Genomic DNA, 108177 nt, shown 5'->3' on the forward strand with positions numbered 1-108177 from the left:
CCGGGGCGATGACCGCGCCGGAGAACTCCTCGGGGGAGCGCACGTCGACCATCGGGATCCCCTCCTCGATCGCCTTTTCGATGTCGTCCTTGTAGGCGCGGACGCTCTCGAAGGGACCGCGGGCCTCGTACTCGCGAGGCGTGAAGTCGGGCGCCTCGGTCGAGAGCGGGTAGTCGTTGTCGACCCAGTAGCCCTTCCCGCCGTCGATCACGCGGATGTCGTCGTGACCGTAGTACTTGTAGATCCAGTAGCCGAACAGCGCGAACCAGTTCGGGACGCGGCCGCCCCCGTACACGACGACCGTCGTGTCGGCATCGATGCCGCCCTCGCCGTTCCGGGCCGCGAAGTCCTCCTTCGAGACGATGTCGCGCTCCGTCTCGTCGGTGAAGACCTCGTCCCACTCGAAGTTCAGCGCCCCGGGGATGTGCCCCTCCTCGTAGGGCGTGTACTCCGACTCGTCGGTGACGGTCGGGTTGTTGATCTCGACGAGCCGCAGGTCCGAGTCGTCGCTCTGGAAGTCGTCCAGGTGCTCTTCCACCCAGTCCGCCGTGACGAGTACGTCGTCTGCCATCACCCCTAGTAGGGCGGAAGGCCGTTTTGAACGTCCGATAATGGCGGTTCTTTCCGGCGCCTGTGACGGCCGGCAGTCGATCGAAACGCCGGATTTCGGACGGTTCGCGGGCCCCTGTTCGTTTCTCTCGGTCGACAGCTACCGGATCACCGTCACGGGCACGTCGGCCTTGTCGACGATGCTCTTCGCGACGCTGCCGACGACCTGTTCGCGCTCCTCCGAGAGCCCGCGGTGGCCGACGTAGATCGCGTCGACCGGCTCCTCGGCCGCGTACTCGGTGATCGCGTCCGCCGGACGGCCCGTGAGGAGCTGCGTCTCCACGGTGATCGGCTCGTCGGCCGCCTCCTCGGCGATGCTCCGGGCGCTCTCTAAGACGCCCTGCCCGGCCTCGACGGCGGCCTCCTCGCCCGGGAGGACGATCGTGCCGTCGACCAGCTCCGAGTCCGGCGTCAGGACGTGGGCGATCTCGAGCGTCTCGTAGAACGCGACCGCCTGCCGCGCCGCGTACCGGACGGCTTCGTCGCTCTCCGTCGACCCGTCGGTCGCAACGAGGTAGCTCATACGTACGGATCGGCCCGAGGGACACATAATTCCTGTCGGGCGTTCCCGGGCCGCGACTCCGCGGGCGACCTACGGCGCGTCGCCGCCCGTCCCCGGGCGGACGCGGTCGCCGTCCGACGCGTGGACCGCGTCGAGGACCTCCTGAACGCGCGTCGCCTCGGCGAACGAGACGAGGTCGCCGCCGTCGCCGTCGACGGCGCCCGCGAACTCCGTCAGGAGCGCGCGCACGGTGTCGCCCCGTTCGTCGACGAGCGTCTCCTCGCCCTCGCGCCCGCGGTCTCGGACGAGCCGATACCACTCCGTCAGCGACAGCGACGCCCCGTCGCCGACGACCGTGACGCTGTTCTCCTCCTCGCCGTCGTGGTCGCAGAGGAGGTCGATCGTCCCCCGAACGCCGTCGGCCCGGAAGGTCCCGACCACGTCGTCCTCGTAGGCGTCCGGGCCCGAGTAGCCCACGTCGGCTGAGACGGTCTCGATCGGGCCGAACAGCTCCTGGACGCCGAACAGGAAGTGGGTCCCGACCTCGCGCAGCGGGCCGCCCTGCTCGCGCGACTCCAGCCAGGCGACGTCCTGCCACTCGCGGGGCCACCGCGGGAACCGGAACCGGAGTTCGACGCGGCGGGGGTCGCCGACCTCGCCCGCGGCGACCGCCTCCCGCAGGCGGACGAAGCCGGGCGTGTAGCGGAACGGGAGGTTCACGGCCGTGACGCGGTCGGTCTCCGCGGCGAGCGAGACGAGTTCGCGCCCCGTCTCCGCGTCGGCCGCGATGGGCTTCTCGCAGATCACGTGCCTACCGGCCGCGAGCGCGTCGGCGACCACCTCGCGGTGCGCGAGCGGCGGCACGCCGACGTACACCGCGTCGAGGCCGTCGGTCTCGACGAGCGCGGCGTGGTCGGTCGTCGTCGCGGTGCGGTCGGTGCCGTGGTCGGCCGCGAGCGACGCCGCGCGGTCGGGGTCGAGGTCGCAGGCGGCCGCCAGTTCGTACCGGTCGTGGTCGTCTATCGCGGCCGCGAGGCGGTTCCCGATCACGCCGCAGCCGACGATCCCGATCTGTATCACGGGCGTCGAAAACGGGCGGGCGCGCTTGTAGCTTCGGGAGTCGGACGGGACGCGGCGGCGGATCCGAACCGGGCCGACCTTCAGGCGTCGTCCAGCGGTCTCGCGACCATCTCCCCCCACGGCTCGAAGCCGCGGCGGTCGTAGAACCCCTTCGCGCGCTCGTTCGCGGGGTCGACGTCGAGGACCAGCCGGTCGAGCGGGAGGTCCTGATCGGCGGCGACCGCGAGCGCGGCGTCCAGCAGGTCGTCGGCGACGCCGGTCCCGCGGTGCTCGGGGGCGACGAACAGCTCGTTCAGCACCGCGGCGTCCCAGACCATCGACAGTCGCTCGGGGAGCACGAAGGCGTAGCCGACGAGGGCGGCGTCGCCCGCCGTCCCGCTCTCGCCCTCCCCCTCGACCGCGACGGTCACGCACCGGTCGTCGTCCGCGACGCAGCGGTCGACCCAGTCGAGCCAGCGCTCGCGGTAGGCGTCCGTGAGTTTCCCCTCGTAGGCGGCCGCCTTCCCGTCGCCGCCGGTGTTCTCGCCCAGGCCGCGCTCGAAGGCGGCCTTCAGTTCGTACAGGCCGTCGGCGTCGCGCTCGTGGTCGTAGGGTCGGATCTCGGTGGTCACGCGTCGTCCCCCTCCAGCACGAACTCCGCGAGCGTCGGGACGAACGTGCCGATGTCGGTGACCATCCCGATCGCCTGCGCCGAGCCGCGGTCGAGCAGTTGGGTGACGGTGGCGGGGTCGATGTCGACGCAGACGGTCTTCGTCGTCGAGGGGAGGCAGTTGCCGACCGCGACGGAGTGGAGCAGCGTGGCGAGCATGATCACGAGGTCGGCCTCGTGGGCCTGCTCGCGGATCGCGTCCTGCGCCTCGACCGCGTCGGTGATTGTATCTGGGAGCGGGCCGTCGTCGCGGACCGACCCCGCGAGGACGGTGTCGACGTCGTTCTCGACGCACTCGTACATCACCCCCTCCGTGACGATTCCCTCCGCCACGGCGGCCTCGATGCCGCCCACCCGGATTATCTCGGAGATGGTCCAGATGTGGTGTTTGTGGCCCTTCCGCGGGTGTTCGAGCGTCTCGACGTTCATCCCGAGCGAGGTGCCGTAGATGGACCGCTCCAGGTCGTGGGTGGCGAACCCGTTGCCGGCCGAGAGCGCGTCCACGTAGCCCGCGGCGACGAGGTCGGCGAGCGCGTCGCCCGCGCCGGAGTGGATCACGGCCGGCCCCGCGACGACCATCACGTCGCCGCCCTCGTCTTTCACCGCGCGCAGTTCCTCGGCGACCTCGCGGATCGTCGACTCCGAGGGGCGCTCCGCGGAGACGCCGCCCTGCATGAACCCGAACGCGCCGCCGCCCCTCCGGGGGCGTTCGGGCGGGTTCACCCGGATCCCGGACTGGTCGGTCGCGACGAGGTCCCCCTCCTTGACGGCGTTGAGGGTCTTGGTGTAGGCGCGCGCGCCCTCGCCGGCGTCCGCCCCCGGCTCGGGGTCGACCACCAGGGCGCAGTCCATCTCGATCCGCTCGACGTCGATCCACTCGCCGTCGTACAGCACCTCCGTCGGGTGGTTCGTCGTCGAGTAGAAGTTCGGCGGGACGACCCTGTCCGCGGGCGCCGCGACGAGCTCCACCTCGGAGGGGTCTTCGAGCACCGCGCCGTTCTGGTGGAGCTCGTGGAGGATGTCCCGCAGCGTCTCGGGGTCGTCCGCGGAGACTGTCAGCCGGCAGTGCGACTCCTCGGTCTCGTGTTTCCCGACGTCGAACCGCTCGACGTCGAAGGATCCGCCGAGGTCCATCACCGCGCCGAAGCAGCGCTGCATCGTCCCGCTGTCGATGATGTGACCTTCGAGTTCGACGGTCCGCGAGTGGGTCATACGGTGGCGTCGCGCCCGGCGGGGAAACCGGTTTCCCTCGTTCTGTTGGCACCGGTTCACGGACTGGGCGCCGAACAAATATCGGAAATACTACAGATCAGGCGGAAAGGGTTGCTGGACACGGAGGCTAAAGTCAGCACAGCAGGTAGGCTACTTCCAGCTCCCCGTTATCAAATCACCCGCTCGGGATGTCCATGCCCCGAATATTGTGGGAGGAAACCGGGATAAGATATTTTTCTCAGTATGTCACATGTTTTGAATATGCCCTCCCGCCGGAAATTCCTCTCAGGAGTGGCCGCCGTGGGTGCTGTCGGAGTGGCAGGCTGCGTCGGTTCAGCCGAGACGACGACGGGACCAGTTCTCGTGAAATCAATCAATGTAGAGGCGGGCGCTTCTGCTGAGGGTACGACCAGAATTGACTTACTCACCGTGCTGTTCGAACCCTCGGAAAATAGCCTTCACGGGCAGTATGACCCTGAATACGCGGGTTCTGCGTTTGATGACCGATCCGTTACGGTCTCCGACCGTCTCGGTGAAGAACTGAAAGATCGGTTCGGAGACGTTCGGTATCTTGTTAGCGTAAATCCGACTGTGGGAGACGAGAGCCCAGTCAATGTGGCGGCCACACGGACCGACTTCAACGAACTTACCCTCGGCGGTCGTGCGACGGTCAGTACGAGGTCGGGGGAGGATGAGTTCCGCTATCTACAAGTCCACGATACTGAATCACGGAATCAAACGGTATCCGACGGCGATATCAGAACCTTCGACCTTGAGTCGGCAGTCGGTTCTAACTAATTAGTGGTTCGTCTGTTTCGACTACTCGTCGTCCTTCGTTGGCTTTCGATAAAGCGTGCTGACTCTACGCCCGCTGTTCAGCACCACGTCTCCGAGCATCAGTGGTCGATCGGTTCACCGACACCCCACGACTGCGAGGCGAAGCAGCCGGCGACGCCCGCGCTCAGATCAAGCCGAGCGCGGTGAGAATCTGGTTGCCGAAGATCATCGCGATCAGGCCGCCGAGCATGACGAGCCCGGACGAGACCGTGATCGTCCGCACCGCGGCGTGCCGGTCGCTGATCGGGACCCGGCTGATCACGGCCTCGGCGACCATCCGGAGGATGCGACCGCCGTCGAGCGGGAACGCGGGCAGGCAGTTGAAAAGCGCCAGCTGGATGTTGATCCACCCCGACCAGAAGAGGAGGTTCGCGAGCAGGAAGGTCCCGCCGCCGAGCGCCGCGAGCGGCCCCTCGACGACGAAGAAGTTGGTCAGGTCGCCGGTGAACCCCGCGAAGTTGAACGGGAGCCCGAAGAGGCTGCCGAGCGGGAGGATGAGCGCGACGAACACGAGGCCGAGCGGGGACTGGGTGACCCCGCCGAGCGGGACCCCGTCGGCGGCCTCGCCGCCGTCGCCGCCGAGCAGTTCGAGGTAGGCGCCGGCGGGGTACTCGGTGACGCCCACGTCGTCGAGCGCGAACCCGCTCGTCCCGGGGAAGACGCTGACGCCGATGAAGCCGCCGTCGCGGCTCGGATGGGGGTCGAGCTCCACGTCGTACGTCGCCTGCTCGCCGTCCGCGTCGTAGACGGTGACCGGGACGGTCTCGCCCGGGTCGCGCTCGCCGAGGACGGCCGAGAGCGCCCCGTTGTCGACGACGCGCTCGCCGTCCACCGAGACGATCGTCAGCGGCTCGCCGAGCGCCGCGCCCGCGTCGTGGATCGGGCCGTCCTCCTGGACGCCGACGACGTACGCGCCGATCGGCACGTCGGGGACGGTGACGGCCCCCTCGCCGTCCGCGGTCTCGACGCCGGAGGCGTTCTCGGCGCCCGGCGCGTCGCGGACCTGGTCGAGGACGCTCGCGTTGCCGGTCACGGTGAGCGTCGCACGCTCGTCGCCGCCGACCGCGTCGTAGAACGCCGACTCGGTCGCGACGGACTCGCCGTTGACGGCTGCGATCGTGACGGGCGATCCCTCGATCATGACGCCCAATGGGTTGCCGCCGGCGGAGCCGACCACCTGTAGCTCGCGGTCGACTGTCACTGTCTCGCGGGCGTCGCCGTCGTCGACGGTGAGCGCGACGGACTCGCCGGCGTCGGCGATCGCGGCCTCGAACTCGGCGCTCGTCTCGACCGGCGCGCCCGCCACCTCGACGATCCGGTCGCCCTGCGAGAGGTCGGCGGCGGCCGCCGGCGAGCCGGGGTTCACCTCGCCGACCGCGTAGCCGGGCGCGGGCGAGATGGCGCCGACGACGGGCCCGAACAGGAGCGCGAAGACGACGATCGTCAGGACCGTGTTCGCGGTGACGCCGGCCGCGAACATCCGGGCGCGGGCGCCGCGGGAGGCCTCCTGCGTCGCCTCCTCGTCCGGCTCGACGAACGCGCCGACCGGGAGCAGCGCGAAGAAGACCAGTCCCATCGACTCGATGTCGATGTCCTCGACCCGGCAGAGGAGCCCGTGCGCGCCCTCGTGGACGACCATCGCGCCGGCGAGCCCGGCGACGATCTCGGGCGCGACGGAGAGGGGGAGGAAGTCGTTGACCCCGGGGATGATGAGGAAGTTCTGCGGCTGCTGGATCGCCGAGGGCTGCGCGTTGGTGAACGCCGACCGAGCCGACGAGAGGATGAGCGCGAACGACGCCACCATCGCCACCAGGGCGCCCCCGAGCCCGAGGTTGGCGACCGCGCGCCAGAACCGCTTCGGCGCGGCCAGTCGGCCGAGGAAGGCGCGCCCGCGGAGCGTCCGGAGGGTCAACACCGGACCGGAGACCCTGAACGCGTCCGGGAGGACACCCTCGTTCCGCAGCCACATCGCGACCGCGGAGTAGGCGAGGACCCCGGTGAGCACCCAGAACAGCGTGTTCATTACGACCCGGTACGGTTCGCCCGTTCGTAAGGGGTTCGGTTCCAGGAACCCCCGGCGGCGAGGACTGATACGCCTCCCGCTCGTGTGTCGCGGTATGACCGACGCAGACCGAACGCGCGCCGAGACCGAACCGGACGCCCCCGTCGAAGCCGAGCGGTCGCTCGCGCCGCTGATGGGCGCGACGTACGTCGTCGCCGGGATCGCGCACTTCCTGATCCCGGAGCGCTTCGCCGAGGCGGTCCCGCCGTCGTTCCCGCGGCCGGTCGGGCTGGTCTACCTCTCCGGGGTCGTCGAGATACTCCTCGGGATCGGCGTCGCGATCCCGCGGACGCGACGCGTCTCGGCGTGGGGGATCGTCGCCCTCCTCGTCGCGGTGTTCCCCGCGAACGTCCACCTCGCCCGGAGCGAGACGCTGAACGACCTCGTCCCGGAGCCGCTCGTCGCGCCGGCCCGGCTCGCGGCGTTGGTCCGGCTGCCGTTTCAGGGCGTGCTGATCGGGTGGGCGCTGCGCTACGCGCGCGCCGACGAGGCCGAGTTGACGGCGGCGGAGGCGTGAGGCGCGCGCGAGAGGCGCCGCCGCGAACTCAACACCCAAGTACCCCCCGGTCCAACCGTGGTCCATGATCGCGCTCATCGACTTCGTCTCGCGGCTGGTCGGCGACGTCGGCCGGTTCGTCGACATCTTCCTGAACGACCTGATCCTCGGCGCGGGCGACCCGTTGTCAGCGCTCCTCGTCCTCGTCGGACAGGTGCTGATCGTCGCCTCCGTCGGCGCGCTCGGATACGCGGCGGCCGGCGCGCTGCTCGGCGAGATCGGCGTCGACCTGCCCTCGCTCGGCGGTCGCGGCCGCTCGGAATAGAAACGAACACACGGTCGGCCCGGCCGGGAATCCGTCAGTCGTCGTCGCCCGGCGCCGACCGAGTCGCGGCGGCGTCCGCCGGAGTCCCGGTCGCGGTCCCGCCCTCCCCCGCGCCGTCCGGCACCTCGAACTCGTTCAGCCGCGCGAGCAGCTCGTCGGACTGCTCCGAGAGCGTGTGGACCCGCTCCGTCACCTCCGAAACGGTCGCGGTCTGCTCCTCGGCCGCGGCAGCGACAGTCTCGGCCTCGGTCGCGGTCTGCCGGCTCACGGACGCGACCCCGTCGACCATATCGACGACCTCCTGGGTCGTGCGCGCCTGGTCGTCGGTCGCGTCGCTGATCTCCTGGACCGTCTCGTCGACGGTCGTCACGTCCTCGACGACCCCCTCGAACTCCCGCAGCGTCGACTCGATGGTCTCGACGCCCTCGGCGACCTGCGCCTCCATCGCCTCGGCGTCGGCCGCGGTCTCGGCGGACGCCACCTGGACCGCCTCGATGCGCCCGGAGATCTCCGCGGCGGACTCCCGGGTCTCCTCGGCGAGCGACTTCACCTCGTCGGCGACGACCGCGAACCCGTCGCCGGAGCCGTCGGCGCGGGCCGCCTCGATCGAGGCGTTCAGCGCGAGCAGGTTGGTTTCCTCCGCGATCCCGTCAATCACGGCCGCGATCTCGTCGATCTCACCGACCCGCTCCGCGAGGTCGGTGACGGCGGCCGCGGTCTCGCCGATCCGGCTCTCCAGGGTCTCGAGCTCGGCGATCGCCTCGGCCGCCTCCTCGCGCCCGGAGCGACCGCGGTCGGCCGCGTCGCGGGCCGTCTCGGCGGCGTCGTCAGCCGAGGCGGCGATCTCCTCGACGGTCGCCGACAGCGTGTTCATCTCGCCCGCGATCGCCTCCAGCTCGTCGGTCTGCTCGGCCGCGCCGTCGGAGATCTCTCCGACCGATCCGGCGACGTCGCCGCTCGCGTCTTCGACCTCGTCCATGCTCGCGCGCACGTCGTCCGCGGTGCCGGCCACGTCCGCGGTGAACGCGCCCACGTCGCCGACCGTCTCGCCGAGCGTCGCGACGAGCCGGTTGTAGTTGTCGACGAGCTCCGCGTACCGGTCCTCGTCGGTCGCCAGCGCGTCCTCGTCGATGGTCGCCGTCAGGTCGCCGTTCTGCGCGCGCTCGGCGGCGTCGGCGAAGGCGTCGACGAGCGCCTCCAGCTCGGTCGTGTAGGCGGCGAGGTTCTCGGCCATCTCGTCGAGCGAGTCGCCGAACGACCCGGGCACGTCCTCGTCGAGCGCCGGGTCGTCGAACTCCTGCGCGGCGAGCGCCTCGGCCTGCGCCGAGACGGTCGCGAGGTAGCCGTGGACCTCGCCGAACGCGGCCACGAGGCTCCCGACCTCGTCGGGCTGGCTCGGGTCGAGGGCGTCCGCGCCGTCCCGGTCGACGCGCTCGACCTCGCCCGCGGCGATCGCCTCGGCCTGACGCTCTAAGCCCCGAATCGGAGCGACGAGGTCCCGGCGGACGATGAGCAGCGTGTTGTAGATGGCGACGACGGACCCGAGGAACAGCGCTCCGGAGACGACGTACGCGACGGTGCCGGAGAGGACGAACTGCGCGAGAAAGATACCGACGGTGACGAGGAACTGGATGCCGACGGCCGCGACCATCTTGCGCTCTATCGATTCCGAGACGCCGAGCCCGTCCATCGTCCGCCAGAGGAGGGCGTCGTACCGCCCGCGTATCCCGGGGCGGCGCTGCCGTGTCGTGGACATGTCCGGACCTCGACGGGACCGGGTTATCAACCTCCCGCCGGCGTTATCACGTTCGATTCTCGATTATCACGGGCCGAGAATCCGCGGACCGGGCGGGCGCCGGTCGAACGGCGGACGGTCGAACGGCGAGCGGGCGCGCCGTCGCGGGGCCTCGGAACAGCCCGTCGCGAGGTCTCAAAAGAGGCCGTCGACCGCCTCGGCCGCGAGGTCGACGGCGGCCTCCAGGTCGGGGCCGAGCGGCGACCCGACGACGAGGCCGTCGGCGTGCTCGGCGACCGCGGCGGCGCGCTCGCGGACGGTCGCGGGCGTGCCCGCCATACAGAACGCGTCGACCATCTCGGGCGTCACGCGCTCGAAGGCGGCCGAGAACTCGCCGGCTGAGACGCGCTCGCCGATCTCACTCGCCGCGTCCGGGTCGATCCCGTGGCGCTTCAGGACGGGCGGCGCCGCGCCCGCGGCGATGAACGCGACCGGGGGGCGGGCGGCCTCGCGGGCGGCCGCCTCCTCGTCGGCGACCGACACCGCTGCGTACGCGATCAGGTCGAACTCGCCGCGGTGGTCCGGCCTGTCGTCGAGGCCGTCGTCGACCTGGTCGCGAGCCCACGCAAGGTCCTTCGGGTGCGACCCGTTGTACAGCAGTCCGTCGGCGTGTTTCGCGGCCATCCTGCACATGTGCGGCCCCTCGCCGCCGACGTGGACGGGGATGTCAGCGCCCTGCGGCGGCTCGTAGTTGAGGCCCGCGTCCGCGGCGTCGAAGGCGCCCTCGTGGTCGACGCGCTCGCCGGCCCACAGCTTCTGGGCGGTCTTGAACGCCTCCAGGACGGGCCGGAGTCCCCGCTCGTCTTCGAGACCGAGGTTCGAGAGCGTCGAGGGGTCGCCCGGCCCGAGGCCGAAGACGGCGCGGCCCGCGGCGACCTCGTCGAGGGTGGCGACCTTCGAGGCGAGCGTCACAGGGTGGGTCTCGTAGGGGTTGGCGACGCCGGGGCCGAGCCGGACGGACTCGGTGGCGGCCGCGAGCCGCGAGAGGAACGCCCACGGGTCGCGGTTGTTGTAGTGACACGTCGAGTAGACGGCGTCGTAGCCGGCCTCCTCGGCGCGGACGCCGAGGTCGACGAGGCGGGACATCTCGTGTTCGGGGGTGAGTTCGATGCCGAGCATGGTTACTCCTGAAACGTCCACTCCCGCAGGGCCTGGCGGACGAAGTCGCCCTCGACCTCGCGGAAGTGATTGTCCGAGCCGTCGTGGTCGCCGAACTCCCAGTCGCGGACGACGACCACGGGGGTCCCGCCCGCGCCTTCGCCGGCGACGAGGTTGGCGGCCGCGGCGAGCTCGTCGACCACGTTCTGGACGGTGACGCCCATCTCGCGGCCGTCGCGGTCGCACTCGCCGCGCCAGTCGCGGCTGGCGGGCATCCCGGCCCACCCAATCGCGACCCCGCGCTGCCCGTGGCGGAACGGGCGCCCGCAGGTGTCGCTGACGACGACGCGGTCGGCCGCGAGCCTCCGGCGGATCCGCGCCGCGCTCTCGGAGGGGCGCTCCGGGAGAAGCAGCAGGTCGCCGTCGGGGACGTTCGACCGGTCGATGCCGGCGTTGACGCCGACGTGGCCGAAGCGCGTCGCGGTGAGGAGGAACGGCGCCTCCATCACGAGCTCCGTCGACTCCTCGATGACGGCCTGCGCGAACCGCGGGTCCTTCTCCTCGCCGGTGATCTCGGCGAGCCTGTCGGCCACCTCCCTCGCGCGCGGGCTCGCCGGGAAGTCGTCGAGCTCGAAGACGCGGCCCTCCGCCTTGGAGACGACCGTGCTGGCGACGACGACCACGTCGTCCTCGCGGAGGTCGACGCGCTCGCCGACCATGGCCGCCAGGTCGTCCCCCTCCCGGATCTCCGGGAGGTCCGGAACCGCGAACAGCTCCATGTGATCACCTTCGCGGCGACGTGGAAAAACCCCGCCGGTACCGGGCCGGTTTGACGGTATCCGCGGCGTGGTGTGTGAGGATCCCCGGTCACCAATGTCGACGTTCAGACAGAGAAGCAGGCGCTAATGACACGGTACCGCACGTAACGCGGTTTTGTTAAACGTATATTAGGTGATGACAGCGATAACGAGTCATTCAGCCGAACGGTTTTGTACCGTGACTGACGACCCTCGGCCGCGATGTGCGAATCAGCGACTGAAGCCGATCCGGCACCGATCGGTACGCGAACGCGTGTCCCGGCCGACAGCGAAGACGACGACCCGTTCGTGACGCGGACCCGCGCCCCGTGAGAGGCGGCGGGCCACGGTCTCGCTGACTTTTCGCCGCAGCCGTTCGCACCCGTCCGCACCTGTCCACACTCGTCCGCCCCCGTCCGCACGGCTTATACGCGACTCCGCCGAACCCGGGGTGTGGACCTCCACGTCCGGTACGAGGGCGACGACGACCCCGACAAGTGTACGGCCCGGAAGCTCTCGCGGTTCGACCTCGCCGAGCTCCACCGTTCGGACCGGGCCACGCCGTACGGGGTCGTGCTCAACCCCCACGCGGAGCGCGCGCTCTCGCCCGCGGACGCCGAGCGGGCCGCAGAGAGCGCGCTCGTCGCGCTCGACTGCTCGTGGGAGTCGGCCGGCGAGAAGATGTTCACCCTCCCCGGCGAGCACCGCGCGCTCCCGTACCTCGTCGCCGCGAACCCCGTGAACTTCGGGCGGCCGATGCGGCTCACGACGGTCGAGGCGTTCGCGGCCGCGCTCGCGATCCTCGGCGAGCGCGACCACGCGGAGCGCGTCCTCGCGAAGTTCACCTGGGGCGAGACGTTCCTCGAACTCAACGCCGAGCCGCTCCGGCGGTACGCCGACTGCGAGGACTCGGCCGCGGTCGTCGCGGTCCAGCAGGAGTACCTCGACCGGGGGTAGCGACCGCTCGCCTCGGAGCCGGCGGTTCCGATACCGGCACCGAACGGGGTCGCGACAAGCCTTTTGCGTGATTCGACCGTACCGATGAGCGATGGTTTCCACGGGCGACGACGCACCGACGTTCACCGCGACGGTCGGCACGAGCGACCACGAGCCGTTCGACCTCGACGAGCGGATCGGCGACGGGCCGGTCGTGCTCGCGTTCTTCCCCGGCGCGTTCACGCCGCCGTGTACGAACGAGATGATCGCGTTCCAGGAGCGCGCCGACGCCTTCGACGACGCGGGCGCGACCCTGTTCGGGATCAGCGCCGACTCGCCGTTCTCGCAGGGCGCGTTCCGCGAGGAGCACGGGATCGAGTTCGACCTCGTGAGCGACATGGCCGGCGACGCGATCCGAGCGTACGGGCTGGAGATCGACATCGAGGAGCTGGGTCTCCACGGTATCGCCAACCGCGCGGTGTTCGTGATCGACGACGAGGGGCAGATCGTCTACGACTGGGTCGCCGACGACCCGACGAACGAGCCCGACTACGAGGCGGTCCTCGACGCCGTCGAGAGCGGTTAATAAACGCTCCGTCGCGGAGCAGTCGATTCCGCTACCGTTCCCGCCTTCTATTTATCCGATGTCGAGGCACCCGCAGTGGTGCGTCCTTTTGAATCCACAGCCGCTTATTTTTAAATAGCCACTGCTGAACCGACGGGGAACATCCCCTAAGCCCCAGCCGCGAGGACGTCCCACACCGCAACCGCACCTCACGCCTCCCCAGCCTCGTCGGTCACCGTCGCTTCGCTCGGCGACCGACTCCAGCGAGAATCGGAGATTCTCTGGCAGCCGGCGCTACGCGCTGGCGACCTCGCGCACGCTCCTCGCGCCCTATCGGGCGCTCGGAGGCGCGCGCCGATGAGGGAACTTACCCTTCCGATCCCATCAAAGCCGAACGGTTTCGAAGAACGCCGATCAGTCGCCGACCACGCCGCCGATGGCGCCCGCGAGCGCCGAGTCGACGGCGAACAGGAACGTGAGGAACAGGCCGACGACCAGCACGCCGGCGCCACCGAGCAGGCTTCCGACCGGGCCGCCCACGAGGCCGACGAGGCCGCCGAACAGGGCGAGCAGCAGCGTGACCGCGACCCCGCTCACCGACCCCGCCAGCAGCCCGTGCCAGAAGCCGGAGAGCAGGCCGCCGCCGGCCAAGTACCCCGCGACGAAGCCGCCGACGAGGCCGGCGGCCGCGTGCCCCACCACGGGGGCGAACGTCGCGAGCAGCCCGGCGATCAGCATCACGACGAACCCGTAGCCCACGGCGCGCCAGTCGGTCATGCGACGGCGTAGCCTACCCGCAGGTAAATACTTCCTCGTCAAATTGTTACTTCCACACGTTTATTTAATAACTCTTGGTAACGGAGTCGGTTAGAATGGTAGCCGGATTAATAACGCTGTGAGCGGTAGCGGTCGGTAATGAGCGACTCGCGCGAAGCGGACGGTCCCGACGACGAGCCGGCCGACCGCCCCGCCGGTGCGGCGACGGACGAGCCCGACGAGGCGCGGCTCCGGCTCACGGTGCCGGACATGGACTGCTCGTCGTGCGCGGGGAAGGTCGAGGGCGCGCTCGACCGCGAGGGCGTGCTCTCGGTCGACACCCGTCCTACCACGGGCGTCGTCGTCCTCGCGTACGACCCCGACCTGACGGACGTCGAGGCGCTGACGGCCGCGGTCGAGGGCGCCGGCTACGCCGTCGCGGACGCGGAGTCGGACGGCGTCGCCGACGACCTGTTCACGAGCCCCCGAGCGATCGCGACCGCGGTCGGCGGAGCGTTCCTCGCGGTCGGCCTCGTCTTGGAGTGGCTGCTCCCCGGGCTCGACCCGACGTTCGCGACGGTCGGCGGCGTGGGGTTCCTCGGGCCGTGGGCGGTCACCGGCGCGTCCGTCGCGTACCTGCTGGCGGTCGCGGTCGCCGGCCCGCCGATCCTGCGGAACGGATTCTACTCGCTGCGCGGCCTGAGCCTCGACATCGACCTCCTGATGAGCGTCGGGGTCGTCGCCGCGCTGCTCGTCGACCTCCCGTTCGAGGCGGCGACGCTCGCGGTGCTGTTCTCGGTCGCCGAGCTGCTCGAACGCTACTCGATCGACCGGGCGCGCACCTCCCTCCGCGAGCTGATGGAGCTGTCGCCGGACGAGGCGGTCGTGATCCGCGACGGCGACGAGGAGACGGTCCCCGCCGAGCGCGTCGCGACGGGCGAGCGGCTCGCGGTGCGGCCGGGCGAGCGCGTCCCGCTCGACGGCGTCGTCCGCGAGGGCTCCGGCGCGGTCGACGAGTCGCCGATCACCGGCGAGTCCGTGCCCGCGGAGAAGGCGCCCGGCGACGAGGTGTACGCCGGCTCGATCAACGAGGCCGGCTACCTCGAGGTCGAGGCGACGGCGCCCGCGAGCGAGTCGACCATCGCGCGGGTCGTCGAGCTCGTGGAGGCCGCCAACGGCGAGGAGACGCGCGCCGAGCGGTTCGTCGACCGCTTCGCGGCCGTCTACACGCCGATCGTCGTGACCTTCGCGGTCGCGACTGCGGCGCTCGGTCCGGTCCTATTCGGCGGCGGCGCGGAGACGTGGTTCGTCCGCGGGCTCACCCTGCTCGTGGTCGCGTGCCCGTGCGCGTTCGTCATCTCGACGCCCGTCAGCGTCGTCTCCGGCGTGACCGCGGCCGCGCGCAACGGCGTCCTGATCAAGGGCGGCGAGCACCTGGAGGCCGCCGGCGACGTGGACGCCGTCGCGCTCGACAAGACCGGGACGCTCACGCGCGGGGAGCTGTCGGTGACCGACGTGGTGCCCCTCGGCGACCGCGGGGCCGACGACGTGCTGGCGTGCGCGACCGCCGTCGAGCGCCGGAGCGAACACCCGGTCGCGGCGGCGATCGTCGCGCGCGGCGAGGAGGCGGGCGCCGCGCCCGACGGCGAGGACGCGACCGCGGTCACCGGCTTCGAGGCGCTGACCGGCGAGGGCGTGCGCGCCGACCTCGACGGCGAGACCCACTACGCCGGCAAGCCCTCCCTGTTCGAGGAGCTCGGCTTCGACCTGAGCCACGCGCACGTCCGGCCCGACGGCGGAGTCGTCCGCGGACGCGACGCGGACGGCGACGCCCCCGACGGCGCGAGCGCGAGCGTCACCGAGCCCGAGTCCTGCGACCACGGCCAGTACCTCGACCTGGCGAGCGAGACGATCCCCCGGCTCCAGGCGGAGGGGAAGACCGTCGTCCTCGTCGGGACGGAGACGGAGCTGGAGGGGGTCATCGCGGTCGCCGACACCGTCCGCCCGGAGGCGGCGTGGGTCGTCGACCGGCTCCACGAGCTCGGGGTCGACCGCGTCGCGATGCTCACCGGCGACAACGACCGGACCGCGCGTGCCATCGGCGAGCGCGTCGGCGTCGACGAGGTCCGCGCGGAGCTGCTCCCGGACGAGAAGGTCGACGCGGTCCGCGAGCTCGCGGCCGATGCGGAGGGCGGCGCCGCGATGGTCGGCGACGGGATCAACGACGCGCCGGCGCTGGCGGCCGCGGACGTGGGGATCGCGATGGGCGCCGCCGGCACCGACACCGCCATCGAGACCGCCGACGTGGCGCTGATGGCCGACGACCTGACGCGGCTGCCGTACGTCGTCGACCTCTCCTCGCGCGCGAGCTCGACGATCCGGACGAACATCGGCGCCTCCCTCGCCGTGAAGGCGCTCCTAGCGGCCGGCGCCCCGCTCGGCTACGTGAGCGTCGCGATGGCGGTGGTCGTCGGCGACATGGGGATGAGCCTCGGCGTCACCGGCAACGCGCTCCGCCTCGGCAACGTCGAGCCCGCGGAGCCGCCGGCGGCGGACGCGCCCGCCGACGAGTCCGGCGCGTAGCGGAGCGCGCGCCGCCGGTCGGCGGGAGCCGGCGAGATCGGCCTCACGATTTTTATCGGCTCGACGGCAATTCGAGCGCATGCCCTCCGAGAGCGGACCCGCGACCGCGGCCGACGCGGTCGACGCCGTCGAGCCCTCCGAGTCCGTCGGGGACGCCGAGCGCGACGAGGCCGCCGGCCGCGACGACTCGGCCGCGACCGACGGCGCCGACGCGACCGGGGGTCTCGGGCGCGAGGCGATCGAGTGGGGACCGGTCCGGTACGACCGGCTGAGGTCGCTCGCGGCCGGCGCAACGGGCGGGATCGCCGGCGCCGTCCTCGTCGGGATCGGGGCCGTCGTCGCCGCCGTGCTCACCGGGATCGGCGAGTTCGCGCTGCCGAGCGTCGGCCTCGGCGAGGCCGCCGTCGGCGTCGGGTTCCTGTTCGCGCTCGTGGTCGCCACCGTCCCCTCGCTGTACGTCTGGTACCGCGAGACCGCGGTCAGCGAGCTGACCGTCTCCCGGCTGCGCGAGGCCGCGGGCGCGCTGCGCCCCGGCTGGACGCTCGCCGGGCTCGGCGCGGTCGCCGCGGCGGCGGTGGCGCTCCCGTCTGACCTCCTTCCGGCCTTCTGGCCGCTGTTCTGGCTCGTCTGGTTCGTGCCGGCCGTCATCCAGTCGTCAGGCAAGACGGTCCGGCTCGACCCGGCGGCGGCGACGGTCGAGCGGACGTACCCCAGCTACGACCGGACCCGGAGCGACGACCTCGGCTCGGTCGTGCGGACGCGGCGGGTCGACCTCCGGTCGACGACGCTGTTCCTGCTCGCGTACCGCGGGAACGCGTGGTTCCGGTCGACGCCGTGGCTGTTCGTCCCGACCGACCGCGCCGACGAGGTCGAGGCGGCGCTCGACGCGGTGCTGGCGGAGAGCGACGGCCCGGACCGCGCGAGCGTCCCGGAGCGGCTCACCCTCGCGGCCCTGGGATCGTTCTCGCTCGTCGTCGGGCTCCTGATGGCCGTCGCGGCCGGCGAGGGCGCGGGCGGCGTGGCGCTGGCGCTGCTCACGGCCCCGTTCTCCCTGCTGTTTCTCGCGCTGGCCGCGCGCCTGTGAGACGCTCCCGACACCGGACGTGACACCCCCTACCACGCGACTCATATACTCGCGGACCGTAGCACGGACATGGACAGACAGCGTCTGGAACGCGCGCTCGAAGACGAGTTCGGCGGGACCGAGGCGGAGCGGCGCGCCGTCTCGCGGGCGGCCCGCGACCTCGTCGACTCCGGGCGGCCCTCCGAGGACCGCGGTCACGGGCTGACCGTGCCGGGGGTGGTCGGGCACATGGAGGACGCCCCGGACGGCTCCTCGCTCGTCGAGCGCTGGAACTGGTGGATGGGCGCGCTCGACGCCGCATACGGCGGCTACGACTACTTCACGGTGCGGTTCGTCGAGGACGACGAGGCGACCGGCCTCCGTCGGTAGGGGGAGGCGGACCCCGGAGCCGCCGTGCCCGAATCGCCGGCCAGCGGTTCGGAGCGGTCCACTTTCACTTTCACTCCGGGGATGGCTCGGTTATAGGGTCGTTCCGGCCCGAGGGAGAGGTATGAGCGCAGTAACCGCCGACCGACCGCGGTACGCGACGCCGACGCGCGTGGACGTCACCGACTGTCGAACCGACCGGCTCCCGGACCGCGTCCGGGCGAACCGCGTCGACGGCAGCGAGGTCCACCTCGAACGCCGGGGCGGGCGGACGTTCCTCGTCACGCGGCCGACCGAGTGACAGTCGCTTTCGGGCGGCATTGACATCCTCCCCGCGCTAAAGCGCGAGGATTCCTCCGTTGGGGATTCGGCTATCGACCCACGGAGGCAACTTGCGGGTTTGTGCGCACTTCTTTGGGACTTTCGTGAGGGTGTGGTTGCCCCGACCAGTCGTGGTCGTCCCACTCGAATCGCACGGGCCGTGCCATCGGCCTGACTTCCGTATCGCTGTTTTCTCGAAGGAACGTCTCTGACGCTGTGAGGTCGACGTGTCCCTCGAAGCCACACGAACACGTCAACGTATCTCCGTGGCGAACCGTCTCCTCGTGGTCGTCACACTCAGGACACGTCTGACTCGTCCACGCTTCCGACTCGGCTTCAACACTAATGCCGTACTCCTCACAGACGCACGCGAGGCGGTGAATGAACTTCTTGAACGCCCAGAAGTTGTGCGTCTTCTCGTTCACCCTGACCGACCAGTGCGTTTCCAGTACGTCGGTCAAGTCGCCCACGTACACCGTCGCCACGCCCTCGTCGTACAGCTGTTCAACGAGGTCGCGCACCAGCGCGTTCTGTGCGTGATCACGGCGTTTCGTCCGCTGTCGGTACAGCCGTCGAATGCGCTTCGAGGAGGAGCGATCCTCATGCAGATTCGACTGGAGGCGGGCGATTTCGTTTGTTGTCTCGCGGAACCGCCCGAACAACTCACGACCGTCGTAGAGGTACTGGTTCCCAGTGGTCGTGGAACAGGCGACGAGATTGTTCGCGCCAACGTCAAGGGCGGCTTCGTGAGAAGCCAGTGGTGAATCCAGTCGAGAATCAGGGACGGTGACTGGTTGAAAAGCCCTGAACGTGTCGCTCACCTCGTCGTATTCGAGTTCCAGACGGCCCTGTTCGCCGTCCCAATTCGGGTTGCCCCGGACTTCGAGGCGGAGCCGTTCATGGTAGCCGAGTCCGTATTCGTCTTTCAGTTCTTGCCCAACAGGGATTTCGAGACGGCTACGCTTCCCCCACTGAATCGTGTACTGGTCGTTTCGGATGTAGGTACGGAGTTCGCGTCCGTCCTCTCCATTGCCCCAGTACGACGGTGGGTTGGCGTCCTCACCGTTCTCTTTGAGGGCGAAGAACGACCGCCACGCTTCGCTGTTCTTGCGCGTGACCTGTTGAACGGTCGCGCTTCCGACGACACCGTTGTACTGTCCACGGTACTCGGATGTGTCCCACACGTCGCCGTCACCGAAGTAGTTCTGACGACGTGCGTAGGTCAATTCGTTCCACAGAGAGGCGGACGCATCGAGGAGCCGTCGAAGGCACTCTTCGTCGTTCTCGGTTTGTGGAACCACTTCGAAGGTGTTGACGCGCTTCATTTGTCGCCACCCTCCTGTTCAGCGATATACTGTTCGACAGCGCCCTTCGAGGCGCTCCCCGCGGTACCGACGTAGTACGAACGAGTCCACTTCACGCGGTCGTCGTATCTCTGGTTGTACTTGCGGGCAGAGATCCCCTTGATCCAGTTGACGATGAGTGACGGGGCGTTCTTGGGTGGACTCCCGATGAACAGGTGTACGTGGTCGGGCATGACTTCGGACTCGGCCAGTTCGAGGCCCTTGTCCTCACAGATTTCCGTGAAGATGGCTTCGAGACGTTCCCTCGTCTTCCCCGTCAGGTACGAACGCCGGTATTTCGGCACGAACACTATGTGATAGTAGAGTTCGTATTTCGCGTGACGGGTACTCTTCACCATCTACACATACTATCACAGTCGGACGGATTAAAGACTGCGTTAGAACCCCGTCTATGCCATCGACGGCGATTGAATACTGTTGGTCGGCTTCATCCCCGCCCTGAAGGGCGAGGCTTTCGCCTCGTATTTCGGTAAAGAAGAACTCAGCGCCCGCTCCCGTCAGTCGTCGGCGGGGAGTTCCGTGCGGGGCAGTTCGCCGTCCCCGAGCCGGCCGTCGAGACCGACGCCGAGCGTCTCGTTCGTCCGCGCGACCGACTCGGCCGCGTCGACGTCGGTCGCGAGCGCGCGGACCGCGTCCACGTTCTCGGGGACCACGTCGGCCTCTTGATGGACGTTCTGGAACAGGTAGAGGTCCCGGCCGGTGACGCTTATCGACTCCTCCCAGACGCAGTTCTCCCAGAGGTCGCCGCGGGGCCGGCCCGCGTCGGCGGCGTAGTCTTTCAGCGCTCCGGCCCCGTCGATGCCGGCGGCCTCGGGGATGAGGAAGATCCGGCTCTCGCCGGCGAGCAGGTCGCGGACGGCCGCCGGGTCCGGCTCGGTCGCCAGCGTGACGTTGACGCTGTGGGTGTGCATCGCGGTGACCGGCGCCTTCAGCGCCGCGGTGTCGACGGCCACGTCGGGGAGGATCTCGTTCACGTCGGGGCCGTGGTGGGAGGGGACCGTCGCCGGGTCGGGGACGATGTCGTTTATCGGGCCGCGGTCGGTCTCGTTCGGGTCGCCGCCGCGGCGCACGAGCGTGACGCGCGCCTTCTCGACGCCGAAGGTCTCGTCGAGCGGCGCGAGCAGCCGCGAGAGCGCGGTCGTGTTACAGGAGACGACACGGACGGAGTCGGCGCCGCGGGCGGCCTCGAAGCGGCCGCGGGCGTTGAACGAGGCGTCGGCGACGGCCGCGTCCTCGCCGCCCTGAAAGACCGCCGGCGTGTCGTGGGCCTCGTAGACCGGCGCGTTGCGCTCGCCGACGCCGGAGGGGGCGCAGTCGACGATCACGTCGACGGCGTCGAGCAGGTCGCCGAGGGTCCCCGCCAGGTCGACGCCGGCGGCCGCGAACCGGTCGGTGCGGTCCTCGACCGCCGCGTAGAGGTCGTATCCGCGGCGGGACGCGGTCTCGACGCCGTAGTCCGGCGACGCCTTGGTCACGCCGACCAGCTCCATGTCGGCCTGGGCCGCGACGGCGTCCGCGACCCGCTTGCCGATCGTGCCGTAGCCGTTGACGCCCACGCGTATCATGTGCGTCCCTCGCTCGGGGACCGGTATAATCTTTTCGAGGTTCGCAAATTGAAATTAACTACCCCACGAGTAATCGATCGGTTAATTCGACGCCGATCGGCACCGGACGTAAATAATTCAATTACGGAATAGAGTAAAATCACCGATGACAAGGCCTAACGCCCGGGCGGACGGAGACGCGGGCATGGCTGCCGACCTCTCCGACGCCGCGGCGACCGCGGTCGAACAGTGTCTGAACGTCGCCTCCGACGAGTCCGTCGTCGTCGTCACCGACGACGAGCGCGAGCCGATCGGCGAGGCGCTCTACGCGGCCGCGAGCGCCGTCACCGACGACGCGACGGTCCTCCGGTACCCGCCCGCGGACCAGCACGGGACGGAGCCGCCGGCGCCGGTCGCGGCCGCGATGCGGGAGGCCGACGTCTTCCTCGCGCCGACGACGAAGAGCCTGAGTCACACCCGCGCCCGCGGCGCCGCCTGCGAAGCCGGCGCGCGCGGCGCGACGCTCCCGGGGATCACCGAAGACGTGTTCACGACCGGGCTCGACGCCGACTACGCCGCCATCGACGCCGCCTGCGACGACGTGCTTGACCGGGTGGCCGACGCCGACGAAGTCCGCGTCACCGCGCCCGCCGGCACGGACATCACGTTCGGTATCGGCGGCCGCGAGTGGCTCGCCGACACGGGCATGGTCCGCGAGCCGGGCGACTTCTCGAACCTCCCCGCCGGCGAGGTGTTCGTCGCGCCCGAGACAGCGACCGGCACGTTCGTCGTCGACGGGACGATGATGCCCCACGGCCTGCTCGACGAGGGGCAGACGCTCGCGTTCGAGGTCGAGGACGGGTTCGTCACCGACATCGACGACGACGCGATCCGCGCCGACGTGGAGTCGGCGGCCGAGGACATCGGCGACGCGGCGTACAACCTCGCGGAGCTGGGGATCGGCACGAACGGCGGCGTCGAGGCGCTCGTCGGCTCGGTCCTCTTAGACGAGAAGGCGGGCGGCACCGTCCACATCGCGATCGGTGACAATGCCGGGATCGGCGGCGAGATCGACGCGCCGCTCCACCTCGACGGGATCATCCGGGACCCGACCGTCTACGCCGACGGCGAGCCGATCGACCTGCCGAGCACGTAAAACGGCCTCAGGCGGGAATCTAACTAGTTGGTTATAAATAACCGAGGCGGTGGCGCGTGCCGACGAGCGCCCGCAGGGCGCGAGTCGCACGCGCGAGGGAGTTCGGTGGTTCGGAGCGAAGCGGAGAACCGCCGACGAGGCTGGGGAGGCGTGAGGTGCGGGGCTGTGTGGGGCGGGACTCGAAGGGGCGGTCGCGAGGCGGGCGCAGGCGACGGAAGCACCGCAGCGAGCGAACGGAGTGAGCAAGCGAGGAGCGCACCGAGCGTGCGCCCGCCTCGCGACCGGGGCTTCGGCGGTCTTCATCGCGCCAGCGGCAGCGGAGGAGCAACCGAACGGTTCCGCATATCGCTCGTCTTATTCCACGACCGCGAGCGCGACCCCTTCCACGTCTCGGACGCCGACCACCTGGTGCCGCCAGCCGTCGCCGGCGTCGACGCAGAGCGTGCCCGCCGCCGTGACCGCGACCGAGAGGCCGGGGCCGTAGCCGAGCGCGACGACCGCCTCGTCCACCGGGAGCTCGGCGGTCTCCCACGCCTCGTCGCCCCACTCGCCGCCCGCGTCGGCGTGAACCAGCAGGTCGCCGTCGACGACCGCCGTGGCGTGGCCGTCGCCGTCGGCCGCGACCGCGTCCGCAGACCCCTCCCGCACCGTCATCCAGCCGTTGCCGAGCCAGTACAGTCCCGCGCCGGTCGCGGCGAGCGGCATCCCGGCGCCGGCCACGTCGCGGGCGTCGTCGAGTCCGACGTCGGTGAGCCCGCCGTCGGCGACGCGGAACACCCCCTCCGCGCCCGCGACGAGCGCCCCGTCGACGGCGCGCGGCGCCAAGACGGTTCCGAGCCGCGCCGTCGCGGCGACCGCCGTCCCGCCCGCCTCGAACGCGACGCGCTCGACCGCGCCGCTCTCGCGGGCGACGAGGAGCGCGCCGTCGCGCGCTCCCGTCGCGTCGCCGCGCCCGCTCGCCGCGCCGACCGCGACCGCCGCGTCGTCGTCGACCGATTCGAACTCCGGATCGTCGTCGACCGCCGCGACCGAGAGCCCGTCGGGCGTCGCCGCGGCGACGAGGTCGGCGGCGCCGTCGCCGCGCGCGAGGACGGCCACGTCGCGGGCCGGGTCGCGCGCGACCATGTCGAACGCGCCGACCTTGTCGGCCGACAGCGAGACGCGGACGATCCCGGACCCCGTCGCGACGTAGGCGTCGGTGCGGCCGGCGCTGCCCGCGTACACGCGCTTTTCGTCGATCGAGATGTCGTCCTCGGCGGGAGCCATCGGCCCCCCGTTCTCCGCGGCGGGACATAAGCCCCGCGCGCCGCTGCTCTTGCTCCGCGCGCCGGCGCGCTCGCTCCCCGCGTCGACGCCGGGTCGGCGTTCCGACGCGGCGGGAACGAGCGCGCGTTCCGACGCCCATTTGAGCGCCCCTCGCGTACGTCGGTCCGTGCAGTCAGTCGCCGCCGACCTCTCGGTCCTGCTCGCGGAGGTGGTCCCACGGCTGGCGCGGATCACGGCGTTCATCGCGGGCGGCGTCTTCGCCGCCAACGTCGCCGTCGCGTTCGGGCTGGTCCGGTACGTCGCCGGGGTCGCGGGGTGGCTCACCCGGCCCGCGAACCTCCCGGACGAGGTCGGCACGGCGATCCTCACGACCGCCGCGTCGACGACCGCGGGCTACGCGACGCTCGCGGAGTACCGCGAGGCGGGCCTGCTCGACGACCGGGCGACGCTCGTCGCCGTGGTGATGAACACGTTCTTCGGGTTCGTCCAGCACGTGTTCACCTACTACGTGCCGGTGTTGATCCCGATCCTGGGCGTCACCACGGGGGCCGTCTACGTCGGCGCGCGCGCCGGCATCGCGCTGCTGATCTCGGTCACGGGCGTCGTCGCGGGCGGGCTCCTCCTCTCGGAGTCGAACGTCGACCGGTCCGCGCTCGGCGAGGTCGACGCGACCGGCCCCGAGGCGGACGACCGGGACGGCCGCGAGCGCGTCCGCGACGCCGCCGAGAAGTCGTGGGGGACGCTCCGCCGGATCGTCCCGCGGCTCGCGGTCGTCTACACGCTCGTCATCTGGATCGTCACCACCTACGACGTACGGGCGCTGACGAGCGTCGCCGAGCCGATCACGGGCGTGCTGGGGCTGCCGGGCGCCGCGGTCCCGGTCATCGCGGTGTTCACGCTCGACACGACCGCGGGCGCGGCGACGCTCGCCGGGACCGAGGCCGGCGTCTTCACCACCCGCACCGCGGTCGCGTCGCTGCTCATCGGGAGCATCCTCTCGTTCGCCGTCTCGACCTTCCGGCGCTCGATCCCCTTCCAGTACGGGATCTGGGGCCCCTCGTTCGGCACGAAGGTGATCGTCGTCAACACCGCCCTCAAGCTCGTCTTCATCTCGGCGACGGTCGCGCTGCTGCTCGCGCCGGTGTGGTGAGGGCGCGGTGAGAGCGTCGTCGCGGGCGGACTCGACGAGGTGCGGACCGCGGCGACCGACCGCGCGCGACGGCGGCGGTCGGATCAGTAGGTTCAACACCGGCCCGGATCGATCGGCGCACATGGCGCTCGAAAAGGACGTGGACTGTCCCGCGTGCGGCGAGACTCGCTCGTTCTACCGGACCGCGGCGATGACGCTCCACCTCGGCGAGAAGACGAAGTGGCGGTGTCCCGACTGCGGCTACGGCTACGTCGAGATCGACGGTATCGACACGCTCGCGGCCTGAGGCGACGCTCGTTTTCCGTCGGCCGCGGCGACGCCGCAACACTCAGTACCCCGGCGGCTGTGCCGGATCGCATGAACCGGACACGGCGGCGGTCGACGGAGGCGAGACCGCGTGGTCGGTGAGGCGCGAGAGCCCGAGGGCGACGCGGGGCCGCTCGACGGGCTCACCGTGTTGGACCTCTCGCGCGTCCTCGTCGGCCCGTTCTGTACGATGCAGCTCGGCGACCTCGGCGCGGAGGTCATCAAGGTCGAGCGGCCGGGCCCGGGCGACCAGACCCGGACGTGGGTCCCCCCGGCGTTCAGCGAGGGGGACGGCGAGAGCGACGAGGGCGCGGAGAGCGCCTACTACGTCAGCGTCAACCGAAACAAGCGGTCGATCCAGCTGGACCTGACGACCGAGGCGGGCCGGGCGGTCGTCCGCGACCTCGCGCGCGAGGCCGACGTGCTCGTCGAGAACTTCCGCGTCGGCAAGACCGCCGAGTGGGGCCTCGACTACGGCGACCTCGTCGAGGAGAACCCGGGGCTCGTCTACTGCGGCATCTCCGGGTACGGCGAGTGGGGGCCGGACCGCGACAAGCCCGCCTACGACATCATGATGCAGGCGCGGGGCGGGTTCATGTCGTTCACTGGCGTCGAGGGCGGCCCGCCGGTCCGGATCGGGGTCGCGCTCGCCGACGTGGGCGCCGGGATGTACGCGACGCAGGCGATCCTCGCTGCGCTGCTCGAACGCGAGCTCGGCGACGGCCGCGGACAGAAGATCGACGTGAGCCTGCTCGACGGGCAGGCCGCCTGGACCAGCTACATGGCGACGAACTACTTCGCCAGCGGCGATCCGCCGGGACGCATGGGGAGCAAGCACCCGAACATCGTCCCCTACCGGGCGTACGAGACGGCGGACGGCTACGTCGTCGTCGCCTGCTCGTCGGACCGGTTCTGGCCGCCGCTGTGCGAGGCGATCGACCGCCCCGACCTGCTCGCCGACGAGCGCTACGAGGAGAACGAGGGGCGCGTCCGGAACCGCGACGAGCTGGAACGCGAGTTAGAGGAGACGTTCGCGGCGATGACGACCGACGAAGCGGTCGAGCGGCTGGAAGCGCACGACGTGCCCGCGAGCCGCGTCCGCGACGTGGGCGAGGTGTTCGACGACCCGCAGATCGAGGCGCGCGGGATGCTCGCCGAGGCGGAGCACCCGACCGCGGGCACGGTGCGGTTCCCCGGGTCGCCGATGCACTTCTCGCGGACGCCGACGACGGTCCGCCGCCACCCGCCGGCGCTCGGCGAACACACGGAGTCGGTGCTGCGCGAGTACGGCTACGGCGAGGGCGACATCGACGAGCTCCGCGATCTCGGCGCGATCGCGGACGAGGAGTGAGCGGCGCGCGCCGGGGGCTCAGAGGATCCCGGCCTGCTCGGCGCGCGCGACGATACCGCGGGCCATCTTGTCGGTCGCCTCGTCGACCATCTCGCCGTCGACCGAGACGGCGCCTTTCCCCTGTTCCTTCGCCTCGGCGTAGGCGTCGACGATCCGGCGCGCCTTCTCGGCCTCCTCGGGAGAGGGCGCGAACGTCTCGTTCGCGGGCTCGATCTGGCTCGGGTGGATCGCCCACTTGCCGTCACAGCCCAGCTGGCTCGCCCAGCGGCAGGAGTCGCGGAACCCCTCCGCGTCCTCGATCTCGGCGTACGGCCCGTCGATCACCTGGAGCCCCTGCGCCTTCGCCGCGTGGGCGATGCGCGCGAGCTGGTAGTGCCAGTAGTGGCCGGGGTAGCCGCCGCCGGAGCCGATCGTGAGGCCGGCGGCGCCGACGTTGGCGGTGTAGTCGCCGGGACCGAACACGAGCGACTCCAGGCGGTCGCTGGCGCGGGCGATGTCCGCGACCTTCGTCATCGCCTCCGGGGACTCGATCTGCGCCTGGAGCCCGATCTCGCCGACGGGGAGGTCGTTGTTCGCCTCGACCTGCGTCAGGAGGTTGTCGACGGTGGCGACCGTCTCCGGGTTGTTCGCCATCGGCACCATGATCGTGTCGAGGTACTCGCCGGCCCGGCCGACGACCTCGATCACGTCGTCGTAGAACCAGCGGGTGTCGACGCCGTTCATCCGGTAACAGGGCCGGGTGTCGGACCAGTCGTACTCGATCAGGCCCTCGATGACGTTCTCGCGGGCGTCGACCTTCGCCGCGGGCGCGACGGAGTCCTCCAGGTCGAGGAACGCCTCGTCGGCGCCGGAGTCGGGCGCCCGCTCGATCATCTTCGGGTCGGAGCCGGGGGTGGCGAGCTGGCTCCGCCGGAGCGTCACGTCGTCCGGTCCGCCCATCAGTCGTCGCCCTCCGAGGCCGTGATCGGGTCGCTCTCCTCTTCGGTGAAGCCGGCCGACTCCTCCTGGCGCCGCCGGGCCTCGGGGTCGAACTCGGCCTCGACCTCCTGGTACCGCGGGACGAAGGAGAGCTCGTGGTGGCTCTCCGTCTCGTGGCCGATGTACCGCTCTTCGAGGTCGAACTGCGCCGCCTCGTCGTTCTCGGCGATGTTCGCGAAGTCCTCGTATGCGGCGTGCGCACCGGAGTGGAGTCCGTACAGCGTGATGAAGATGTACTGGTAGCCCAGGTCGCCCAGCTCCTCGAAGGTGAGCGGATCCTCCTGGGCGCCCCACTCGAACGACGAGGAGTAGTTGAAGGCGAGATCGAGGTCCGGGTGGGTCTCGTGGATCGTCTCGGCGTACTCGACCGCGTCCTCGCGGGACGGGTCGGGCATCTCGGGCCAGACGAGGTCGACGCCGGCGTCGGCGTAGATCCGGCCGCGTTCGAGGTGCTCCTCCCAGTCGCCGTTGGCGGAGCCGTACGCGTCGGTGCGGGCGATGATGACGGTGTCCTCGCTCTGCTTGGCGTCGACCGCGGCCTCGAAGCGCGAACGGGCCTGCTCGCGGGAGACGATCTGCTTGCCGGCGATGTGGCCGCAGCGCTTCGGCGAGGTCTGGTCCTCGATGTGGACGGCGGCGACGCCGGCCTTCTCGTACTCGCGGACCGCGCGGCGGACGTTGTGGACGCCGCCGTAGCCGGTGTCGCAGTCGGCGATGACGGGGAGGTTCGTCGCCTCGACCATGCGCTTTGCGTTCTCGACCATCTCGCTCATCGTGACCATCTCCAGGTCGGGGAAGCCGAACTGGCCGAGGACGGTCGAGTAGCCGCTCATGTAGGCCGCGTCGAGCCCAGCCATCTCCGCGAGGCGGGCGTCGAGGGCGTGGTAGATCCCGGGCGCGAACGTGTACTCCTGCTCGTCGAACAGCTCGCGGAGTCGGCGGCCGGCCGGGTTGTCGATATCTCTGGTGAAGACGTCGTCGTCGAGTTCGTTGGGATTCATCGGGTTACTGCGTGGAGTCGTCGGCTGCGGTGCGGTTCGTCGTCGCCCGTCGCTCGCCGGCGCGGCGGCCGTCGGTCGGGCGTCGGTCGGCGGCGGCGCGTCGGTCGCCGCGGCCCTCGCCGTCGCGGCGAGCGCTCGGCGCGAACGTCGTGGGATCGGGTCGGGGGCCGTCGCCGGTCCCGGTCATCGGGACGGCGCGGCGGAACGAGCCCTCGGCGGGCGATCCGGTCGAGGGGTCGCGGGAGCGACGCGCGGCGTTCGCCGTCATCGCGACCCCCCGTCCGTCCGCGTCCGCGAGGCGGGACGCAGGTCGGGAACGAGCGGCGCGTCGCGCTCGTCGTCGGTCGGCGGGCGGGTCGGCCGGCGGGCCTCGGTCGCCGGGGGCGAGCCGGGAGACCGCGTCTCGGTGGCTCGTCGGGTCGTGATCGTCGGGACCAGCGGCGCGCCGGCCTCCTCGGTGAGCGGGGTGCGACCGGGGATCGTCCGGGGAGAAGGTGTCGTCGTACTCGACTCCGTCCGGCGGTCGGTACGGGTCGTCGAGTCCGCGTCGGTCGTGCTGTCGGTGCGTCGGGTCGTGTCGTCGGGCGTGTCGTTAGGCGTCGTCATCGGGTCGTGTGGGCGGTTGGGGCGGTCGTCTGGTGATCGACTCGGTGCGTCGGGTCGCTGCGTGTCCGCGTACGGATACTGCCATTGCGACTGGAACGACTCAACAGGGCATAATAAACATAATGATTGATAATGATAATATTCGTTATGTTGTTTTACCCGATTAAATGTTCCATGACAACACGGACCACAGACGCGGCGAACGGCCCGACCGCACGCCCCCCCGCCGTCGGCGCTGAGCGGCGGTCGGCGATCCCGCCGCCCGGACCGATCGCTTATTGCCCTCGCCGCGCCGAGCGTCGGTAGTGAACGAACGCGACGCCCTCCGGGCCCTCGCGGCCGACCTCCCGCACGCGGGCGACGACGCCGCCGTCGTCGACGGAACGGTCATCACGACGGACATGCTCCACGAGCGGACCGACTTCCCGCCCGGGACGACGCGGTACACCGCCGGCTGGCGCGCCGTCGGCGCGTCGCTGTCGGACGTGGCCGCGACCGGCGCGGCCGCGCGCGCTGCTGTCGCCGTCTACGCCGACGAGGCGTTCGACCGGGACGAGCTCAATTCGTTCGTCGCCGGCGCGGTCGACGTCTGCGAGGCGGTCGACGCCGAGTACGTCGGCGGCGACCTCGACGAGCACGTCGAGTTCACGACCGCGACCACCGCGGTCGGGGACGTGACTGCGGCCGGCCCCGTCACCAGAGGCGGGGCGCGGCCCGGCGACGCGCTCTGCGTCACCGGCGAGTGGGGCCGGTCCGCGGCGGCGCTTCGGTTATTTAAGAGGGGAGATGAGGAGGCCGTCGAGCGCGCCAACGAGCTGTTCCGGTTCGCGCCGCGCGTGGCCGACGGGCTGGCGCTGGCGGACTCCGCGACCGCGATGATGGACTCCTCGGACGGGCTGGCGCGCTCGTGTCACCAGCTCGCGGAGGCGAGCGAGGTCGGGATCGAGATCGAGCGGGACGCGGTGCCGGTCCATCCCGCCGTCGAAGAGGTGGCCGGGGGGTCGGCGGAGCGGTTCGAACTCGCCGCGCACTTCGGCGAGGACTTCGAACTGCTGTGTGCGGTGCCGGACGAGGATTTCGAGATGGCCGCGGAGGCGTGTCCGGCCGGCCTGACGCGGATCGGACGTGTGGTCGAAGAGCCCGAGGAGGCGCCGCGGGTCACGGTCGACGGCGATCCGCTACCCGACCGCGGCTTCACGCACGCCGAGGAGTAAGACACCGAGGTGCCGGCTGCTTTCCTATAAGAAACCGGCTGCCGACTGACGGCGAACGTCTTCGAAGCTCCGTCCGCGTGCCGCGCCTTCGATTCCCGCCGCGCACCGCACCGCGACCACACCTCACGCCTCCCCAGCCTCGTCGCTCGCTGCTCGCGGTTCCACCGCTCGCAATCGAGGTGCTCGCTTCGCTCGCACCGCTCGCGACACCCTCGCGGGCTGGCTCGCGGCCGCCGGGGGCGGCCGCTCGCAGGCGCGCCGCGGCGGAAAATCCGTCTCGCGGGTCGTCTACCGGATGAACTCGATCGCGGCGCCCTGCCCGAAGCCGACGCAGAGCGTCGCGAGGCCGCGCTCGGCGTCGCGCTTCTGCATCTCGTGGAGCAGCGTGACGGGGAGGCGCGCGCCCGAGGCGCCGAGCGGGTGGCCGATAGCGATGGCGCCGCCGTTGACGTTGTACTTGTCCTTGTCGACGCCGAGCTCGCGCCGCGAGTACTCGCACTGCGAGGCGAACGCCTCGTTGAGTTCGACCAGGTCGTAGTCGTCGATGTCCGTGCCGGCGCGTTCGAGCAGGCCGCGGGTGGCGGGGACCGGGCCGATCCCCATCACCGTAGGGTCGACGCCGGCGACCGCGTTGGTGCCGACCTCGGCGAGCACGTCGAGCCCGTGCTCCTCGGCGAAGGCCCTGCTCGTGACGACCGTGAGCGACGCGCCGTCGGAGATCTGCGAGGAGTTCCCGGCGGTGACGCTGCCGTCGCCGGTGAACGCGGGCGGCAGGTCGGCGAGCTTCTCGGCGGTGGTGTCCGGGCGGATCCCCTCGTCCTCCTCGACGAGCCCGTCCTCGGTCTCGACGGGGACGATCTCGTCGTCGAAGCGGCCGGACTCGGTCGCCTCGGCGGCGCGCTGGTGGCTGCGGGCCGCGTACTCGTCTTGCGCCTCGCGGCTCACGTCGTACTCCTCGGCGACCTTCTCGGCGGTCATCCCCATCTGGAGCTGGAAGAGGTTGTACCGCTCCGAGAGCTCGGGGTGGAGGTGCTGGTAGGAATCGCCGTCCATCGGGACGCGGCTCATGTTCTCGACGCCGCCGGCGATGATGCAGTCGCGGTTGCCCGCGGCGATCGCGTCCGACGCCGAGATGACCGCCTGCATCGAGGAGGCGCACCAGCGGTTGATCGTGGTGGCGGGCACCGACTCGCCCAGCTCCGAGAGGAGGGCGATGACGCGCGCGACGTTGTTGTCCTGCTCGGTCCGCTGCTGCGCGACGCCCCACATCAGGTCGTCGACGTGGTCGCTGGTCAGCCCGGTCTCGTCGAGCGCGTGGTCGATCAGCGTCGTCGAGAGGTCCTCGCTGCGGACGTCCTCGTAGACGCCGCCGTCTTTCCCCTGCGGCGTTCGGTAGGCGGCCGCGATCACCGGCGTGGTCTCGTCTGTCATGAAAGATAGCAGGACAGACGCCGTATTAAAACGCCGTGGAACGGGCGGGAATCGCTCCGAAGTTTATCGTTTATTCGCGAGCAGGCTCTCGCCGGTCATCTCCGCGGGTTGGTCGCGGTCCATCAGGTCGAGGAGCGTCGGCGCGATGTCGCAGAGCGAGCCGTCCTCGCGGACTCTGCGTCCCCCGTCGTCGCCGTCGGGCGTCAGGTAGACGAACGGGACCGGGCTGTACGTGTGCGCGGTGTGCGGGTCGTCGGCCGTGCCCATGTCGTCGGCGTTGCCGTGGTCGGCGGTGACGACCGCGTGCGCGCCGGCGTCGTCGACGGCGTCGAGCAGCCGGTCGAGCTGTTCGTCGACGGCCTCGACGGCCTCGACCGCCGCGTCGAAGTCGCCGGTGTGGCCCACCATGTCCGGGTTCGCGTAGTTGAGGACGAGCAGGTCGGGGTCCTCCGAGGCGATGGTCTCGACGGCCTCGTCGGTCACCTCGGGGGCGGACATCTCGGGCTGACGGTCGTAGGTGGGCACGTCCGGGCTCTCGACGATGGTGCGGATCTCGCCGGGGAACTCCACCTCGCGGCCGCCGTTGAGGAAGTAGGTGACGTGGGGATACTTCTCCGACTCCGCGATGCGCAGCTGGGTGCCGCCCGCGTCGGCGACGACCTCGCCGATGGTGTTCTCGGGGATCTGCGGCGGGAACGCGACCGGGAACTCGAACGTCTCGTCGTACTCGGTCATCGTCGTCATGCGGACGTCGGGCTGATCGAGGTCGAACTCCCACGCCGGCCGGGTGCCGGTGAGCATCCGGACCAGCTGCCGCGCGCGGTCCGCGCGGAAATTGAAGAAGATCACCGCGTCCCCGTCTTCGAGGGCGGGCTCGCCGGCGACCAGCGTCGGCTCGACGAACTCGTCCGTCTCGCCGCGGGCGTGGGCCTCCTTCGCGGCCGCGACGGCGCTCTCGGCCTCGTGGGGCGCCGCGCGGGAGACGATGGCGTCGTACGCCTTCCTCGTGCGCTCCCAGTTCTCGTCGCGGTCCATCGCGTGGTACCGCCCCGTCACGGTCGCGACGTGGCCGGTCCCGCGCTCGTCCGCCTTCGCGGTCACGTCGGCGAGGAACCCGTCGGCGATCTCCGGGGCCGTGTCGCGCCCGTCGGTGAACGCGTGGCTCGTCGCCGGCACGCCCGCGTCGGCGGCGGCGTCGATCAGCGCGAGCAGGTGCTCCACGTCGGAGTGGACGCCGCCGTCGGAGACCAGTCCCATGAAGTGGACCCGGCCGCCGGTCGAGTCGGCGTGATCGAGCGCGTCCGCGATCGCGTCGTTGTCCGAGAGCGACCCCTCGGCGAGCGCGTCCGTGATCCGCGTGTACGCCTGCTTCACCACTCGCCCGGCGCCGATGTTGAGGTGGCCCACTTCCGAGTTGCCCATCTGTCCCTCGGGGAGCCCCACGCGGCGCCCGTGGACGACGAGGCGGCCGTCCGCCCCGCGCTCCGTCGCCGCGTCGAACGTCGGCGTGTCGGCCGCCTTCACCGCGTCGCGGCGGTCGTGGTCGCCGAGCCCCCAGCCGTCGAGGATAACGAGTGCCGTCTCCATACTCCCGCGTGCCGCCCGCGGGGTAACTACCCTTCGGTGGGCGGCGTCTCGCCGCGCTCCCGGCGGGGCCGCTCCCTCGGTCGATCCGCGCCCGGCGCGCCCGTCACCGGAAGTCAACCTTTTATCCGCCCGACGCTAACCACACGTTAATGGACTCCGCGGTACTGCTCGATCTCCTCGGTAACGAGAACCGCCGGCGCATCCTCCGGCTTCTCGCCACCAAGCCCTGCTACGTCACGGAGATCTCGGAGTACTTGGACGTGAGCCCGAAGGCGGTGATCGACCACCTGCGGAAGCTGGAGGAGGCCGGCGTCGTCGAGTCGACCACGGACGACCAGCGGCGGAAGTACTTCCGGATCGCGCGCAGCCTCCGCCTGGAGGTGAGCGTCTCGCCGTACGGCTTCGGCGCGAAGAGCGCGTACCCGGCGAAGAACAGCCTCGACATGTCCGGGCGCTGTCCCCACCTCTCGATCGAGGCGCCGGACGGGTCCGGCTCGACCAGCGACCTCGCGGAGCTCGCGGAGGAGTTCGCGCGCCTCCAGGACCTCGACCGCGAGCTCTCGCTCGCCCAGCGGTGGGTCCAGGGACGCGTGGAGGACGCCCTCGCCGAGATCGACGAGCGGCTCGGCGGGCAGGCCGACAGCCGCTTCTTCGCGGCCGTCATCGCCGCGGTCGTCGAGACCGACGGCACCCCCGCGGCGGTGGCCGACGAGGTCGGCGCACGGGAGTCGACGGTCGAGAGCGCCCTCCGACGGCTCTCCGACGTGGGGGTCATCGCCCGCGACGCAGACGGGTACCGAGTGCGCTGACGGTCGGCCGTCCCCCGAACCTCGGCTGCCGCCGCGTCGTGCTCGCCATTTGTCGTCCGAGCCATCGCGTCGCGCTGGCCATTTGTCGTCCGAGCCATTGGTCGTCCGAGCCAGCGAACCGGACCGCTTCCGGAAGCTTTTGGCCCGGTCCGGGAAGAGGGCCGACGTGAGCCGTCTCAGAAACCTCTCGCTGTTCCTCGTCCTCGCCGCCGTTTGGGGCTCGGCGTTCGTCGCGATCAAGGCGGGGTTAGCGTACTTCCCGCCGGTGCTGTTCGCGGCGTTCCGGTACGACGTGGCGGGCGTCGTGATGCTCGCGTACGCCGCGTACGCGGTCGACGACCCCGTCCCACGCGGCCGCGACGCGTGGCTGGAAGTGGTCTCCGGCGCCGTGTTCATCATCGCCGCCTACCACTCCTTCCTGTTCGTCGGCGAGACGGACCCGGCGGTGACGAGCGCCGTCGCGGCCGTCATCGTCAGCCTCTCGCCGCTTTTGACCACCGTCTTCGCCCGCGCCGTCCTGCCCGCGGAGCGGCTGACCGCCGTCGGGGCGCTCGGCCTCGCGATCGGACTCGTCGGCGCGGTCGTCCTCGCGAACCCCGACCCCGCGAACCTGACGAGCGGCGGCACGGTCGCGAAGCTGCTCGTCCTGCTCGCGGCCGCCTCCTTCGCGCTCGGCTCGGTGCTCTCCCGGGCCTCCGAGGCCGACATCGCCATCGAGACGATGGAGGCGTGGTCGATGCTGCTCGGCGCGGGACTCACCCACCTCGTCTCGGTCGCGCTCGGCGAGTCGGTCGCCGACGCGGTCTGGACGACGGAGTCGCTGCTCGCGCTCGCGTACCTCTCGGTCGTCGCCAGCGGTATCGGCTTCCTCATCTACTTCCACCTGCTCGACCGGCTCGGGCCGATCGAGATCAACCTCGTCTCCTACGTCGCGCCGGTGTTCGCGGCCCTCGTCGGATGGCTCGTCCTCGACGAGGGGATCACCGCCACGACGGTCGCCGGCTTCCTCGTCATCTGCGTCGGCTTCGCGCTGGTGAAACGCGACGCGCTCCGCGAGGAGTTGCGGGCCGCCGGCGTGATCGGGTAGGCGGGTCGACGCCCCTGGGATCCCGCCGCCCCCGCCGCAACCGTCTTGTCGACGGCCCGACGACTCCCGCGTCGTGAGCGCCGACCAGATCGATCCCCAGGCGAAGCGCGCGGCGACGCGACAGTCGCGGATCCCCCTCCCGCACGGAGGCTACAAGCTGAAACTGCTCCGGCTCCTGACGGACCCCCTGTCGCGGCTTCAGAACCTGAATCCGCCGAGCGTCGGCGCGACGGAGTCGGTGGCTATCCCCGGCCCCGCCGGCGACCTCGACGCGCGGCTCTACCGCCCGGCGGGCGACCCGCCCTATCCGACCGTCGTCTTCTTCCACGGCGGCGGGTTCGTGCTGGGGAGCGTCGAGACCCACGACTGGCTTTGCCGCCACCTGACACGGGAGAGCGAATGCGCGGTGCTGTCAGTCGAGTACCGGCTCGCGCCCGAGCACCCGTTCCCGGCCGCCGTCGAGGACGCGTACGCGGCCGTCGAGTGGGCCGCCGAGTCGACCGCGGCCCTCGGCGGCACCGGCGACATCGCGGTCGCGGGCGACTCGGCCGGCGGCAACCTGGCCGCCGTGACGGCGCTCATGGCCGCCGAGCGGGACGGGCCCGCGATCGAACGCCAGGTCCTCCTGTACCCCGGGATCGGCGTCGACCCGGAACAGGAGTCGGTCAGCGAACACGCCGGCGTCGTCCTCTCTCGCGAGGACATCGAGTGGTTCTCCGCCGCGTACTACCGGAGCGAGATTCACCGCCGGAACCCGTACGCCGACCCGATCAACGCGGGGGACCTCTCCGGCGTCGCGCCCGCGACCGTCGTCACCGCGGGCTTCGACCCGCTCCGCGACGGCGGGAGGGCGTACGCGGAGCGGCTGGTCGCGGACGGCGTCGCGACGCGGTACGAGAACTACCCGGCGATGGTCCACGGGTTCATGACGATGCGAGACGTCGACCGGGCCCGCGACGCGATCGCGGACGTCGGCGCCGACCTCGCCGACGCGCTCGACGCCTGACGACGGCCGACCGTGACAACCGGTCGCAGGCCGCCGGTGGAGTTTATCCGTTCGCCGCCGTCGGCGTCGGTATGTTCCCCGAGACCATCGAAACCGACCGGCTTCGCTTGGAGGCGCGGCGTCCCGAGGCGGTCGACCTCGACGAGTGCTACCGGATCTGTTCGTCGGACCCCGGCATCGACGAGGTGACCGAGTACGTCACGTGGGACCCCCACGAGACGAAGCGGGAGACGCTGGAGTTCCTCGAACGCGGCCGCGAACGGTTCGAGGACGGCGAGGCCGCGACCTACGTCATCCGCCCGCGCGAGGGCGAAGACGGCGCCGGAGCGATCGCCGGCTTCGGCGGCTTCGACGTCGACTGGGAGAAGCGGACCGCGAACCTCGGCACGTGGCTTCGCAAGCGCTTCTGGGGCCGCGGCTACTCGGGCGAGCGCGCCGCCGCGCTCGTCGAAGTGGCGTTCGACGACCTCGATCTCGACGTGGTCGCTGTCGGCCACCTCCCCGAGAACGAGCAGTCGCAGCGGGCGATCGAGAGGTACGTCGACCGCCTCGGCGGGCGGCGCGAGGGGCTGTTACGCAACCACATCACCTTCGCCGACGGCAGCGTCCACGACGAGGTCCGGTACACGATCTCGCAGGCGGAGTGGCGTGAGGCGACCGCGTGATTCGACCTGAGATTTCGGCGTAAATAACACACAGAACGCGTGAAACGCAGTTTTTCTTCTATCAGCCCGACCCAACAAACACTTACCGCGCCCGAAACGATACCGGGCGCATGTCTTCGGCATCCACCGGCGGAACGAGCGCGACGGGCGGAGAACAGAGCCTCGCACGCGGGGCGGTCTTCGGAGCGGTCGCGGGCGCTGCGGCCTACGTCCTCGGCTACCTGGTCACGTACGTGACGCAGAGCGGGCGGGTCGAGGAAGGACTCTCCGGGATCAACTTCTTCGCCGACCTGTTCGGCGGCGAAACCATCTCCGTCTGGCGCGGCGTCGGCTGGGTGTTCTACAACGCGCACTTCGTCGACGTGGAGGTGCCGTCGCTGATCGGCGCCGCGCAGTCGGTGAACTTCATCGCCGAGAGCGACGGCGGGTTCACGTACCTGTACGTCGTCCCGCCGCTGCTGCTGCTCGTCTCGGGCGTCGCGATTGCGCGCGCCGCGGGCGCGGCGACGCCCGTCGGCGGCGCGCGGTTCGGCGCGCTCGCGACCGCCGGCTACCTCCCGCTGGCGCTGATCGGCGCGTTCCTGTTCCGATACGCCGTCGGCGACGGCGGGAGCGTCGCCCCGACGCTCGTCACGGCGGTGCTGCTCGCGGGGATCGTGTACCCGGCCCTCTTCGGCGCGGTGGGCGGCGCGGCGGCCGGGGCGACGGCCGAGTGAGCCCGGCCCGGAGCCGACCGCTCAGTACGCCTCGTCCTCAGGGTCGAAGCGGTCGCCGTACTCGCGGACGGGGTCGACGGGCTGTCCCTCGTCGGTCTCGGGCGCGACGTAGTCGATGAACGACTCCACGTCCGGCTCGCGGACGCGGACCTCCACGTCGATCTCGCCCAGCTCGTCCGGCTCGCCGACCGCGAAGTTGACGACGCCCTCGAGCGCCGCCTGCTTCTTCAGCGAGAAGGCGAACCCCTCGTCTGTGCGGTTCTGCCGGAAGACGCGGCGGGCCGTGTCGAGGATCTCCTGCTCGTGGAGCACGTCGGAGAACGCGTCGAGGCTGTGCGTCTCGGCGACGAGCCGCCCGTCCTCGTGGGCCGGCTCGGCGTCCGGGAAGACGTTCGCGACCGCGTCCGCGACCCGGTCGGTCACCTCGGTGTCGTGGACCGGCGCCTCGATCCGGACGTCGACGCTGTAGATCACGCGCCGTCACCTCCGGCCTCGGCCGCCTCGGCGCCGCCGTCGGAGCGATCCGACCCCCCGCCGTCGAGGCCCAGCACCTCGCGGACGCGCTCGCGGAACGCCGCGAGGCTGTCGGTGTTGTCGATCTCCACGTCGGCGCGTTCGAGCGTCTCGCCGAGCCCGAGGTCGATCTCGCGGGCGTCGCGCTCGCGCAACGCCGAGAGGTCGGCGTCGGAGTCGTCGCGACCGCGCTCGCCCAGCCGCTCGGCGCGGAGCTCAAACGGCGCTCGGATCGCGACGAGCGTGAAGTCGTCGCCGAACGCCTCGCGGAAGCGGTCGAGTTCGACGGTGGAGCGGAGTCCGTCGACCAGGACCGTCTCGTCGCGGTCGCTCTCGGTCGCCGCCTCCCGGATCCGCGGGAGCGTCCGCGCGGCGATCGCGTCGTCGCCCTCCTCCTCGCGGAGCGCCTGCGCGATCCGCCCGTGGTGCTGCGCCGGGTCGAGGTCGCGGCGGCGGCACTCGGCGCGGATCACGTCGCCCATGACGACGACGGGGATGCCGGCCGCCTCGGCCACGTTCGCCGCCTCCCCCTTCCCGCTACCGGGGAGGCCGACGGTTCCGATGACGTTCATTACCGGCGGCTACTCCGCTCGCGGACTTAGGTCTGCTGTTGAGCGACGCCGCCCGAAGAGGGCGCTCCGGAGCGCTCCGGAGCGTCCGGTAGCCTCGGGGATAGTTCCGTTCGAATAGTATAAAATTATTTAAATTAGGCGTCTGAGAGTGCGTTCGTGGCTGACGTGTGACGGTACATTTCGTACTCCCCTTCGCGCTCGCCCTCCGCACTCGGGAATCTCGCGTCTCGCGGGTCCGTTCGGACGGTGGAGAGTCGCGACGGCGCGCGCCGGCCGCGGACGATTCATGCGACGACGCACACTCATCACGGGAGCGGCAGCCGGCGGTATCGGCGGGATAACACTCATCGGGACGGGGGCGTTCGACACGGCGAGCGCCGAGCGGGCGGCGACGGTGAACTTCGCGGACGACGAGGACGCGTACCTCGGCCTGGTCTCGAAGAGCGCGTACGCGACGACGGACGGCGACGGCGAACTCGCGCTCGCGTTCGGCGACGTATCGGGCGCGGGCGACGGGATCGGCCGCAACTCGCAGTTCTTCTTCGACGAGGTGTTCGCGATCGCCAATCAGGGGACCGAGACGGTCTCGATCACCGCGACCAGCGACACCGACGCGTTCGACGGCGAGTTCCGGCTCTACCCCACCGGCGACCGCGACGGGGTCCTGGACGACCCCGACAACGCGGTGGCCTTGGAGACCGGCGAGGAGCAGTCCGTCGGGACATACGTTGAGACGGGCGACGTCGACGTCACCGAGAACCTCGACATCGACATCACCATCGAGGCGGCCTTCGAGGATGGGAACGACGAGCCGGACGACTCCCAACCGGAGCCGCCCGAGACGATCGACGTGACGGAGTTCTTCTCGACGTCGAGCCTCATCGACGCGGACGGCGACGTGCTCGACGACGACTCGGTCGTCGCCGTGCGTGCGGAACCGACCGCCCAGAACGAGAACCCCGAGGGCGACGACGAGTTCGTCTCATATCCCGACGACGTCGAGATCCCGCTGGCGGCGGTCGACGGGACCGTCGTCGGGTTCGGGTCGGGGCTCGGTCCGAACGCCAGCGACGTCGACGAAAACCGGACGTTCGTCGCGAACGCGTGGCAGACCACGCTCGACGGGACCGGGACGGTGCTGTACGACGAGACGCACGGGCAGAACCGGACGCTCGCGAGCGACTTCTCCGATCTCGAATCCCTGGCGGAAGGCCGAGGATTCGACGTCCAGGCGCTCGCGAGCGACTTCGCCGGGTCGCTCAGCGACGCCGACGCGGTGATGATCGCCACTACCGACGGCGACGTGGCGGACGCCGGCGGGTTCTCCGGGACGGAGCTGTCGGCGCTCGCCGACTTCGTGGACGACGGCGGCGCGGTGTTCCTCCACGGCACCGCCTCGTTCGAGGGGACCTCGAACGGCGCGTTGAACGCGGTGCTCGACGAACTCGGTGCGGCGTTCAGGTTCAACGTCGATCAGGTGACCGACGAGGAGAACAACGGCTTCGCGCCGTACGTGCCACGGACGAGCAACTTCAACGACGACGAGGGTCGCGTTAAGTTTGGCGTGAATTGTGGTAGACGGCGAAGGCTTCGAGCCAGTTTTGAGCTGTCTCTAGCGCGACATTGCTGAAACTATTCGCAAATGATGATGTTCGTCGTTCTATCTCCCAAAAGACACGTTCGATAGCATTCCGATTTCCATGTCGAATGATTTGAAATCGATACCCGTCTTCAGCAAGAACTGATCCAAGATAGTCTGCGTCATCGACGAGAAATTCGACGTTATTCAGCTGATAGCGCCGGTGTAGCTCGGTGAGAAACCATCGCGTTGTCTGTTTATTTGCGGTCGGATAGAGGCTCAAGTGAAGGATCTCGTTCGTCTGTGGATCAACCGCGGCGTACAGCCAGAACTTCTGGCCGTGGAGGCGGATCATCTTTTCGTCAACCGCGAGTTGATCCTCGGAGACGGTCGAGATCGGCTGTAGATCGGCCTTATGAACCCAGTTGTGGATCGCGACGTGACTTCGACTGATTCCAAACAGTTCAAGATGCTTACTTACCTCGCGCAGTGACATACCGGCTAAGTGACTGCGGATCCCTAGTTCAATCGCCCAGCGCGGCGTTCGATCTCGCTCCACAAACGACAAGTCGATCCACGTGATACGTTCGCTGAGGCGTTCGATTTCGGCCATAAGCACTCTGAAGTCGAGCGCCTCATCCTCTAAGTTAACGCGACCACGACGAGTTCCCCGATCTCTTTCTCGCGGAGGGGGAACTATGAAGCGCCGCAGCGTCATCGTCGGGCTCGGCGCGACCGCGGCCGGCGGGGGCGCGATCGCGACGGGCGCGTTCGACACGGCGACGGCGGAGCGGGACGCGACGGTGGCGCTCGCGGACGACGCGAGTTCGCTGCTGTCGCTGACGCCGCTCGATGAGGAGTTCGCGTCCGTCGACGACGCGGGCGAGCTCGCCCTGATCTTCGACGAAGTCGAAGGGGGCGGCACCGGATTCGGCTCGAACACCGTCTACGAGATTGGCGAGGTGTTTCAGGTCAGCAATCAGGGCACAGAGGACCTCGGACTGTTCGCGACGGTCGACGACGGGGCGATCGGCGACGCCGAGTTCGCGCTGACCGTCGACGACGAGGCGCTGGGCCCCGAACCGACGGTCGAGCTCGGCGTCGGCGAGGCGGTCGCGGTCGGCGTCGAGGTCGACGCCGGCGACGACCCGACGGGCGGTGAGGTGACGTTCACCATCGGCGTCGGCGACGGGCCGATCGAGGACCCGGGCGAGGAGCCGGGTGATGGCCCGACCCAGTTCGTCGACCAGTTGGTGTTCGACTCGACCGCGAGCCTCCTCGCCGAGGACGACGGCTACCTGCCGAGCGAGGCGATCGCGGCCGCCGCGGAGCCGACCGCGCAGTCCGTCGACGAGGACGGCAACGACGACGCCACGACCTACCCGGACGACGAGCCGCTACCGCTGATGGCGGTCGACCAAGACCTCCCCGTGGTCGCGTTCGGCTTCCCGTTCGCGCAGAACGACGTCACGTTCGGCGAGTACGGGAACGAGGAGGTGCTGTTGAACGTCCTCGACGAGTACGCCGACTCGGAGACGGTGCTGTGGGACGAGGGGCACGGGCAGTTCTACGACCTCGCGAGCCACTCCAGCTTTGAGGGGTACGCGGAGGACAACGGCTACGACGTGGCGGCGACGACCGACCTCGAGAGCGACCTGCTCGGGCCGGCCTCGGCGATCGTGATCACGTCGCCGTCGGACTCCTTCAGCGGGAGCGAGATCGACGCGCTCGCCGACTTCGCCGACCAAGGCGGGCTCGTCGTGCTGATGGACCAGTCGGACTTCAACAACTTCGACGCGACGGACAACCTCAACGCGCTGGCGACCGGGATCGACACGCAGATCCGGTTCAACGACAACCAGGTGATCGACCCCGAGAACAACGCCGGCGCCCAGTTCGCCCCGGTGACGAGCGACCTCGACACCGGGAACTACCCCGAGCTGTTCGCCGACCGCGAGGGGCTCGGACTCGAACTCGACCCGACCGAGGAGTACGAGGTCGAGGTCGTCAGCGTCGCCGACGGGGACACGGCCGACGTGGCGTTCGACTCCGGGATAGAGGACACGGTGCGGATCCTCGGCATCGACACGCCGGAGACCGGCAGCACGGAGGAGCGTCTTCAGGAGTACGAGGGGATCGACGACGGCTCCGCGCTGCGGGACAAGGCCGACGAGGCGACGAGCTACGCCGAATCCCAGCTCGAAGTCGGCAGCACGGTCACCCTGTCGTTCGACGAGAACGAGGGGCTTCGGGGGAACTTCGGTCGCCTGCTCGGCTTCCTCGAACTCCCGGACGGAAGCGTCTACAACGCGAAGGCGATCGAGGACGGCTGGGCCCGGGTGTACGACTCAGGGTTCGCGGACCACGACGCCTACTGGGACCTCGAACGCGCCGCCCGCGACGCCGGCGACGGGATCTGGGAGATCTCCGACGTGGAGTCGACCCCGGTCGTCGGCGACGAGCCGGTCGACGAGCTGTTCGTCCCGTTCGCCTCCGCGGTCGCGACCGCGGACGGCGCCATCGCGGGCGACCGCGTGCCCGTCGCCGCCGAGGGGGGCGACCCCCTCGTCGGCGTCGACGAGGCGAACAACGTCGCGCTGCTGGGCGGGCCGCTCCCCGCCGAGAGCTTCGAGAGCGACGAGGACGGTCCCGGCACCGAGCCGTACGGGAACTACGTCTTCCTCGCGAACCTGATCGACTCGCTCGCCGCCGACGGCCGCGAGGGAAGCGTCGTCATCGACGGCGGGCACGGCCAGTTCGCGGCCGACTACGCGCTCTCCGCGGAGGACGCCGCCTACTTCCAGCGCTACCTCGAAGGGTTCGCGATCGAGTTCGACGGGAAGAACGACTTCGACGACGACCTCGGGCGCGACCTCGCCGAGGCCCGCGCGGTGATCGTCACCGCGCCCGACGACGAACTCGGGAGCGACGAGGTCGCCGCCATCGAAGACTTTCGCGACGACGGCGGCGCCGTGATCCTCGCGAGCGCCGGCGCCGGCACGGACGACGCGGCCGGCGCGCGCGACAACCTCGACTCGCTCGCCGCCGACCTCGGGTCCGACCTGCGAACCGGCGGCGCGGTGACCGACGGGGAGAACAACCTCGGCGGGCCGGCGAACCCGACGACGAACTTCGACACGGACTTCGACCTGTTCGGCGCCTACGGCGACGGAGGGGACGGTGGCGACGGTGGATCGCTGGAGGTCGTCGAGGTCGTCGAAGATGCGTCAGGCGACGATCTCGAGGATCCGCAGGAGAACGTCGTCTTCGAGAACGTCGGCGACGACGCCATCGACCTCACCGGCTACGCCGTCTCGGACGAGACGACGAAGGAGTACTCGTTCCCGGACGGGTTCACGCTCTTGTCGGGAGAAGAGGTAACCCTGTACTCCGGAGAGGGAACGGGTACCGACACGGAACTGTACTGGGGCCGGACCGGAAGCGCCGTCTGGAACAACGGCGGCGACACCGTGTTCGTCACGGATCCGGACGAGAACACCGTCGTCGAGTACAGCTACTGAACGCGGTCGATTCGGGGCAGTTCCCGACGCGAACCGCGGGCGTTTTTTAGACTCGGGGGATCAGCAACAAACGAGGGCACGTAGCTCAGCCAGGATAGAGCGTCGGACTTCTAATCCGATGGTCGTGGGTTCGAATCCCACCGTGCTCGTGACATCGCTGAACGGAATCAAGCGCGCCGAGTGACGGAAGGCGGCGTTCGTTTCGCGCGAATAACGTATTTATTCGGTGCGGTCGTCACCTGTTCACATGAACCCTCCAGCCAGGTTCCTCGCCCGTCAGAAGACTGTCGCCGGCCTCGTCGTCGCCGCGCTGTTGGCGCTCGGGATCGCGCTGTACGGCGCGCTCCCGGACCAGATGGCGATCCACTGGAACGCGGCCGGCAACGCTGACAGCGTCGTCGGGAAGCCGATCGCGATCCTGACGATGCCCGCGGTCGTCGTGTTCATGAGCCTGCTGTTCGAGATCACCGACGCCGACGTCGGGGAGCGGATCGTCGGCTCGCTGGCGATGCTGCTGTTGCTCGCGGTTCAGGTGATGGCGTTCGGCGTGAACCTGGGGTACAACGTCCCGATCGTTCCGATCACCCTCGCGCTCGCCGGCGGGATGGTGGCGGTGGCCGTCTGGTTTGAAATGCGATAGGCCGAAGGACGTGACCGGCCACCGGGCGGAGCGCGGGCTTTCGTCTCAGTCCGCCGCGGGCGGCGTTCCGAGGTACTTCTCGTTCAGCTCGTACTCGCCGTCGTCGCCCTCGATCAGGTACTCACCGTAGTACGGAACCCGATTGGCCACCACCTCCTCGAACGTCTCGGCGATCTCCGCGCGGGTCATCTCGCCCATCGACCGGAGGTCGTCGTTGCGGTTGAGACACCCCTTCAGGTACCCCTCGTGGGTGACGCGGACGCGGCCGCAGTTGGCGCAGAACTCCTCGTTCTCGACGGGGTCGACGATCTCGACCATCCCGCCCGTCGCGTCGTCGCTCGCCTCGCCGACGAAGTAGCGCTTCCGGTCGTGCATCTCGCGGTGCTCGACGCGGTCCGCCTTCCCGGCGAGCCAGTCGTGGACGCGCCCGATGTCGACGTTCCACTCGGGCTTGCCGGTCAGTTCCGGCATGTACTGGATGAGCTGGAGCTGGAGCCCCTCGTTGTCGGCGACGTGCTCGACCATCTCCTCGACGTAGCCCGCGGTGTGCGTGAACACGACCATGTTGAGCTTCACGGGGTCGAGCCCGGCGTCGACGGCGGCCTTGACGCCCTCCAAGACTTTCTCGTAGGCGCCCGACTTCGTCACCTCCGCGAAGTCGTCGGGGTCGAGCGCGTCCTGCGAGACGTTGACGCGGTCGAGCCCGGCGGCCTTCAGGTCCGCCGCGCGCCCGGGGAGGAAGGTGCCGTTCGTCGTCATCGAGACCTCCATCGAGTCGGGCGTTCGCTCGATGATCTCTTCGAGGTCTTGGCGGAGCATCGGCTCGCCGCCGGTGAACTTCACGGCGTCGACGCCGTACCCCTCGACGACCTCCAGGAAGCGGACCACGTCGTCGGCGCTCATCTCCGACTCGCTCGGCTCCATCGGCCCGCGCGTGTCGCCTAACCCCTCGTTGTGACAGTAGACGCAGTCGAAGTTACACCGGTCGGTGAGCGAGATACGGACCCCCGTCACCTCCCGTCCGAAGTCGTCCGCGAGTGGGCCGGCCATGAGGGACGGGAGCCACTACGCGCGCTTAAATATCCGGGTCGAACGTGCGGGTGCGTAACACTCCGCGGTTACGTCGCGCCCGCGACGCCGCCGATCGCCGGTTACGATTCCGGCCTCAAAGCGACACGCGTAGGCCGTCCGCCGCGACCCGCACCTCGCCGTCGAAGCCCGCGTCGCGGACGCCCTCCGCCATCTCGCGCTCGCGGCCGCCGGTGTGCGGGTAGAGGTGCGAGAGGAGGAGCGTCCCGACCGTCGCGCCCGCGAGCGACTCGCCGAGGCTCGTCGGCGTCGGGTGGTTCGACACGTCCACGTCGTCCGGGAACGAGCAGTCGTGGACGAGGCAGTCGGCGCCGTCCGCGAACCGCGCCATCCCCGCGAACGCCTCGGTGTCGCCGGAGAGCGCGAGGGGGCCGTCGCCGGGCGCGGCGTCCGAACTCGGCGGCGAGAAGCGGTAGGCGAACCCGTCCATGGAGTGGCGCGTCTCGCGGGCGGTCACGTCGAACCCGCCGGCGGTGAACGACCGCGCCGCGGACACCTCGCGGACGGCGAGGTCGATCCGCCCGTCGAGGTAGTCGTGGACGTCGAGCAGGTCGTCGACGAGCGACTTCGTGCCCGCGGGGCCGACGACTTCGAGGTGCTCCTCGCCGGCGAGCCAGCGCGCCTTCACGAGCGGGAGGAGGTCCGCGACGTGGTCGAGGTGGTGGTGCGTGAGGAGGACCGTCGAGGCGCCCTCGTAACCGGTGTCGGTGCCGGCGAGGCGCCCGAGGACGCCGCTGCCGCAGTCGACGAGCAGCGAGCGGTCGCCGTCGTCGAGGAGGTACCCGGCCTGCGCGCGGTCGGGGACCGGCATCGCGCTGCCGGACCCGAGCACGGTGAGTTCCATGCCGACGGGTCGCGGCGCCACCCACCTAACTGGCTCGGACGGGCGCCGACCGGCCCCGGCCGGTCGCGGTCGGTCGAGGGGTCACTTGATCAGGAACACCGGCACCGACGCGTCGTCGGCCACGCGGTCGGAGACGCTGCCGAGGGACTGGATCCGCTCGCGGGGGGGCTTCCCCTCCGGGCTCATCACGATCACGTCGATCCCGGCCTCGTCGGCGTAGTCGACGATCTCCGTGTCCGGCGTCCCGTACGCGACGTGGGTCTCGGCGTCGAGGCCGGCCTCCGCGGCCGCCTCGGCGACCGCGTCGACCGCGGCCTCGCCCTGCGATTCGAGGTCCTCGACCACGTCGTCGTGGAGGTCGCCGGAGTTGGCGGCCGCGATCCGCTGGTCGACGACGTACAGCGCGTGGAGCGTCGCGCCGTGGTCGGTGGCGAGTCGGATCGCGTGGTCGAGCGCGCGGTCGACGGCGTCGCTCCCGTCGGTCGGCACGAGAATGTCGTCGTACATGCGTCGCCGTTCGCCCGGCCGGGGCTTAACGGTGGGGCCTCGGTGTCGCCGTCCGGGATCGCTCCGCGGTCGGGGGCCGGGTCGCGCTACTCGCCGCGCCAGCGGCCGCCGATCTCCTCGCGCCGCATGCTGTTCGCCTCGCCGTCGCGGAACACGCTGACGCGGCCGGTCTCCTCGCTCAGCGTCACGGTCGCGACGACCTCCGGGCGCACGGAGGTCTCGATGGCGCTCATGTGGCGCGACCCCATCCACGGCTCGTAGCTCACGTCGTCGACGAGGTCGGCCTCCTCGTCGCGGGTGCCGAGGTCGCGGAACCGGACCATCTGACTCTCGATGCCGCCGTCGACCGCGACCACCACGCCGCCGTCCTGCGCGACGCTCACCGACTCGGCCGCGGACGTGAGTGCGTCCTCCTCGAAGACGGACGGACAGGTGTCCCGCGGCCAGCGGTTGTCGCCCATCGGGTCCGCGTACGCCCCGTAGTCGCTGTCGCCGATGACGGCGAAGTAGAGCCCCGGCCCCTTCACGTGGGGTTCGTCCCACCCGTCGAAGGCGACGCCGACGTGCTCGGCGCAGTAGGTGAGTCGGTCGACGACCTCGCACACCCGCCCGTGGTCGCCGTAGTCGATGGCGAGGTCGTTCATCGCGTTCGCGCCCCTCGGTTCCGTCGTCCGCCGCTGTTGCCGCCGTCGATCACGCTCGACCAGATGGGACACCGGTATTTAAGCGCAACAGAGTCGGCCCGGGGCGGCTCGCGACCCTGACCCGCGGCGACGCCGGCCGTTCACGACCCGCGCCACTGGGTGAACAGCCGCGTGTCGAACCGGTCGGCGCGGAGGAGGCCGACGCCGAACGCGGCCGCGACCGCCGCCGGCAGGAGGTTCCCGAACCAGAGGTTGATCCCGCCCCAGAGGATCACGAAGCTCACCATGTCGTCGAGCATGAACTCGCAGTCGCGGAGCCGCTCGCGGACGCCGACCGCCGCGAAGGCGCGGTCGAGCGTGACGACGGCGACGACCGCCGACAGCACCCAGCCGGCGTAGTTCGAGAGCGGGACGCCGTAGAACGCGCCGCCGCCGAAGTCCCAGAAGCCGAGCGACACCGCGCCGGGGTCCAAGACCACGTCCATCGCGACGACGACGGGGATCACGGTCGCCAACCGGACCCACACGCTGTCGGCGCGCGGGCCGAGCAGGAGCAGGCAGAGCAGGTAGGCGTTCATCACGAGCGGGATGAAGAAGACGGGGAGCGCGACCGGGACGCCGGCGAGCATCGGCCCGAGGTCGACCGTGTACGCGAACTCCCCGTACGGCCACCCGGTCGCGACGCCGACCGACTCGATGAGGTACGTGTACGCGGTCAGGACGCCGATCCAGCCGAGCGCGCGGCGGTCGACCGTCGGCAGCACGCCGACGACCAGCGGCGAGCGCATCACGATCACGCCGAACAGCACGAACCACGGGTGGAACGCGAACGGCTCTGGCACCCAGCCCTCGGCGCTGCCGACGAGCGCTACCGCCCCCACGAGCGGGAAGACGACCGCGATGGTGAACCGGTTCTCGCGGACGAGACGGTCGAGCAGCGCCTCGGCCTCGCGGCGCGTGTCCGGCGCGCGCTCGCGGAGCGCGTCGAGTCCGGCGGCGGTCGAGGTCCCGCCGGGCGAGCCGTCGGTCACGGCAGCGCCTCCCAGAGCGGGTACACCCGCCAGAGGCCGCCCATCGACAGCAGCGTGCCGACGACGGTGTTCAGCGCCGGGAACCACCAGTAGGCGCGGTCGACGGAGACCGACGAGCGCGCGACCCACGCGACGAAGACGGGGTACACGCCGAGCAGGGCGCCGAGCCTGGCGTCGACGGCCCAGAACCCGGCGGCCGCCGCGGTCCACGCCGCGAAGCAGTAGGCGTACGTGCGCCCCTCGCCGAGCAGCGTCGCGGTCGTGTCGATCCCCGCCGCGCGGTCCGGTTCGATGTCGGGGATGGCGGAGAACGTGTGCATCCCCATCGTCCAGAGCCACGCGCCGGCGAGCGCCGCGAGCGGCGGGTGCGCCCCCGCGACCGTCGCGTACGCCGCCGCGCCCGGGAGCGCGTACAGGCCGTTCGACAGCGAGTCGAGGAACGGCGTCGTCTTGAAGCGGACGGGCGGCGCGCTGTACCCGACGGCCAAGACGAGGAAGCCGAGCAGGTACGGCCACGCGACCCGCGGCGTGACCGCGAGCGTCGCGAGCCCCAGCGCGCCGGACGCGGCGACCGCGGCGACCACGGGCCGACTCCCCTGCCAGCGCACCTCGCGGCCCTCCTTCTTGGGGTTCAGCTCGTCGATGTCGGCGTCGAACACGTCGTTGACGCCGTAGAGGAACACGTTCGCGGGAACGAGGAAGTAGAGGGCGAGCGCGACGGTGACGGGTGTGAACAGCCCGCTCACGGCGTCGATGCCGTAGGTGACGCCGACCGCGACCGGCCCGGCGAGGTACAGCCAGAAGCGCGGCCGGGACAGCACCAGCAGGTAGCGGAGCCCCTCGCCGCCGCCCCCGGCGGCCCGGGACTGCTCGTCCTCGACGGACCGGGGCTGGCCCTCTCCGGCGGATCGGTTCTGGTCGCTCACGGCGGGGATCACACGTCGTCGTCGGCCATCGCTTCCGCGGTCAGCCCCCCGCTGATGAGGCACATCGGGACGCCGATGCCGGGCGTCGTCGTCGACCCCGTGAAGTAGAGCCCGTCGACCGCGTCCGAGACGTGCGACGGGCGCAGCAGCGAGGTCTGCGTGAGGGTGTGCGCCAGGCCGAGCGCGCTGCCCGCGTAGCTGTTGTACCGGTCCGCGAAGTCGTCGACGGAGAACGTCTCCTCGACGACGACGCGCCCGCGCAGGTCCGTGCCGGTGTTCTCCGCGATGTCGTCGATGACGAGGTCGCGGTAGCGGTTGCGGATCTCCGGGGTGTCGGCCAGCCCGGGCGCGATCGGCACGAGCGCGAAGAGGTTGCTGTGCCCCTCGGGCGCGACGGTGTCGTCCGTCTTGGAGGGGACACAGAGGTAGTAGGCGGGGTCGTCGGGCCACTCGGGGTCGTCGAATATCTGCGCGAAGTGCTCGTCCCAGTCGGTCGGCAGGACGAGCGTGTGGTGTTCGAGGTCCGGCACGTCGCCCTCGACGCCGAGGTACAGCAGGAACGCGGAGGGGGCGTACGTCCGCGACTCCCAGTACTCCTCGGTGTACTGCCGCTTGTGCTCCGGGAGCAGCTCCTGCTCGGTGTGCGCGTAGTCGGCGTCGGAGACGACGCGGTCGGCGAGGTAGCGCTCGCCGCCCTCGGTGTCGACCGCGAACGCGCCGTACCGGCCCTCGATCCCCGTCACCTCGGCGTCGGTGACGAACTCGACGCCGAGGTCGTCGGCGAGCTCGACGATGCCGTCGACGACGGCGCCGATCCCGCCGTCGGGGTAATAGACGCCCATGTTGTAGTCGACGTGGCTCATCAGGTTGTACAGCGCCGGCGTGTTCGTCGGCGAGCCGCCGAGGAACACGAGCGTGTACTGCATCAGCTGCTGGAGCTTCGGGTGGTCGAAGTAGTCCTCGACGTGGCCCTGCATCTTGCCCAGCAGCGAGAGTCCCCACGAGTAGCGCATCACGTCCGTGTCCACGTAGTCGCGCAGCCGCGGGCGGTCCTCGTACACGAAGTGCTCCATCCCGATCTCGTAGGTCCGCTCGGACTCGGCCAGGTACTCGTCGAACGCCTCGCCCGCGCCCGGCTCGTACGACTCGAATATCTCCTTGTTCTTCTCGCGGTCCGGGAGCACGTCGACTTTGTCTCCGTCCTTCCAGAACACGCGGTAGTGCGGGTCGAGCCGCTCCAGTTCGTAGAACTCGTCGGGCGACCGGCCGAAGTGGCCGAAGAACCGCTCGAAGACGTCCGGCATCAGGTACCACGACGGCCCCATGTCGAACCGGAAGCCGTCGACTTCGAGCCGGCTGGCCCGGCCGCCGAGCTGCTCGTTCTTCTCCAGCAGCGTGACGTCCGCGCCGGCGTCCGCGAGGTAACAGGCCGTCGAGAGGCCGCCGAATCCGCCGCCGATCACGACGACGGACTCGCCGGCCACGCCGTCGATGTCCGGGACCACGTCCATACGCGATCCTAAGAGCGGCGGGGGTATAAATCCGGCCAGACGCGTCGGGGATCGCACCTCGTCGCGTCGAGACGGGGCGGTCGTCTCGCCCCGAGTGGATACCACTAAGTCGCCGACGCGCGTACCTGTGTTTACATGGATCTGACGGTCGCGATCACCGGAGCAACGAGCGGGATCGGACGAGCCGTCGCCGAGGCGTTCGTCGACGAAGGGGCGTTCGTCGCCGTCTCCGGGCGCGACGGCGAGGCCGTCGATCGGACCGTCGCGGCGCTGAACGGCGGGGGCGGCGACGCGGACGAGAGGACCGAAGCCGACGACGGGAGCGACGACGCCGCCGAGCGCGGCGCCGCGTGGGGCGACCGCGTCGACGTGCGCGACGAGTTCGACCTCGAACGCTTTTTCGAGCGGACGGCCCGCGAGGCCGGCCCGATCGACGTGGTGTTCGCGAACGCCGGCGTGTTCCACGGCGCGCCGGGCGAGCGGCCGACGACGGAGGTCACCTACGCCGACTACGACGACACGATGCGGACGAACGCGCGCGGCGTGTTCGCGACGATATCGGAGGCGGTCCCCCACCTGGCCGACGGCGCGCGCGTCGTCGTCCCGTCGGGCGCGGTCGCGGCCGAGTCCAAGCCCGGGATGGGCGCGTACGCGGTGTCGAAGGCGGCCGCCGAGGCGGTCGCGCGCGGCTTCGCCGCCGACCTCGACGCGACCGTCGGCGTCGTCGACCCCGGCCTCGTCGCCACCGACCTCACGGGCAAGGAGCGCGCCCGCGACCCGGAGAGCGTCGCGCCGCTGTTCGTCTGGGCCGCCACCGAAGCGCCCGCCGAGGACCTGAACGGCGGACGGCTGGGGCTGCGGGAGTGGAAGTCCGCGACGCGATAAGAGTGGATTGTGTCCGGATTGGCGGTCGCGAAGGCCCCAACCGCTCGCTGGTAAATAATCGATAACGGCCCGGTGACAACCACCTCCAAAGCCCCAGCCGCGAGGGCTCGGTGCGCTCGCTGCGCTCCTCACTCAGTCGCTTCGCTCCCTCGTTGCGGTGCTTACGTCACGCGCCGTCGCCCTCGGGACTGCCCCTTTGAGTCCCGCCCCGCACCGCACCTCACGCCTCCCCAGCCTCGTCAGACGCGTCTGACGGGCTCCCTCCGGTCGCCCTCGCCGCGCCTGACTCCCTCGCGCGTGCCGCTTCGCGGCCTGTCGGCCGCTCGCAGGCACGCGCCACCGCATCGTTCGCTTATTACCAATTGTCGCCGCCGCGCGTCGATTCCGCGAATCGACCACCGAGAATTATCCCCCGGCCGGTCGAACGGGCGGTATGCCACTCGCGGACCCCGACCTCTCGGGCTCGACGGCGTTCATCACCGGAACGACTCGCGGCATCGGCAAGCAGATCGCGCTCGCGCTCGCCGACCGCGGCTGTAACGTCGTCTCGACGGGCAAGACGACCGACGACGACGACTCCGAGCTGGAGGGGTCGATCGAGCAGACGGCCCGCGAGGTGCGGGAGCGCGGGCCGGAGGCGCTCCCGATCGAACTGAACCTCCGCGACGAGGGCCGCGTCGAGGCGGTCGTCGAGGAGGCGATCGACCGCTTCGGCGAGGTCGACATCGTGATCAACAACGCCAGCGCGATCCAGCTGGCGAACGTCGCCGACCTGCCCGCCGACCGCTTCGACCTCCTGACGGACGTGAACGTGCGCGGGACTCACGTCGTCGCGCACGCCTTCGCCGACCACCTCGCGGGGCTCGACGAGGCGTGGCTCCTGACGAACGCGCCGCCGGTCACGACCGACCGCTCGCCGGGCAAGGCGCCGTACGCGTGGTCGAAGCTCGGGATGTCGTTCGTCACCCTCTCGCTCGCAGAGGAGCTCGGGAGCGACGACGTGGGCTGTAACACGTTCTGGCCGGTGACGACCATCGACACCCGCGCGACGCGCTACTTCGGGCTCGGGACCGAGGACGACTGGCGCACCCCCGAGGTCGTCTCCGACGCGGTCCTCGAGATCCTCGCCCGCGACCCGGCCGAGTGTACGGGAAACAGCTTCTACGACGAGGGACTGCTCCGCGACGCGGGCGTCACCGACTTCTCGGCGTACAACCTCACAGAGGGCGACCCGGCGCCGATGTCGGCGCGGCTGTTCGACCCGGAGTTCGAGCGCGACTGGTGACCGCGCCGGTGCGGTCGACGCCACACCGGCGGGGCCGGATCACTCCGTCACGGCCTCGCGCAGCGCCGCGGTCGCCGCCGCCGGGTCCTCGGCGGCGGTGATGGCCGACAGCGCTGCGACGCCGGCCGCGCCCGCCTCGACCACGGGCGCGGCGTTGCTCGCGTCGATCCCGCCGATCCCGAAGACGGGGACGTCGACCGCGTCGGCCACCGCGGCGATCCGCTCAACCCCGATCCCGTCCCGGTCGCCGGAGACGTCCTTCGAGTCGGTGCCGTAGACGGCCCCCACGCCGAGGTAGTCCGCGCCCGCGGCCTCGGCCGCCTCGGCCTGCTCGACCGTCGAGGCCGAGACGCCGACGACGGCGTCCTCGCCCAGCCGTTCGCGAGCGACCGCGACCGGGAGGTCCGTCTGCCCGAGGTGGACGCCGTCGGCGTCGACGGCGGCGGCGAGGTCGATCCGGTCGTTGACGAGCAGGGGAACCCCGGCCTCGGCGGTCAGCTCGCGGATCCGGAGCCCCGTCTCGTAGCGCTCGCGGTCGGTCACCGCCTTGTCGCGGAGCTGGACGACGTCGAGCCCCCCGTCGAGCGCGGCCGCCACCACCTCGGGGGTCGCGCGCCCCGCGGAGCGGCTCGCCGCCGTGACGAGGTACGTCCGCCACTCGCTGATATTCACGTATGGTACAATCCGATGGTCGCGTCAAAACGGTTGCGCTTCGACCGCGGCCGCGCGGCCCGGTCGCGGGCCGTGACGGACAGACACAAGCCGGCGCGACCCGTACGGGAGTCCAATGCTATCCCGGCTCCGGAACGGCGCCGCGCGCGTCGCCGAGGCGGTCGCGGGCGCGCTCGACCGGGCCGGCGTCATCGACCGGTCGCGGCTGGACGAGACGATGGGGCTGGCGTGGCCCCGGATCGTGACGGGGTTCGCGATCATGTCGAAGAACACCGTCGACCTCGCGGTGATCGGGTACGCGGTCGGGGTGTCGGCGGTCGCGGGCATGGGGTTCGCGTTCGCGTACTGGCAGCTGGCGAAGTTCGTCTCCATCGGGCTCGCGGGCGGCACCGTCTCGCTCGTCTCGCAGAACTACGGCGGCGAGGAGCGCGGGCGCGCCGGCCTCGTGGTCAAGCAGTCGCTGATCGTGGCCGCGCTGCTGGTCGCGCCCATCGTCGCGGGGTACGTCCTCGGCGCGGAGCGGCTGATCGCGCTCGTGGGCGGCGACGGCGCCGCGCTGTCGGCCGGGACCACCTACCTCGCCGTCACCGCGCCCGCGCTCGCCTTCGAGTTCTTCAACATGATCGCCAGCCGGACGTACGCCGGCGTCGGCGACACGCGCACTCCGATGGTCGCGCGCGCCGGCGGTGCGATACTGAACGTCGTCCTCACGGTCTGGCTCGTCCTCGGCGCGGGGTTAGGCGTGTTCGGCGCCGGCCTCGGCACCGCGGTCTCCATCGCCGCCGTCGGGCTCGTCCTCGCGTGGGGGATGACCGGGCGGTCGTACCTCGGCCGCGGCGCCTCCCCCGTCCCGGTCGGCCGCTCCGGCCCGTGGTTCGACGCCGGGCTGACGCGCCAGCTGCTCCGGGTCTCGTCGCCCCTGATCGCGCGCCGCGTCGCCGAGGGCGTCGTCGTCTTCCCGCTCCTGTGGGTCGCGTCGTCGTTCGGTCAGGCGACCGTCGCCGCCCTGGAGGTCGGCCGCCGCGTCAGGGCGCTGCTCGGCAGCTTCAGCTGGGGGTTCTCCATCGCCGCGAGCACGCTCGTCGGCCAGCGGCTCGGCGCCGGCGAGGAGGCGCTCGCCACGGCGTACGGCCGCGACGTGATCTCCCTGTCGGCGGTCGTCTACGTCCTCGCGTCGGCCGCGGTGATCGCCGCCGCCACGCCGATCGCGGGCGTGTTCGTCGACGAGCCGGCGGCGGTGAGCGCCACCGCGGCGTTCGTCGTCGCCGCCGCGGTGAGCGCGCTGCCGCTCGGCGTGGACGGCTCGATAACGGGGTCGCTTCGCGGCGCGGGCGACACGCGCTGGCCCTTCCTCGCGTCGATGATCGGCCTGTACGCGTTCGCGCTCCCGGTCGCGCTGGTCGGCCTCGTCACGCCGCTCGGCGTCGGCGGGCTCTACGCGGCGCTGGTGGCTGAGAAGCTGGTGCCGGCCGGGTTGAACGGCTACCGGTTCCGCTCGAACCGGTGGCAGGCGGTCAGCCGGCAGTACCGGCCCGACGCGGGCGAGGCGGAGGAAGAGGTCGGATAGCGGTGCGGACGCGGCTGCGGCCTACTCGGCGGCGACCTCCTCGATCACTTCGACGCTGCCGGTGAGCTGCCGGTGGACGTACGGCATGTCGATGCCGGCGTCGTCGAACGACTCCTTCACCGCGGTGACGTACTCGGAGCGCACGCGAACGAAGTCGCCGCGGTCGGGGTCGGCGATCCACCACCGCGACTGGAGCCCGACGGCCGAGTCGCCGAGCTCGACGAGCCGGACCGAGACGCCGGGGTCGTCGAGGATCTCCTCGTGGGCCTCGGCCTCCTCGACGATGATGTCGGTCGCCTCGTCGATGTCGTCGTCGTAGCCGATCCCGAAGACGAACTTCTGTCTGAGCGTGTCGTAGGCGACGGGGTTCGTGACCGCGCTGTTCGCGAGGTCGCCGTTCGGCACCGTCACCAGTTCGTTATCGAACGTCCGGACCCGCGAGACCCGGAGGTCGATCTCCTCGACGCGGCCCGAGTTGCCGTTCCACTCGATCCAGTCGCCGACCTCGAACGGCTTGTCCTTGAGGATGAACACGCCGGCGACGAAGTTCCCGAGGAGCTCCTGTGCGGCGAAGCCGACCGCGAGCGCGATGGCGCCGCCGAACACGGCGAACGCAGAGAGGAAGCTCCCGTAGCCGGCGACGGCGAAGCCGATCGCGACCGCGGCCACCCAGACGACGGCGTTGAGGACGTTCGTGCCGAGGCTCAACACCGCCTCGTCGAACCCGCGCGCCCTGACGACCCGTCGCAGCCCCGGGATGAGGACGAGCTTTCCGAGCAACAACACGGCGACGAAGCCGGCGACGAACCTGACCACCGTCACGGCGATCGCCGCCACGTCGACCGCGTTCGCGATCGCGTCGAGCTGTAAGGGGAGCATCGTCACCCCGTTCGCGAGACTATATAAAGAAGCTACTGGCAGCGCGCTTGTTTACGCCCGGCCGGAGAGGGCGATCGCCCGGCGCGGCGGCGTGTCAGTCGCTCCGCACCGCGAGCGGCCCGTCGCCGCGAGCGACCGCGCGCAGCCGACGGCCGTGGACGTCGTCGTCGGCCATCCGCTCGCGAACCGCCGGAGGGATCCACGCCTCGCGACCGTCGGGATCGGGGGCCCGGTCGACGCCCGGCGGCCGGATGTCGTCGGGGAGGTACCGGGCGTACGTCGGGAGGCGCTCGCGGAGCGGCACGCCGCCGGCGTCCGCCACGGCCTCGAGCCCGTGGAGGTCGGGCCACTCGTACGCCGGGTTGATGTAGTCGTCCGTCACCGGCGAGACGCCCCCGAGGTCGTCGATCCCGCAGTCGACGAGCTCCCCCGCCGGCGAGAGGTTCGGCGGGACCTGAACGGAGACCTCGGGCGGCAGCGCCGCGCGTGCCATCGCGACGACGCGGCGCATCACGTCGCGGTCGGGCTTCGAGAAGTCGGAGCGCTCGTTGGGCACGACGTTCTGGACGATCACCTCCTGGACGTGGCCGAACCGCTCGTGGAGGGCCCGGATCGCGAGCAGGCTCTCGGCGCGGTCGCGCCAGTCCTCGCCGATGCCGACCAAGACGCCGGTCGTGAACGGGACGCCCTGTCGACCGGCGGCGCGGATCGTGTTGAGCCGCTGGCCGGGCGTCTTCCGGCGCCCCCCGGCGTGCGCGTCGACGTCCGCGGTCGTCTCCAGCATGACGCCCATCGACGCGTTCACCTCGCGGAGGTCCGCGAACTGCGCCTCGGTCAGGTCGCCCGGGTTCGAGTGGGGGAGCAGCCCCTCCTCCAGGGCGATCTCGCAGGCCCGGTAGAGGTACTCGTGGATCGAGTCGAACCCCCACTCGGCGAGCGTCTCGTGGATCTCGGTGTACCGCTCGTCCGGATCGTCGCCGAACGTGAACAGCGCCTCCGTACAGCCAGCGTCGGCGCCGACGCGGCACTGCTCGCGCACCTCGGCGGGCGACAGCAGCGACGCCTCGCCGGGCACGTCGTAATAGGTACAGTAGGTACAGGTGTACCGGCACGCCGTCGTGAGCGGGATGAAGACGTTGCGCGCGAAGGTCAGCCGGTCGGCGGCCTCGACGTCGTCCGGGCCGACCGAGAGCAGTCGCTCGACCGCCCGGTCGGCGACAGTCACGTCGACCCCGTACTCGTCGGCCCCGGCGAACACGGCCGTCACTCGCGGTCGGCGTTTAAAAAGAATCGCGGTTGCGGATCCCCCCGACGACACCGGAACCGGTTACGCCCGGCGACAGGCGGAGGAGACGACCGCGGCGATGGGTGGAGAAAACGACCGCGGCGACCCTGTCTCGGTCACTCTCGAACGACAGCGACGCGGCCCTCGGACGCGTCGAGCGCGAAGCCGGCCTCGCGGAGCCACGCCGCCGCGCGGCCCTCGCCGTGGATCAGCACCTCGGCGAGGTCGTCCGGCTCGTCGACGTCGGTCCCGAGGCGGTGCGAGTCGACCGCGGCGAACGACGCGCCGACCTCGGCCGCGATGTCGCGGTGGTCGAGGTAGGAGGCGCCGTGGTAGTCCACCCGGAACTCGGGGTGCGAGGCGACGAAGGCGTTCGTGCCGCCGCCGCGGCCCGGCACCATGGCAACTTCCGCGTCGCGCCCGGCCGCGAACAGGCGCTCGACCGCGTCGGGGGTCGCCAGCGCGAGGTCCGCCATCACGACGGCGACCGGTTCGGGGGGGCCGTCGGCGTCGCTCTCGTCGCCGTCAGCCCCCAGTCGCGCGTCCAGCGCCGCGTTCACGGCCGCGGTCAGCGGGCGGTCGTCGACGGTGACCGGGCGGTCCGCGTCGACCGCGTCGGTGGCGAGGACGCGCGGCTCGCCGCCGGCGGCGGCGACGGCGTCCAGCACGTCGTCGAGCATCGCGCGGGCGAACGCCGAGCGCTCGTCGGGGGAGAGGGCGTCCGAGAGTCGCGACTTCGGACGGTCGGTCGAGAAGGGAACGATGACCTCCATCGCGGCGGTGGGAGGTCTTAGAACAGGGATTCCAGCTCGTCGCTGTCGTCGTTGACGAGCTCGTCGAGGTTGTCGTCGCTCTCCTCGCGGATCTCGTCGAGGTTGTCCTGCGCCTCGATGGCGACCTGCTGGAGCTCCTTGATCCGCGGGACGTTCGTGACGCCCGCGAGCAGGATCACGGTCGCGACGAAGCCGGCGCCGCGGTACGGGTAGTCCCCGCCCCGGACCTCCATCGAGCCGGTCTGCTCTTCGAGCCACTTGCGGCCGCGCTCGATGCCCTTCCGGTTGAGGTACTCCGGCGGCCCGGCGAGCACGAGCAGCGCGCGCTCCGCGCCCTCGATCTCACAGGGCAGCGTGAGCCGGCCGAGCGCCGCCTTCCGGACGAGGCTGGTGATCCGGTTGGTGGTGTGGGCGCTGTCGAGCTCCTCGTCGTTGCCGTCGTCGCGGAGCCGCGAGAGCAGGCCGCCCGAGGAGCGCTCCTCGACCTCCTCCTCCGCGTAGCCGACCGTGGAGACGCCGCCGCCGGAGAGCGTGTTGATGATCTCCGAGGAGTCGACGACGCTCTCGGCGACCTCCTGACCCTGCTGGATCTCGCCGGCGCCGAAGAGGATGCCGAACCGCCGGACGATCTCCTCGTTGATCTCCTCGTAGCCGCCTTGGACGGACTCGCCCGTCTTCCGCCAGGCGTCGTTGTCGAACACCATCAGGTTGTCCACCTCGCGGACGAACGTCTGGAACGAGCGGGCCGCGTTGAGGGTGTAGATACCTCCCTCGTCGCTGCCCGGCAGGATGCCGAGCCCGTAGACGGGCTCGGTGTAGATCCGCTTGAGGTGCTTCGCGAGCACCGGCGCGCCGCCGGAGCCCGTCCCGCCGCCGAGGCCGGCGACGACGAGGAAGGCGTCGACCTCGTGGACCGGGATCGAGTCGATGGCGCCCTGGACCTCGTCGATGTCCTCCTCGGCGATCTCCGCGCCCAGTTCGTTGTCCGCGCCGACGCCGTGGCCCTTCACGCGCGACTGGCCGATGAGGACGCGCTGGTCCTCGGCGATGTGTTCGAGCCCCATGAGGTCCGCCTTCGCCGTGTTGACGGCCGCCGCGGCTCGAACGATCTCGGAGCCCGTCCGCTTGTCGTACTCCAAGAACTTGTCGACGACTTTACCCCCCGCCTGTCCGAATCCGATCATTGCGAGTTTCATCGTGTGCTCCCTCCGCGTTTGAACTGAACAGAACGCGATCTCGTATATAAGCCTTCGGTTGCCGTTACCAGCGTTGAGATTAGGACAGTTGACACGTTCAGTCCCCCGGTCATCGGATCCCGAGGTGTTCGCCGAGCGTCGTCAGGTCCGCCTGGTCGACGCCGAAGGCGCCGACGTCGTTGTCGGCGGTCGTGTTGTCGAACTTCAGCGACCGGTACTGGTCCGGCCCCATCGAGAACCCGGGCACCGCCCCGAGCACCGAGAGGCCGACCTTCGCGAGCGGCATCGGCAGCGGGACGATGGTGACGCCCTTCCGCTCCGCCTCGTAGACGAGGTCCGTCACCTGCCGGAGCGTGAGCACCTCCGGGCCGCCGATCTCGTAGGTCTCGCCGGCGTGCTCGTCGTCCGTCACCGCGGCGGCGATCATCGGTACGAGGTCCTCGACGTGGATCGGCTGGAACCGCGTCTTCCCGCCGCCGGGGAGCGGGTACAGCGGGACCCCCGGCGCGAACATCCCCTTCAGCCGCTTGGTGAAGGAGACGAACTCGCCGCCCTCGCCGAAGACGACGGAGGGGCGGAAGACCGTCCAGTCGAGGTCGCTGTCCCGGACGATTTCCTCCGCCTCGCCCTTCGCGCGGATGTAGGCGGTGTCGCCGTTCGGGTCCGCGCCGAGCGCGCTGAGCTGGACGAACCCGTCGACGCCGCCGTCCTCCGCCGCGCGGACCAGGTTCTCCGTCCCGCCGCGGTGGATCCGGTCGTGCATGCGGTTGCCGCCGTCGGGCTCGAACAGCGGCGAGAGCGCGACCAGGTTCACGACCGCGTCGTGCCCCTCGACGGCCGACGCGATGGAGTCGTAGTCGGTCACGTCGCCGCTGACGCCCGTCACGCCGTCCGGCGCCTCCTCGGGCGATCGGGAGAGCGCGGTCACGGCGTGGCCGTCGTCGGCGAGCGAGCGACAGAGGTACGACCCGATGAATCCGGTCCCCCCGGCTACCAACACTTTCATGCGAGCCACGAGGCGTGGAAGGCCCGTAAACCTACCGCGATGTCAGACGCTCGCGGACGCCGGCGCGATCCGGGGCAGGGAGGTCCGCGGCGAGGGCGGTTGACCCGTTTGTCGCGGTCACTCCTCGTCCGGAACCGGGACCGTCAGCACCGGAACGGGAGCGCTGCGGAGGGTGCGCTCGGCGACGCTGCCCAGCAGGTACCGGCCCACGCCGGTCCGCCCGTGCGTCCCCATCGTCACGAGATCGACGCCGGGGTCGTCGACGTACGACAGGATCCCCCGGGCGGGCGAGGAGGCGACCTCGACGGCGCCGACCGCCTCCAGTCCGGCCGCCTCGGCGCGTTCGACGCCTGCCGCGACCGCGTCGTCGGCGTACTCCGAGAGCACGTCGACGTCGACGTGGTCCCCGACGCCGATGCCGCCGGTGTCGACGACCGAGAGGACGTGGACCGCCGCCCCGGCCCGTTCGGCGACCGGGAGTGCGCGGTCGAGCGCGGCGGTCGCGGCCGGGCTCCCGTCGGTGGGCACCAGCACGTCCTCGTACGGGTACGGGACGGCCTCGTCGCCCGGCCGGAGGGCCAGCACCGGCACCGGTGAACGCCGGACGACGCGTTCCGTGGTGCTGCCGACGAGGCGTTCGACGCCCTGCCGCCCGCGCGTGGACATCGCGACGAGGTCGGCGTCGGTCCGGTCCGCGTAGTCGACGACCGTCTCGGGGACGCCCCCCTGCTCGACGGCCGTCTCCGCGTCGACGCCGCGCTCCGCGGCGCGCGCGGCCGCCGCCTCGACGATCGACTCGCCCTCCGTCTCCAGCACGTCGACCACGTCGCGGCCGATGCGCGTTACGCTGTCGCGGGTCGTGTCCGCGACGTGGAGGACGTGGACGGTCGCGCCGTGGTCGGCGGCGATCGCCAGGACGTGGTCGAACGCCGCCGCGGCCGCGTCGCTGCCGTCGGTGGGGACGCAGATCCGGTCGAACATATCCCCTCGGTCACGCCCGCGGGTGAAAAACGCTCGCGTCGCTCTCGCCGCCGTCGACCAGCGCGCTCGAACGCGTCGCGACGCCCCCGAGCGGCCCCGTTCCGACCCGGGCCGTTTATTCCTCGCCGCGGCGGAACGCGACCATGCTGATCACGCTGGAGGGGCTCGACGGCAGCGGCAAGACGACGGTCTGGGAGGCGCTACATGACGTGTACCCCGACGCGACGTTCACCCGCGAGCCCACCGACAGCTGGTACGGCGAGGCGGTCGGGCGCTCGATGGGCGACCCGGACGCCGACCCGCTCGCGGAGCTGTTCCTGTACACCGCCGACCACGCGAACCACCTCTCGGAGACGGTGCGTCCGGCGCTCGCGGACGGCGGCCTCGTGATCGCCGACCGGTACTCCGACTCGCGGTTCGCCTACCAGGGGGCGACGCTCGCGCGCTCGGACGCCGGGATCGAGCGACCGCTTGAGTACGTCCGCGGGATCCACGCCGCCTTCTCGCGCCCGCCGGACGCGACGATCTACCTCGACTTGGACCCGAAGACCGCGGCCGAGCGGGCGGGCCGGACCGACAAGTTCGAGCGCGACGGCTACCTCGCCGCCGTGCGCGACAACTACGAGCGGCTGATCGACGCCGACCCCGGTCGGTTCCATCGCGTCGACGCGACGCGCGCGCCGGAGGACGTGGTCGCTCGGGTCGAGGACATCGTGGCCGGCTTGGTCGACCGCTGACCGCCGGGGCAGCCGCGGGCGACGGCGGTCGCCGTCAGCGCGTGTCCGGCAGTTCGTAGTCGTCGGGCGACGGGACGTAGAGGTAGTCGATGGCGACCCCGAGCGCCAAGGGGAGCGCGATCAGGAGCGCCAACAGGATCGTCGAACTCCCCACGTCGATCCCGGTTCCCACGCCGAGCGCGCCGGTAAACACGAGCGTGGAGACGAGCAGGAGCAGGGGAGTCAACACGAGCGTGTAGAGGACGGATCCCCACGACGTGGAGAGCTGAATCCGGAAGAACCGGGTCGCGACCCCGGCGAGGAACGTGTGGAACGCCACCAAGGCGAGGAGGCTGCCGAACCCGAACAGCGCGAGCATGGTCGCCGTACGGGCCGCCGACACTTCCCCCTATCGGCCTCAGACGGGACCGCCGCCGCCCTGCTGCCGCGCGGCCGAGAGCAGGTCCGAGACGGGCGCCGTGTACTCGTAGCCCGGGATGACGCCCTGGACGTACGTCCCCTCGACGAAGTCGATCAGCGCGCCCGCGTCGTCGACGCCGCGGCGCTCGTTGACGTCGACGAACTCGTAGGCGACCGTTATCTCGTCGCCCTCGCGCTCGACGACGGGGTCGAACTCGCGGTCCGTCCGGGTGACGCCGCCCACGTCGACCGCGCGGCGCTCGAACGTGTCGGCCCAGCCGTCCTCGACCACGTCGGCCACCTCGTCGGCGGTGACGGCCGACAGCGTCGGCACACGGACGGTGACCGCGAACGCGATCCGTCCCTCAGCCGCCGGCTCGGCGCAGACGCGGCCGTCGAACGCGGTGGTCGTCGAGACCCAGACGTCGCCCTCGCGCTCGAACGAGCCGTGGTCCGCGAACGCGCGCCGGACCCGGTCGGGGAGCTCGTCGGCCGTGGCGGCGTCGTCGGCGTCGTCGACGCGCTCGGCGTCGGCCTCGTCTTCGGTTTCGGTCATACCGATCCGGAGGCGACGCGCCCTGAAAAGCCGCTCGCGTCGCCCGCGCGAACCGCGACCGCCGACGCGGACGATCCCCGCTCCGTCCTCGATACGGGCACTCCGGGCCGGCACGTGGGACTCTTTTGTGCGTCCGCCGACGAGGCGGGGTATGGCAGACACGTTCCGGTCCACGGAGGGACTGATCGACGCGCTCGCGGGCGCCGAGTTCGACCGGCCGCCGGCGCTCGTCAGCAACGCGCACATCACCGGGCTCGGCGTCGCTCGCGCGCTCGACGCCCACGACGTGCCCGTGATCGCGCTCGACCGGGCGGGCGGCGACGCGGGAGCCGACGCCGGAGCCGTCGCCCACGACGGGCTCGCGCCGCCGTCCGACGCGGTCGACTACGCCGGGGCGGTGACGTACCCGCTCGACGACCTCGACGGGTTCCGCGAGGACGTGGAGGCGGTCGTCGACGCCGCGGGCACCGAGGCGGTCGCGTTCGGCTGTATGGACGAGTGGGCGCTGTCGTACGCCGAGGCCGATCCCGACGGCGTCCGGCTCCCGTTCGCCGGCAGCGAGACGCTCGACGACGTGTTGAACAAGTCGGAGCTGTACGCGACCTGCGAGGCGCTCGGCGTCCCCTACCCGGAGACGTACCGGCTGGCGGAGACCGCGGCGGCGGCGACGCGCGAGCCCGACGCGACGGTCGAGGAAGCGGCCGACGCGCTCGGCTTCCCGCTGGTGGTGAAACCCGAGCTCAAGCGCGACTTCGAGGAGGCGTTCGGCACCAACGTGATCGAGGTCGCGGACCGCGGGGAGTTCGCGGACGTCGTCGCGGCCGCGAGCGACGAGGGGATCGCGGTGATGGCCCAGAAGCGAGTCGACATCGCGGCGGGGCGCGACCACTCGCTCGCCTCCTACGTCCCGCCGTCCGGGAGCGGCGACGCGCTCGCGGTCGTCGGCAACGCCGCGGTTCGGTACCCGCGCAACTTCGGCACCTCCTGTCTCGTGGAGACGGCCGACGAGCCCGCCATCGAGGAGCGCGCGCTCGCCGTCCTCGGCGACGCGGGGTACCACGGGATCAGCGAGTCGGAGTTCGTCTACGACGCCGACCGCGAGGAGTTCCTGCTGCTCGACGTCAACACCCGTCCGTGGAAGTGGATCTCGATGCCGGTCGCCGCGGGCGCGAACCTCCCGATGGCCGCCTACGCCGCTGTCACGGACGCGACCTACGAGTCCGACGGCGTCGAGCCGACGCGGTGGGTGTACCTCCGCGACTACCTCTCGCTTCTGGCGGGCGACGACGCCTTCTGGGACCAGCTGTCGGCGGCCGACTGGCGCCGGCTCGTCTCCGGCGCGTTCGAGCGCGAGGGGGACCTGACGACCGGCGTGTACCGGCCTTCCGACCCGGGTCCGGCGGCGACGCTGTTCGAGACGGAGTTCGCCGACCGCGAGTACTACTGCTCCTGTTAGCGGGCGGTGCCGAGCGAACGCCTCAGCCGTCCGGGCGTTCACCACCCGAGCCGTCGGCCGGCTCGTCGCCGACCGGGGCCCGCCAGAGGAGGACGGCCGTCGCCCCGACGACGAGGACGCCGCCGCCGACGCCGAGCGCGAACAGCGGCGAGACGGCGTCGGAGATGACGCCGCTGCCGAGTTGGAACGGGACGACCGCGAGCCCGCTCACCATCGCCATCGCGCTCAGGACGGTGGCGCGGCCGAGCGTCTCCGCGCGGTCGTTGACGTACTGCCCGGCGAACGACCGCGTGACGTCCGACACCCCCCGAATCAGGAGGAACGTCGGGAGCGCGAGCACCGGGACGAAGTACATTCCGAGCAGCGCGCCGCCGACGGCGAACGGGAGCGCGAGGAACCACGCCCGCAGCCCGATCCGGTCCCGTATCGCCCCCGTGTAGTAGGTGAGGACCGCGCCGACGAGGCTGTACGCCGCGTAGAACCACCCGAGGAGGGGTTCGACCCGCGACCGCGCCACCCCGAGGTCGAGGACGACGGTCTCGAACACCGGCTGGAGGAAGACGAACGCGAGGTACGTGACGGCGGCGTACAGGACGTAGTAGTACAGCAGGAACGAGCGCATCCGACGGCGCGAGAGCACCTCCCGCACGATGCCGACGGTCCGGCGGAGGGTCAGGTCGTCCGCGTCGGCCTCCTTGTACGTCTCCGGTTCGTCGAGGGTGAGGAGCACCGCGACGCCGAGGCTCGTCACGCCGGCCGCGACGAACCACGGGTACGAGAGGTCGACGCCGCCGAGGTACCCGCCGAGGACCGCCGCGACGGCGCCGGCGGCCAGCGCCGCGGACTCGCCGCGCCCCCGAACGCGCGCGAACTCGTCCTCGGAGAGGTCGTCGGTGAGCGTGTCGTAGAGCCACGCGTCCTCGCTTCCGGAGCGGAAGTTGTAGCCCAGCGACCAGCAGACGTACAGCCCCGCCAGCGGGAGGAACGAGTCCGACAGGCCGATGCCGAGGAGCGTCGCGGAGATGAGCGCCGTCCCGATGAGGAGGCTGTTTCGCCGCCCGACGCGGTCGCCGACGTATCCGGTCGAGATCTCGCCGAACACGGTCGTCAGGTTGTACAGCGCCTCCAGGACGGCGATCTGCGTGAACGAGAGCCCCTGCGCCAGGAAGAAGAGGTACATGATCGGCCGGTAGAACTCGACCGACTTCGTCGCCTTGTAGACGTAGTACTTGACGATGGGTCCGGAGACCGCCGTCCCGAGCCTACCGCCCGTGCGACCGGCCATACGTGTGGCGACCGACGAGGGGCCGACCGGTGTATCCTGTTATTACGGCGGCCCCGGGTCGGCACATACGTCGGCCCGGCCGGCGGGGACGCTCGCGCGCGCCCCGGGGCGCGGCCGCGGAACACAACGGTTAGTGCGCCCGCCGACGCAGGGCGCGTATGGGCTTCTTCGAGACGCTCGCGGACCGGATCGACGCGGTCGACAGCGTCGTGTCGGTCGGGCTCGACCCCGACCCGAGCCGACTCCCCGAGACCGTGACCGACGCCGACCTCCCGCGGTGGGCGTTCAACCGCCGGATCATCGACGCGACCCACGAGCACGCCGCCTGCTACAAGCCGAACGCGGCCTTCTACGAGGACCCGGAGGGCTGGCGCGCGCTCCGCGAGACCGCGGCGTACGCCGAGGGGAAGGGCGTCCCCGTCCTGCTCGACGCGAAGCGCGGCGACATCGGGAACACCGCGCGCCAGTACGCCGGGATCCTCGACCACGTCGACGCGATCACGGTGAACCCGTACCTCGGCCGCGACTCGCTCCAGCCGTTCCTCGACCGCGCGGACAAGGGCGTGTTCGCGCTCTGTCGCACGTCGAACCCCGGCGGGGCCGACCTCCAAGACCTCGAACTCGCCTCCGGCGAGCCGCTCTACGAGCGCGTCGCCGCGCTCGCGGACACCTGGAACGCGAACGGCAACGTCGGCTTGGTCGTGGGCGCGACGACGCCCGACGAGCTGGAGACGGTCCGCGAGATCGTGCCCGAGGTCCCGTTCCTCGTGCCCGGCGTCGGCGCGCAGGGCGGCGACGCGGAGGCCGCGGTCGAACACGGGCTCGCGTCCCGGCCCGACCTCCCGGTCGACGTCGGGCTCGTGAACTCCTCGCGCGGCATCATCTTCGCCGGCGAGGAGTCGAGCCGCCCCGACGACGAGGCGACGTACTTCGGCGCCGCGGGCGACGCGGCCAAGCGGCTCAAGAAGCGACTGAACCGCCACCGATAGGTCACCGACGGCGAGGCGTTCCGGCGGGCGTCGGCTCGGCCGGCGCTACCCTCGTCCGGCGGCGCAGCCCGAGCAAACGCGGGCGGTCTCGTTCCAGTGGTCGTCGCAGACGGCGCGCCCGCAGCGGTCGCAGGCGTGACTCGCGGTCGCCGCCTCGCAGACCTGGCAGAGTCCGGTGAGGCTCACGGCGGCGGTTGGGTCGCACGGCTTATCAGGATCGGGGGCGAGCCCCGCACATGCGCCAGTTCGTCGTCATCGGCCGCGACGTGCCCACCGACCCCGACGCGATCTCGCTGTCCGACATCCCCGGGGCCGGGCGGCTCGACCTCCTCTGTCGGTGCGTGAGCGCGGGCCTCTTCCTCTCGCACGGCATCCGCGAGTCGGTCCGGGTCCACCTCGTGATCGCCGACGAGTTCGCCGTCACCGTCGACGCCGACACGGTCCGCCACCTCCACCCCGACGAGCGCAACGTCGCCGCGCGGATCCGCGACGCGCTCGACGCGAAGGCGGACGCCATCGGGCACATGCCCGCGGACGTCTCTCCCGGCGTCGAACTCCGCCGGATGGGACTCGAAGCGACCCTCGACCGGCTCGTCGGCGACGACGGCCGCGGTCCCGACGGGACCCTCGTCCAGCTCCACGAGGACGGCGACCCGCTCGTCGACGCGGAGCCGCCGAGCGATCCCGTGTTCGTGCTCTCGGACCACCACGACTTCGCGCCCGACGAGGCGGAGGCGGTCGCCGAACGCGCCGAGCGGCGGCTGCGCGTCGGTCCCGAACTGCTCCACGCCGACCACACGGTCACGGTGGTTCATAACTGGCTCGACACCGATGGCTACGCCGAGTACTGACCGCGAGACGACGACGGCGCCCGACGCCGACCCGCGCTTCGAGGTCCCCCTCCGCGGAATCGACGTCGACCCCGAGACGCGCTGCGCGCACTGGGACGACCCCGTGGACGTGATCGCGCTCCGGTTCGGCTGCTGTGAGGCGTACTACCCCTGCGACGCCTGCCACGACGCGGCGACCGACCACGAGGCGGTCCCGTGGCCCCGCGAGCGCTTCGATGAATCGGCGGTGCTGTGCGGCGTCTGCCGGACGACGCTCACCGCCCGTGAATACCTCAACGCCGGCGAAGACGCCTGCCCCGTCTGCGGCGCCGCGTTCAACCCGGGCTGTCGGAAGCACCGGGACCGGTACTTCGAGGGCGAGGGTCCGCACGACGAGGACGGCGACGACGATTTATAATCGATGACGCGGGGCGGCAGCGCGTGCCTGCGAGTGGCCGCCCTCAGCGGCCGCGAGTGAGCACGCGCGAGGGAGCGGCGAGCGCTCGGAGAGCGCGAACCGCGAGGCCGGGGAGGCGTGAGGTGCGGTGCCGTCTTGGGCGCGACTCAAACGGGTAGCCGCGAGGCCACAGTCGGCGATGGAAGCACTGGAAGGAGCACGGAGTGAGAGACTGAAGCGCGCAACGAGCGTACTGTGGCCTCGAGGCTGGGGCTTTGGAGGTGTCGGCGGCTGCTATCAATTTGCTCGTTCCTCCCCGATTCGCGTTCCATCAGTGTCTCACTGATCGCCCCCCTTTCGGAAGGATTAAAAGAACGAGCGGCCTTCTGTCGAGTGCGGGCCGGTGGGGTAGCTTGGTATCCTTCGGCCTTCGGGTGGCCGTAACCACGATTCAAATTCGTGCCGGCCCACTTCTCCCGCATCCGTTCGCCTCGGTGAGCGACGGCCGTCGGTTTCCGACGCACCGAACCGATTGAGTGTCCAGAGCCGGAACCGATCGGTAATGCCAACCGACACCGTCGCGGGCGTCGACTGGGCGGGCGGCGCGTGGCTCGCGGTCGTGATCGACGGGGACGGCGAGCCGGACGCGCGCCTCGAACGCGACCTCGAAGCGCTGTGGGCGGACGGCGTCGATCGGATCCTGGTCGACGTGCCGATCGGGCTCCCGGACGACGCGGAGACGCTGGCGGCCCGAGAGGCCGTCGACGCGGCCGCGCGGTCGGCCAGCGGCCGACCGAGCAGCGTTTTCCCCGTCCCCTCTCGGGGCGCGTGTGAGGCGGCGGCGGACGGGGGCGACTACGAGACCGTAAGCGAGCGGAACCGACGAGACCTCGACAAGGGACTGAGCCGGCAGTCGTACCACATCGCGCCGGCGGTCGGGGAGGTCGACGCGTTCCTTCGAGAGGACGAGGCGGCGCGCGAGGCGGTAATGGAGGCGCACCCGGAGGTGTGCTTCCGCGGGCTCGCCGGGCGGCCACTCGACCACTCGAAGACCGGTGCGCCGGGCGTCGGCGAGCGGCTGGACGCGCTCGCCGACCACTTCGGCGAGCCGGGCGCCGCGCTCGGGGAGATCTGTCGGGGGCTGGCCGACGACGCGCCCGACCTCGCGGAGGCCGCGGACGCGACCGTCGACGACGCGATCGACGCGCTCGCGCTCGCCGCCGTCGCGCGCCGGCCGGCCGACGAACTCCGATTCCTGCCGGGCGACCCCGACTACCGCGACGCCGAGGGGATCCCGATGCGGATGGCGTACTGGAGCGCGGAGCCGCTGGCGTGAGGCGCGGCCGGGATCGGGGCCCGCCGACGTACCCAGGGGAGACGAGCGAGATCCGATTCAGACGTTGGTAAGGTTCAAGTCCCTCTGTCGCCCGCTACGACACGAATGAAACTCTTCTCCTCGCGGGCGGACCGCCGGCGGGGGATCGCGGCCGCGGTCGGCGTCGCGGTCCTCGCGGTCGGGCTCTACGTCCTCGTGAGCCGCTACGCGGGCTTCCTCACCAACGCCGAGGCCCTCCGGACGTGGCTCGATCAGTTCGGCGTCTTCGCCCCTATCGTGTTCATCGGCCTCCAGGCCCTCCAGGTCGTCGTCGCCCCGATTCCGGGACAGGTCGTCGCCCTCGTCGCGGGCTTCCTCTTCGGCTCGCTCTGGGGAACCGTGTACAGCCTCACCGGCGTGCTCATCGGCAGCGCGGTCGCCTTCTCGCTCTCGAAGCGGTACGGGCGCTCCTTCGTCGAGAACGTCATCCACGAGGACGTGATCGAGCGGTTCGACGGGTTCGTCGACACCGTCGGCGTCCCCGGGCTGTTCGCGTTCGTCATCATCCCCGGCCTCCCGGACGACGCCATCTGCTTCCTGAGCGGCCTCACCAAGTGGTCGCTGCCGACGTTCATGGGCGTCATCGCCGTGGGGCGGCTCCCGGCGTACGTGCTGACGGTGTACGCCGGCGGGGAGCTCGCCAGCGGGCGGTTCCTCTCGGCGATGGCGCTGGTCGGGCTGGTCGTCGCCGCGTCAGCGGTCGGCTACTACAAGCAGGAAGCGGTCCGGGACCTCGTCGAACGGGTCGAGCCGCGGCTGCCGTTCTGAGGCGCGCGGCGCGTTGCGGGCCGGGCAATCCGGCGGTGGTCGACTCCGGGGCTACCCCCACGTCCACTGCGCGTCGAGCACGAAGCGGTAGAGGCCGCTGATGATGATCGCGACCACGTTCGCGACGAGATACATCACGCCGCCCCACTCGACGAGCGCGGCGAGGACGCCCAGCTGGATCGGGATGGCGGTGCCGCGGACCAGGTTCGTCTTCAGCAGTCCGGTGAGGTACTCGGAGACGCCCGTGTTGCGGCTCGCGCGGAACGTCCACGCGTTGTTGAGGACGTACGAGCAGACGATCGTGATCTCGATGGCGACGGCCGCGCCGACGAGGTAGTTCAGTCCCGCGGTGTCGACGAACAGCCAGAGCAGTGCTAACTGGAGCGCGGCGGTGAGCGCGCCGACGACGACGAACCGGCGCATCTGGACCGCGATCGGTCCGCTCGCGAGGTCGCGCAGGACCGCTCTGATCATTTGTACCCGAGCGCTTCGAGGCGGGCTTCGAGGTCCTCGTCGACCTCCCCCTCGTCCTCGCCGCGCTCGGCGGCCGCCGCGGCCGCCGCCGCACCGCGCTCGCGGAGCAGTTCCGCGTGGGCGTCGACGACGGGCGCGAACCGATCGATGACCGCCTGCGCCTCCGCGTCGGGGTCGACCGCGAGGTTCGTCTGCTGGGTCGGGTCGGAGGGGCGGTGGTACAGCTCTCGCCCGCCGGCGTCGACGTTCTCGATGTACGTCCAGTCCTCGTCGCGTGCGCTGACGAACAGGTCGCCGTCGGACAGCGACCGGGGGATCGGCTGCTGGGTCACGTCCCCGCCGCGAACGGTCACCGAGACGACCGGGTCGGCCGCCGACTCCTCGTCTGTCTCCGGGGGCGTCCCGTCGCCGCGCAGCGCCGGGAGGAGCGACTCGCCGTGCCAGTCGTCGGGCGCGTCGACGCCGAGGAGGTCGGCCACGGTGGGCGGGATGGCGTCCAGCCCGACCCGGCCGTCGACGCGCCCGCCGTCGAGCCCGGGGACGTCGGCCACGAACGGGACGCGGATCAGCTCGTCGTACAGCTTCGGGTAGTGCGCGAGGTGGCCGTGTTCCTGGAATTCCTCGCCGTGGTCGCCGGCGAGCAGGACCGCCGTGTCGTCGCGGACGCCGCCCGCGTCGAGCGCGTCGAGCAGCCGGCCGACGCTGGCGTCGACCTGTCGCACCGTCGCCTGATACAGGGTCCGCAGCTCCGTGAGGGTTCGTTCGTCGACTTCGAGGCCGAGGCTCGTCCGGGCGTGCGCGTGGAGCATCTGGTGGGTGCCGACGATGCCGTCCGACACCTCGCGGATGTACCGCGGCGCGGGCACGTACGGGGTGTGGGTGTCCATGTAGTGGACCCACAGGAAGAACGGTTCCTCGGTGTCGTCGACGAACGCGGTCGCGGCGTCCTCGACGTCGAACATGCGCGAGGCGTCGAGGAACGGGCGGTCGTCGCTGTCGCCGCGGAGCTTCGAGCCGAGGCGGCGGATCGGCGAGGTGGCGAGCTGGATCCACGCCTCGACGGTCGGGTGCGCGGCGAGGTACCGGCTGTAGACGCTGGAGCCGACGCTCGTGACGAACGGCTCGAACTCGTCGAACCCGTCGGGGTACCCCCAGTGCTCGGTGAGGAACCCGTTGGCGGCGTTGAAGCCGCCGGTCGCGACCCCGGCCTCGGAGACCGCCTCCGCGAGCGTCACCGACTCGTCGACGCCGATGTCGCCCGTCCGCGCGAACACCGGCTCCGAGGCGAGGATGGCGGGGAACGAGAACGGCGTCCAGTTGCCGGTCGCGAACGCGCGGTCGAACACCGTCCCCCGGTCGGCGAGGTCGTCGATCACCGGCGAGCGGCGCTCGGCGTCGTACGGGGAGACGGCGTCCGCGCGGAGCGAGTCCACCGTGACCAAGACGACGTTGGAGACGGGCGCGTCGTCGGTCGACGCGTCCGCGTCCGCGGCTGAAGGGGTCGACGAGTCAGATGTCATAGGGTACGGTGCGAATCCCCGGAGAACGCGCACACCGCGGCGGACTTCGGGATCCGCGAATATACCTGGAACGGCGATAGCCAGCGGCTTGAGGATTTCGATCCCGGGCATCTCCCGTCGAGCGTACCTATTTCCCGGTGCCGGCACACCGTGTCGACATGGACGAGACGCCAACCGGCCGGCCGGTCGACGACGGGGCGTTGCCGGAGTCGGTCCCAGACGACGAGATTCCCGAGTCGGTTCCGGGCCGATCCCGCGCGGTCGAGACGAACGGCGTGCCGCTCCACGTCGTCGAGGCCGGTCCCGAGGACGGGAAGCTGCTGGTCCTGCTCCACGGCTTCCCCGAGTTCTGGTACGGCTGGCACGACGCGATCGCGTCGCTCGCGAACGCGGGCTACCGCGTCGTCGTCCCCGACCAACGCGGCTACAACTGCTCCGGGAAGCCCTCGGCCGTGCGCGACTACCGGATCGACGAACTCGCGCGCGACGTGGTCGGGCTGATCGACGCGTACGATCGGGAGACGGCGGCCGTCGCGGGACACGACTGGGGCGCTGCGGTGGCGTGGTGGCTCGCGCTCCACCACGAGGACCGCGTCTCGGAGCTGGTCGCCGTCAACGTCCCGCACCCGAGCGTCTTCGAGCGCGCGCTCCGCACCTCGTGGGACCAGCGGCTCAAGAGCTGGTACGTGCTCGCGTTCCAGTTCCCCAGGTTGCCCGAAGCGATCGCCAGCGCCGGGAACTGGCGGCTCGCGGCGAACGCGTTACGCGACACGAGCGCGCCGGGCACCTTCACCGACGAAGACCTGCGGCGCTATCGCCGCGCGTGGGACCGCGACGGCGCCTTCGAGGCGATGGTGAACTGGTACCGCGCGATCGTCCGCGACCGCCCCGAGCCGGCGACGACGGAGGTGACGGTACCGACGCTGGTCGTCTGGGGCGCACAGGACCGGTTCCTCGCGCGCCGACTGGCTCACGAGAGCGTCGAGCACTGCGCCGACGGCCGGCTGCTCGTGATCGACGAGGCGAGCCACTGGGTCGTCCACGAACACCCCCACCGCGTCGCCGAGGCGATCGCGGACCACGCGGACCCGCTGCCGCCGGGCGCCCGAGAGTAATCCCTCGGCGCGGTCTCGGCGTTCCCGAGTCGGGCTCGGCGTTCGGATCGGGCGGCGCGCCGCGACGAATATTGTCCTCGGTGCGCCGCCACAAAGGTTATATCTGCCCTTCACCAAGGGACAGATATGAGTAAGCACTTCGAAGACGCACGGTACTACCTCGGTCGAGCGGCGGACCACGCGAAGGCGGGCGTGAAAGAGGAGTTAGCGCCCGTCGAGGAACGGGTGAAAGAACTCGTGGGCCGGGAGGACGACGAGGAGCCGGAGCCCTCACGGCTGGACAAGCTCCAAGCGGACCTGAAGGAGCTCGAAGAGCGCGCCGAGGGCGAGGCCCGCGAGGCGGTCGCGTCCGCTCGGAAGCGCGTCGCGGAGTACCGCGGCAAGGACACCGCCGCGGAGTAACGGCGCTCCGTTCGGCGCGATCGCGTACGCCGAGTTACTTCAGTGGTGGGCCGGCCGTCGCGGCCGCGTCGCCGCCGATTCGCTGTTCGGCGGGCAGCACCGCGTACTCGATATCGGCCGCCTCGAACAGCGACCGCACCCGTCGGATCCCCTCCTCGGCGTCGACGTCCGTCGCGCGGTAGTGGCGGATCGGGTGCCGGATCCACGACGGCTCCCAGTGAGCGTACACGTCGGTCGTCGAACGGTCGGCCCCGGCGTACAGCGCGAGGTGAAGCTGGTCGTCGCTTTCGAGCGGCCCCTCCGGGTACCGGACCCAACTGGCCACGGTCGTCTGCGGGGGCGTCTCGTAGTCGCGGTACTTGAGCGAGGAGACGAGGTTCCGAACGAACCCGAGCCGGTGGAGCCGCGCCTCGACGACCGGGTACGGCTCGCGGAGCGTAAGCGCGTACTGCTCTCGTGGCGTCTCTCGCTCGGCGTAGAGGCCGACGAGCGACAGCGGCGCGTGGAGGAGACTCGCGACGCTCTGGCGGAGCCGTTCGAGGAAGCGGAGTTCGTGAGTCACGACGAGGGATCCGGGCGGCCGCGAAATGAAGCTTCGGCGTAAAGTAACTCTTAAGTCCGGACGTCGGATACCTCGGAGTGAGCGGGTTGGTGGTCTAGCCAGGTTATGACGGCTCCTTCACACGGAGCAGGCCGGCGGTTCGAATCCGCCCCAACCCATACATTTCCCTGCCGTTCGTGAAGGAAGTGTCGAAAGTCACACGCGCACGTGTCGTCCGTCTCGCAACCGAGAGCACCGGCGCAAAAAGTCACCACCCGGGCCGACCAGAACCGCGCCACAACTCCGCGAGCCCACCGAGTCGGTCGCCAAAGCCCAGATTTCGGCCACCGGGCGGGCCGTTACCGCTCGCTCCGGACCGTCACCGTCTCCTGTTCGAACTCGTCCGCGCCGTCGCGCCAGCGCCACGAGCCGACGAACGGGTAGCCGTCGAGCGCGCAGATGACGTACGAGTGGTCGGGCCACGTCGCCCGCGCGGCGTCCGTCTCGCTCGGGTGCGTCGGGCCGGTGGGGTGGGAGTGGTAGAAGCCGACCACGTCGCGGCCCGCCGCCTCGACGGTCTCGATCAGGTCGAGCTGCGCTTCCGGGTCGATCCGGTAGCGGATCTCGGGCGTGTCCGCGACGTTCTCGGCCGGATGGGTCTCCGTGACCACGCTGGGGTCCCCGTCCGTCCCGCGGTCGCCGGCGAGGACGCCGCAGACCTCGGCCTCGCCGCCCTCGTAGGCCCGGTACACGATGTCGTCGTACGCCGCCCGCGTGAGTTCGATCATACCGGATGAAGGCCCGACGCCGGCATAAGTCCGATCGGACCAGCGGGGGAGAGGCCCGAACCGGTCCGCGGGCGACACCGTGCTCACCAGTCCCTGGACACCGGCGTCTCGCTCGCGTCGACGCGCTCCAGCAGCCACGCCGCGGCCGCGTCGAGCGCGTCGTCGTCGGTCCCGGTCACCTTGAGCCGGTTGTGGTCGGCCTCGCGGTCCGGGTAGCAGCCGACGGCGACATCGAACCGCTCAGTCGACTCCTCCAGGGCGTCGACGATGTTCGACTCCGGCTCGACGGTGTAGAGGAACCGCGAGCGCCGGTCGCCCGCGAACTCGTCGGCGACGGTCTCGAACGTCGCCTTCAGCTCGTCCGGGATCCCGGGCATGACGTAGACGTTCTCGACGACGCAGCCCGGCGCGAGCCCGGCCTCGGTCACCAGCGGGCGGCTCCCCGCTGGGACCGACGCCTCGGCCGCGACGTCGACGTCGAACTCGCGGTCGGGGACGCGCTCGCGGATCGCGGCCAGCCGCCGCTCGACCGACTCGCGCGTGAGGTCAGTCGGGGCCATCTCGCGGTCGAACGCGTCCGCGACCGCCTCCATAGTCACGTCGTCCGGGGTGCTGCCGATCCCGCCGGTGACGATCACGGCGTCGAAGTCGCCCGCGTACTCGCTGACCCGGTCAGCGATCTCGGCCCTGTCGTCGGGGATTGAGAGGATCCGCGACACGGCGACGCCGCGCTCGCTCAGCTCCGCGGCGAGCCAGTTCGCGTTGGTGTTCACCGTGTCGCCCGAGAGCAGTTCGTCCCCGACCGTGATCAGCGCGACCTCCATCGGACCGGCGTACGAGCGGCCGACGGATGTGCGTTTCCCGCCGCGGACAGACCCGAATAATAATGAGGGACCGCGGCCTCGGTCGGGAGGTGACACGCGACACCACACGCCGTGCGGTCCTCGCGAGCGTCCTCGCGGCCGGCAGCGCCGGACTGGCGGCGAGCGACGCGGCCGACCTCCTCGACTCGTTCGCCCCGCTGTCGGGCGGGGCGTGGGACGCAGCCGATCGGTCGCTCCCCGAGACGGTCGAGAGCCCGCACGGGGCGGCGAGCGTCTCGCGCGACGAGTTCGGCGTCCCGCAGGTCGAGGCCGACGCGGAGCCCGCGGCGTACTTCGCGGTGGGCTACTGCCAGGCGTTCGACCGCCTGTTCGCGATGGACCTCCAGCGCCGGGTGATGCGCGGCCGCCTCTCGGAGGTGATCGGCGAGGCGACGCTCGACAGCGACGAGTTCAACGTCGCGATGGGCTTCGCCGACGCCGCCGCGGCCACCTGGGACGCGGTCGCCGAGACGCGCGCCGGCCCGCTCGTCGAGGCGTTCGCCGACGGCGTCAACGCCGCGATGGACGACCTCCCGCTCCCGCTGGAGTTCGAGCTGGTCGGCTACGAGCCCGAGCCGTGGACCCCGGTCGACTCGATGCTGATGGAGAAGCAGATATCGTGGACGCTCACGGGCAGCTTCTCGGAGCTGCGCCGCGCGCTCGTCGCCGACCGCCTCGGCGCGGAGCGCGCGGCGACCCTGTTCCCGACGCGGTACGACCACGACGACCCGATCCTCGACGGGACCGAGACGCGGCTCGACGGGGCGCGGGAGTCCGCGCTGGCCGACGCGGGCGAGCGGGGGGAGCGGACTTCGAACGACCGGGAGCGAGCTTCGAACGGTCGGGAGCGCGGCTCGGTCGACCCCGTCGACCCGGCCCTAACCGACTGGCTCTCCGGGTTCGAGTCGCCGACCGGCGTCGGCTCGAACAGCTGGGTCGTCTCGGGCGAGCACACCGCGAGCGGGACGCCGACCGTCGCGTACGACCCGCACCTCTCGCTTCAGGCGCCGCCGCTGTGGTACGAGCAGTCGGTCGACACCCCCGAGCGCTCGGTGCGGGGCGCGACGTTCTCGGGCGTGCCGTTCGTCATCGCGGGCGCGAACGACCGCGGGACGTGGTCGTTCACGAACCTCGGCGCCGACGTGCTCGACTGCTACCGCTACGAGATCGACGAGGCGGGCGACCGCTACCGGTACGACGGCGAGTGGCGCCCGTTCGAGGTCGACGAGCGCGAGACGATCCCGGTCGCCAGCGGCGAGGACCGGGAGCTTCGCGTCCGCCGCACCGTCCACGGCCCGCTGATCGAGCGCGAGGGGCGGACGGTCGGCGTCGCGTGGACCGGCCACACGGCGACGCGCACCACGACCGCCATCGAGGCGTACGGGCGCAGCGGGGGGATAGACGACCTGATCGACGCGACGCGCGACTTCGACCTGCCGACGCAGAACCTCGTGTACGCGGACGCCGACGGCCGGACGCTCTACTTCGCGACCGGGCGGCTGCCGATCCGCCGGACGGACGGCGAGGTCGTCGACGGCGACCGGGTCTTCGACGGCTCCGCGGGCGAGGGCGAGTGGGAGGGGTTCGAGCCGTTCGGCGAGTCCTCGTGGGAGGGGTTCGTCCCCTTCGAGGAGAAGCCGCACGCGATCGACCCCGACGCGCTCTCGACGGCGAACCAGCGGCCGATCGACGACCCGATCCACTACGTCGGCGTCGACTACGCGACCCCGTACCGCGGCGCGCGCATCGCCGACCGGTTGGACGCGCGGACGGCTGACGGGGGGACGACCGACCCCGAGTTCCACCGCGGGCTCCAGAGCGACGTGCGCGACGGGCGCGCGCCGGAACTCGTCCCGGAACTGGTCGCCGCCGTGCGCGACCGGTCCGACCCAGGCCCGGCGCTCGTCGACGCGGCCGACGCCCTCGACGAGTGGGACTACCGGATGGCGCGCGACGCCCGCGGCGCGCTGCTCTTCGCCCGCTACCTGCCGGCGTTCCGCGAGCGCGTCTTCGGCCCCGCGTTCGGCGAGGCCGACCTCGACGACTCCTACTACCCGAGCGACTGGACGCTCGCGCGGCTCCCCGACGACGACCCGCTGTTCGACGGGCGCTCGCGGGCCGACCTCGCGGTCGCGGCCCTCGGCGACGCGCTCGCCGAGGTCGACGAGGCCGGGTGGGAGCGGTACAGCGACTACAACACCACGCGGGCGATGACCCACCCGCTCGGCGGCGAGGCGCCGTTCCTGAACTACGCGGAGCGCCCGGCGGACGGCTCGCCCGCCACCGTGAAGAACTACCGCGTCGAGTCGTCCGTCGGGTCGAGCTGGCGGATGGTGGTGCGCCCGGGGACCGACGCCACCGCGGTCCTCCCGGGCGGGAACTCGGGCGACTACTTCTCAGAGCACTACGACGACCAGCTCCGGCGCTGGCTCGAAAACGACCAGCGCCCGATGCCCCTCGGCGGCGGCGACCCGGTAGTGCGGTTCGAGCCGACGGAGGGGTCGCGATGAGCGACGGGCCGTCGCCGGTAGAGCGCGCCAGGACGGAGCCGCGGGCGCACGCGGTCGCGGTCGTCGCCGCCGTGGCGGTCGGCGTCGCGCTCGCGTCGGTCCACTGGCTCGGGCTGATCGCGGCCGGCGCGCTCGCGTCGCTCGCCGCGCCGACGGTCCGCCGCGGCGTCGCGTACGCGCTCGGGGCGGGCGTCGTCGCCCTCGCCGCGTTCGCGGTCTCGCTCGGCCCGGCGGCCCCGGCGGTGCCGGGGATGCGGCCGATCACCTACGTCGCGGTCGGCGCGGGGCTGGCGCTGCCGCTGTTCGGGTCGCTCGCGCGGGCCGTCGCGACCTGACGCGCTCCGGCGGCCGGCGCTCAGTCCAGCCGCTCTACGTCGGTGACGGTCTCGTCGGTCTCGACGTCGCCCGTGTTGCGCGTCTCGCGCGGCTCGAACAACAGGACCTCGGCCTCGGGCTCGGCGACGGGGCGGTGTTCGGTCCCGCGCGGGACGGCGATGAAGTCGCCGGCTTCCAGCACCGCGTCGTCCGCCTCGCGGAACTCGATCCGGAGCCGGCCGTCGCGGACGATAAAGAGCTCGTCGGCGTCCGCGTGGCTGTGCCAGACGAACTCCCCATCAGCCTTCACGAGCTTGACCGCCTGTCCGTTGAGCTCGGCCGCGAGCCGCGGCGACCACGTCTCGTCGAACGAGCCGAACGCCTCTGCGAGGGACGCCTTCTCCATACCGGCGGTCGGGGCCGGAGCGGTAAAGTCGCTGTTCACCCCGGTCGCAGCGGCGCCCGCGACCGTCCGGGGCGCGTGGGAGATATATAGCACTCGGTAGCGGTGTAAACCGCTCGGGCGACCGCCGGACCCCTCATATAAGCGTTTACGAGGAGACTGTGCGTGCCGCGACGTATGGCAGCGACCCACGCGGACGAGGGGAGCGATCCGATCCGGGCGGCGCGGGCCGCGCTCCGCGTCGAGCGCCGCCGGACCGTCGACGAGCGGGAGGCCCTCCGCGCGTTCCGCGGCCGCGTCTCGTCGGTCCCGACCGAGGACGGGAACGCGACCGCGGCGGGCCCCGCCGCGATGGATCCGACGCGCGGCGCGGGCGGCGCGATCGGCGGGGCGGCGGGCAGTCCCGACGGCGCCGGCGGCGCGGCGTCGCCCGGGTCGGGCCTCGTCGCGGTCCGAGACGCGTACCGGGCGACGGTGATGTCCGTGCCGCACTACGAGACGGAGTACGACGACACCTACGAGCGGAGCGTCGCGGCCGAGTTCGGCCCCGAGATCGCGTACGCGCTCACCCGGACGGACAGCTTCCACGAGGCGTACAAGCGCTCGCTCCTGAGCGCCATCGAGACCGCGGTCCAGGAGCGCGAGGCGTTCCTCGACGCCTTGGAGTCCGAGATCGAGTCGGTCGAGCGCGCCGGGTCCCGGCTCGACCCCGTCCGCTCGGAGGTCGCGGCCATCGACGACGAGCTCGGCGACGGCGACGCCGCGGCGGCGGCCGCCGGGTTCGGCGCGCTCGACGCCTGCCGGACTCGGATAGAGGCGCTCGTCGAGGACTGCGACCGGATCGCCGCGCGGCGCCAGCGCGTGCTCGCCGACCACGAGCGCCGGCTCGCGATCGGGGACGATATCGACTTCGCGACGTACTGCTATCAGGACCTCGACGCCTCGTATCCGATCCTCGCCGCCGTCGGGACGCTCGGCGACCGACTGGAGCGACTGCGCGACCGGATCGAGCGGGCGATGGCGCGGACGCGGTGAGCCGCCCGTCGGCCGCGGCCGGGACCCGGTAACACCCGTGTCCGCGCCGGTTCAAGTCCCTCCGCGACGTAGTGCGGGACATGACAGACGCCACCGACGACGGCGCCGACCGAGCCGCGGGCGAGGGCCCGACGCCCACGCCGGGGATCCACCACGTGACCTGCGTGGCGGGCGACCCGCAGCGCAACCTCGACTTCTGGGTCGAGACGCTCGGGCTCCGCCTCGTGAAGCGGTCGATCAACCAGGACGACCCCGGCACGTACCACTTCTTCTACGGCGACGCCGTGGGGACGCCCGGCACGAGCGTGACGTTCTTCCCGTGGACGGACCTCCCCGAGGGCGAGGTCGGCTCCGGACAGGTCTCCCGCACCGCGTTCCGGGTCCCCGAGGGGAGCCTCGACTACTGGGAGGAGCGGTTCGACGAGCGCGGCGTCGACTACGACGACCGGGAGGAGCGGTACGGCGAGACGGTGCTCCCGTTCCGCGACCCCGACGGGCTCCCGGTCGAGCTCGTCGCGGTCGAGGTTCCGGCCGACGACCCGACGACCGCGTGGACCGCGCACGTCCCCGAGTCGGCCGCGATCCGCGGCTTCCACTCGGTGACGCTGTGGATCGACGAGCCGGAGCGCACCCGACGGCTCCTCCGGACGATGGGGCTTGAGGCGGAGGCGACCGCGACGGACGCGGCGACGGGCGGCGAGCGCACGCGCTTCGCGGCGGGCGGCCCGGTCGGGAAGTACGTCGACGTGGTCGCGGTCGACCGGCGCGGGAGCTCCGGGCGCGGGACGGTCCACCACGTCGCGTTCCAGACCCCGACCGACGACGACCAGGCGGGGATGCGCGACGCGGTCGCATCGATGGGGCTCCGCCCCACGCAACAGATCGACCGGCACTGGTTCCGCTCCGTCTACTTCCGGGAGTTCGCGGGCGTGCTCTTCGAGCTCGCCACCTCGGACCCCGGCTACGCGAGCGACGAGCCGCTGGACGCGCTCGGCGAGCGCCTGGTGCTGCCCGGGCGGTTCGAGGACCGCCGCGACGAGATCGAATCCGGCCTCGTCGACGTGACCGTGCCGCGGGCCGACGGCGAGTTCGCGGCGCACCGCGCCGACTGATCGCGGCCGGCACGGACGTCGGGCGAGACGGACGGCGCGGACGACGCCGCGGACCGATCCTTCTAATCCGTCGCCGCCGAATCCACGCCCATGACCGAGGACCTCGGCACGCCCGTGCTGGACAACCACCTCCACCTCGACCCGCGACACGGCCGCGGGATCGAGGCCGTCGAGGAGTTCGCGCGGCTCGGCGGCACCCACCTGCTCGTCGTGAACAAGCCCTCGTGGCTGCTCGGCGTCGAGCCCGACGAGCCCGACGACTTCCGCGCCGTCTTCGAGGAGACGTTAGAGACGGTCGCGGCCGCCAGCGAGGCGCTCCCGGGGCGCGCGTGGCCCGTCCTCGGCGTCCACCCCGGACTGATCAGCCGGCTCGTCGACGAGCGCGGCTTCCCGCCCGAGGCGGCCCGCGACCTCATGCGCGGCGGACTCGAAGCCGCGAGCGAGTACGTCGCGGACGGCGACGCGCTCGCGCTGAAGTCCGGCCGCCCCCACTACGACGTGACCGACGCGGTGTGGGACGCGTCGAACGCGGTCACCCGCCGGGCGTTCGAGCTGGGCGCCGAGGTCGGCTGCGCGGTCCAGCTCCACACCGAGGCGACCGAGGACCTGACCGACCTCGCGGCGGTCGCCGAGGAGGTCGGACTCGATCCCTCGAAGGTCGTGAAACATTACGCCGCGGGCGAGCTGGCGGGCGTCACGCCCAGCGTGATGAGCGACAAGGAGCGGCTGGAGCGCGCCGCCGAGGCGGGCGAGCCGTTCCTGATGGAGACGGACTTCGTCGACGACCCCGACCGCCCGGGGATGGTGCTCGGCCCGAAGACCGTCCCTCGGCGGGTGCGCTGGCTGCTGGAGGAGGGCCACGGGGGGGCGGTCCGTCGGGCGCACGTCGAGACGCCGCGCGACGTGTACGGGATCGACACCGAGGCGACGCTGGAGCGTGAGGAGCCGTGAGCGGGGCGACGGCCTCGCGGCCGCCGGCGGTCCTGTTCACCGGGTTCCCCGGATTCCTCGGCTCGGCGCTGCTCCGGCGCGTGCTCGCCCGCGGCGACGGGCCGGTCGCCTGCCTCGTTCAGTCCCGGTACCGCGACCTCGCGGCGCGGCGCGCCCGCGACATCGTCGCCGACGTCGGGGACGAGGGCGGCGACGGGGCGGCCGTCCACCTCTACGAGGGCGACGTCACTGAGCCGGACCTCGGGCTCGGCGCGGCGCTCGACGATCCCGACCTGCTCGGCGGCGTCGAGGAGGTGTATCACCTCGCCGCGGTGTACGACTTAAGCGTCGACGCCGACCTCGCGGAGGCGGTGAACGTCCGCGGCACGGAACACGTCCTCGACGCGGCCGAGCGCGTCGGCGTCGACCGCCTCCACTACGTCAGCACCTGCTACGTCAGCGGCCGGTACGACGGGGTGTTCACCGCCGAGGACCTCCGCGAGGGCCAGTCGTTCAACAACCACTACGAGGCGACGAAATACCGCGCCGAGGTCGCGGTGCGGGAGCGGATGGCCGAGGGGCTCCCGGCGACCGTCTACCGGCCGGCGATCGCCGTCGGCGACAGCGAGACGGGCGAGACCGACAAGCTCGACGGGCCCTACAACCTCCTGCGGCTACTCTTGGCCCAGCCGCGGCGGCTCGCGGTCGCGTTCTCGGTCCCCGGCGCGGCGGACACGGAGCTGAACGTCGTGCCCCGGGACTACGTGGTCGACGCGATCGCCGAACTGAGCGGTCGCCCCGAGACCGTCGGCGAGACGTACCAGCTCTGCGACCCCGACCCGCTCACCGTCCCGGCGTTCGTCGCCGCGATGAGCGACGCCGCCGGGCGCCGGACGGTCACGGTCCCGACGCCGAAGCCCGTCGCGAAGGCGGCCGCGCGGGTGCTCTCGGCCCGGGGCGTCGACGTGGAGCCGGCGACGATCGACTACTTCGACCACCTGACCCGCTACCGCTGCCCGAACGCGACCGACGCGCTGGCGGACACCGACGTCTCCGTCCCGCCGTTCGAGTCGTACGTCGATCGGATCGTCGCGTTCGCGCGGGCGAACCCCGACCTCGGCGACGACCCGATGACGTGAGTCCGGGAGGGGCGACGGAGGCGCCCGACCGCGGGACGGAGGCGTCCGACCGCGGGACGGAGGCGTCCGACCGCGGGACGGGGGCGCCGCCGGGAATCCGGGATTCACGCGGGTGAGACGCGGTCTCGCGCGGCGATCGATAGGAAAGGCATTTGAGTTGGCCGGGCGACGTAGGGCACATGACCGACGACGACGCCGTCGAAACGTTCTATACCGACGAACGCTGGCAGAACTGGCTCGACAGGCTGGCCGAAGAGGAGCTCGACCCCGAGAACGAGGACTCGGCGCGCCTCCTCCTCAACCTCCAGGACGACGCGGCGATCGCCGTGGTGAAGGTGCTCGCGGCGTTCGACGACGACCGCATCGGCGAGGAGCGCGCCGTGGAGGAGCTCCGCGACATCCGCGAGATCGTCCTCGCCGACGTCGAGTTCGACGACGAGGACAAGGTGATGCTGATCGACGGCGTCCAGACCTCGCTCGTCCCCGTCTTCTACGCGGCCGAGGAGTACGTCGTCGGCGGCGTCGTCGACGGCGACGTGAGCGAGTTCGTGCGCGCGGCCGCCGAGGCCGAGGAGGGCGACGACCTCGACGCCGCGCTCGGCTACGTGGTCCAGGCCGGCACGCGCGTCATCGACGGCGAGGCGCTCGACATCGAGCTCGTCGAGGACCTCGAGTACGGGCTCGTCTCCGAGTGGGTCAACGGGCTCGACTCCCTCCAGTCGGCCATCGAGGACCCGGAAGTCGTCGAAGAGGAGGACTGACGGCGTCGACGGACCCGGCCCCGTCGGGTCGATCGAGGTGAAGTGTTTTCAGCGCCCGTAGCGTCGGGTCCGCATGGTCTCTCTCGCGGCCGGACTGGCGATCGCGCTCCTCGTCGTCTGGACGGCCAGCTCGTTCGTCCCGTTCGTGCCGGGCGGCGTCCTCGCGGCGCTGACGGTCGTCAGCTACGCGTACACCACCGGCTTCGCCGAGCCGAGCCTCGTCGCGCTGGTCGCGCTCGTCGCCGTCTCGCTGCTGGCCTCGGCGGCGGACCTCGTGTCCGGAATGGTCTCCGGCCGGATCGGCGGCGCCTCGACCCGGACCGTCGTCGTCGGGACGCTGATCGGGATCGTGCTCCTGGTCCCGCTCGGGCCGATCGGGCTCGTCGTCGGCCTTGGCGGCACCGTCTTCGTCGCCGCCCTCGACGAGCACGACGGCGACACGGGCGAGGCCGCCCGGCAGGCGGCCTACGCGGTTGTCGGCGCCCTCGCCAGCGCGTTCGTCCAGGCCGTCCTGCTCGCGGGCGTCACGGTCGCGTTCGCCCTCAGCGTCCTGTAACGCCGGTCGCGGGCGGGCTACGCCGCCACCGAGAAGAGGAGCAGGTTGTGCGCGGCCGGGCCGAGCCCCATCGCCGCGACGAATCCGAGGAGGAGGTACCCCTCGGCCGGCTCCTCGCGCACGTACGCCGCGAACAGCCACACGACGGCGCTCGCGACCGCGAGCTTCACGAGGAGGAACAGCCACCCCTCCCCGATCACCGGGAGCGACGGCAGCCCGCCGACCTCAAGCAGGATCCGCGAGAGGGGCGTGCGCTCGCCGAAGCCGAGCTGGGTCGTCCCGACCGCGGTCGAGACGCCGTCGAGCGCGTGGCCGAACACCGCGAGCCCGCCGACGCCGCCAGTGACCCTCGTCTCGGGGCGCGCGCGCGTCAGCCCGGCCCAAGTGGCGCCGGCGACAGGGACGGTGAGCGCGAGCGCGAGCGTCGACCAGCGCGCGCCGACCGGGGAGACCCCTGTGCCGACCGCGACCGCGACGACCGGGACGAGACAGAGCGCGCCGGCGGCCGCGATCGTCGCCGCGATGCGGTCCGGGCGGGCGGCGTCGGCGGCGAGCCACGCCGCGCCCGCGAGCGCTCCCACGGTGAGGTAGACCGCCGGCGAGCCAGCGAACGGCGCGAGGAGCGGCTGGAGCGCGTCGACGACGTAGAGGACGTGGGCCGCGGAGCCGAGCGCCATCCACGGGGCGAGCGCGAGCACGCGGCGCCCGGTGACCGCGGGACGGCGGCGGCGGAGCGCGGCGACGACGCCCGCGGTCGCGAGGAGGAGGACGACCAGGTGCGGCAGGGGCGGCAGCGTCGTGCCCGCGGGGAGGAGGGCGCCGACCATCAGACGGACAGGACTGGCTGGCTCGCGTACAGCAGCACGTACTCGGCGGCCTTCCCCAGCACCTCGCCGGGGTCGCCGGAGACGGGCTCGCGCGGGACGACGATGAAGTCCGACTCCAGCTCCTCGGCCGTGTCGAGGACGACGCTCCCGGGGTGGACCGTCTTCACCGACGTGGAGAAGCCGTAGGCGATGGAGTTGCTGTGGGGCACCCCGGCCGCGTCCGCGCGGCGGGCGACGGAGTCGGTGAACGCCTCGGAGTCGTCTGCCACCTCGCTCTCGTCGACCACCCCGTGGTCGATGGCGCGGACGACCTCCTCGTCGAGGACGTACAGCGCGTGGACGCTCGCGTCGTACTCCGCCGCGAGCGCGATGGCGTAGTCGACCGCCTCGTGTGACTCCTCGCTGCCGTCGACGGGCACGAGGACGAGGTCGATGTCGAGATCGGTCATACGCGGTCCCTCGTCGGGGGAGTTCAAAAAGCCCGCCCAATGCGGCCGCGCGTCCGGACTCCGGCGAGCGGACTCAGTCCCGGCCGCGGAAGGGATCGAGCGAGGGCGTCCAGTCGTACTCGCGGTAGCGGATCCGCGGCGTCGCGTCGGCGTCGATCACGCCGTAGCGCCGCAGCCACTCGCGGATCCCGCTCGTCCCGCCGAAGTCGCCGCGGTACCAGAGCATGAGCCGCGGCACGCGGGCGGTGCCGTCCGCGACGACCGTCTCGCCGCGCAGGTACGTCTCGGTCGCGTGGTCGAGCTGCTCGTCGACGGTCGCCGGGTCGTACGCGAAGACAGCCGGGCAGGCGGCCGCGCCGCAGTTGACCGCGAAGTGGATCCGCGGGTCCGGCTCGGCGACCCGGTGCCGGCGGACGAACGCGGACGGAAACGGGTTCGGCAGGTAGCCCAGCCCGTACTTCCACCGCGAGCGACGCAGGATCCCGTGTTCAATCTCGTCGAGGCTCAGGTCGGTGCCGGCCACGGAGACGACCGGGGCGCCGAAGAAGCGGCGGCGGTCCGACAGGCGCGTCGGGTCGTCGAGGAGCGCGTCGCCGGTGGCGCCGTTGTAGACGTTGATCCAGAACGCCAGCCGCTCGGCGGGCGAGAGGGCGTCGAGCGCGGTCGGCGACAGCGCGTCGAGCCGATCGCGGGCCGCGTCGGCGGCCCCGTCCGTCCGGACGGCGCGGAGGAACCCGCGGGCGGCGTCGACCGGCGCGGCCCCCGAGCCCGAGTCGGCGGTCGGAGGCTCTGCCGCCCCTCGGTCCGCGGCGGGCCGCTCCGCGGTCTCACCCCCGTCGGTCGCCCCCGGCCGTGCCATGGCCTGAGATATGGTCGCACGGACCTATATGTGGCCCGGTTCCGCGCGGCGGGCGCCAGACCGGGTCTCGATTTATCCGGCGCGAGCGCGTACGCGACGTATGAGCGACACCCGGACGTCCGCCGAGGCGGTCCCCGACTTCGAGCTCCCGAACGTCGCGGCCGGTCCCGACCCGTTCGCGCTGTCGGCCGCGGCCGCGGACCCCGACGCCGACGCGGTCGTCCTCCTGTTCCAGCGCGACTACCACTGCGGGAACTGCCGGACGCAGGTCCAAGCGATCGCCGACCGGTACGACGAGTTCGCGGCGCTGAACGCGACGGTGGTCTCCGTGCTGCCCGAACCCGTCGACCGGGCGCGGTCGTGGCAGGAGTCGTACGACCTCCCGTTCCCGCTGCTCGCGGACCCCGACGCGGACGTGAGCGACGCGTACGACCAGCCCGTGCGGTTCGGCGTCCTCGGGTCGCTACACGACCTCGTCGGGCGCATGCCGGTGGCGATGGTCCTCGACGTGCGCTCCGGCGAGCCGGTCGTCGCGTACGCGTACGAGGGGCGGCTGCCCGCCGACCGGCCCGAGACCGACGACCTGCTGGCCGAGGTCCGCGCGCTCCGGGACGACTGACCGATGGAGCGGCGCGCGCCCATCGCCCTCTGGCGGCTCTCGCGCCCGTCCCAGCTCGGCCTGATCGCGCTCGTGTACGCCCTCGGCGTCGCGATGGCGTACGGCCGCGGGCACGGCGCGACGGCCGGCCCAGTCCGGGTCGGCTTCGGGCTCGCCGCGCTGCTACCGGTCGCCGCGAGCGTCCACTACGCCAACGAGTACGCCGACGTCGAGACCGACGCGCTCACCGACCGCACACGGTTCTCCGGCGGGAGCGGCGCGCTGGTCGAGACCGACCTCCCGCGGGCGGTCGCGCTCCGGGCCGGAATCGCCGCCGGCGGCCTCGGGCTCGCCGCGGTCGGCCTCGGCGTTGCGGCCGCGGCGGTCGGCCTCGCGGACGGCCCGCTCCTGACGCCGCCGGCCGCCGTCCTCCTCGCGGGGATCCTCGTCGTCGGCTGGCAGTACTCGGTCGGGCCGCTCCGGCTCGCGTGGAACGGGCTCGGAGCGGCGACGAACGCGCTCCTCGGCGGCGCCGCGCTCCCGCTGTACGGGTTCGCGGTCGCGGCCGGTGCGGTCACCGCCGAGGCCGCGCTCGCGACGCTCCCCTTCGCCGTCGTGGTGTTCGTCAACCTCTTGGAGACGACGTGGCCCGACCGCCGCGCGGACGCCGCCGTCGGGAAGCGGACGCTCGCGGCGCGGTGGTCGGCGGCCCGGCTCCGCGCCGCGTACGCGCTCGGGGGCGCCGCGGCCGCGCTCGCGGCCGCCGCCCTCGCCGGCCGAGTGCTTCCGCCGCTCGTGACCGGGGCGACGCTGCTCCCGCTGGTCGGGCTCGCCCCGGGGTACCGGCGGTTCACGCGCCGGGAGGAGCCGCTGCCCGCGGTGGCGACGATGGTCGCGCTGGCGGCCGCGACGACGGCCGCGTGGGCGCTCGTCGCGCTCGGCGTCGGCCCGGGCGCGTGAGGGGCGACCCGACGCGCGGCGGGAGTCGGTGCCGCCCTCGCCGCGCGCGACTTCAGTCCCGCGAGCGGTCCCTCAGTACTGCGAGAGGTCCTTCTGTGCCGTTTCGCGTCGCTTCGCTGGCGGGACGTTCGTCGCGACGATCTCGTCGACCGCGTCCCGGTTGTCCGCGTCGCTGTTGATCGCGCGGGTCGCGCCCTCGCGGTCGACGCGGAACCCCGCCTCGGCGTACGCGTCGTACATCACGCCGCTGTTCGAGAGGACGACCCACACCCCGGCGTCGTCGAGCTCGCCGGCGACGTCGAGCAGGCGGCGCTGGTCCTCGCGGTCGAAGCCGTCGGCGCTGTACTCGTTGAAGTTCGCCGTCGCGCTCATCGGCTCGTAGGGGGGATCGAAGTAGACTAAGTCGCCGGGCTCGGCCGCGTCGAGGACGTACGCGAAGTCGCCGTTGCGGATCTCCGCGTCGGCGAGCAGGTCGCTCGCCCGGCGGATCCGGTCCCGCTGGACCCAGTCGGGGTCGGCGTACCGGCCGATCGGGACGTTGAACCCGCCGTCCGCGTTCTCGCGGTAGAGCCCGTTGTAGCAGGTGCGGTTGAGGTACAGGAGGAGGGCGGCCTCCTCCAAGGGGTCGAACGAGCCCTCGTAGGGGCGGCGGTTGAACCGCGCGCGCTGCTGGTAGTAGTAGGCGTCCACCTCCCGACCGCGGGCCGTCTCCTCGGCGTACGGGAGGGCCGGGTCGGGGTCGCTCTCGGGGTCGTCGAGCGACGCGAGCCGCGAGATCAGCTCGTCGGGGCGGTCGCGGACCTGCTCGTAGAAGTTCACCAGCCGCGGGTTCGCGTCGTTGACCGTCGCGCGGGCGGGTTCGAGGTCGAAGAAGACCGCGCCGCCGCCGACGAACGGCTCGTGGTACCGGCCGAACTCGGCCGGGAACCGGGCGTACAGCTCGTCGAGCAGCTGTCGCTTCCCGCCGGCCCACTTCAGGATCGGCTCGGCCATCGCTGTCGGGTGTCGCCCGCGCCCGGGGATAAACGTCCCGGGCCGCGTCCGCGGCGGCGTGATCCAGCACCCGATCGACCGCCCGCGGGGATCAGTCGTCGGAGGCCTCGATGCCCGGCATCGGGAGGTCGTCGACGTGGCTCGCGGCCTCCTCGAAGTTGGGACCGGGCTCGATGGTCCCGGCCTCGCGGTCCCACTCGATGTAGCCGGCCTCCTCTAAGGCCGGCAGGTGCGTCTCGCGGAGTTCGGCGGCGATCTCGTCGGCCCGCCCGCGAACGCGCAGATCCGCGACCGTCTCGACGGCGCCGTCCGCGAGGCCGGCGACCGCCCGCCTGCGCTCCGGCGCCGAGACGACGGCCGCTGTATCGGTGGTGGGAGTGTCGAGTGTCATTGTGTGGCTCCGTTCGTATCTACGGAAGCGGTCGTAACGAAATAAAAGCACCGCCGAACGCGCATCCCCGCACCGTCGACGCGCTCGACGGCGCGCGACGCGACGGCGGCGTCCGCGACCGGTCGCCCCGGCCGGCGACGGAGGAGAACCCGCGCCGAACGGCCGCTCGTTATCGACACGTTACAGAAATATGAGAAGTATACTAACGAGTAACATGGTACTGTTTACACCCCGTTAACAACCGTTTCAGATGTTCTGAATGCGTGTTGTGTGGTACCGTTTCTCAAAACTTATTTGGAAAGTGAAAGGTTTTAGTCGACCGAGCGTGTACGGTGAGATATGTACCAAGGCTCTATCACCTCGGCGGAGACGCACCGGCCGATCGGCGCCGACTCGCCGCCGGGCAGCCGCTCGCCGCTGGGGACGCTCGCGTTCCTCGCGCTCCTCGTCGCACCGTTCGTCGCGTTCGCGTACCCCGTCGCGACCGTCGCGCTGCTGACCGGCACCGTCGCGCTCGCCGTCGTCTCGCGGTCCGCCCTGCGGACCCTGCGCCGACGCAGCGGCCGCGTCCGGACGCTCACGCTCCCCGGCCTGGGGACCGTCGAGTACCGGATCACGACGAACTGACGCGAACGACCCGCGTCCGACGGAACCGCCGCTGAATCGCTTTTCGAAGAGACTCGCGCGCACAGCTGCGACGCCGAAAACAGTCGCAGAACCGCCGCGGATTGCCTTCTCGCCGATCTCCTCAGATCCCGTACGCGACGCGCTCGCCGACGTCGAGGCCGTTCGCGAGCGCGGCGTGGAGCCGCCCCTCGCCGGCGACCCAGTCGCCGAGCAGGTACAGTCCCGCGTCGCGCGCCGAGTCGACCGGGCCGCGGTCGACGCCGCCCTCGGGCAGCGCGTAGCGCCACCCCTGGTGATCGGTCCACGTCGGGTCGGCCAGCCGCTCGTCGCCGACGATGTCGGCGGTGTGCTCCGCGAGCGCGGCGACGTTCTCGGCCGGGTCCTCGTCGTAGCGCGCCGTCGACCAGGCGTCGTTCGCCTGGACGACGAGCAGCGTCTCGCCGTCCGGGACGTGGCCGGGCTTACACTCCTCGCGGGAGATCCAGCCGACGGCGTGCTCCTTGTCGGTGTTGACGAGCGCGTAGTAGGGCACGTCGAGTTCGAACGGGTACCGGAGGACCGCGGTCCAGACGCTGCCGTACTCGACCTCGCCGACCGCCTCGACGAGCGTCTCGCGGAGCGGGTCGTCCCACTCGGCGGTCGCGAGGAGGTCCCTCGTCTGCGGGGCCGGCGGGTTCAGCAGGAGGGCGTCGAACGGCCCGCGCGTCGCGCCGTCCGCGTCGACGAGCTCCCAGCGGCCGTCGCCGTCGGCCGCGCAGTCCAGGCGTCGGACCGTCTCGATCCGGGTCCGTCGGTGGACGGTCGCGTCGGTGCGGCCGAACAGGCGCTTCGCGATCTGCGTGAGCCCCCGCCGATAGCTCCACTTGTGGTCGTCGGCGTCCCGGCCCGGCGACACCGTCTCGTCCGCCTCGAAGGTGTACACCGGCTCCGTCACGTCGACGAGCCCCTCGTCGTCGAGCGTCTCCGTGATCAGCTCGACGACGCGGTCGTCGTCGCTCTTCAGGTAGTTCGCACCGTAGTCGTACGTGAACTCGTCGTGGCGCCGCGTGGCCGCGCGCCCGCAGAGCCCGCCGGACTTCTCGAAGACCGTCACGTCCGCGTCCGGGACCGCGCCGTCGATGACGAACGCCGCCGCGGCCGCCCCCGCGCCCGCGCCGACGATGCCTACGTGGGTCACACCGATCATAGGGGCCGCGACCACTTAACCGGTCGCCGCGCGGGTCAGTCGTCGTCCGGGCCGACGACCATGACCGGGACGTCGACGCCGCGCCGGACGCGGGCCGGGACCGGGTCAGGGTGGAGCAGGCGGTCGAGCCCGGTCCGGCGGGCGGCGCCGACCACCACGAGGTCCGCGTCGTGCGCGGCGGCGAAGTCGACCGCCTCCCTGTGCGGCGCGCCGTAGCGGAACCACTTCTCGACCTCGACGCCGGCCGCGGCGCCCCGGGCCGCGGCGGCCTCAACGAGCTCCTCGCCGGCCCGCTCGCGGCGCTCGACGACCATGTCCCAGCCCTCGGTCGTGTCGACGACGTACAGCGCGTCGACGGTCGCCCCGTGCGTCGCCGCGAGGTCGACGGCCGCCGAGGCCGCGGCCCGCCCCGCGGGGTCGTCGGTCGTGACGACCATCACGCGCTCGAAGCGCCCCGGCCCGGGAGACCGCGGGACGCGGTCGGCGTCGCGGGAGGCGCTCGCGGTTCCGTCGCGCGGGTCGGCGGCGTCGGTGTCGGTGGACATGGTGTGGGTTCGGGCGTCGGCCTGTGACGCCCCGTGTTCGAATACGGCTACGAGAGGCTCCATCTTAACAATTTTCGACAGGATAGACGATTATCATAATTTATCCGGGGCGCCGCGCGACGGATCGGGACCGCCGTCGGGCGGCGACCGACCGCCGGACGACCGCGGGCGATTCCGGACCGGCGAGCGGCTCGCGGGGACCGACCGCAACGACGAGTTTTAGTCGGCGAGCGCGGTGGGTGGAAACGAGACCTCCCCGAACCGGGGGACCGGTGCCGAGAGGCGAAACGACAGGGCACGCACGTCATGACACAGACCGACACCACGCGGACGACGGACGACGATGGGTGATGGCGAACCGACGGCGGAAGGCGCCGACGGGGAGGGAGAGGCGACGGCCGGCGGCGACGGGTCGACGGGCGGTGTCGACTACGCCGCGCGCGCCGCCGACACGCTCGGCTTCTCCCGCTGGTGGCAGATCGCGGCCGCGGCCGGGATGATGGCCGCGGTGAGCCCGTACCAGTACGTCTGGTCGTCCATCTCGCCGGCGCTCTCCGAGGGCCTCGACATCGCGCTCCCGGCGCTGGGCGCGGTGTTCTCCTTTTACGTCGTGTTCCAGTCGCTCTCGCAGTTCCCGGCGGGCAAGTGGCGGGACAGCCGGGGGCCGGGCGCGCTCACCTTCCTCGCGGCGGTGCTCGCCGGCGGCGGCTACATCGGCCTCGCGTACGCGACGAGCCTGTGGCAGCTGTACCTGCTGTACTCGCTGGGCGCGGTCGGCGTCGGCATCGTCTACACCGTCGCCGTCAACACCGCCGTCAAGTGGTTCCCCGACCGCACCGGGCTGACGACCGGGGTCGGGACGATGGCGTTCGCGGCCGGCAGCGCGCTCGTGGTCCCGTACGTGCGGGCGAACGCGACCGTGGCGGCGTACAGCGACGTGCTCCGCAACATCGGTATCGGGATCTTGGTCGTCACGCTCGTCGGCTCGCTCCTCCTCCGGGACCCCCCGACGGACTGGCTGGACCGCGACGGGGACGACGACGGCGACGGCGGGGCCGACGGCCTGGCCGCCTCGATCCGCGGCCGCAACTACTCGACGCGAGAGATGCTCTCGACCTGGCAGTTCTGGCTGCTGTACGCGATGTTCATCGCGATGGCGAGCGCCGACCTCCTCGTCATCGCGAACGTGGTCCGGTTCGCGGAGAACTTCGGGCTGGCGGCGCTCGTCGCGACGCTCTCCGCGACGCTGCTCCCCGTCGCCGCCGGCGTCTCGCGGCTGATCCTCGGCGAGGCGACCGACCGCTTCAGCCGCAAGCGCGTGATGGCGGGCTCGTTCCTCCTCGCCGGGCTCTTCCGGATCGGGCTGGTGGCGGCCGGCGAGGCGGGCAACGGCGCCGTCTTCGTCGCGTTCGTCCTCGGCGCGATGTTCTTCTCCTCGCCGCTGTACGTCTTCTTCCCGTCGATACTGGCCGACTACTACGGCTCGGCCAACTCATCCGGCAACTACGCCGTCCTGTACACCGCGAAGGTCGGCGGCGGGGTCTTCTCCGGGACGGTCGCCGGCTACCTCGTCGCGAACCTCGGCTGGAACCCGACGTTCCTCCTCGGCGGCGCGCTCGCGCTCGGCGCCGGAGCGGCGGTGTTCGTCCTCCGACCGCCCAGCGGCTCCGGGCTGGAGTCGACCGCCCCGTCGACGGCGGACTGACGAGCGGCGCGGGGGCGACCGCCGTCAGGCGTCTACCGCGCCCGCCCGCTCCTACCGCGTCGCCCGACGGACCGCGAACGACCAGAGTCCGACCGCGACGCCGCCGGCGGTCAGCACCGCGTTGACGCCGCCCGGTTCGAGCCCGAACGGCGTGAACGCGGGGGCGATCGACGCGTGAAGCAGGAAGCCGACCGCGCCCGCGGCGGCGACGCGTCGGGGGCGCCACGCCCGCGAGTCGGCGGTGTCCCCCGCCGGACCGAGGACGCGGTCGCCGGAGGCGACGACGACGTGGCCGAGGCCGAACACGGCGCCGAGCGCGGCGGAGCCGGCGAGGTCGACGGCGACGCTCGTCTCGAAGAGGCGGTACCAGAGGACGTGCGCCAGCCGCGCGGCCGCGCCGAGCGTCAGGGCGAGCGCGAGGTCGAAGCCCCCGGCCGCGACGCGGCGGGGCGTCACGGGAGCGTCCCCACCAGGGCGTAGAACGGGTCCTCGCCCGGGCGCTCGGCGATCCGGTCGGCGACCGCGAACCCGCCCGCGTCGAGGTACCGCTCGACGAGGTCGGCGCGCTCGGCCATCGAGGCGGCGCGCCACGCGCGGACGGCCTTCGTCGGGAACATGCGGTTCGAGAAGCTCACGACGACCGTCCCGCCGGGCGCGAGGACGCGCGCGAACTCCGCGAACACCTGGCCGGGGTACTGGAGGTACTGGACCGACAGCGCGCAGCAGACGGCGTCGGAGGACCCGTCGGCGAACGGGAGCGACGGGTCGGCGTTGAGGTCGCTGACGACGAACTCGTCGAGGCGGTCGTTGGCGGCCAGTTCGGCCTCGTTGAGCCCGTGGCCGACGACGCGCTCGTAGTCGGTCTCGGGCAGGTGCGACACCCAACTGCTCATCGCGTCGAGGACGCGGTCGCCGGGCTCGGTGACGGAGGCGTACAGCGCGGTGAGCCGGGCGAGGAACGCGTCGTCCGCGTGGGTGACGAACCGCGGATCGTCGTAGAACGTCCCGTCCGGCCGGTCGTCGCGCTTGCGGCGCTCAAGGTCCGAGAGGACGGTCGTCACGGTATCGAAACGAGGTGCGCGGGACACAAGAGCGCGTCGCCCCCACCGGACCGCTTTTTAACCGCGTAATTTTACAAGTCGGTAATGGACTCCACCACCGCCGCCGACCGCGGGCGACGAGGGCGCGACGGTCGTGGCGTTCCTGGTGGACCCCGACGCGCCCGTGGCGCGGCAGGGGACGATCGGTCGGTAGCGCGGCGGCGACCCCGAACGCTCAACTCCCGGCCCGCCGAACGCGGCGTATGCGCACCCCGCTCGCGGCCGCCGGGCTCGCCGCGCTCGGCGTCCTCCTGATGGCGAATCCCCTCTACCTCCCCGTCGCCGTCGGCGAGCCGAGCCCCGCCTACACGCACACCGTCCAGCCGGTGACCGAGGGGTCCGTCGCGGGCTTCGAGTCGCCGGCCGCGAGCGGGGGGAACGGGTCGGACGCGTCGGACGCGGTCGTCGCGTACGCCGACCTCCCGCCCGACGCCCGAGAGGCCTTCGACCGCGCTCGCGACTCGCCCGAGGGGGGCTTCGGCGTCGAGGACCCCGCCGAGCGCGTCGACTCGCTGTCGTACCCGACGGAGCCGGCGCTCGGGGACGGGATCCTGATCGTCGAGCGCGACGGCGAGCGGTACGAGTTCTGGACGCGGACCGTCGAGCGCGAGCCGGGCGCCGTCGTCGCGCAGCGCGTCCTCCTCCAGCCGGCGGCGTTCCTGATCGGCTTCCTGGCGCTCGTCGCCGGCGCGGCGGTCGGACTCCGTGGACGGCTCGGTGGTGAGTGACGGGAGGCGCGCCGCCGCGACCCCTCACTCCGAGGGCGTCGGCTGGCCGACGGGGCTGGGCGCGTCGCCGGCCTCGATCGCCCGGCGGGTCGACGCGCCGATCTCGACGAGGTGACACAGGGGGTTGCCGGGGTAGACGACCGGGTTCTCCAGGAGGCCGATCAGGAGACCGGTGAAGGGGGCCTCGACCCCGACGGCGTCCTCCTTGAACGGGTTGGTGATCGTCGCGATGCGCTCGCCCTCGCGGACGAGCGACCCGCTCTCGAAGTGGGTGTCGACGATGCCGCCGGAGTCGGCGCGGAGCCACGTCTTCTCGCCCGCGCCGGCGACGATGGTGCGCCAGCCGGGCCAGCGCACCGCGTCGGTCTCCAAGAGCCCGTACTCCGCGAACACGGAGCGGACCCCGTCGAGCGCGTCGTCGATGAGCGGGCGCTGGAACCGGTGCGCCTCCCCCATCTCGACCGTGATCGTGGGGATGTCGTCGTCGGTCGCCTCGCCGCGGAGGGTGCCGCTCGGCCCGTCGCTGTCGATGACGACCTTCGAGCCGAACGCCATCGCGAGACGGTAGACGGCCTCGTCGGTCATGTCCGCGCGGACGTGGAGCATGTTCGTCCGGCCGCGGGTGGAGGTGTGGAAGTCGAGTCCGAAGTCGCACGGCGCGATGAAGTTCTCGTAGATCTGGTGGGCCATGCGCTTCGAACTGGTCGACCCGGGCTTCCCCGGGAACGACCGGTTCAGGTCCCGGTCGTAGACGGGGAGGTACCGCTGCTGCGCGAGGAACCCGGGGACGTTGAGCACGGGCAGGCAGACGAGGGTGCCGGCCAGCTCGGAGAGGTCCCACTCGTGGGCGACCTCGCGGACGACCTCGATCCCGTTCAGCTCGTCGCCGTGGGCCGCGGCGGTGAGGAACGCGGTCGGCCCGTCGCGCTCGCCGTTGACGATGGTGACGGGGATCCGCACCGGGTCGCCGAGGTACGTCTCGCTGATGCCGTAGCGGATGTTCTGCGTGTCGCCGGGCGGCACCGCCCCGCCGTTGTACGTGAACGCCCGGTCGTCGCTCATGCCTGAGCGGAGCGGGGGGCGGGCTATATATATGGCGACCCGTCACTCCCCGGGCGGCCCGTCGGCCGAGTCGATCGGTCGAACTTTTACGCACGCCCGCGCAGGAGTCGCTATGAGTTCGGACCCGGTTCGGGTGGGAGTCCTGTCGCTGCACAACAGCAAGGAGACGAAGGCGATCTGTAACGCGGTCGAGGACCTCGGCCACGAGCCGGTGTGGCTCCGCGAGGAGAACGCCGCGGTCAGCGTCGAGGACGGCGACGTCTCCGTCGAGCCCGCGGTCGACGTGATCGCGAACCGCCTCCTCCTGTCGAACACCGACCAGCCCGCGGAGCTGCTGGGGCTGGCGGCGACGTTCGAGCGCATCCGCCCGATGCTGAACGAGCCGAACGCGGTGCTGGCGTCGATCCATAAGTTCGCCACGGCCGCGACGCTCGCCGACTGGAACATCCGCGTACCCGACGCGCTGCTGGCGCTGTCGAACGACCGCCTCAACGAGGGCCGCGAACGGTTCGGCGACGTGGGCGTGTACAAGACCGCGATCGGCACCCACGGCGGCGGGACGTGGAAGGTGGACCTCACGGAGCGGGTGAACCCGAAGGTCGGCAACCGGCAGGCGTTCCTCCAGAAGCTCATCGACCGCGACGACGAGAAGCACCGCGACCTGCGCGTGTACGTGGTCGGCGACGAGATCGTCGGGTCGATGTACCGCTACGCGCCCGAGGGCGACTGGCGCACCAACGTCGCGCTCGGCGGCGCGGTCGAGGACGCCACCGACGACATGCCCGAGGAGGCCGCCGACACCGCCCTCTACGCCGCCGAGGTGATGGGGCTCGACTACGCCGGGGTCGACCTCGTGGAGGGGTACGACGGCTGGTACGTCCTCGAAGTGAACCCCACCGCCGGGTTCAAGGGCCTCTTCGAGGCGACCGGGACGAGCCCGGCCCCGTACATCGCGAAGCACGCGATCGAGACGGTCGGCGGCGAGGTGGACGAGGCGGCGGTCGAGCGCGTCGCCGCGACGCTCGACGACTCGCGGCCCTCCTGCGCGCCCGCCCCGAAGCCGAGCACGACCGAGCAGCCCGACATCGGCTACATCGAGGAGGTCGTCGTCACCGGCACCTCCGGCTCGACGCAGGCGCTCGCGAAGTCCGACACGGGCGCGACTCGGACGAGCATCGACACCCAGCTGGCCGCCGAGATCGGCGCCGGCCCGATCAAGAGCATGACCCGCGTCAAGTCGGGCAGCGTGAAGGGCGGCAAGGCCCGCCCGGTCGTCGACCTCGTCATCGGGATCGGCGGGAACCAGCACACCGTCACCGCGAGCGTCGAGGACCGCGGCCACATGGAGTACCCGCTGCTGCTCGGCCGCGACATCCTCACCGACTACCGGGTCGACGTGCGCCGGCGCGCCGACACCGACGAGGCCGAGCGCGGCGAGGCGGGCGAGATACTCGAAGAAGAGGAGTAGACCGTCCAGACGGCGCCGGTTCGGGCGTCGGGCCCGTCTGGCGAAGGTATAAGACCGGGGGTGTCAATGTGACGGCATATGGTGAAGAGCACGGTTCGATTCCCCGAGCCGGTCGTCGAGGAGATCGAGTCGCTCGTCGACGAGGGGCAGTTCGAGAGCAAGTCCGAGTTCTATCGGTTCTCCGCCGACTACGTGCTCTCGCGGACGCTCGACGAGTACGATCCGTCGACGATCGACTACGACGCGATCGAGGCGGAGGTGATCCCCGAGACGGAGCGGAAGCTCGGCGGCGACGACGGCGAGACTGGGGAGCCGCCGTTCTTCGACTCGGTGGCGTTCGTCCGGAAGCTCGCGCTCCGCGGACGGTTCAGCGACGCCGAGGACTTCATCGACCACCAGTACGTCCCGGGCGACCGGCACGCCGTCCTCCTCGAAGAGCTGCTCCGGCTGTACCGCGAGGACGCCGCCGGCGACGAGCCGGCGGCGGTCGAGGGCGAGGGGCGGCGCCCGCGACAGGGCAGCGAGACCAACTGAGCCGCACGTCTACGACCGACTCCCCGCGCTCGACCGCCGCCGGCTCGTCGCCGACTCACGACTCGTACTCGGCCCAGACGTACCGCGTGCCGTAGCTCCGGTAGGGGCGCCACGCCTCGCCGATCTCGCGCATCTCCGCGCGCGACAGCTCCTCGCCGTCGTTGTAGATCCGTTCGATTCCCTTCCGCACTGCGAGGTCGCCGAGCGGCAGCACGTCCTCGCGACCGAGCGCGAAGATCAGGTACATCCGCGCCGTCCACTCGCCCACCCCGCGGATCTCCGTGAGCCGGTCGACGACGGCCGCGTCGCTCAGGTCCGCCAGCCCCTCCCGGGTGAGGTCGCGCTCGCCGTCGCGGAACGCGTCGGCGGCGTTCCGCAGGTACTCGACCTTCGTGGCGCTGAGCCCGGCCTCGCGCAGCGCCGCCTCGTCGGCCGCGAGGACGCGGTCGGGCGTCGGGTCGCCGCCGAGGGCGTCCACGAACCGCTCGCGGATGGCCGCCGCGGAGGCGGTCGAGAGCTGCTGGTTCACGATCGAGGCACAGAGCCGCGCGAACTCGTCGCCCGCGGGCGCGACGTCGAGGGGGCCGTGACGGTCGATCAGCGCGGCCATCGTCGGGTCCTCGCGCAGGGTGGCCGCGACTCGGTCGTCCATGTCGGAACCCGGGGACGCACGCGGGAGTACGATTCGGTTCGGACCGCCGCGGCGGGGGCGGCCCGCCCGAATAAACTTACTTCGAGTTTGGCGTTTGGAAGATGGAAACGTTCAACCATGACGGTTCCGACCGTTCGAGTATGCAACTCGAAGACGTCCAGCGCGTGGCAGTGCTCGGCGCCGGGAACATGGGACACGGCATCGCGGAAGTGGCCGCCCTCGCCGGCTACGACGTGTCGCTCCGGGACATCAACGACGAGCTCGTCCAGAAGGGGTACGACCAGATCGAGTGGTCGCTCGGCAAGCTCGCCGAGAAGGACCGGATCGGCGACGACGAGGCCGACGCGGCGCTCGACCGCGTCGACGCCTTCGTCGACCTCGGAGACGCGCTCGACGGCGCCGACGTGGTCGTCGAGGTCGTCCCCGAGAAGATGGCGATCAAGAAGGACGTGTACGACGAGGTCGTCGAGCACGCCCCCGAAGAGGCCGTCTTCGTCACCAACACCTCCAGTCTCTCCATCACCGAACTGTCCGAGGTCACCGACCGGCCCGAGCGCTTCTGCGGCATGCACTTCTTCAACCCGCCGGTGCGGATGGACCTCGTCGAGGTCATCTCCGGGAAGCACACGAGCGACGACACCCTGGAACTGATCGAGGGGCTCGCGGAGTCGATGGGGAAGACCCCCGTCCGCGTCCGGAAGGACAGTCCCGGCTTCATCGTCAACCGCATCCTCGTCCCGCTGATGAACGAGGCGGCGTGGATCGTCGAGTCCGGCGACGCGACGATGGAGGCCGTCGACTCCACGACGAAGTTCGACATGGGCCTCCCGATGGGCTCGTTCGAGCTGGCCGACCAGGTCGGCATCGACGTGGGCTACCACGTGTTGGAGTACATGCACGAGGTCCTCGGCGACGCCTACCGCCCGTGCCCGCTGCTCGGCGAGAAGGTCGAGGCGGAGGACCTCGGCAAGAAGACCGGCAAGGGGTTCTACGACTACGAGGACGGCGACGGCGCCCAGATCCCGACCGACGCGGTCGACGCCGACGTCCGCCGCCGCCTGCTCGCGGTGATGGCCAACGAGACGGCCGGCCTCATCGGCGACGACGTGGCCGACGCCGACGACATCGACGAGGCGGTGAAGCTGGGCGCCGGCTTCCCTGACGGCCCGGCCAAGCTCGCGGACGAGGAGGGGCTCGCCGCCCTCGTGGAGACGCTCGACGCGCTCGCGGAGGAGACCGGCGAGGCGCGCTACGAGGCGACCGACTACCTGCGCGAGGCGGCCGAGGAGGGCGGGTTCCGCGGCGACGGCGACGCCGACGCGGACGACGGCCCCGACTACGAGGTGCTGAACGTCGAGGTCGACGCCGAGAGCCGGGTCGGGCACGTCGAGATCGACCGCCCGCACCGGATGAACACGATCAGCGGCGAGGTCCTCGACGAGCTCGCCGACGCGGTCGACCGGCTGGACGACGACGACGAGGTCCGAGCGATCCTGCTCTCGGGCGCGGGCGACCGCGCCTTCTCCGCGGGCGCCGACGTCCAGAGCATGGCCGCCGGCGGCGCGGACCCGATCCACGCGGTCGAGCTCTCCCGACAGGGCCAGCAGACGTTCGGCAAGCTGGAGTCGTCCGACAAGCCCGTGATCGCCGCCATCGACGGCTACTGCCTCGGCGGCGGGATGGAGCTCGCGACCGCCGCGGACATGCGGATCGCCTCCGAGCGCTCCGAGCTGGGCCAGCCCGAGCTCGACCTCGGCCTGCTGCCGGGGTGGGGCGGCACGCAGCGGCTCGCGCGGATCGTCGGCGAGGGGCGCGCGAAGGAGATCATCCTCACCGCCGACCGCTACGACGCCGAGACGATGGCCGAGTACGACTTCGTCAACGAGGTCGTCCCGGACGACGAGCTCGACGAGCGCGCGCGGGAGCTGGCCGAGCAGCTGGCCGGCGGCCCGCCGATCGCCCAGAAGTACACGAAGCGCGCGATCCACGCCGGTCGCACCGACAACGAGGCCGGCCTCGAAGTGGAGGCGATGGGCTTCGGCCACGTGATGAACACGGACGACCTCATGGAGGGCATCACGGCGTTCATGGGCGACGGCGAGCCGGAGTTCGAAGGGAAGTAACGACGGACCCGGCCGCGGTGCGGGTCTCCCACCGGACTGCGGTCTAGCCCTCCAACCGCGCCGTGAAGAACGTCCAGCGCGCGTCGTCGCCCTCCGCGAGCGAGTCTCCCGCCCTCGACTCCCGTTCGACGACGAAGCCGGCGGTCCGGAGGTGTCGCCGGGTCGCTTCCGCCCCCGCGATGTCCCACTGCATCTCGACGCCGGTGTCTAGCCAGTCCGCGTTCTCGCCGTGCCACGGTTCCGGTCCCTCGGAACAGAGGAGTCGCCCGCCGTCGACGAGGACGCGCGCGAACTCGTCGACCACGGCCTGATGCTGTTCGGCCGGAACGTGGATCAGCGAGTGGTACGCCGTCACCGCGTCGAAGGCGCCGTCGCCGAAGGGCAGCCGAACCATGTCGCCCTGCGCGAGCGCCGCGTCCGGGACGCGGTCCGCGGCCAGCTCCAGCTGCCGGCGGGAGACGTCGAGTCCGGTCGCGGTCGCCGACGCGCTCAGATCGCTGAGGACGGGGGTACCCTGTCCGCACCCGGCGTCGAGAACGCGCGCCGACGCGGGGAGCGCGCCGAGGAAGTCGGCCAACACCTCGCGTCCGCGGCCGGTCTCGTTGCGGTCCGCTGCGTACGCCTCGGCGAGCCGGTCGTACCCGCGGCGTACCGTCTCCTTGTCCACCATGGATCCGAGACGTGAGGGCGGCCGGTTCAATACTTCGCTGAGGCCGCCCGCCGCATCCGACGGCGACCGCTCAGACGTACCCTTCCTCGACGAGCAGCTCGCCGTTGAGCAGCGAGGCGCCCGCCGCGCCGCGGATCGTGTTGTGCGCGAGGCAGTTGTACTTCGCGCCGGCGTCGGTCGACTGGACGCCGCCGGCGACGATCCCCATCCCGTCGGCGTACGTGCGGTCGAGGCGGGGCTGCGGGCGCTCGGGCTCGTCGTCGCCGAACACCTTGATGAGCTGGTCCGGCGAGCTCGGCAGGTCGCCGACGCCCTCGAACGAGCGCATCGCCTCGCGGAGGTCAGCGGCCGAAGGGTCCTCGGCGAACTCCGCGAAGACGTTCTCAAGGTGGCCGTCGAGCGTCGGGATCCGGTTACAGGAGGCGGCCACGTCGGCGTCGTGGAGCGCGACCTCGGCGCCGTCGAACTCGCCGAGCAGCTTGCGCGACTCCGTCTCCATCTTCTCCTCCTCGCCGCCGATGTGCGGGATGGCGTTGTCGATGATCTCCATCGAGGTGACGCCGGAGTAGCCGGCGCCGGAGACGGCCTGGAGCGTGGAGACGCGGACGCTTTCGAGGCCGAACTCGTCGATCGCCGCGAGCGTCGGCACCATCGTGATCGTCGAGCAGTTGGGGTTCTTCACCAAGGCGCCGTCCCAGCCGCGCTCGTCGCGCTGGACCTCGATCAGGTCGAGGTGGTCCGGGTTGATCTCGGGGATGGTGAGCGGCACGTCCGCGGCCATGCGGTCGTTCGAGGAGTTCGAGGAGACGACGTAGCCGGCCTCCAGGAACGCGGGCTCGACCTCCGCGGCGACGCCCGAGGGGAGCGAGGAGAAGAGGAGGTCCACGTCGGCGTCGGCGATCCCCTCCGGGGTCGTCTCCGCGACCTCCATCTCGGCCGCGTCCGCCGGGATCGGCGTGTCGACGCGCCACTTGGCCGCCTCGCGGTACGTCTCGCCCGCGCTCTCCGAACTCGCCGTGACCGCGGCGAGGTCGAAGGTCGGGTGGTCGTCGAGCAGCTGGATGAATCGCTGGCCCACGGCGCCCGTCGCGCCGAGGATACCGACTCGGACAGACATTGCGCGTGGGTCCGTGACAGGGACGTAAGTGCGTTCGGATAGGCGTCGATACCGCCGGACGCCCGAGGCCGGCGGCGAGCGGGGCCGTTAAGCCCCTCCGGGCGCAACATTGGCTCGCGCGCCATCAGTCCCCGCCCGAGTACTCCCCGATGGGAGCGATGACAGCGCGGAGAACCCAGGCGCGTGACATCGGTCGCACACGCGACCCGCCCGTCGCCGCGCAGGCGACCGCCCGCCACGAGGGTTTCCCGGTCGACGCGGCACGCCGCCGGAGATGAGACCGGTCGTTAGTGTCGCGGGCGACATTTTCAGCTTCAGCAGTATAATCGACCTTACGATGGGAATTATATCCCTACTCTGCACAATGAAATTATAACCCCACACCGAAATATCTAATTGACCACTCGACTATGCCGGCCAGTACGGCGGAAAGCAGAAAACCGCTTGCCAGCATACTGGCGAGTAAACCAGCTTGGAGCAATATTTCTCTTGTAACAATAGGTGGTGTAATACTGTTAGCGTACGTGAAAGAAGCTATTGGAACAAGGAATAATGCTACAATTCCGACTACTAGTCCAGCCAGCAACAACTGAACACTGATCCGATTTTGGACAAACCGAAGAAGTGGATATTGCGCTGTAATTGGTTCTCTTACATCCTGTTTAAGCCACCAGAGTCGATCCCGTCCCGGTTTTCGAGTTCCTAGAATATCCCGGCTCGCGAGGTCTTTCAACCGCCTGCGCACTTGTCGGTCGCTTAATTCAACTTTCTCGGCTACTTCTGTGGTTAGAAGGACTTGGTGCTCCGCATGCGAGAACGCATCAATAATCGGTTTGTCCTGTGTTTTTAGACTCGCGTCAAGATCAGATATTGACTCAGAATCCTCACTTTCCAAGCTCATTGGTTGGTGTCCCCTTGCGGACACTGGCTCTGTCCGCTTACAGACACAGATTTTGGACGTCTTTTTGCGGTCATTCTCTTGACCCTATAATTCCCTGGCACGTCAGTTAACATACGCAATGAGTCGAGCCACTGTCAAAAAGACTGGCACGATCGAGGAGGATAGTAGTACAGAGTCAGAGTCAGTAGTCCACCTGAAAGGGGAGATTCACAGTAGTCGCGGAGATCACGACAAAGAGCGGGAGTTGATGAAAGAGGGTATTGATGCTCTCGTTTTGGAAGGAACAGAGAATACCGGCGACTACGGGGTTACAGAGGGCTGGTTCCAACAGGCGGTAGCGGGAATGTTCTATATTCTAAGCCCACTCTATGTTTCGAAGGACATTCTCGTCGACTTCGCTGAGCTACAGGGTGCTGACGTGTACTTCACGCGGGAGAGTGACGCGGAGGTACTACGGAATGCCCCGTTTACGATGAGGGTGATCTCCGCCTCGTTGTATTTCCTCCTCTTACCCAGTAGCGTGATTGTCGGGCTAGTAACGGAGGACTATCTCGCGGGAGCTGGCTTCCTTGCCGTGAGTTTCTCTGTACCTGTTCTTCTTCTCAGGTGGTACAATATGGAGTTCAGATCAGGAAACCAGAATCGGGACGAGATAATGGCACAGACAATCGCTGATGCGGCTGAGGAGAACGATACGGTACTCGCGGTTGTTGGGGCGGGGCATGCTGATGGTATAGTTGACGCGCTACCGAAAACTCTGAACGTTACCTATCATCCGCCGGAATACGGTAGAGCATCCAAGGAGCATCTCAAAGAGATTCTCATTCCATTGTTCCAGATGTTCTCTCTCCTCCTAACTCTCTATCTGGCCATTCTTTGGATCATCGTGACTCTCGTCGGTTTCCTCTGACCAACCCGAGAACGAGCTTTCTAAACATAATTAAAATGTTACATCGGGGGTTGAAGGTTTGCTCGATTATTTGTATGGGGCCTCTGTATGGCATATTATGCGCCAACTACCAGAATTTTAGTATTTATCGATAATAGAGAATAGTCGCGGGCGACATCTTCCGCCGCCGAGCGCGCGGTCTCCCCGAGAGCGACCGCGCTCGCTACTCGGAGTCGCGCAGCACCAGCGGCCCGATGGCGAGCGTGCGCTTCGCGAGCGTGAGCACGCGGAGCAGGTAGGAGACGAAAAGCGAGAACGGGAGGAGCGCGACCGCGAACGCGCCGCCGACGGCGAGCGTCACGTGGGCGACGCCGAGCGTGCTCCCCGGGAACGTGCCGGCGTCGACGACCGTGACCATGAGGCCCGCGACGGCCAGCGCCGGCACCGCGGCGTACAAGATCAGGCGCGAGAGGTCGATCAGCGCCCACTGGAAGTACAGCGTCTTGACGTGCTCGCGGGCGGGCCCGTACAGCGACACGGTCGCTTTCAGCTCCCCGAGGAGCCCGCGCTCGTCGTCGGTGAGGGCGTCGTCGTGCTCGGTGGCGATGCGCTCTATCTGTCCGATCTTCGGCCCGTAGTCGAAGTTGAGCGCGGCGAAGACGACGTCGAAGGAACCGAACTCGGCGCCGTCGAGCTGGCCGCGCACGGCGTCGGCGTTCCCGGTGAGTCCGGTCGCGAGGTCGTCGACCTCCGCTCGGAGCGCGTCCCGACTGGACCCGTCGCCGTCGTCTCCCTGACCCTCCACCGAGTCGCGGAGATCCCGAGCGCGCCCCGCCGCCGCGCCGAGGATCGCGTCGAGGAACGCGGCCGGGTCCGTGGGCGCCGGCCCGCCGGTCAGGTCCGCGATGTCGTCCCGGACGGCGAGCGTGTCGTCCATTCGGTCCCGCTGGTCGCCGAGCGGGCCGTTCTCCTGCGTGAGCACGAGCTGTCCGATCGTGACGACGAGCGTCGCCCCCGTGACGATCGCGGTGATCATCGACGCGAACAGCGTCTCGATGGGGTCGCTCGATCCGACCTTCGTCGCGAGCGACGGCGAGAGCGCGACCGCGACGGCGACGAACGCGACGAAGACGGCCAGCGTCAGCACCGCCGCGACGACGAGCCGGTCCGCGCGCAACAGCAGCCAGAGCTTCACCCGGTTCTCGCCGGCGCGCTCGCGCATCGTGTCGGCGGTGTCCGTTTCGCCCGCGTCGGCGGCGTCCGCGTCGTCGCTCGCGCTCGACGACCCCTCGGACGACCCGCTCATCCCGACCCGACGCCCGTCGCGCGGTCGCCACCGGTCCCGTCGCTCGTGGAGCGCAGACCGCGCGGGCTCACGTCGACTCACGTCCGTTCATGACGCAGGGGTTGACCCGCGGCCGACAAATAACTCGCGGACGCCGCGGTCGGCGGCGGTCCCGCCGCAATCCACAACATGCCGCTCGTCGAAGGGGCGGTATGTCGACCGACGCCGCCCTCGACGTCACCCTCGTCCGCAACGCCACGGTCCTCGCGACCGTGGACGAGACGACATTCCTCGTCGACCCGGTGTTCGCCGAGCGGGGCGCGCTGCCGCCGATCGACGACACGCCGAACAAACGGAACAACCCGCTCGTGCCGATGCCGGACATCGACCTCGCGCACGACGCGGTGGTCGTCACCCACCGCCACCCCGACCACTTCGACGAGGCGGCGGTCGAAGCGCTCGACCCGGACGTGCCGCTGTTCTGCCAGCCGGCCGAAGCGGACGCGTTCGTCGAGGACGGCTTCACCGACGTGCGGCCGGTCGAGGGGCCGGCGTCGTTCGACGGCGTCACGCTCCGCCGGACGCCCGGCCGCCACGGACACGGGGAACTGGCCGAGGCGATGGGCCCCGTCTCCGGGTTCGTCTTCGAGGGTGCGGAGACGCTGTACCTCGCCGGCGACACGGTCTGGTACGAGCCGGTGGCGGAGACGCTCGCGCGGGTCGAGCCCGACGCGGTCGTCCTCAACGGCGGCGCGGCGCGGTTCAATCGGGACGAGCCGATCACGATGGGCGTCAACGACGTGCGGGCCGTGCGCGATGCGACCGACGCCGCGGTCGCCGTGGTCCACATGGAGGCGATCAACCACTGCCTGCTCTCGCGCGAGGAGCTCCGGGCGGCGACCGAAGACGTGCTGGTCCCGGAAGATGGGGAGCGGATCGGGTTCTGACCGCCACGCCGTCCCGCGCTGCGGACCCCCGGCGGTTTTGTGTGTCACCCCGGTACGCAGTCGTATGTCCCGCGCTTCGGACCTCGATCGGTTCTACGACCTCCTCGATCGTCTCGAAGCGAACGTCGGCGGGAAGCGGCGTCTCGCGGAGTGTACCGGGCGCATGGACTGGCCCGAGCGAGGGGTCTACTTCTTTTTCGCGAGCGGAGGGGCCCGAGAGGCGACAGACCAGCTGCGAGTCACGCGCGTCGGCACGCACGCCGTCTCGACGGGGTCCGGAACGTCGCTGTGGACTCGGCTGCGGGCGCACCGCGGAGCGAACCGCGGGAGCTACGAGGGCGGCGGGAATCACCGCGGCTCGGTGTTCCGCAGGCACGTCGGCCGGGCCATGATCGAACGGGACGAGCTCGGCGACGAGTACCCCCGCTGGGGCGAGGGGTCGACCGCCGACCGCGAGCGTCGCCTCGCGGAGCTGGCCCACGAGCGCCGAGTCAGCGAGTATATTCGCGACCTCCCGTTTCTGTGGGTCCACATCGGGGACGAGCCGGGCCCCGAGAGCGACCGCGCGTACGTCGAACGGAACGCGATCGCGCTCGTCAGCAACTTCGAGCGAGACTCCGTCGACCCCCGGAGCGACGAGTGGTTAGGACGAGAGAGTCCTCGCAACGAGATAACCGACTCGGGACTGTGGAACATCGCGCACGTTGACGAGCGACATGAAGCGGGGTTTCTGGATCGACTCGCCGACGCGGTCGACGGAACCTCCGGTCTCTGACTTACGCCGATTCAAAGAAGGTCCGGGTGCGAGAATTGAACCCGCGTCTCAGCCTCCACAAGGCTGAAGGATAGTCCACTACCCTAACCCGGACACGCGTCGAAACGTACCTCGCTTCGGTAAATAACGGTTACGACTCCAGGACGGGCGTGGCATCGAGTGGCGCCCCAGGCGGTACGACCGAGCGGGCCGTCGTCGGCCCCGGTCACCGCGTCGCTTTTGAGGCGCGCCGGCGTATCGACGGGTACCCGTGGCCTTCACCGACAAGATCTACGTGAAAAACCACCGGCAGCTCGCCTCCCAGCTGGAGGCGA

115 protein-coding genes, 4 tRNA genes and 1 pseudogene (2 of these 120 cut by a window edge) are annotated in these 108177 nt (G+C 71.0%); 58 read left to right on the forward strand and 62 right to left on the reverse strand.

From position 1 onward, the window contains the following. The 5 genes from AMR74_RS13975 to AMR74_RS13995 all read right to left on the reverse strand — a co-directional run. Positions 1–571: the 5' portion of a sulfurtransferase gene (locus tag AMR74_RS13975; RefSeq protein ID WP_053772669.1), read on the reverse strand. The gene continues 302 nt to the left of window position 1, outside the view; 571 of the gene's 873 nt are visible here — the first part of the coding sequence; it begins with the start codon at positions 569–571; its stop codon lies off the left edge, out of view. 138 nt (positions 572–709) lie between these two features. Further along, a complete protein-coding gene (locus AMR74_RS13980; RefSeq protein WP_053772670.1) occupies positions 710–1132 on the reverse strand; it encodes a universal stress protein in 423 nt (140 codons plus the stop codon). A 69-nt stretch (positions 1133–1201) separates the two neighbouring features. Continuing rightward, entirely contained in the window at positions 1202–2191 is a 990-nt protein-coding gene (locus AMR74_RS13985; RefSeq protein ID WP_053772671.1) for a Gfo/Idh/MocA family protein, read from the reverse strand. A gap of 80 nt (positions 2192–2271) precedes the next feature. After that, positions 2272–2802, reverse strand: a complete 531-nt coding sequence (locus tag AMR74_RS13990) for a GNAT family N-acetyltransferase (protein ID WP_053772672.1) — start codon at positions 2800–2802, stop codon at positions 2272–2274. Then, entirely contained in the window at positions 2799–4052 is a 1254-nt protein-coding gene (locus AMR74_RS13995) for an ornithine cyclodeaminase (protein WP_053772673.1), read from the reverse strand. Before AMR74_RS13995 ends, AMR74_RS13990 begins: the two co-directional genes overlap by 4 nt. A 261-nt stretch (positions 4053–4313) precedes the next feature. Between AMR74_RS13995 and AMR74_RS19215 the strand changes: the two genes are divergently transcribed. Beyond that, positions 4314–4850, forward strand: a complete 537-nt coding sequence (locus tag AMR74_RS19215; protein ID WP_158295142.1) for a twin-arginine translocation signal domain-containing protein — start codon at positions 4314–4316, stop codon at positions 4848–4850. A gap of 163 nt (positions 4851–5013) precedes the next feature. Here the strand turns inward: AMR74_RS19215 and AMR74_RS14000 are convergent, their stop codons facing one another. Beyond that, positions 5014–6912 (reverse strand): site-2 protease family protein, encoded by a 1899-nt coding sequence (locus AMR74_RS14000; protein WP_053772674.1) that lies wholly within the window; start codon positions 6910–6912, stop codon positions 5014–5016. Between the two features lie 94 nt (positions 6913–7006). On the opposite strand from AMR74_RS14000, the gene AMR74_RS14005 reads away from it, so the two are divergent. After that, positions 7007–7468, forward strand: a complete 462-nt coding sequence (locus AMR74_RS14005; RefSeq protein ID WP_053772675.1) for a DoxX family protein — start codon at positions 7007–7009, stop codon at positions 7466–7468. A gap of 64 nt (positions 7469–7532) precedes the next feature. Beyond that, complete coding sequence (locus tag AMR74_RS14010) at positions 7533–7772, forward strand: hypothetical protein (RefSeq protein ID WP_053772676.1); 240 nt, start codon at positions 7533–7535, stop codon at positions 7770–7772. 34 nt (positions 7773–7806) lie between these two features. Here the strand turns inward: AMR74_RS14010 and AMR74_RS14015 are convergent, their stop codons facing one another. From AMR74_RS14015 to AMR74_RS14025, 3 genes are all read right to left on the reverse strand, one after another. Continuing rightward, positions 7807–9462, reverse strand: coding sequence for a methyl-accepting chemotaxis protein (locus AMR74_RS14015; protein ID WP_053772793.1), 1656 nt, complete (start codon positions 9460–9462; stop codon positions 7807–7809). A gap of 240 nt (positions 9463–9702) precedes the next feature. Continuing rightward, complete coding sequence (locus AMR74_RS14020) at positions 9703–10686, reverse strand: 5,10-methylenetetrahydromethanopterin reductase (protein WP_053772677.1); 984 nt, start codon at positions 10684–10686, stop codon at positions 9703–9705. A 2-nt stretch (positions 10687–10688) separates the two neighbouring features. Next, positions 10689–11444 carry a coenzyme F420-0:L-glutamate ligase gene (locus AMR74_RS14025; protein ID WP_053772678.1) on the reverse strand — a complete coding sequence of 252 codons (756 nt, stop codon included), beginning with the start codon at positions 11442–11444 and terminating at the stop codon, positions 10689–10691. Positions 11445–11915: 471 nt separating this feature from the next. On the opposite strand from AMR74_RS14025, the gene AMR74_RS14030 reads away from it, so the two are divergent. Continuing rightward, positions 11916–12419, forward strand: a complete 504-nt coding sequence (locus AMR74_RS14030) for a DUF367 family protein (protein ID WP_053772679.1) — start codon at positions 11916–11918, stop codon at positions 12417–12419. 91 nt (positions 12420–12510) lie between these two features. Next, positions 12511–12984 (forward strand): redoxin domain-containing protein, encoded by a 474-nt coding sequence (locus AMR74_RS14035; protein ID WP_053772680.1) that lies wholly within the window; start codon positions 12511–12513, stop codon positions 12982–12984. 393 nt (positions 12985–13377) lie between these two features. Here AMR74_RS14035 and AMR74_RS14040 read toward each other — a convergent pair whose 3' ends face one another. After that, positions 13378–13740 (reverse strand): DUF5518 domain-containing protein, encoded by a 363-nt coding sequence (locus AMR74_RS14040; RefSeq protein WP_053772681.1) that lies wholly within the window; start codon positions 13738–13740, stop codon positions 13378–13380. Positions 13741–13878: 138 nt separating this feature from the next. Here AMR74_RS14040 and AMR74_RS14045 point away from each other — a divergent pair, with 138 nt between their 5' ends. The 4 genes from AMR74_RS14045 to AMR74_RS19220 all read left to right on the forward strand — a co-directional run bounded on the left by AMR74_RS14045 (position 13879) and on the right by AMR74_RS19220 (position 18053). Continuing rightward, the gene (locus tag AMR74_RS14045; RefSeq protein WP_053772682.1) at positions 13879–16302 is read left to right on the forward strand and encodes a heavy metal translocating P-type ATPase; all 2424 of its coding nucleotides are present in this window, start codon (positions 13879–13881) and stop codon (positions 16300–16302) included. A 79-nt stretch (positions 16303–16381) separates the two neighbouring features. Continuing rightward, a complete protein-coding gene (locus AMR74_RS14050; protein WP_053772683.1) occupies positions 16382–17386 on the forward strand; it encodes a hypothetical protein in 1005 nt (334 codons plus the stop codon). A 69-nt stretch (positions 17387–17455) separates the two neighbouring features. Next, positions 17456–17755 carry a hypothetical protein gene (locus AMR74_RS14055; RefSeq protein ID WP_053772684.1) on the forward strand — a complete coding sequence of 100 codons (300 nt, stop codon included), beginning with the start codon at positions 17456–17458 and terminating at the stop codon, positions 17753–17755. 121 nt (positions 17756–17876) lie between these two features. Next, positions 17877–18053: a hypothetical protein gene (locus tag AMR74_RS19220; RefSeq protein ID WP_006112147.1), complete on the forward strand. Its 177-nt coding sequence runs from the start codon at positions 17877–17879 to the stop codon at positions 18051–18053. A 70-nt stretch (positions 18054–18123) separates the two neighbouring features. Here AMR74_RS19220 and AMR74_RS14060 read toward each other — a convergent pair whose 3' ends face one another. From AMR74_RS14060 to AMR74_RS14070, 3 genes are all read right to left on the reverse strand, one after another. Continuing rightward, entirely contained in the window at positions 18124–19398 is a 1275-nt protein-coding gene (locus AMR74_RS14060; RefSeq protein ID WP_053772685.1) for an RNA-guided endonuclease InsQ/TnpB family protein, read from the reverse strand. After that, a complete protein-coding gene (tnpA, locus tag AMR74_RS14065) occupies positions 19395–19775 on the reverse strand; it encodes an IS200/IS605 family transposase (RefSeq protein ID WP_053772686.1) in 381 nt (126 codons plus the stop codon). The genes AMR74_RS14060 and tnpA overlap by 4 nt, the downstream gene beginning before the upstream one ends. A 159-nt stretch (positions 19776–19934) precedes the next feature. Then, on the reverse strand, positions 19935–21002 hold the full coding sequence (locus AMR74_RS14070) for a type II glyceraldehyde-3-phosphate dehydrogenase (protein WP_053772687.1): 1068 nt from the start codon (positions 21000–21002) through the stop codon (positions 19935–19937). 184 nt (positions 21003–21186) lie between these two features. Between AMR74_RS14070 and AMR74_RS14075 the strand changes: the two genes are divergently transcribed. Continuing rightward, complete coding sequence (locus AMR74_RS14075) at positions 21187–22137, forward strand: aminopeptidase (RefSeq protein ID WP_053772688.1); 951 nt, start codon at positions 21187–21189, stop codon at positions 22135–22137. A gap of 354 nt (positions 22138–22491) precedes the next feature. Here the strand turns inward: AMR74_RS14075 and AMR74_RS14080 are convergent, their stop codons facing one another. Continuing rightward, a complete protein-coding gene (locus AMR74_RS14080; RefSeq protein ID WP_053772689.1) occupies positions 22492–23403 on the reverse strand; it encodes an HVO_0234 family beta-propeller protein in 912 nt (303 codons plus the stop codon). A 166-nt stretch (positions 23404–23569) separates the two neighbouring features. On the opposite strand from AMR74_RS14080, the gene AMR74_RS14085 reads away from it, so the two are divergent. From AMR74_RS14085 to AMR74_RS14090, 3 genes are all read left to right on the forward strand, one after another. Beyond that, positions 23570–24553 carry a nucleoside recognition protein gene (locus AMR74_RS14085; RefSeq protein WP_053772690.1) on the forward strand — a complete coding sequence of 328 codons (984 nt, stop codon included), beginning with the start codon at positions 23570–23572 and terminating at the stop codon, positions 24551–24553. 121 nt (positions 24554–24674) lie between these two features. Next, positions 24675–24839, forward strand: a complete 165-nt coding sequence (locus tag AMR74_RS19225; RefSeq protein ID WP_167551924.1) for a DUF7838 family putative zinc beta-ribbon protein — start codon at positions 24675–24677, stop codon at positions 24837–24839. Positions 24840–24950: 111 nt separating this feature from the next. Then, positions 24951–26210, forward strand: a complete 1260-nt coding sequence (locus AMR74_RS14090; RefSeq protein ID WP_053772691.1) for a CaiB/BaiF CoA transferase family protein — start codon at positions 24951–24953, stop codon at positions 26208–26210. Between the two features lie 18 nt (positions 26211–26228). Here the strand turns inward: AMR74_RS14090 and AMR74_RS14095 are convergent, their stop codons facing one another. The 4 genes from AMR74_RS14095 to AMR74_RS14110 are packed head-to-tail and all read right to left on the reverse strand — an operon-like array spanning position 26229 to position 28795. After that, positions 26229–27149: an HpcH/HpaI aldolase/citrate lyase family protein gene (locus AMR74_RS14095; RefSeq protein WP_053772692.1), complete on the reverse strand. Its 921-nt coding sequence runs from the start codon at positions 27147–27149 to the stop codon at positions 26229–26231. After that, positions 27149–28189 carry an isocitrate lyase gene (gene aceA, locus AMR74_RS14100; RefSeq protein ID WP_053772693.1) on the reverse strand — a complete coding sequence of 347 codons (1041 nt, stop codon included), beginning with the start codon at positions 28187–28189 and terminating at the stop codon, positions 27149–27151. The genes AMR74_RS14095 and aceA overlap by 1 nt, the downstream gene beginning before the upstream one ends. Before the next feature lie 4 nt (positions 28190–28193). Further along, a complete protein-coding gene (locus AMR74_RS14105) occupies positions 28194–28457 on the reverse strand; it encodes a hypothetical protein (RefSeq protein WP_199241371.1) in 264 nt (87 codons plus the stop codon). Beyond that, positions 28454–28795 carry a hypothetical protein gene (locus AMR74_RS14110; protein WP_053772694.1) on the reverse strand — a complete coding sequence of 114 codons (342 nt, stop codon included), beginning with the start codon at positions 28793–28795 and terminating at the stop codon, positions 28454–28456. Before AMR74_RS14110 ends, AMR74_RS14105 begins: the two co-directional genes overlap by 4 nt. 305 nt (positions 28796–29100) lie before the next feature. Between AMR74_RS14110 and thiL the strand changes: the two genes are divergently transcribed. Further along, a complete protein-coding gene (thiL, locus tag AMR74_RS14115; protein WP_053772695.1) occupies positions 29101–30009 on the forward strand; it encodes a thiamine-phosphate kinase in 909 nt (302 codons plus the stop codon). A 288-nt stretch (positions 30010–30297) separates the two neighbouring features. Here the strand turns inward: thiL and AMR74_RS14120 are convergent, their stop codons facing one another. Together AMR74_RS14120 and gpmI are read right to left on the reverse strand one after the other, a co-directional pair. Continuing rightward, a complete protein-coding gene (locus tag AMR74_RS14120; protein WP_053772696.1) occupies positions 30298–31440 on the reverse strand; it encodes a thiolase family protein in 1143 nt (380 codons plus the stop codon). A 63-nt stretch (positions 31441–31503) separates the two neighbouring features. Then, positions 31504–33027 (reverse strand): 2,3-bisphosphoglycerate-independent phosphoglycerate mutase, encoded by a 1524-nt coding sequence (gene gpmI, locus AMR74_RS14125; RefSeq protein ID WP_053772697.1) that lies wholly within the window; start codon positions 33025–33027, stop codon positions 31504–31506. A 149-nt stretch (positions 33028–33176) separates the two neighbouring features. Between gpmI and AMR74_RS14130 the strand changes: the two genes are divergently transcribed. From AMR74_RS14130 to AMR74_RS14150, 5 genes are all read left to right on the forward strand, one after another. After that, entirely contained in the window at positions 33177–33836 is a 660-nt protein-coding gene (locus AMR74_RS14130; protein WP_053772698.1) for an ArsR/SmtB family transcription factor, read from the forward strand. A 166-nt stretch (positions 33837–34002) separates the two neighbouring features. Continuing rightward, on the forward strand, positions 34003–34923 hold the full coding sequence (locus AMR74_RS14135) for a DMT family transporter (protein WP_053772699.1): 921 nt from the start codon (positions 34003–34005) through the stop codon (positions 34921–34923). A 73-nt stretch (positions 34924–34996) separates the two neighbouring features. After that, positions 34997–35929, forward strand: a complete 933-nt coding sequence (locus tag AMR74_RS14140; RefSeq protein WP_053772700.1) for an alpha/beta hydrolase — start codon at positions 34997–34999, stop codon at positions 35927–35929. A 71-nt stretch (positions 35930–36000) separates the two neighbouring features. Beyond that, on the forward strand, positions 36001–36594 hold the full coding sequence (locus tag AMR74_RS14145) for a GNAT family N-acetyltransferase (protein WP_053772701.1): 594 nt from the start codon (positions 36001–36003) through the stop codon (positions 36592–36594). A 110-nt stretch (positions 36595–36704) separates the two neighbouring features. Continuing rightward, positions 36705–37310 carry a hypothetical protein gene (locus AMR74_RS14150; protein ID WP_053772702.1) on the forward strand — a complete coding sequence of 202 codons (606 nt, stop codon included), beginning with the start codon at positions 36705–36707 and terminating at the stop codon, positions 37308–37310. Between the two features lie 21 nt (positions 37311–37331). Here AMR74_RS14150 and AMR74_RS14155 read toward each other — a convergent pair whose 3' ends face one another. Both AMR74_RS14155 and AMR74_RS14160 read right to left on the reverse strand, forming a co-directional pair. Continuing rightward, a complete protein-coding gene (locus tag AMR74_RS14155) occupies positions 37332–37784 on the reverse strand; it encodes an RNA-binding domain-containing protein (RefSeq protein ID WP_053772703.1) in 453 nt (150 codons plus the stop codon). Continuing rightward, positions 37781–38395 carry an AAA family ATPase gene (locus AMR74_RS14160; RefSeq protein ID WP_053772704.1) on the reverse strand — a complete coding sequence of 205 codons (615 nt, stop codon included), beginning with the start codon at positions 38393–38395 and terminating at the stop codon, positions 37781–37783. The genes AMR74_RS14155 and AMR74_RS14160 overlap by 4 nt, the downstream gene beginning before the upstream one ends. 286 nt (positions 38396–38681) lie before the next feature. Between AMR74_RS14160 and AMR74_RS14165 the strand changes: the two genes are divergently transcribed. Continuing rightward, positions 38682–40025: a DUF1102 domain-containing protein gene (locus tag AMR74_RS14165; protein ID WP_082356886.1), complete on the forward strand. Its 1344-nt coding sequence runs from the start codon at positions 38682–38684 to the stop codon at positions 40023–40025. Here AMR74_RS14165 and AMR74_RS17495 read toward each other — a convergent pair. Further along, positions 39949–40587, reverse strand: coding sequence for an IS6 family transposase (locus tag AMR74_RS17495; RefSeq protein WP_077152271.1), 639 nt, complete (start codon positions 40585–40587; stop codon positions 39949–39951). The genes AMR74_RS14165 and AMR74_RS17495 overlap by 77 nt on opposite strands. 85 nt (positions 40588–40672) lie before the next feature. On the opposite strand from AMR74_RS17495, the gene AMR74_RS14170 reads away from it, so the two are divergent. The 3 genes from AMR74_RS14170 (at position 40673) to AMR74_RS14180 (ending at position 44135) form a co-directional block, all read left to right on the forward strand. Beyond that, complete coding sequence (locus AMR74_RS14170) at positions 40673–43495, forward strand: DUF4350 domain-containing protein (protein ID WP_053772705.1); 2823 nt, start codon at positions 40673–40675, stop codon at positions 43493–43495. A gap of 74 nt (positions 43496–43569) precedes the next feature. Continuing rightward, a tRNA-Arg gene (locus tag AMR74_RS14175) sits at positions 43570–43644 on the forward strand. A gap of 98 nt (positions 43645–43742) precedes the next feature. Next, a complete protein-coding gene (locus tag AMR74_RS14180; protein WP_053772706.1) occupies positions 43743–44135 on the forward strand; it encodes a DUF1648 domain-containing protein in 393 nt (130 codons plus the stop codon). A 45-nt stretch (positions 44136–44180) separates the two neighbouring features. Here the strand turns inward: AMR74_RS14180 and moaA are convergent, their stop codons facing one another. The 7 genes from moaA to AMR74_RS14215 all read right to left on the reverse strand — a co-directional run bounded on the left by moaA (position 44181) and on the right by AMR74_RS14215 (position 50687). Further along, complete coding sequence (gene moaA, locus AMR74_RS14185) at positions 44181–45185, reverse strand: GTP 3',8-cyclase MoaA (RefSeq protein WP_053772707.1); 1005 nt, start codon at positions 45183–45185, stop codon at positions 44181–44183. A gap of 115 nt (positions 45186–45300) precedes the next feature. Further along, on the reverse strand, positions 45301–46068 hold the full coding sequence (locus tag AMR74_RS14190; protein WP_053772708.1) for an MBL fold metallo-hydrolase: 768 nt from the start codon (positions 46066–46068) through the stop codon (positions 45301–45303). 81 nt (positions 46069–46149) lie between these two features. Then, a complete protein-coding gene (locus tag AMR74_RS14195) occupies positions 46150–46575 on the reverse strand; it encodes a universal stress protein (protein WP_053772709.1) in 426 nt (141 codons plus the stop codon). Positions 46576–46661: 86 nt separating this feature from the next. Next, positions 46662–47219, reverse strand: a complete 558-nt coding sequence (locus AMR74_RS14200; RefSeq protein WP_053772710.1) for a diadenylate cyclase — start codon at positions 47217–47219, stop codon at positions 46662–46664. Positions 47220–47359: 140 nt separating this feature from the next. Next, positions 47360–48250 (reverse strand): bisanhydrobacterioruberin hydratase, encoded by an 891-nt coding sequence (gene cruF / locus AMR74_RS14205; protein ID WP_053772711.1) that lies wholly within the window; start codon positions 48248–48250, stop codon positions 47360–47362. After that, positions 48247–49188 (reverse strand): prenyltransferase, encoded by a 942-nt coding sequence (locus tag AMR74_RS14210; RefSeq protein ID WP_053772712.1) that lies wholly within the window; start codon positions 49186–49188, stop codon positions 48247–48249. The genes cruF and AMR74_RS14210 overlap by 4 nt, the downstream gene beginning before the upstream one ends. Continuing rightward, a complete protein-coding gene (locus AMR74_RS14215) occupies positions 49185–50687 on the reverse strand; it encodes a phytoene desaturase family protein (protein WP_053772713.1) in 1503 nt (500 codons plus the stop codon). The genes AMR74_RS14210 and AMR74_RS14215 overlap by 4 nt, the downstream gene beginning before the upstream one ends. A gap of 135 nt (positions 50688–50822) precedes the next feature. On the opposite strand from AMR74_RS14215, the gene AMR74_RS14220 reads away from it, so the two are divergent. Continuing rightward, the gene (locus AMR74_RS14220) at positions 50823–51572 is read left to right on the forward strand and encodes an SDR family oxidoreductase (RefSeq protein ID WP_053772714.1); all 750 of its coding nucleotides are present in this window, start codon (positions 50823–50825) and stop codon (positions 51570–51572) included. 433 nt (positions 51573–52005) lie between these two features. Then, positions 52006–52857: an SDR family oxidoreductase gene (locus tag AMR74_RS14225; protein WP_053772715.1), complete on the forward strand. Its 852-nt coding sequence runs from the start codon at positions 52006–52008 to the stop codon at positions 52855–52857. Positions 52858–52896: 39 nt separating this feature from the next. Here AMR74_RS14225 and thiE read toward each other — a convergent pair whose 3' ends face one another. Beyond that, positions 52897–53529, reverse strand: coding sequence for a thiamine phosphate synthase (gene thiE / locus AMR74_RS14230; protein WP_053772716.1), 633 nt, complete (start codon positions 53527–53529; stop codon positions 52897–52899). A gap of 115 nt (positions 53530–53644) precedes the next feature. Here thiE and AMR74_RS14235 point away from each other — a divergent pair, with 115 nt between their 5' ends. Next, positions 53645–55096: an MATE family efflux transporter gene (locus tag AMR74_RS14235; RefSeq protein WP_053772717.1), complete on the forward strand. Its 1452-nt coding sequence runs from the start codon at positions 53645–53647 to the stop codon at positions 55094–55096. 21 nt (positions 55097–55117) lie between these two features. Here the strand turns inward: AMR74_RS14235 and AMR74_RS14240 are convergent, their stop codons facing one another. The 6 genes from AMR74_RS14240 to AMR74_RS14265 form a co-directional block, all read right to left on the reverse strand. Beyond that, complete coding sequence (locus AMR74_RS14240) at positions 55118–55975, reverse strand: mechanosensitive ion channel family protein (protein ID WP_053772718.1); 858 nt, start codon at positions 55973–55975, stop codon at positions 55118–55120. Positions 55976–56069: 94 nt separating this feature from the next. After that, the gene (gene cofG, locus AMR74_RS14245; RefSeq protein WP_053772719.1) at positions 56070–57233 is read right to left on the reverse strand and encodes a 7,8-didemethyl-8-hydroxy-5-deazariboflavin synthase subunit CofG; all 1164 of its coding nucleotides are present in this window, start codon (positions 57231–57233) and stop codon (positions 56070–56072) included. A gap of 143 nt (positions 57234–57376) precedes the next feature. Beyond that, the gene (gene cofC / locus AMR74_RS14250; protein ID WP_053772720.1) at positions 57377–58033 is read right to left on the reverse strand and encodes a 2-phospho-L-lactate guanylyltransferase; all 657 of its coding nucleotides are present in this window, start codon (positions 58031–58033) and stop codon (positions 57377–57379) included. Positions 58034–58050: 17 nt separating this feature from the next. Beyond that, positions 58051–59229, reverse strand: a complete 1179-nt coding sequence (locus AMR74_RS14255) for a tubulin/FtsZ family protein (RefSeq protein WP_173230323.1) — start codon at positions 59227–59229, stop codon at positions 58051–58053. A gap of 109 nt (positions 59230–59338) precedes the next feature. After that, entirely contained in the window at positions 59339–60235 is an 897-nt protein-coding gene (locus tag AMR74_RS14260; RefSeq protein ID WP_053772722.1) for a complex I NDUFA9 subunit family protein, read from the reverse strand. A 117-nt stretch (positions 60236–60352) separates the two neighbouring features. Next, positions 60353–61216, reverse strand: coding sequence for a universal stress protein (locus AMR74_RS14265; RefSeq protein WP_053772723.1), 864 nt, complete (start codon positions 61214–61216; stop codon positions 60353–60355). A gap of 143 nt (positions 61217–61359) precedes the next feature. Between AMR74_RS14265 and tmk the strand changes: the two genes are divergently transcribed. Beyond that, positions 61360–61953, forward strand: a complete 594-nt coding sequence (gene tmk / locus AMR74_RS14270; protein ID WP_053772724.1) for a dTMP kinase — start codon at positions 61360–61362, stop codon at positions 61951–61953. 34 nt (positions 61954–61987) lie between these two features. On the opposite strand, the gene AMR74_RS14275 is transcribed toward tmk, so the two are convergent. Further along, positions 61988–62311 carry a hypothetical protein gene (locus AMR74_RS14275; RefSeq protein ID WP_053772725.1) on the reverse strand — a complete coding sequence of 108 codons (324 nt, stop codon included), beginning with the start codon at positions 62309–62311 and terminating at the stop codon, positions 61988–61990. Between the two features lie 39 nt (positions 62312–62350). Then, positions 62351–62908, reverse strand: a complete 558-nt coding sequence (locus tag AMR74_RS14280; RefSeq protein ID WP_053772726.1) for a DUF5813 family protein — start codon at positions 62906–62908, stop codon at positions 62351–62353. A 151-nt stretch (positions 62909–63059) separates the two neighbouring features. Between AMR74_RS14280 and AMR74_RS14285 the strand changes: the two genes are divergently transcribed. Next, positions 63060–64364, forward strand: a complete 1305-nt coding sequence (locus AMR74_RS14285; protein WP_053772727.1) for a carboxylate--amine ligase — start codon at positions 63060–63062, stop codon at positions 64362–64364. 22 nt (positions 64365–64386) lie between these two features. Here the strand turns inward: AMR74_RS14285 and AMR74_RS14290 are convergent, their stop codons facing one another. Further along, the gene (locus AMR74_RS14290) at positions 64387–65649 is read right to left on the reverse strand and encodes an MFS transporter (RefSeq protein ID WP_053772728.1); all 1263 of its coding nucleotides are present in this window, start codon (positions 65647–65649) and stop codon (positions 64387–64389) included. Between the two features lie 158 nt (positions 65650–65807). On the opposite strand from AMR74_RS14290, the gene pyrF reads away from it, so the two are divergent. From pyrF to AMR74_RS14320, 6 genes are all read left to right on the forward strand, one after another. Continuing rightward, positions 65808–66638, forward strand: coding sequence for an orotidine-5'-phosphate decarboxylase (gene pyrF / locus AMR74_RS14295; protein WP_053772729.1), 831 nt, complete (start codon positions 65808–65810; stop codon positions 66636–66638). Between the two features lie 236 nt (positions 66639–66874). Further along, positions 66875–67489: a tRNA (pseudouridine(54)-N(1))-methyltransferase TrmY gene (trmY, locus tag AMR74_RS14300; RefSeq protein WP_053772730.1), complete on the forward strand. Its 615-nt coding sequence runs from the start codon at positions 66875–66877 to the stop codon at positions 67487–67489. Next, positions 67470–67886, forward strand: a complete 417-nt coding sequence (locus AMR74_RS14305) for a CHY zinc finger protein (protein WP_082356887.1) — start codon at positions 67470–67472, stop codon at positions 67884–67886. Before trmY ends, AMR74_RS14305 begins: the two co-directional genes overlap by 20 nt. Before the next feature lie 376 nt (positions 67887–68262). After that, positions 68263–68335 (forward strand) — tRNA-Pro (locus tag AMR74_RS14310). A gap of 92 nt (positions 68336–68427) precedes the next feature. Beyond that, positions 68428–69201 (forward strand): DUF429 domain-containing protein, encoded by a 774-nt coding sequence (locus tag AMR74_RS14315; protein ID WP_053772732.1) that lies wholly within the window; start codon positions 68428–68430, stop codon positions 69199–69201. Between the two features lie 105 nt (positions 69202–69306). Beyond that, on the forward strand, positions 69307–70008 hold the full coding sequence (locus AMR74_RS14320; protein ID WP_053772733.1) for a TVP38/TMEM64 family protein: 702 nt from the start codon (positions 69307–69309) through the stop codon (positions 70006–70008). Between the two features lie 51 nt (positions 70009–70059). Here the strand turns inward: AMR74_RS14320 and AMR74_RS14325 are convergent, their stop codons facing one another. Next, positions 70060–70482 carry a GtrA family protein gene (locus AMR74_RS14325; protein ID WP_053772734.1) on the reverse strand — a complete coding sequence of 141 codons (423 nt, stop codon included), beginning with the start codon at positions 70480–70482 and terminating at the stop codon, positions 70060–70062. Continuing rightward, positions 70479–72002, reverse strand: a complete 1524-nt coding sequence (locus AMR74_RS14330; protein WP_053772735.1) for a sulfatase-like hydrolase/transferase — start codon at positions 72000–72002, stop codon at positions 70479–70481. The genes AMR74_RS14325 and AMR74_RS14330 overlap by 4 nt, the downstream gene beginning before the upstream one ends. Before the next feature lie 158 nt (positions 72003–72160). Between AMR74_RS14330 and AMR74_RS14335 the strand changes: the two genes are divergently transcribed. Next, complete coding sequence (locus AMR74_RS14335) at positions 72161–73117, forward strand: alpha/beta fold hydrolase (protein ID WP_053772736.1); 957 nt, start codon at positions 72161–72163, stop codon at positions 73115–73117. Between the two features lie 126 nt (positions 73118–73243). Continuing rightward, the gene (locus AMR74_RS14340; protein ID WP_053772737.1) at positions 73244–73519 is read left to right on the forward strand and encodes a DUF7553 family protein; all 276 of its coding nucleotides are present in this window, start codon (positions 73244–73246) and stop codon (positions 73517–73519) included. Positions 73520–73553: 34 nt separating this feature from the next. Here AMR74_RS14340 and AMR74_RS14345 read toward each other — a convergent pair whose 3' ends face one another. Beyond that, positions 73554–74081, reverse strand: coding sequence for a hypothetical protein (locus AMR74_RS14345; protein ID WP_053772738.1), 528 nt, complete (start codon positions 74079–74081; stop codon positions 73554–73556). Positions 74082–74164: 83 nt separating this feature from the next. Between AMR74_RS14345 and AMR74_RS14350 the strand changes: the two genes are divergently transcribed. After that, positions 74165–74239 (forward strand) — tRNA-Val (locus tag AMR74_RS14350). A gap of 180 nt (positions 74240–74419) precedes the next feature. On the opposite strand, the gene AMR74_RS14355 is transcribed toward AMR74_RS14350, so the two are convergent. Further along, entirely contained in the window at positions 74420–74848 is a 429-nt protein-coding gene (locus AMR74_RS14355) for a desampylase (protein WP_053772739.1), read from the reverse strand. An 83-nt stretch (positions 74849–74931) separates the two neighbouring features. Then, complete coding sequence (locus AMR74_RS14360; RefSeq protein WP_053772740.1) at positions 74932–75672, reverse strand: competence/damage-inducible protein A; 741 nt, start codon at positions 75670–75672, stop codon at positions 74932–74934. Positions 75673–75761: 89 nt separating this feature from the next. Between AMR74_RS14360 and AMR74_RS14365 the strand changes: the two genes are divergently transcribed. Together AMR74_RS14365 and AMR74_RS14370 are read left to right on the forward strand one after the other, a co-directional pair. Then, entirely contained in the window at positions 75762–78221 is a 2460-nt protein-coding gene (locus AMR74_RS14365) for a penicillin acylase family protein (protein ID WP_053772794.1), read from the forward strand. After that, entirely contained in the window at positions 78218–78556 is a 339-nt protein-coding gene (locus AMR74_RS14370) for a hypothetical protein (RefSeq protein WP_053772741.1), read from the forward strand. Before AMR74_RS14365 ends, AMR74_RS14370 begins: the two co-directional genes overlap by 4 nt. Positions 78557–78576: 20 nt before the next feature. Here the strand turns inward: AMR74_RS14370 and AMR74_RS14375 are convergent, their stop codons facing one another. Further along, a complete protein-coding gene (locus AMR74_RS14375; RefSeq protein WP_053772742.1) occupies positions 78577–78942 on the reverse strand; it encodes a cupin domain-containing protein in 366 nt (121 codons plus the stop codon). Positions 78943–79116: 174 nt separating this feature from the next. On the opposite strand from AMR74_RS14375, the gene AMR74_RS14380 reads away from it, so the two are divergent. From AMR74_RS14380 to AMR74_RS14405, 6 genes are all read left to right on the forward strand, one after another. Then, positions 79117–79974, forward strand: a complete 858-nt coding sequence (locus tag AMR74_RS14380; protein WP_053772743.1) for a DUF7260 family protein — start codon at positions 79117–79119, stop codon at positions 79972–79974. A gap of 80 nt (positions 79975–80054) precedes the next feature. Continuing rightward, positions 80055–81086, forward strand: coding sequence for a VOC family protein (locus AMR74_RS14385; protein ID WP_053772744.1), 1032 nt, complete (start codon positions 80055–80057; stop codon positions 81084–81086). 90 nt (positions 81087–81176) lie between these two features. Beyond that, positions 81177–82037, forward strand: a complete 861-nt coding sequence (locus AMR74_RS14390) for a TatD family hydrolase (protein WP_053772745.1) — start codon at positions 81177–81179, stop codon at positions 82035–82037. After that, positions 82034–83155 carry an SDR family oxidoreductase gene (locus AMR74_RS14395; protein WP_053772746.1) on the forward strand — a complete coding sequence of 374 codons (1122 nt, stop codon included), beginning with the start codon at positions 82034–82036 and terminating at the stop codon, positions 83153–83155. The genes AMR74_RS14390 and AMR74_RS14395 overlap by 4 nt, the downstream gene beginning before the upstream one ends. A 179-nt stretch (positions 83156–83334) precedes the next feature. Further along, on the forward strand, positions 83335–83916 hold the full coding sequence (locus AMR74_RS14400; protein WP_053772747.1) for a DUF2150 family protein: 582 nt from the start codon (positions 83335–83337) through the stop codon (positions 83914–83916). Between the two features lie 73 nt (positions 83917–83989). After that, positions 83990–84472: a DUF456 domain-containing protein gene (locus AMR74_RS14405; RefSeq protein WP_053772748.1), complete on the forward strand. Its 483-nt coding sequence runs from the start codon at positions 83990–83992 to the stop codon at positions 84470–84472. 17 nt (positions 84473–84489) lie between these two features. Here the strand turns inward: AMR74_RS14405 and AMR74_RS14410 are convergent, their stop codons facing one another. The 3 genes from AMR74_RS14410 to AMR74_RS14420 all read right to left on the reverse strand — a co-directional run bounded on the left by AMR74_RS14410 (position 84490) and on the right by AMR74_RS14420 (position 86607). Continuing rightward, on the reverse strand, positions 84490–85299 hold the full coding sequence (locus AMR74_RS14410) for a DUF63 family protein (RefSeq protein WP_053772749.1): 810 nt from the start codon (positions 85297–85299) through the stop codon (positions 84490–84492). Next, positions 85299–85748 carry a universal stress protein gene (locus tag AMR74_RS14415; protein ID WP_053772750.1) on the reverse strand — a complete coding sequence of 150 codons (450 nt, stop codon included), beginning with the start codon at positions 85746–85748 and terminating at the stop codon, positions 85299–85301. The genes AMR74_RS14410 and AMR74_RS14415 overlap by 1 nt, the downstream gene beginning before the upstream one ends. Positions 85749–85821: 73 nt before the next feature. Next, the gene (locus AMR74_RS14420; protein ID WP_053772751.1) at positions 85822–86607 is read right to left on the reverse strand and encodes a DUF547 domain-containing protein; all 786 of its coding nucleotides are present in this window, start codon (positions 86605–86607) and stop codon (positions 85822–85824) included. Between the two features lie 100 nt (positions 86608–86707). On the opposite strand from AMR74_RS14420, the gene AMR74_RS14425 reads away from it, so the two are divergent. Then, positions 86708–87226, forward strand: a complete 519-nt coding sequence (locus AMR74_RS14425; RefSeq protein WP_053772752.1) for a peroxiredoxin family protein — start codon at positions 86708–86710, stop codon at positions 87224–87226. A 3-nt stretch (positions 87227–87229) separates the two neighbouring features. After that, positions 87230–88165, forward strand: a complete 936-nt coding sequence (locus AMR74_RS14430; protein WP_053772753.1) for a prenyltransferase — start codon at positions 87230–87232, stop codon at positions 88163–88165. Positions 88166–88237: 72 nt separating this feature from the next. On the opposite strand, the gene AMR74_RS14435 is transcribed toward AMR74_RS14430, so the two are convergent. Next, positions 88238–89158: a DNA adenine methylase gene (locus AMR74_RS14435; protein WP_053772754.1), complete on the reverse strand. Its 921-nt coding sequence runs from the start codon at positions 89156–89158 to the stop codon at positions 88238–88240. Positions 89159–89249: 91 nt separating this feature from the next. Continuing rightward, complete coding sequence (locus AMR74_RS14440; RefSeq protein ID WP_053772755.1) at positions 89250–89549, reverse strand: hypothetical protein; 300 nt, start codon at positions 89547–89549, stop codon at positions 89250–89252. Positions 89550–89888: 339 nt separating this feature from the next. Between AMR74_RS14440 and AMR74_RS14445 the strand changes: the two genes are divergently transcribed. Beyond that, positions 89889–90176 carry a hypothetical protein gene (locus AMR74_RS14445; protein WP_053772756.1) on the forward strand — a complete coding sequence of 96 codons (288 nt, stop codon included), beginning with the start codon at positions 89889–89891 and terminating at the stop codon, positions 90174–90176. A 121-nt stretch (positions 90177–90297) separates the two neighbouring features. Here the strand turns inward: AMR74_RS14445 and AMR74_RS14450 are convergent, their stop codons facing one another. Continuing rightward, a complete protein-coding gene (locus AMR74_RS14450) occupies positions 90298–91353 on the reverse strand; it encodes an NAD(P)/FAD-dependent oxidoreductase (RefSeq protein ID WP_053772757.1) in 1056 nt (351 codons plus the stop codon). Positions 91354–91397: 44 nt separating this feature from the next. Next, positions 91398–91907 (reverse strand): universal stress protein, encoded by a 510-nt coding sequence (locus tag AMR74_RS14455; protein WP_053772758.1) that lies wholly within the window; start codon positions 91905–91907, stop codon positions 91398–91400. A gap of 343 nt (positions 91908–92250) precedes the next feature. On the opposite strand from AMR74_RS14455, the gene AMR74_RS14460 reads away from it, so the two are divergent. Next, entirely contained in the window at positions 92251–93612 is a 1362-nt protein-coding gene (locus AMR74_RS14460) for an OFA family MFS transporter (protein WP_053772759.1), read from the forward strand. Between the two features lie 51 nt (positions 93613–93663). Here the strand turns inward: AMR74_RS14460 and AMR74_RS14465 are convergent, their stop codons facing one another. Further along, entirely contained in the window at positions 93664–94068 is a 405-nt protein-coding gene (locus tag AMR74_RS14465) for a hypothetical protein (RefSeq protein WP_053772760.1), read from the reverse strand. Beyond that, complete coding sequence (locus AMR74_RS14470) at positions 94065–94673, reverse strand: class I SAM-dependent methyltransferase (RefSeq protein WP_053772761.1); 609 nt, start codon at positions 94671–94673, stop codon at positions 94065–94067. The genes AMR74_RS14465 and AMR74_RS14470 overlap by 4 nt, the downstream gene beginning before the upstream one ends. Positions 94674–94788: 115 nt before the next feature. Between AMR74_RS14470 and AMR74_RS18650 the strand changes: the two are divergent. Together AMR74_RS18650 and AMR74_RS14475 are read left to right on the forward strand one after the other, a co-directional pair. Continuing rightward, positions 94789–94866, forward strand: a pseudogene (locus tag AMR74_RS18650) (pirin family protein); the annotation flags it as partial. A 49-nt stretch (positions 94867–94915) separates the two neighbouring features. Next, the gene (locus tag AMR74_RS14475; RefSeq protein WP_053772762.1) at positions 94916–95440 is read left to right on the forward strand and encodes a hypothetical protein; all 525 of its coding nucleotides are present in this window, start codon (positions 94916–94918) and stop codon (positions 95438–95440) included. A 24-nt stretch (positions 95441–95464) separates the two neighbouring features. Here the strand turns inward: AMR74_RS14475 and AMR74_RS14480 are convergent, their stop codons facing one another. Then, entirely contained in the window at positions 95465–96502 is a 1038-nt protein-coding gene (locus AMR74_RS14480) for a succinylglutamate desuccinylase/aspartoacylase family protein (protein WP_053772763.1), read from the reverse strand. Positions 96503–96614: 112 nt separating this feature from the next. Here AMR74_RS14480 and AMR74_RS14485 point away from each other — a divergent pair, with 112 nt between their 5' ends. Next, a complete protein-coding gene (locus AMR74_RS14485) occupies positions 96615–97970 on the forward strand; it encodes a putative ATP-dependent zinc protease (RefSeq protein WP_053772764.1) in 1356 nt (451 codons plus the stop codon). Between the two features lie 78 nt (positions 97971–98048). Continuing rightward, positions 98049–98504 carry a ribbon-helix-helix domain-containing protein gene (locus tag AMR74_RS14490; RefSeq protein WP_053772765.1) on the forward strand — a complete coding sequence of 152 codons (456 nt, stop codon included), beginning with the start codon at positions 98049–98051 and terminating at the stop codon, positions 98502–98504. 55 nt (positions 98505–98559) lie between these two features. Here the strand turns inward: AMR74_RS14490 and AMR74_RS14495 are convergent, their stop codons facing one another. Then, the gene (locus tag AMR74_RS14495) at positions 98560–99156 is read right to left on the reverse strand and encodes a DNA-3-methyladenine glycosylase family protein (RefSeq protein ID WP_053772766.1); all 597 of its coding nucleotides are present in this window, start codon (positions 99154–99156) and stop codon (positions 98560–98562) included. A 140-nt stretch (positions 99157–99296) separates the two neighbouring features. Between AMR74_RS14495 and AMR74_RS14500 the strand changes: the two genes are divergently transcribed. Beyond that, on the forward strand, positions 99297–101279 hold the full coding sequence (locus AMR74_RS14500) for a 3-hydroxyacyl-CoA dehydrogenase/enoyl-CoA hydratase family protein (protein ID WP_053772767.1): 1983 nt from the start codon (positions 99297–99299) through the stop codon (positions 101277–101279). A gap of 43 nt (positions 101280–101322) precedes the next feature. On the opposite strand, the gene AMR74_RS14505 is transcribed toward AMR74_RS14500, so the two are convergent. From AMR74_RS14505 to AMR74_RS18655, 3 genes are all read right to left on the reverse strand, one after another. Beyond that, complete coding sequence (locus AMR74_RS14505) at positions 101323–101949, reverse strand: class I SAM-dependent methyltransferase (RefSeq protein WP_053772768.1); 627 nt, start codon at positions 101947–101949, stop codon at positions 101323–101325. Positions 101950–102019: 70 nt separating this feature from the next. Beyond that, positions 102020–103066 (reverse strand): aspartate-semialdehyde dehydrogenase, encoded by a 1047-nt coding sequence (gene asd, locus AMR74_RS14510; protein WP_053772769.1) that lies wholly within the window; start codon positions 103064–103066, stop codon positions 102020–102022. 370 nt (positions 103067–103436) lie between these two features. After that, entirely contained in the window at positions 103437–103967 is a 531-nt protein-coding gene (locus AMR74_RS18655; RefSeq protein ID WP_137711261.1) for a hypothetical protein, read from the reverse strand. Between the two features lie 118 nt (positions 103968–104085). Between AMR74_RS18655 and AMR74_RS14515 the strand changes: the two genes are divergently transcribed. After that, a complete protein-coding gene (locus AMR74_RS14515; protein ID WP_053772770.1) occupies positions 104086–104877 on the forward strand; it encodes a hypothetical protein in 792 nt (263 codons plus the stop codon). Between the two features lie 202 nt (positions 104878–105079). Here AMR74_RS14515 and AMR74_RS14520 read toward each other — a convergent pair whose 3' ends face one another. Then, positions 105080–106162, reverse strand: a complete 1083-nt coding sequence (locus AMR74_RS14520) for a hypothetical protein (protein ID WP_053772795.1) — start codon at positions 106160–106162, stop codon at positions 105080–105082. Between the two features lie 191 nt (positions 106163–106353). Between AMR74_RS14520 and AMR74_RS14525 the strand changes: the two genes are divergently transcribed. Both AMR74_RS14525 and AMR74_RS14530 read left to right on the forward strand, forming a co-directional pair. Continuing rightward, positions 106354–107088: an MBL fold metallo-hydrolase gene (locus AMR74_RS14525; RefSeq protein ID WP_053772771.1), complete on the forward strand. Its 735-nt coding sequence runs from the start codon at positions 106354–106356 to the stop codon at positions 107086–107088. A gap of 64 nt (positions 107089–107152) precedes the next feature. Next, entirely contained in the window at positions 107153–107863 is a 711-nt protein-coding gene (locus tag AMR74_RS14530) for a hypothetical protein (RefSeq protein WP_053772772.1), read from the forward strand. A 20-nt stretch (positions 107864–107883) separates the two neighbouring features. On the opposite strand, the gene AMR74_RS14535 is transcribed toward AMR74_RS14530, so the two are convergent. Then, positions 107884–107956 (reverse strand) — tRNA-His (locus AMR74_RS14535). A 157-nt stretch (positions 107957–108113) separates the two neighbouring features. Between AMR74_RS14535 and AMR74_RS14540 the strand changes: the two genes are divergently transcribed. Then, a protein-coding gene (locus tag AMR74_RS14540) for a DUF5814 domain-containing protein (RefSeq protein WP_053772773.1) crosses the window boundary here: on the forward strand, positions 108114–108177 show its 5' portion. It continues 392 nt past the right edge of the window; only the first 64 of its 456 coding nucleotides appear in the window; its start codon is at positions 108114–108116; its stop codon lies off the right edge, out of view.

The organism is Halorubrum tropicale (assembly GCF_001280455.1).
In the GTDB taxonomy this organism is placed as follows: domain Archaea; phylum Halobacteriota; class Halobacteria; order Halobacteriales; family Haloferacaceae; genus Halorubrum; species Halorubrum tropicale.

Excerpts from the sequence above, each read along its gene's own strand:
- pyrF (WP_053772729.1), top strand. The coding sequence starts at position 65,808 with ATGGGCTTCTTCGAGACGCTCGCGGACCGGATCGACGCGGTCGACAGC.
- AMR74_RS14035 (WP_053772680.1), top strand. The coding sequence starts at position 12,511 with ATGGTTTCCACGGGCGACGACGCACCGACGTTCACCGCGACGGTCGGC.
- asd (WP_053772769.1), bottom strand. The coding sequence starts at position 103,066 with ATGTCTGTCCGAGTCGGTATCCTCGGCGCGACGGGCGCCGTGGGCCAG.
- AMR74_RS14105 (WP_199241371.1), bottom strand. The coding sequence starts at position 28,457 with ATGACGGCGAACGCCGCGCGTCGCTCCCGCGACCCCTCGACCGGATCG.
- AMR74_RS14220 (WP_053772714.1), top strand. The coding sequence starts at position 50,823 with ATGGATCTGACGGTCGCGATCACCGGAGCAACGAGCGGGATCGGACGA.
- AMR74_RS14315 (WP_053772732.1), top strand. The coding sequence starts at position 68,428 with ATGCCAACCGACACCGTCGCGGGCGTCGACTGGGCGGGCGGCGCGTGG.
- AMR74_RS19215 (WP_158295142.1), top strand. The coding sequence starts at position 4,314 with ATGCCCTCCCGCCGGAAATTCCTCTCAGGAGTGGCCGCCGTGGGTGCT.
- AMR74_RS14430 (WP_053772753.1), top strand. The coding sequence starts at position 87,230 with ATGGAGCGGCGCGCGCCCATCGCCCTCTGGCGGCTCTCGCGCCCGTCC.
- AMR74_RS14340 (WP_053772737.1), top strand. The coding sequence starts at position 73,244 with ATGAGTAAGCACTTCGAAGACGCACGGTACTACCTCGGTCGAGCGGCG.
- AMR74_RS14435 (WP_053772754.1), bottom strand. The coding sequence starts at position 89,158 with ATGGCCGAGCCGATCCTGAAGTGGGCCGGCGGGAAGCGACAGCTGCTC.
- AMR74_RS14240 (WP_053772718.1), bottom strand. The coding sequence starts at position 55,975 with ATGCTCCCCTTACAGCTCGACGCGATCGCGAACGCGGTCGACGTGGCG.
- AMR74_RS14390 (WP_053772745.1), top strand. The coding sequence starts at position 81,177 with ATGACCGAGGACCTCGGCACGCCCGTGCTGGACAACCACCTCCACCTC.
- AMR74_RS14075 (WP_053772688.1), top strand. The coding sequence starts at position 21,187 with ATGGCTGCCGACCTCTCCGACGCCGCGGCGACCGCGGTCGAACAGTGT.
- AMR74_RS14235 (WP_053772717.1), top strand. The coding sequence starts at position 53,645 with ATGCTATCCCGGCTCCGGAACGGCGCCGCGCGCGTCGCCGAGGCGGTC.
- AMR74_RS14530 (WP_053772772.1), top strand. The coding sequence starts at position 107,153 with ATGTCCCGCGCTTCGGACCTCGATCGGTTCTACGACCTCCTCGATCGT.
- AMR74_RS14420 (WP_053772751.1), bottom strand. The coding sequence starts at position 86,607 with ATGGCACGGCCGGGGGCGACCGACGGGGGTGAGACCGCGGAGCGGCCC.
- AMR74_RS14005 (WP_053772675.1), top strand. The coding sequence starts at position 7,007 with ATGACCGACGCAGACCGAACGCGCGCCGAGACCGAACCGGACGCCCCC.
- AMR74_RS14485 (WP_053772764.1), top strand. The coding sequence starts at position 96,615 with ATGAGTTCGGACCCGGTTCGGGTGGGAGTCCTGTCGCTGCACAACAGC.
- AMR74_RS14505 (WP_053772768.1), bottom strand. The coding sequence starts at position 101,949 with ATGGTGGACAAGGAGACGGTACGCCGCGGGTACGACCGGCTCGCCGAG.
- AMR74_RS14490 (WP_053772765.1), top strand. The coding sequence starts at position 98,049 with ATGGTGAAGAGCACGGTTCGATTCCCCGAGCCGGTCGTCGAGGAGATC.
- AMR74_RS14040 (WP_053772681.1), bottom strand. The coding sequence starts at position 13,740 with ATGACCGACTGGCGCGCCGTGGGCTACGGGTTCGTCGTGATGCTGATC.
- AMR74_RS14475 (WP_053772762.1), top strand. The coding sequence starts at position 94,916 with ATGCGCACCCCGCTCGCGGCCGCCGGGCTCGCCGCGCTCGGCGTCCTC.
- AMR74_RS14445 (WP_053772756.1), top strand. The coding sequence starts at position 89,889 with ATGTACCAAGGCTCTATCACCTCGGCGGAGACGCACCGGCCGATCGGC.
- AMR74_RS14000 (WP_053772674.1), bottom strand. The coding sequence starts at position 6,912 with ATGAACACGCTGTTCTGGGTGCTCACCGGGGTCCTCGCCTACTCCGCG.
- AMR74_RS14150 (WP_053772702.1), top strand. The coding sequence starts at position 36,705 with ATGTCTTCGGCATCCACCGGCGGAACGAGCGCGACGGGCGGAGAACAG.
- AMR74_RS14010 (WP_053772676.1), top strand. The coding sequence starts at position 7,533 with ATGATCGCGCTCATCGACTTCGTCTCGCGGCTGGTCGGCGACGTCGGC.
- AMR74_RS14415 (WP_053772750.1), bottom strand. The coding sequence starts at position 85,748 with ATGACCGATCTCGACATCGACCTCGTCCTCGTGCCCGTCGACGGCAGC.
- AMR74_RS17495 (WP_077152271.1), bottom strand. The coding sequence starts at position 40,587 with ATGGCCGAAATCGAACGCCTCAGCGAACGTATCACGTGGATCGACTTG.
- AMR74_RS14285 (WP_053772727.1), top strand. The coding sequence starts at position 63,060 with ATGGCAGACACGTTCCGGTCCACGGAGGGACTGATCGACGCGCTCGCG.
- AMR74_RS14305 (WP_082356887.1), top strand. The coding sequence starts at position 67,470 with ATGGCTACGCCGAGTACTGACCGCGAGACGACGACGGCGCCCGACGCC.
- AMR74_RS14410 (WP_053772749.1), bottom strand. The coding sequence starts at position 85,299 with ATGGTCGGCGCCCTCCTCCCCGCGGGCACGACGCTGCCGCCCCTGCCG.
- trmY (WP_053772730.1), top strand. The coding sequence starts at position 66,875 with ATGCGCCAGTTCGTCGTCATCGGCCGCGACGTGCCCACCGACCCCGAC.
- AMR74_RS14130 (WP_053772698.1), top strand. The coding sequence starts at position 33,177 with ATGGACTCCGCGGTACTGCTCGATCTCCTCGGTAACGAGAACCGCCGG.
- AMR74_RS14260 (WP_053772722.1), bottom strand. The coding sequence starts at position 60,235 with ATGAAAGTGTTGGTAGCCGGGGGGACCGGATTCATCGGGTCGTACCTC.
- moaA (WP_053772707.1), bottom strand. The coding sequence starts at position 45,185 with ATGGCCGGCCCACTCGCGGACGACTTCGGACGGGAGGTGACGGGGGTC.
- AMR74_RS18655 (WP_137711261.1), bottom strand. The coding sequence starts at position 103,967 with ATGAGCTTGGAAAGTGAGGATTCTGAGTCAATATCTGATCTTGACGCG.
- cofC (WP_053772720.1), bottom strand. The coding sequence starts at position 58,033 with ATGGAGGTCATCGTTCCCTTCTCGACCGACCGTCCGAAGTCGCGACTC.
- AMR74_RS14320 (WP_053772733.1), top strand. The coding sequence starts at position 69,307 with ATGAAACTCTTCTCCTCGCGGGCGGACCGCCGGCGGGGGATCGCGGCC.
- AMR74_RS19220 (WP_006112147.1), top strand. The coding sequence starts at position 17,877 with ATGAGCGCAGTAACCGCCGACCGACCGCGGTACGCGACGCCGACGCGC.
- AMR74_RS14055 (WP_053772684.1), top strand. The coding sequence starts at position 17,456 with ATGGACAGACAGCGTCTGGAACGCGCGCTCGAAGACGAGTTCGGCGGG.
- AMR74_RS14370 (WP_053772741.1), top strand. The coding sequence starts at position 78,218 with ATGAGCGACGGGCCGTCGCCGGTAGAGCGCGCCAGGACGGAGCCGCGG.
- AMR74_RS14275 (WP_053772725.1), bottom strand. The coding sequence starts at position 62,311 with ATGCTCGCGCTGTTCGGGTTCGGCAGCCTCCTCGCCTTGGTGGCGTTC.
- AMR74_RS14180 (WP_053772706.1), top strand. The coding sequence starts at position 43,743 with ATGAACCCTCCAGCCAGGTTCCTCGCCCGTCAGAAGACTGTCGCCGGC.
- AMR74_RS14145 (WP_053772701.1), top strand. The coding sequence starts at position 36,001 with ATGTTCCCCGAGACCATCGAAACCGACCGGCTTCGCTTGGAGGCGCGG.
- AMR74_RS14375 (WP_053772742.1), bottom strand. The coding sequence starts at position 78,942 with ATGGAGAAGGCGTCCCTCGCAGAGGCGTTCGGCTCGTTCGACGAGACG.
- AMR74_RS14405 (WP_053772748.1), top strand. The coding sequence starts at position 83,990 with ATGGTCTCTCTCGCGGCCGGACTGGCGATCGCGCTCCTCGTCGTCTGG.
- AMR74_RS14495 (WP_053772766.1), bottom strand. The coding sequence starts at position 99,156 with ATGGACGACCGAGTCGCGGCCACCCTGCGCGAGGACCCGACGATGGCC.
- AMR74_RS14200 (WP_053772710.1), bottom strand. The coding sequence starts at position 47,219 with ATGAACGACCTCGCCATCGACTACGGCGACCACGGGCGGGTGTGCGAG.
- AMR74_RS14335 (WP_053772736.1), top strand. The coding sequence starts at position 72,161 with ATGGACGAGACGCCAACCGGCCGGCCGGTCGACGACGGGGCGTTGCCG.
- AMR74_RS14380 (WP_053772743.1), top strand. The coding sequence starts at position 79,117 with ATGGCAGCGACCCACGCGGACGAGGGGAGCGATCCGATCCGGGCGGCG.
- AMR74_RS14225 (WP_053772715.1), top strand. The coding sequence starts at position 52,006 with ATGCCACTCGCGGACCCCGACCTCTCGGGCTCGACGGCGTTCATCACC.
- gpmI (WP_053772697.1), bottom strand. The coding sequence starts at position 33,027 with ATGGAGACGGCACTCGTTATCCTCGACGGCTGGGGGCTCGGCGACCAC.
- AMR74_RS14215 (WP_053772713.1), bottom strand. The coding sequence starts at position 50,687 with ATGGACGTGGTCCCGGACATCGACGGCGTGGCCGGCGAGTCCGTCGTC.
- AMR74_RS14060 (WP_053772685.1), bottom strand. The coding sequence starts at position 19,398 with ATGAAGCGCGTCAACACCTTCGAAGTGGTTCCACAAACCGAGAACGAC.
- AMR74_RS14330 (WP_053772735.1), bottom strand. The coding sequence starts at position 72,002 with ATGACATCTGACTCGTCGACCCCTTCAGCCGCGGACGCGGACGCGTCG.
- AMR74_RS14195 (WP_053772709.1), bottom strand. The coding sequence starts at position 46,575 with ATGTACGACGACATTCTCGTGCCGACCGACGGGAGCGACGCCGTCGAC.
- AMR74_RS14480 (WP_053772763.1), bottom strand. The coding sequence starts at position 96,502 with ATGAGCGACGACCGGGCGTTCACGTACAACGGCGGGGCGGTGCCGCCC.
- AMR74_RS14455 (WP_053772758.1), bottom strand. The coding sequence starts at position 91,907 with ATGTCCACCGACACCGACGCCGCCGACCCGCGCGACGGAACCGCGAGC.
- AMR74_RS14425 (WP_053772752.1), top strand. The coding sequence starts at position 86,708 with ATGAGCGACACCCGGACGTCCGCCGAGGCGGTCCCCGACTTCGAGCTC.
- AMR74_RS14385 (WP_053772744.1), top strand. The coding sequence starts at position 80,055 with ATGACAGACGCCACCGACGACGGCGCCGACCGAGCCGCGGGCGAGGGC.
- AMR74_RS14255 (WP_173230323.1), bottom strand. The coding sequence starts at position 59,229 with ATGAAACTCGCAATGATCGGATTCGGACAGGCGGGGGGTAAAGTCGTC.
- AMR74_RS14015 (WP_053772793.1), bottom strand. The coding sequence starts at position 9,462 with ATGGACGGGCTCGGCGTCTCGGAATCGATAGAGCGCAAGATGGTCGCG.
- tmk (WP_053772724.1), top strand. The coding sequence starts at position 61,360 with ATGCTGATCACGCTGGAGGGGCTCGACGGCAGCGGCAAGACGACGGTC.
- AMR74_RS14070 (WP_053772687.1), bottom strand. The coding sequence starts at position 21,002 with ATGATACGCGTGGGCGTCAACGGCTACGGCACGATCGGCAAGCGGGTC.
- AMR74_RS14355 (WP_053772739.1), bottom strand. The coding sequence starts at position 74,848 with ATGATCGAACTCACGCGGGCGGCGTACGACGACATCGTGTACCGGGCC.
- AMR74_RS14080 (WP_053772689.1), bottom strand. The coding sequence starts at position 23,403 with ATGGCTCCCGCCGAGGACGACATCTCGATCGACGAAAAGCGCGTGTAC.
- AMR74_RS14095 (WP_053772692.1), bottom strand. The coding sequence starts at position 27,149 with ATGGGCGGACCGGACGACGTGACGCTCCGGCGGAGCCAGCTCGCCACC.
- AMR74_RS14500 (WP_053772767.1), top strand. The coding sequence starts at position 99,297 with ATGCAACTCGAAGACGTCCAGCGCGTGGCAGTGCTCGGCGCCGGGAAC.
- AMR74_RS14165 (WP_082356886.1), top strand. The coding sequence starts at position 38,682 with ATGCGACGACGCACACTCATCACGGGAGCGGCAGCCGGCGGTATCGGC.
- AMR74_RS14120 (WP_053772696.1), bottom strand. The coding sequence starts at position 31,440 with ATGACAGACGAGACCACGCCGGTGATCGCGGCCGCCTACCGAACGCCG.
- AMR74_RS14440 (WP_053772755.1), bottom strand. The coding sequence starts at position 89,549 with ATGACACTCGACACTCCCACCACCGATACAGCGGCCGTCGTCTCGGCG.
- AMR74_RS14460 (WP_053772759.1), top strand. The coding sequence starts at position 92,251 with ATGGGTGATGGCGAACCGACGGCGGAAGGCGCCGACGGGGAGGGAGAG.
- AMR74_RS14020 (WP_053772677.1), bottom strand. The coding sequence starts at position 10,686 with ATGCTCGGCATCGAACTCACCCCCGAACACGAGATGTCCCGCCTCGTC.
- AMR74_RS14050 (WP_053772683.1), top strand. The coding sequence starts at position 16,382 with ATGCCCTCCGAGAGCGGACCCGCGACCGCGGCCGACGCGGTCGACGCC.
- AMR74_RS14400 (WP_053772747.1), top strand. The coding sequence starts at position 83,335 with ATGACCGACGACGACGCCGTCGAAACGTTCTATACCGACGAACGCTGG.
- AMR74_RS14515 (WP_053772770.1), top strand. The coding sequence starts at position 104,086 with ATGAGTCGAGCCACTGTCAAAAAGACTGGCACGATCGAGGAGGATAGT.
- aceA (WP_053772693.1), bottom strand. The coding sequence starts at position 28,189 with ATGAATCCCAACGAACTCGACGACGACGTCTTCACCAGAGATATCGAC.
- AMR74_RS14280 (WP_053772726.1), bottom strand. The coding sequence starts at position 62,908 with ATGACCGAAACCGAAGACGAGGCCGACGCCGAGCGCGTCGACGACGCC.
- AMR74_RS13995 (WP_053772673.1), bottom strand. The coding sequence starts at position 4,052 with ATGACCCACTCGCGGACCGTCGAACTCGAAGGTCACATCATCGACAGC.
- AMR74_RS19225 (WP_167551924.1), top strand. The coding sequence starts at position 24,675 with ATGGCGCTCGAAAAGGACGTGGACTGTCCCGCGTGCGGCGAGACTCGC.
- AMR74_RS14045 (WP_053772682.1), top strand. The coding sequence starts at position 13,879 with ATGAGCGACTCGCGCGAAGCGGACGGTCCCGACGACGAGCCGGCCGAC.
- AMR74_RS14025 (WP_053772678.1), bottom strand. The coding sequence starts at position 11,444 with ATGGAGCTGTTCGCGGTTCCGGACCTCCCGGAGATCCGGGAGGGGGAC.
- AMR74_RS14325 (WP_053772734.1), bottom strand. The coding sequence starts at position 70,482 with ATGATCAGAGCGGTCCTGCGCGACCTCGCGAGCGGACCGATCGCGGTC.
- AMR74_RS14110 (WP_053772694.1), bottom strand. The coding sequence starts at position 28,795 with ATGACGACGCCTAACGACACGCCCGACGACACGACCCGACGCACCGAC.
- AMR74_RS14170 (WP_053772705.1), top strand. The coding sequence starts at position 40,673 with ATGAAGCGCCGCAGCGTCATCGTCGGGCTCGGCGCGACCGCGGCCGGC.
- AMR74_RS14265 (WP_053772723.1), bottom strand. The coding sequence starts at position 61,216 with ATGTTCGACCGGATCTGCGTCCCCACCGACGGCAGCGACGCGGCCGCG.
- AMR74_RS14160 (WP_053772704.1), bottom strand. The coding sequence starts at position 38,395 with ATGAACGTCATCGGAACCGTCGGCCTCCCCGGTAGCGGGAAGGGGGAG.
- AMR74_RS14520 (WP_053772795.1), bottom strand. The coding sequence starts at position 106,162 with ATGAGCGGGTCGTCCGAGGGGTCGTCGAGCGCGAGCGACGACGCGGAC.
- tnpA (WP_053772686.1), bottom strand. The coding sequence starts at position 19,775 with ATGGTGAAGAGTACCCGTCACGCGAAATACGAACTCTACTATCACATA.
- AMR74_RS14525 (WP_053772771.1), top strand. The coding sequence starts at position 106,354 with ATGTCGACCGACGCCGCCCTCGACGTCACCCTCGTCCGCAACGCCACG.
- AMR74_RS14190 (WP_053772708.1), bottom strand. The coding sequence starts at position 46,068 with ATGGAACTCACCGTGCTCGGGTCCGGCAGCGCGATGCCGGTCCCCGAC.
- AMR74_RS13980 (WP_053772670.1), bottom strand. The coding sequence starts at position 1,132 with ATGAGCTACCTCGTTGCGACCGACGGGTCGACGGAGAGCGACGAAGCC.
- AMR74_RS14290 (WP_053772728.1), bottom strand. The coding sequence starts at position 65,649 with ATGGCCGGTCGCACGGGCGGTAGGCTCGGGACGGCGGTCTCCGGACCC.
- AMR74_RS14360 (WP_053772740.1), bottom strand. The coding sequence starts at position 75,672 with ATGGAGGTCGCGCTGATCACGGTCGGGGACGAACTGCTCTCGGGCGAC.